The following is a 112513-nucleotide window of genomic DNA, read 5'->3' as shown; positions in this document are numbered from 1 at the left end:
GCGACCCCGTGCCCACGTTCCCGTTTCTGTGCCTCACCGTGAGCGGCGGGCACACGCAGCTGGTGGTGGTGCGCTCGGCGCCGGACATGGAAGTCATCGGCCAAACCATCGACGACGCGGCCGGGGAGGCCTTCGACAAAACCGCCAAGCTGCTCGGCCTGCCGTACCCCGGGGGCCCCCACCTCGACCGCCTGGCGCAGCAGGGCGACCCGCGCCGCTTCACCTTTCCGGTGGGCACCATGGCGGGCTACGACTTCAGCTTCAGCGGCTTGAAAACGGCGGTGCTGTACTTTCTGAAAAAGGAAACGGCCCGCAACCCCGACTTCGTGGCTGAAAACCTGGCCGACCTCTGCGCTGGCATCCAGCACACGGTGGTGGCCACGCTGCTGCGCCAGCTGCGCCGCGCCGCGGCCGACACCGGCCTCACGCAAGTGGCCCTGGCCGGCGGCGTGGCCGCCAACTCGGGCCTGCGCGCGGCCCTGCACGCCGAGGCGGCGGCGCAGGGCTGGCAGGTATTCATTCCGGCGCTGGCCTTTTGCACCGACAACGCCGCTATGGTGGCCCAGGCGGCGCACTTCCAGTTCCTGGCCGGCGATTTTGCCACCCAGCTCGCCAGCCCCGACCCGCGCCTGAAATTGCGCTAACCCGCCGCGGGCCGGGCCGTGGGGCCCCCGGCCGCGTATACTGGTCCCGACGAGCCGGGGCCCCCGGCTCCCTCTATTATGAAAGACAAAACTCCCGCCCCCGTCAACATCAAAAACCGCCGCGCCAGCCACGAATATTCCTTCCTGGCCAAGTACGACGCGGGCGTGATGCTGCAAGGCACCGAAATCAAGAGCATCCGCGACGGCAACGTGAACCTCCAGGACGGCTACTGCCTGTTCCACACCGATGGCAGCCTCTGGATTCACTCGCTGCGCATCGCGCCCTACGCCCTCGGCACCTACAACAACCACGAGCCCCTGCGCGAGCGCAAGCTGTTGCTCAACAAGCGCGAGCTGAAGCAGCTGGCCGGCAAAAGCCAGGACCAGGGCCTCACCATCATCCCCCTGCGCCTGTTCGTGACGGACCGCGGCTTCGCCAAAATCGAAATTGCCCTTGCCCAGGGCAAGAAGCTCTACGACAAGCGCAACGACCTAAAGGAGAAGGCCCAAAAGCGCGACATGGAGCGCCTGTAGAAATGTGCAAGAAGTGAGAATGTGTTGAATGTGGAAATGAATTAGTTGGTCGCAAGACACCGCTACCACCGTTTTCGACCTCTTCTCTCGTTGTTTTAAATTTGCCCATTCCTTTGCCGCTGCCCCGAACACATTTCCACATCTTCACATTTTACATTAAGTTTTGACCCCCGGCATTTGCGCGTTGAGCGCCGTTCCCGTCCGCGCCGAGCCCACCGACAAGGCCGAGCAAACCACCCAATTACTGTTCGGCGAGTGCTACACCGTGCGGCAAAGCCAGGGCAAGTGGCACCAGGTAGAAGTGGCCGCCGACGGCTACGTGGGCTGGATTGACCACCTCCAGCACACGCCCGTCACGCCCGCCTACTTCGCCGCCTGGCAGGCCCAGGACCACCCCCGGGTGCTCGACGTGGTGCAAACCGTGAGCGACGAGGCCACCCGCATCCCCGTGGTACTGGGCAGCCGCCTGCCGTTTTTCGACGGCATGACGTTGCAGCTGGGCGATAAGTCGCTGTTCTTCAACGGTGCCGCCACCAACCCCGGGGCCCCCGCCGATGCAGTGCGCCAGGTGCAGCTGCTGCGCAAAATCGGCCAGCTCTACCTCAAGGCGCCCTACCTGTGGGGCGGCAAAAGCGTGTTTGGCGTCGATTGCTCGGGGCTCATGCAGCAGCTCTACGGCCTGGTGGGCGTGCAGCTGCGGCGCGATGCCTGCCAGCAAATCGAGCACGGCCACACCGTCGATTTCGTGACCCAGGCCGAGCCCGGCGACCTCGCCTTTTTCGACAACGCCGAGGGCCGCATCGTGCACGTGGGCATGGTGCTCGACGAGGGCCTCATCCTGCACGCCTCGGGCGAGGTGCGCCTCGACCCGCTCGACCACAACGGCATCTACAGCCGCCGCCGGCAGGTGTACTCGCACAAGCTGCGCCTCATCAAGCGCCTGCTGGGCACGTAAAACGGGCCCCGGGGCCCCTGAACTTACCCGCTGGCCACCTTGTTTATCCGCGCAGAAACCCTTAGCTTTCGGCGGGTTATCGGAGCCCGCTAGCGTGTATGGACCAAAAAGTATTAGTGCTGAATGGCGACTATACCGCCATCACCCTGTGTAGCGTGCAGAAGGCTTTTGTGCTGCTCTTCCTCGACAAGGCCGAGATGATTGCCAAGTCCGACGGGACGCTGCGCACCATCTCCCAGGCCTACCCCAAGCCGAGCATCATCCGCCTGCAACGCTACGTGCGCGTGCCCTACAAAGGCATTGCCCTGAGCCGCCACAACCTCTTCAAGCGCGACCACTTTGAGTGCCAGTACTGCGGCTCGACCAAAACGCTGACGCTCGACCACGTCATCCCGCGCTCGCGCGGCGGCGATTCGAGCTGGACGAACCTGCTCACCGCCTGCGCCCGCTGCAACCACGCCAAGGGCCACCGCACGCCCGCCGAGGCCGGCCTCACCATCCGCCAGCAGCCCAAGAAGCCTACCCTCACGGGTTTCCTTAAGCTCTCAGCCGGCACCATCGACCAAACCTGGCACGCCTACCTGAACTGACGCCGGAACCCCCGGCTACGTTTTTTGGCAACCGAGAGGCTTTTTGGGTTAATAAAACCGTCATGCTGAGCCTGTCGAAGCATCTCTCCCGCTGATTAATCAACCACTGCTGCGGGAGAGATGCTTCGACTGCGCTCAGCATGACGGCCTAAAATGTTTTTGGGTTGATTCAAACAACCTAAAACCGACCGGCCGCCGGGCCCCGCCGCAGAGTGGGGGCCCGGCGGCCGTTTCTTTGGCCCCATGAAAAGATTCTGCCGGCTACTTCTGGTCCCCGCGGCGCTCGGTGCGCTGCTGACTGCCTGCCATTCCGACTCCAAACCAGCCGCCGTGGCCACCCCGCCGGCCGCCCCCGGGGCCCCGGCCGCCGCGCCGCTGGCCAGCGCCGGCGGCTCGCCCGGCGCAGCGTACCAAATCTACCGCGGCCGGCTGCCCGGGGCCCCCGACAGCCTCACGCTGCACCTGCTCACCACGGCCCGGCTAGTTAGTGCCGCCGCGCAAAGCGTTTTTGCCACCTACGCCGGCGCCGACGGCCACCCGTACCGGCTCGTCGGCCGCCGCACCGCCGACCCCGACAGCCTCGTGCTGGAAGACATCAGCCCCGAGAAGCAGGCCGCCGGCAGCAGCCAGGGCCCCCTGTGGCGCCTGCGCCGGCAAGGCGCCGCGCTGGTGGGCACCTACCGGGGCCAGCCGCTACGCCTGCGCGAAGCCCGCCCCGCCGGGGCCCTGGCCGTTCGTGCAAACCTTCGCCGACTCCATCGAGGCGTTTCCCGGCAAGAAAAAATCGCCCTGGGGCCAAATCGAGTTCCAGGCCGCGGTGCCCACCGATGGCCCGAAGGCGCTTACCGACAACGTATTGCGCCAGCTGAACGACGACAGTCTGCCCGGCCGCCCCGTGCGGCCGCTCGTCCAAATCTGGGCCCGCCAGCGCCAGCAGTTTGAGGCCAGCTACCGCCAGGCCGCCACCGACAGCCGCTCCGACGCGCCCGCCGACACGGCCGCGCCCTATGGCTATGGCCTGCGCTACCAGCAGCAAGCCGCCACCTACGTGCTCTGGTACCAGGCGCCGCTGCTCAGCCTGGGCTACTTCACCTACGATTTCAGCGGCGGGGCCCACGGCAACTACGGCACCCGCACCGTCAGCTACGACACGCGCACCGGCCAGCCGCTCACGTTCGCCGCCGTGTTCCGGCCCGACGCCCGGCCCCGCCTGGGGGCCCTGCTGGAGGCCGCCGCGCGCCACACGCTGCGCATCCCCGCCGGCCAGCCGCTCGAAGGGCCCCTGCTGGTCAAGAAGATCCCCGTCACCACCAATTTCTACCTTACCAGCGGCGGCGCCATGTTCACCTACGGGCCCTACGAAATTGCCTCTTACGCCCAGGGCGAAATCAGCTTATTCGTGCCGATGGCCGATTTGCAGCCCCTGCTGCTGCATCCCAACCTGGCCAGCTAGGGCCCCCGCGCCCCGCAAAAAAGAGGGCCCCGGCCGGAATATTTCCGGCCGGGGCCCTCTTTTATTTTAGCAACAGATCGGGCCTAACTCGCGGCGCCGACGAACTCCAGCAAGTCCGCGTTGAAGCGGTCCTTGGCCGTGACAATGAGGCCGTGGGGCTCGCCGTCGTAGGTGAGAAGCTTGGCCCCGGTCACCAGCTTCACGGCACGCTCGGCGCTATTTTCCAGCGGCACGGTTTTGTCCGCGTCGCCGTGGATGAATAGCGTGGGCACCTTTATGGTGGGCAAATCCTGACGGAAATCGGTGGCGCTAAAGGCTTTCACGCACTCGGTGGTGGCCCGGGGCGTGCCCTGCAGCGCAATGCTGGTGTTCCAGGCCAGGGTGGGCTGGCTCACGGGGTGGCTCAGGGTACTCACGCCGAAGAACGGCTTCACAAAGTCGGCCAGGAAACCCGGGCGGTCTTTACCAATGCCCTCAATCATGCCGTCAAACGTCGACTTATCCACGCCGTCGGGGTTGTCGTCGGTTTTCAACAGGTATGGCGTTACGGCGCTCACGAACACCACTTTGCTCACGCGGGCCCCGTTGTGGCGGCTCATGTAGCGGGCCACTTCGCCGCCGCCCATCGAGAAGCCCACCAGCGTCACGTTCTGCAGGTCGAGCTGGTCGAGCACAGCCTTCAGGTCGTCGGCCATCGTGTCGTAATTGTAGCCGTCCCACGGCTTGCTGCTTTTGCCGAAGCCGCGGCGGTCGTAGGCAACCACGCGCACGCCATGCAGGGGCAGCTCGGCCAACTGGTATTCCCACGACTGCAAGTCGAGGGGCCAGCCGTGAATCAGCACCACGGGGTTGCCCTGGCCGTAGTCCACGTAGTTAAGTTCAACTGGTTTGCCGGTAGCGTCGTTGCCTGCTTTGATAAATTCCATTATTAGAAGAGGGTTGAATGAGAATGAATGCCTTCTCTTACGGCAATTTGCGCTCCCCAGGTTGTCACGCCAGCGTTGAGATTGTGGCCGGGGCTACGGGCATGGGGCAGGTTGCCGCCAGGGGGCAACCCGCTGCAAATCGTGCGATTATATAGAATAGTTGCCAGCAAAATTCCATACCTTTGCGCCCCCGCCAGGGTGGCGGCCTTGTGTGCTGGCGGTAATCGCCACGGCAAGTGCATCAAACACAACGCGTAACGGCCCGGGCCCCGGCTGGTGCGTGTACCTAGGGGCCCACACCATTTAGTATGGCAGAAGTAATCGACGATTTCGATTGGGACAACGTTGGAGCCACGGGCTTCGGCGGCAACTACTCGGCCGACCAGCGCGCCGAGATGGAGAAAATGTACGGCGACACGCTGACGACCGTACAGGAAGAAGAAGTAGTGAAGGGCACCGTGGTGGGCATTACCGACCGCGACGTGATCCTGAACATCGGCTTTAAGTCGGACGGCCTCGTGTCGCTCACCGAATTTCGCGACCTGCCCGACCTGAAAATCGGCGACGAGGTAGAGGTCTTCATCGAAGACCAGGAAGACGTGAACGGCCAGCTCATCCTGAGCCGCAAAAAAGCCAAAATTAAGCAGGCCTGGAAGGCCATCTACAACGCCCTCGAGTTGGATACCATCCTCGAAGGTGTGGTGAAGCGCCGCACCAAAGGCGGCCTCATCATGGAGCTCGACGGCGTGGAAGCATTCCTGCCCGGCTCGCAAATCGACGTGAAGCCCATCCGCGACTTCGACATCTACGTCGGCCGCCGCATGGAAGTGAAGGTGGTGAAAATCAACTCCGCGTTCGACAACGTGGTTGTCTCGCACAAGGTGCTCATCGAGAAAGACCTCGAGAAGCAGCGCGAAGCCATCCTGAACAACCTGGAGAAAGGCCAGATCCTGGAAGGCAACATCAAGAACATGACCAACTTCGGCGTGTTCATCGACCTGGGCGGCGTCGACGGCCTGCTGCACATCACCGACATCTCGTGGGGCCGCATCGCGCACCCGAGCGAAGTGTTGCAGTTGGACCAGAAACTGAACATCGTGGTGTTGGACTTCGACGAAGCCAAGAAGCGCATTTCGCTGGGCTTGAAGCAGCTGACTCCTCACCCGTGGGATTCGCTGCCGGCCGACTTGCAGCCCGGCTCGAAAGTGAAGGGCCGCATCGTGAACGTGGCCGACTACGGCGCGTTCATGGAAGTGGTGCCCGGCGTGGAAGGCCTCATCCACGTGTCGGAAATGAGCTGGAGCCAGCACCTGCGCAACCCGCAGGACTTCATCAAGCAGGGCGACGTGGTGGAAGCGCAGATTCTGACGCTCGACCGCGAAGACCGCAAGATGAGCCTCGGCATCAAGCAACTGACCGAAGACCCGTGGAACCGCGGCGATTTCGGTGGCAAGTACGCCGTGGGTACCAAGCACAACGGCTTGGTGCGCAACCTCACCAACTTCGGCCTCTTCGTGGAGCTGGAGGAGGGCGTGGACGGCCTCGTGCACGTGTCGGACCTGTCGTGGACCAAGAAAATCAAGCACCCTTCGGAGTTCGTGAAGGTGGGCGACCGCCTCGACGTGGTGGTGCTGGAGCTGGACTTGGGCGCTCGTCGCCTGGCCCTGGGCCACAAGCAGCTGGAGGAAAACCCCTGGGATACGTTCCAGACGGTGTTCACCCCCAGCTCGGTGCACCGCGCCACCATCACCGAGAAATCGGAGCGTGGCGCTGTGCTGGAGCTGCCCTACGGCATCGAAGGCTTCGCTTACCCGAAAGGCTTGGTGAAGGAGGACGGTAGCAACGCCGAGAACGGCGAAGCCCTGGACTTCCGCGTGACCGAATTCTCCAAAGACGACCGCCGCATTGTCCTCTCGCACACCGCGGTGTACAACCAGGCCGTAGCCGCCGAGGACGACAGCCGCAACGCCAAGTTCAAGAAGAAGCCGGGTACCAACGCTAAAGGCGAAGCCCAAGGCGAAGGCAAAATGAGCGACCTGAAGAAGCCGGCCGACGAGAAATCGACCCTCGGCGACCTCGACGCCCTGAGCGCCCTGCGCGACCAGATGGCAGGTGCTGAACGCAAAGCCGGCGAGCAGAAGCTGGCCGCTGCCAACACCAAGCGCGCCACCGAGCCCGCCGTAGCTGACGAGACTTCGGTAGCAGCCGAGGAGGCCCTCGAAGTGCCTCAGGCCGGCCCCGACAACGCGCAGGCGTTGGAAGACTCGGCAGCTGCTGAGTAAAACGGTTTGCGCCTGATTCGTCAGGCGTGCGTTAGAGAAAAGCCCCGATACACTTTGTATCGGGGCTTTTTTTCGTGCCGGCCCTTGCCTAGCCCGATCAAGCTGCGTACCTTTGCGCTCCCGAAAGCCCTACTGGTGACGTGACCGAGCGGCTAGGTAGAGGTCTGCAAAACCTCCTACGGCGGTTCGAATCCGCCCGTCACCTCTTAATTTTTGCACAAAAAAGCCCCGCTTGCCATTTGGCCGGCGGGGCTTTTTTGTGCCCGCTGGGGCCCCGGACATGGTTCTGAACCAGGTTGTGCCTACATTTCGTGGCTGAGCTAAAATTGTGCAGCCCCGCGCCCCGCGCATGCCCCTACGTCGTTAACTCATCCCGTTGATATGAAGATTGTTGACCTGCGCACGATGCGTGGCCCGAGCTACTGGTCGGTGAAGCATTATAAGCTCATCGTGGCCAAAGTTGATTTGCAAGAGTTTGCCGGGCAATTGTCGAGCGCAGTAGCAGGCCTGTCCGAACGGTTGGTGGCCCTGCTGCCCAATATTGGGCAAGCCCAGCAGCCGGCGGGCCTAAGCGGTGCCAGCGGCCGCCACACCGCCAAGCACCCCCCCCTGACGCCGGAGCGCCTCACCGATGGCGAGCCCCTGGGCCACGTCATCCAGCACGTGGCGCTGGAGTTGCAGCGCCTGGCGGCCATGCCCGTGTTCTGGGGCAAGTCGTATCCGGCGCGCGAAGACGGCGTGGAGTACGTGGTGTTTGCCTACCAGGAAGAACGCGCTGGCCGCGCCGCCGCCGAAGCCGCGGTGGACGTGGTCGGGGCCCTGTGCCGGGGCCAGGAGGTAGACCTAAAGCCGATCATTGCCAATCTGCACGAAATCCGGGAGGAGGAATTCTTCGGGCCCAGCACCTACAGCATTGTGGCCGAAGCGGCTTCGCGCAACATTCCGTACATCCAGCTCAAGAACACGTCTATTATTCAGCTTGGCTACGGCGTGAACCAGCGCCGCATCTGGGCCACTACCACCAGCCTCACTTCGCACGCTGGGGTGGAGGTGGCGGGCAATAAGAACCGCACCAAGGCCATGCTCGAAGACTCGGGCGTGCCGGTGCCCCGCGGCACCACCGTGTATTCGGAAAACGGGCTGCGTGACGCCATCGAAGAGTTGGGCTTCCCCATCGTGACTAAGCCGCTCGACGGCAACCACGGCAAGGGCGCCACCATCCGCATTATGAACTGGGAGGACGCCGCCGCGGGCCTCAAGGCCGCGCAGGCCTACTCGCGGGCCGTCATTGTGGAGCAGTTCATCGAGGGCTTTGACTTCCGCCTGCTGGTGGTGAACGGCCGGCTCATTGCCGCCGCCAAGCGCACCCCGGCCGCCGTGAAGGGCGACGGTACCAGTACTATCCAGCAGCTGATTGACAAGGTGAACGCAGATCCGCGCCGCGGCGTGGGCCATGAAAAAACCCTCACCAGCATCAAGGCCGACGCCCACACGCTGGCCCTGCTGGCCAAGCAGGGGAGGGCCCTGGATACGGTGCTGCCCGCCGGCGAAGTGCAGTTCCTGAAAAGCACGGCCAACATCAGCACCGGCGGCACGGCCTCCGACGTGACTGACCAGATCCACCCCTACAACCTGCTGCTGGCCGAGCGCGTGGCCGGCATCGTCGGGCTCGACATCTGTGGCATCGATTTGATGGCCACCGACATCGCCGTGCCGCTTAACGAGAGCCGCGGGGCCGTGATTGAGGTGAACGCCGCCCCGGGCTTCCGCATGCACATCGACCCCACCGAGGGCCTGCCGCGCAACGTGGCGGCCCCCGTGGTGGACATGCTGTTTCCGCCCGGTAGCACCGCCCGCATTCCCATCATCGCCATTGCGGGCACCAACGGCAAGACTACGACCACGCGCCTCATCGCGCACTTGGTGGCCAGCATCGGCTACAAAGTGGGTTTCACCACCACCGATGGCATCTACATCCAGGGCGTGCAGCTGCAAAAGGGCGACTGCACCGGGGCCCAAAGTGCCGAGTTTGTCCTGCGTGACCCCACCGTGAACTACGCGGTGCTTGAAACTGCCCGCGGCGGCATGCTGCGCTCGGGCCTGGGCTTCCACACCTGCGACATTGCCGTGGTGACCAACGTGGCGGCCGACCACCTGGGCCTGCGCGACATCTACACCGTGGAGGAAATGGCGGCGGTGAAGGGCGTGGTGCCCCGCACGGTGCGCAAAAACGGCTGGGCCGTGCTCAACGCTGACGACGACCTGGTGTACGGCATGGCCCGCACCCTGGAGTGCCAGGTGGCCTTATTCAGTATGAACGAGCACAATCCGCGCATTCGGGAGCACGTGGAGGCCGGCGGCGTGGCGGCAGTGTACGAGGAAGGCTACGTCACGATTTACCGCAACAGCTACAAGCTGCGCATCGACCGGGCCGCCGAGTTTCCGGTGACGTTTGGGGGCCGGGCAGGCTTCAACATTGAGAACAGCCTGGCGGCGGCCCTGGCCGCTCACTTGGCCGGCTTCAGCCAGGATACCATCAAGACGGCGCTGCGCACCTTTGTGCCATCGGCCACCAAGACGCCGGGGCGCATGAACGTCTACAAATTCCCCAAGTTTGAGGCCATCGTCGACTATGCCCACAACACGGCCGGCATCACCAAATTTGCTGAATTCATGGACGCCACTACGGCCACCCGCAAAATCGGCGTGGTGAGCGGCCTCGGCGACCGCCGCGACGAGGACACGCTGGGCTTTGCGCGCATCGCGGGCCGCATTTTCGACGAGGTAATTTTGCGCCAGGACAGCGACCTGCGCGGCAAGTCGGCCGAGTTTCTGCGCGAAATCATGGCCCGCGGCTTGCGCCTCGATAAACCCGACTTGCCCATCACCTACATCGAGAACGAGCTAGATGCCATCGACTACGTGCTGGCTAATGCGCCGGAAGGGTCCGTGGTCACGCTGTTTACCGAGAACATCACGGCTACAATAGCCAAGCTGGATGCTTACGAGAAGAGTGTCTGAACCACGGATTATGCAGATTTAACCAATAAGAACGGAGTGTAATAGCCCGCGAATATCAAGTGAAGGGTAGGCTTGGGGCCCTATCCCAAAGCAGTTGCAATCGCAAGCCCTATAGAAAAGGCCACTCAGCGAGTGGCCTTTTCTGTAGCAGATAAGAAGCTGTTGGAATCCGTTCTTATCCGTTAAATCCACTTAATCTGCGGTCCTACTTCAAAGTGAAGGTGGTTTTGCCCATCAGGGCCCCGCCTTCGTACAGCTCCACGGTGTGCACGCCTTTTTTGTATTCGGCGCCTTTGGCGTAGGTGAATACCACGGGCTGGCGGGTGTTGTCGTACACCACGTCCTGCTTCTGGGTGTAGAACGACTCCTGGCCGTCCACGGTGAAGGTGCCGCCGCCGGTGCTCAGGTTGTAGAGGGCGGCGCCGTCGGGCTCCAGAATGCGCATATACACGGCCTTACTCTCCTTCGGCGATACGTCGTTGCGGCCCAGGTTGAAGGTCACTTTCACCTTCTCCACGCGCTTAGCTTTAAACTCCTCCTTGTCGTCCATCTTCTCCTTGTTCTTGCTCGTGATGATGGCCACCTTGATATTGTCGGCCTGCAAGCGTGAGGCCACCGTCACCTTGTCCGACAGGTCGCGGTTGGTTTTGGCGATGGTGCTGATGGTGTCCGTCAGCTTGTTCTGACGCTCCTTCAGGGTCGTGGTTTCGGTGTAAAGCGTTTCGTTGTCCTGCTTAAGCTGGGCAATTTCTTCGTCGCGCTTTTTCAACTGGCCTTCCAGGTTCACGGCGCGCTGCTTGTACTGCTTCTGCATGGCCAGCGTGAAGCTGCCGGCCTTGAAGGAGCGTAGCCGCAGCAAGTCGGCGTTTACACCGGCAATGCGCGATTGCAGCGAGTCATTGCTTTGGCCCAGTTTCTGCAGCTCCTGGCTCTGGCGCTCAAAATCGGCCTTAATCGTTTCGTATTCTTTGATCTGCTCCGCCAACTTGGTGTCCTTCGCCTGCACATCGGTCGTGAGCTGCTCGTTCTTGGTTTGCTCTTGGCTGCGCAGGTACAACAGCACGCCGTTGATGCCCAGCAGCACCAACACGAGGGCTACCCAGAGGTAAACGCGGCTGTTGTTTTTGCGAGGTTCGAGGTTGTCGTTCGGGTTCATACGGGTGGGGTTTAAGCGAAAAAAATGGTGAGCAAATGCGTGCCAACCTGAGGGGTGGCCGGCGTAAAAGTAGGGGCTGAAAGCTTTTAGAAGAACGGGGCCCCCAGGCTGTATACTTTTGTCGAGTGAAATCGGTTACTTCTCCCTTGGATGCGTCCTACTGGCAGCAGCGCTACGTTGACGGCCGCGACGGCTGGGACGCCGGGGCCCCCACGCCGCCGCTGCGTGCCTACTTCGACCATCTACGTCCCGCCGCGCAGCCCCGGATTCTCATCCCCGGGGCCGGGCGGGCCTACGAGGCCGAGTACCTGCACCGGGCGGGTTTCGAGCAGGTATTCGTGGCCGATTTTGCGGCCGAGGCCCTGGGGGCCCTGGCCGCGCGGGTGCCCGATTTCCCGGCCGGCCACCTGTTGCAAGCCGACTTTTTTGGCCTATCCAACGACCCGCCCTATGATTTAATTGTTGAGCAAACGTTTTTTTGCGCCCTGGCCCCCGCCCTGCGGCCGGCCTACGCCCAGCAGTGCGCCCGGCTGCTGCGCCCCGGCGGCACCTTGGTGGGCTTGCTCTTCGATGCCCCGTTTGCTAGGGCCACCGAGCCGCCTTTCGGCGGCACGCCCGCCGAGTACCGCGCGTACTTTGCGCCGTACTTCGTGTTTCGGCACTTCGCAACCGCCACCAACTCGCTCGGGCCCCGGCAGGGGCGCGAGTTATTCATCTGCCTCAAAAAGAAATAATTACCACCCATGCTCACCGCCCTCGCCAACACGCTTCCGCATTTCCGCCACACCCAGTCGGGCCAGTTTTTTTTAATGGCGGGGCCCTGCGTCATCGAAGGGGAGGACATGGCCCTGCGCATCGCCGAGCGCATCAAGCACCTCACCGACAAGCTCCAGATTCCGTACATTTTCAAGGGCTCGTACCGCAAGGCCAACCGTTCGCGGCTTGATTCCTTCACCGGCATCGGCGACGAGCAGGCGCTGCGCATCTTGCAAAAAGTGGGGCGCGAAATCGGCGTACCCACCGTCACCGACATCCACGAATCAGAGGAGGCAGCTATGGCGGCCGAGTACGTCGACGTGCTGCAAATTCCGGCGTTCCTGTGCCGGCAAACCGATTTGCTCATCGCCGCGGCCAAAACGGGCAAGGTGGTCAACATCAAAAAAGGCCAGTTCCTGAGCGGCGAGGCCATGAAATTTGCCGTTGACAAGGTGCAGGAATCGGGCAACCCGAACGTCATCCTAACCGAGCGCGGTAACTCGTTTGGCTACTCCGATTTGGTAGTCGATTACCGTAACCTGCCTGCCATGCAGCGCTTTGGCGTGCCCGTGGTGATGGACGTGACCCACGCCCTGCAAAAGCCCAACCAAAGCAGCGGCGTGACGGGCGGCCAGCCCGCATTGATTGAAATCATTGCTAAGGCGGCCATTGCGGTGGGCGCCGACGGCCTGTTCATCGAAACCCACCCCACGCCCGCCAAGGCCCTTTCAGACGGGGCCAACATGCTGCCCCTCGACCAGTTGGAGGGCCTACTCCAGCGCCTCACGCGGTTGCGCGACGCCGTGCGCCCAACGGGCGAGGTGAGCGCCCAAGGCCTGAATGCTTAGCCTGGGGGCCCCGGTGACGGGCGCATGTCGCCCGCAAGGGAGTCGGTGCTGCGGGGCTCCCGCCCACAACGAGCGCTAGCCGCCGCTGAAAATCAGGGCCGCAGCCAAAAATCCTGGCGGGGCTGCTTTTTGCGGAAGAATACCAGGCCGATGTGGAACAAGTCGACGGTGACCGTGACGGCCGGGTGGGCCCGGATGGCGTCCCAGGCCTGCTCCATTTCCTCCGACCAGTGGATGTCGTCGAACACGAATACGCTGTCTTCGTGGGCATTGGCCAGGCACTGCTCGAAGTAGCGCAGCGTGGGTTCGCGGCGGTGGTTGCCGTCGAAAAATACAAAATCCACTGGGGCCCCTAGGGCGGCCAGGGTGGGGCCCAGGGTAGCGTCGAGGTTGCCCTCCACGAGCTCAACGTTGGCCAGGTGCAGCGCGGCGAAGGTTTCGCGGGCCACGGTGGCCACGTGGGGGCAGCCCTCAAATGTGACGACGCGGTGGCGCGAGTCGGCCGCGGCCAGGTAGGCGGTGGTAAGGCCCAGCGAGGTGCCCAGCTCCAGCACGGTGGCGGGCCGGAAGTGGTTTACGAACCGGAACAGCAGCTGTGCCAGGTGCGGCGGCTTGGCGGCGGTGCGGGCAATGGCGGCCACCCGGCGCACCTGCCCGGCCCCGGTGTGCGAGCCGGCTCCCAAATCAGTGACAGTGAGGCTATCCGGGCTGCTCAGCAGCGTGCGCCGCCGTGCCTCGATGGGGGCGAAGGCGGCAAACGTACCGTCGTGGCAAATAACCGTGGTGTAGAGGCCGTACACGAACGGCGAGTGCAGCCCGTGGGCAGTGCCGGCGCGCAGCCGGTACTTCAGGTAAGCAAGGAGTTCGAACAAGTGGGGCCCCGGCGGCCACTGGCAATAATGCAGGCCAACCGGCGCCCGCAAAGCTAAAAGCCATTCGCCAACGGCCCCAGGCTTAGTTCAGGCGGAAGGGCACCATGAGGGTGAACTCGGGGATTTCGACGCTGAACTCCTGGCCGTTGGCCACGCGCTCCATCAGGTAAGTGCCGCGCATCTTGCCCACGCCCGATTTGAGGTTGCAACCGCTCATGTAGTGGTGCGACTGGCCGGGCTCTAGCACGGGCTGGCGGCCCACCACGCCTTCGCCCTCCACCTCGCGCACGGGGCTGTTGGCGTCGTGGATGTGCCAGTGGCGCCGCAACAGCTTCACGGTGAACTCGCTGTTGTTGCGAATTGTAATTTTATAGGCGAATACGAAGTGCTCCTGCGTAGGGCTGGAATAATCGGGCAGGTAATTCGTCGTAACCGAAACGGTCACACCCTGCGTAGTGGTGGTAGGCATAAAAGAATCGGTCAATAAAGCTGAGAATTTAACAGCGGCCCGCGCCGATTGGTTTACGCCGAAGATGCTTTCCAAGGTCGGAAACATTTCGCAATATCTTCCTTACCCATGGTAAAAATAGCCGCGAGCTGGCAGCCCGTGCTGGCCGATGAGTTTGCCAAGCCCTATTTCCAGCACCTCATCGCCTTCGTGAAGGGGGAGTATGCCACCGCCACCGTGTACCCGCCGGGGCCCCAAATTTTCCACGCCTTCGACGCCTGCCCGTTTGATCAGGTGAAGGTCGTGATCCTGGGCCAGGACCCGTACCACGGTCGGGGGCAGGCCCACGGCCTCTCGTTTTCGGTGGCCGACGGGCAGCGCACGCCGCCCTCGCTGCACAACATCTTCAAGGAGCTGCAAAGTGACCTGCCCGCCACGCCGCCGGCCCCCAACGGCAACCTCGACCGCTGGGCCCAGCAGGGCGTGCTGCTGCTCAACGCCACCCTCACGGTACGCGCCGCCGAGCCGGGCTCGCACCAGAAAAAAGGCTGGGAGGACTTCACCGACGCTGTTATCCGCAAAGTATCGGAGGGCCGCGAGCACGTAGTGTTCATCCTCTGGGGAGCCTACGCGGGCAAGAAGGCAGAGTTAATCGACGCAGGCAAACACTTGGTGTTGAAGTCGGTACATCCCTCGCCCTACGCCGCCGACAAAGGTTTTTTCGGCAGCAAGCCGTTCAGCAAAACCAACGCCTGGCTCGAAAACCAAGGCCTGGAGCCCATCAACTGGTAATTCAATTTAAGTCAAAGAAGAACGTCATGCTGAGCGCAGCCGAAGCATCTCTCCCGCCCACTAAATCAGTTGACTAGTAAGCGAGAGAGATGCTTCGGCTGCGCTCAGCATGACGTTCTTCTTTGCTATTAACCTTGCTTAGTTAATGGTGTGAAACAAACGGCTCCAGCGCACTTTGTGCAGGAAGTCGGCGTAGGGGTCCACGGAGAGCCAGATAAGTACGGCTTTGCCCACCACGTGGTCTTCGGGCACGAAGCCCCAGAAGCGCGAGTCGAGCGAATCGTGGCGGTTGTCGCCCATCATGAAGTAGTAGTTCTGCTTGAACGTGTAGGTTTTCAGCGGCTTGCCGTTCTGCAAAATCACGCCGCCCTGCATCGTAATGCCTGCGTTGTGCTCGTAGCGCAGGATGATTTTGTAGTAAAGCGGTACGTTGTCGGCCGTCAGCTCCACGGTTTCGCCTTTTTTGGGTAGCGCGATGGGGCCGTAGTTGTCCTTGTTCCAGTGGTGCAGGCCGGGGGCCCCGGGAAAGTTAAGGGTCGTCGGGTAGTCGGGGTTGTCGGGGAACACCGCTTGGTTGATTTCGGGCTGACCGGCCGGGATGGTTTCGGCGATGACTTCCTTCACGTAGGGCTGCTGCTTGAAGTACGCGGCCACCGCGGGCGTGCAGTCCACCTCGTAGCCCAGGCCGTAGCCGGGCACTTCGCTCAGCACCGGGTCGCCGTTAGGCTGCTGGTAGTCTACCACGCGCTGAGCACGGAAGGCGGCCACTACCTCGTCGTTGGCCTCGGGAATGCGGATGAAGTACTTGCTCTGCAAGCCGGCGGGGTTGGGAGCCGCCTGGCCGTTGATGTACAGCTGGTGGTCCTTGATTTCGAGCTTGTCGCCGGCGATGGCCACGCAGCGCTTGATGTAGTTGGTGCGCAGGTCGGCGGGGTACTCCAACTCAAACGGGACGTGGAACACCACCACGTCGTTGCGCTTAATTTCCGAGAAGCCCGGGAAGCGGAACGTGGGCAGCTGGATGAGGTCGGAGTAGCTTTTCAGGTGAAAAATCGGGTCCGTCTGGTGCGTGAGCGGAATTTGCAGCGGCGTCTGCGGCGTGATGGTGCCGTAGTGCAACTTGCTCACGAACAGGTAGTCACCCACCAGTAGCGTGTCCTCCATGCTGGGCGTGGGGATGGTGTAGGCCTCGAAGGTGGCCCAACGGATGAGGGTGGCCGCCACGATGGCAAACACCAGCGAATCGGTCCACTCGCGGGTTTTGCTCTTGGGTTTGGTGGGCGCCGCGTTGGCGCCATAGGGCTTGGTTTTGAAGAGGGCCATAGGGCAGGGGCGCGGGCCGCAGCCGGCGCTCGGGGGCAGAAGTAAATTAAAACAATCAGAAAGCAGCCGCAAGCTAACGACGCCCGCGCCAGCTTGCACACCCGGGGCCCTAGAGGCCCAGCAGCTCCTTCATACCGAATACGCCCGGGCGGCCCGGTAGCCACTCGGCTGCGAGCAGGGCCCCCTGGGCAAAACCGGCCCGCGAATGCGCCTCGTGCGAGAGCACCAGCGTGTCCACGTCGGAGGTGTAGGTCACCACGTGCGTGCCCACCACGTCGGCTGTGCGCTCGCTGATGACGGCCAGCTCGGCGGGGCCCTCGGCGGGGGCGTTGCGCCAGCTGGTTTTGGCCGGGAAGTGGGCCAGGATGCCCTCGGCGGCCGTGACGGCGGTGCCGCTGGGCGCGTCGAGCTTCTGGGTGTGGTGGATTTCGCGCACCGCCACGTCGTAGCCTCCAAACTGGTGCATTTTGGCGGCGATGTACTCGTTGAAGTGGAAGAACAGGTTCACGCCCACGCTGTAGTTGGAGGCGTAGAAGAGGCTGCCGCCCAACTCACTAGCTAGGGCCCCGGCCTCGTCCCAGCGGGCCAGCCAGCCCGTCGAGCCGCAGACTACAGGGATGCCCTGGCGCAGGCAGGCCGCCACGTTGGCAAAGGCCGCGTCGGGCCGGGTGAATTCGATGGCCACGTCGGCGGTGGCGGCCGTGAAGTCGGCGATGGCCGGGCCGTCGGGCTGGCCGGGGTCCACGATGCCCGCGATGCGGTGGCCGCGGCCGGTGGCCAGGGCTTCTAGCGTGCGGCCCATTTTGCCGTAGCCGATGAGGAGGATGTTCATGCGAAAAGTTACTTGAAATGCAGGGCCACGGCCACGCCCGGCACCACCGGGACGCCCGGGGCCCCGGGGGCCCACAGCATGGTGGGCTGCCAGTGCAGGGTAAGGTCGTCGCCCACGTCGAAGGTTTTCAGGTGCGCATCCACGATGGCGTCGAGCACCTGCAGGCCGTACACGATGCCGGTGTAGAAGATGAACCCGTCGCGGTAGTGGCGGTAAAACACGATGCCGTTCTGGATGGCATCGGCGCTGATTTCCTTGCCGGCCCGGGGCCCTAGGGCAGCGTTGGGAAACGGTTTGGCGCGAACCGCCGAATCGGTTTGCAGCAAATTGCTGGCGTTGCTGTACTCCGTCAAAGCCTGCTGCTCAAAAATCAGGATGCCGGCCACCGTGCCCAGGCCCGCGTACACCAGCGGCAGCTTCCACCAGCGGCGGTTATAAATCTGGCCCAGGCCGGGCACCAGCGCCAGGTAGCCGGCCTTGGCCGGTGGCGTCACGCGCATGCCGAATAAAGTTTCGGTGCGGCGCAGCGAGTCCTCGGCGTTTTTCTTGCGCTTGTCGGCCAGCGTGGGCTTGCGGATGCGGGCCGTGTCGGGGCGCACCACGGGCGGCGCGGCGGGGTTGACGACGTTGGGGTTGGTAGGGTCGAGTACCTGGGCCCGGGCGGCCCGGGGGCCCCACGCGGCGCCCAGCACTAGCAGCAGCAACGCCGCGAACCGCAGCAAAGACGTGTTCATAACCAACAGACTAGCAGTGAAAGGAAACCTCACTAAGCCGGGTGCAGAATGTGCAGAATGCGTTGCATGTCCTCTACCGAATCGAAGGCAATTTTAATTTCGCCGCTGCCCTTGGGGCCCGGGCGCACCTGTACCCGCGAGCCAAAGCGGTCGGTGAGGTGGCGCTCGGTGCGGCGCAGCTCGGCCACGGGCACCACCGGCTCGGCCGCCGGGCGGGTGGCGCCAGCGGGGCCCTCGGCCGGCGTGCGACCGAAGCCGTTGCGCACCAGCTCCTCCACGCGGCGCACCGACAGCTCCTCGGCCACGATGCGGCGGTACAGCGCCACTTGCTGCTTAGGGTCTTCGATGCTGACCAGGGCCCGGGCATGGCCCATGGTAATTTCAGCGTCGCGCAGGCCCACCTGCACGTCGGGCGGCAGCTTCAGCAGGCGCAGGTAGTTGGTTACGGTCGAGCGGTTTTTGCCCACCCGCTCGCCCAGCTCTTCCTGGCGCAGGGCGCACTCGCTCAGCAGGCGCTGGTAGCTGAGGGCGATTTCGATGGCGTTAAGGTTTTCGCGCTGGATGTTCTCAATCAGCGCCATTTCCAGCATCTGCTGGTCGTCGGCCTTGCGGATGTAGGCCGGAATGGCGTCGAGCCCCGCCAGCTTGGAGGCCTGCAAGCGCCGTTCGCCGCTGATGAGCTGGTAGGTGTTGGGCCCCAGCTGGCGCACCGTCACGGGCTGAATGATGCCCTGGATTTTGATGCTATCGGCGAGTTCGGCCAGGGCCTCCTGGTCGAAATGTGTGCGCGGCTGGTAGGGGTTGGCCTCGATTTGCTCCACCGGAATCAGGCCCACCGAGTTGGCCGGGTGGGGCACCACGATGCGCTCCCGGTCGCCTTTTTTCTCGTAGCTGCCCTCAATCAGGGCGTTGAGGCCCCGGCCCAGGCCACTCATCTTGCGCTTGGGCTGCGGCAACAGCGGGTTGATGGGAGCTTTATCGTCGTTCTTGTCTACGGTCATCGCGGCAGCTCCTGCGGAAAATGGCGGCAGCAGCAAGTTCAAAATTACGGATAGTAGGGCGAAGCGCAAGCCGGGGATTTTAGGCCCGGTGGTTGGCGGCATAGCGCAAGCAAGCCCGGACTTGTTCTTCCGTCAACTGTGGGAAATCCCTCAGCACTTCTTCTACACTCATACCATTACCCAACCAGCCCAACACATCCTCCACGCTGATCCGGGTTCCAACAATACACGCCCGCCCAAAACGGACTTCGGGGTCAATACTGATAAGCGGGTGAGCCGATGAAGAATACATGGCTTTCAGCACGGAGGGTTTATAATGTCTCGTCGAGGCCCATTGTGCGGCTGAGCTGCTGATAAAAAAGGAGGTTGCCAATTTTTACCACCACTATCTGCCGCATTTCGTCCCTAAATCCAGCTATTTCACCGCTAATTAAACTGCCGAGTGCCGGGTAATCTTCTGAAAATACCATGCCGCCTTCTGGTTTGCCAAACTCAGGCACTTCAATCAGCACGGGAAATCCTACGCCAGCGTCAAAAAAGACGCCGTAAGGCGCACGATAGTAGATTTTCCCAGTAAGAATGGTGCCAACGAGTAACTGCTGTTTTACAAGTTCCCAAGCATCTGCCCTGTGGCTCTGCAACGAGTCGACAAATGGTGGGTTTGGGACGATTTCGCTGTTCACAACTAAAAACCTGCTAGGGAAGCTTACGCGGCTTCGTCGGCGGCTTCGGCTTCAGGGCGGGCTTCTACGCTGTTCTTCTCCACGATTTCGCGGGCCAGGTTGAGGTAGCTGATGGCGCCTTTGCTCTCGGCATCGTGCATGATGGCGGGGATGCCGAAGCTGGGGGCCTCGCTCAGCTTCACGTTGCGCGGGATGATGGTGTCGAAGGCTAACTGCTGGAAGTGCATGCGCACTTCCTCCACCACTTGGTTGCTCAGGCGCAGGCGCACGTCGTACATCGTGAGCAGGATGCCCTCAATTTCCAGTTCCGTATTCAGGCGGCTCTGGATGATTTTGATGGTGTTCAGTAGTTTACCCAAGCCTTCCAGGGCGAAGTACTCGCACTGCACCGGGATGATGACCGAGTGGGCCGCCGTGAGGGCGTTCACGGTGATGAGGCCCAGCGAGGGCGAGCAGTCGATGATGATGAAGTCGTACTCCTCAGCCAGCGGGCGCAGGGCCTCTTTCATCTTGGCCTCGCGGTTGGGCAAGTTGATCATCTCCACCTCGGCGCCCACCAAATCGATGTGGGAGGGCATGAGGTCGAGCTGGGGCAGGATATTGGTGCTCAGGATGATGTCGCGGGCGTTGATGCCGTCGACCATGCACTCGTAAATGCTGTGCTGGATGTCCTTGGGGTCGTAGCCCACGCCCGAGGTGGCGTTGGCCTGCGGGTCGGCGTCCACGAGCAGGGTCCGGTAGTCGAGGGCGGCCAGCGAGGCCGCCAGGTTGATGGCCGAAGTGGTTTTGCCCACGCCGCCTTTCTGGTTAGCTACCGCGATAATTTTTCCCATGAGAAGTAACGGAATACGGGGGCGGCCGGGGCTGGAAAGATAGAAATAAGCCAACGAGGCTAGCAAAGCCGGCCCGGCCGGCCCGGCTTCCCCTTCCACAAAATAAGGCTAAAAAAAACGGATTCGCCAAGCCCGGGCGGGCCCGGCGAATCCGGCACGGGAATTTTTAGGGCCCCAGGGCCCCGGTGGCTACAGGGTTACCGTTTCGCCGATTTTTAGCAAGTGCAGCTCTTTGCCCGCAGCCTGGGCCTGGGCCACGGACGCGGCGTGGTCGATGACCAGCGGCGGGAACGTGTCGTAGTGCATGCCAACGATTTTTTGGGCCCCCACCCAGTCAGCCGCCACCAGCGCGTCGGTGAGGCCCATGGTGTAGTGGTCGCCGATGGGCAGCAAGGCGAAATCCAACTTATGCCGCTCGCCGATGAGTTTGAGGTCGTAGGTCAGGGCTGTATCGCCGGCGAAGTAGAACGTGGGGCCCTCGGTGGGCGTGATAACGAAGCCCATGGGCACGCCGCCGTAAGAGCCGTCGGGGAACGAGCTGGAGTGGGCCGCGGCCACGCAATGCACCGTGCCGAAGGGCAGCGCTACCTTGCCGCCAAGGTTGGTGCCGATGACCTCCAGGCCTTTGGCGCCAAAGTAGCCAGCCACTTCGGCAATGGCCAAAATAGGGGCCCCGGTGCGCTTGGCAATTTCCTCGGCGTCGGCAATGTGGTCGCCGTGGGCGTGCGAGAGCAGGATGTAGTCGGCCTCAATGGCGTCCACGTCAACGTCCTTAGCCAGCGGGTTGGGGCGGATGAAGGGGTCGAACAGGACGCGGGTGGTGCCGATGGTGGCCAGGAAGGCCGAGTGGCCCAGGTAGGTAAGCTGCATTGCTTTGGCGTGGGGAATGTGAGAACGTGAAAAAGGGGGGATGAGCGGGGTGGGAAGCCCGGCCGGGCTTCCGTTACCTTTGCCCGAACAAGCCTAGCTCATTTCTGTTCGTATGCGGCGTTTTTGGGGCCCCTGGGCCGTGTTTTTAGCCGGCGCCGAAGCCCTGGCGGGCTGCCAGGGCCCCGGCGCGTCGGCCCCTGACGAGCGCCGCGTGTTCCGTTACAACCAGCCCGAGGCCCTCACCTCGCTCGACCCCGCCTTTGCCCGCAACCAGGCCAACCGCTGGGCCGACGAGCAGCTGTATAACGGGCTGGTAGCCCTGGATTCGACGTTGCAGCTGGCCCCGGCGCTGGCCCGGCGCTACACCGTGTCGCCCGACGGGCGGCTCTACACGTTCGTGCTGCGGCCGGGCGTGCGCTTTCACGACAGCGAGGTTTTCCCCGGCGGTAAGGGCCGGGTCGTCACGGCCCACGACTTTGTGTACTCCTTTAAGCGCATCCTCGACCCCGCCACGGCCAGCACCGGCGGCTGGATTTTCCGGGGCAAGGTGCTGGAGAAGCCCGATGGGGCCCCCAGCGACACCTGCTTCGTGGCCGTGAACGACTCCACGCTGCGCGTCCACCTTAAAGCGCCGTTCATCCCGTTCCTGGGCATCCTCACCATGCACTACGCCTACGTGGTGCCCCACGAGGCCGTGGCCAAGTACGGCAAAGACTTCCGGGAGCACCCGGTGGGCACAGGGCCCTTCCAGTTCCGGCTCTGGGATGAGGGCAACGTGCTGCTGTACCAGAAGAATCCGCATTACTGGCGCCGCGACGCCCGGGGGCGCCAGCTGCCCTACCTCGACGCGGTGGCCATCAGCTTCATCGCCGACCGCAAGACGGAATTCCTCACCTTCATGCAGGGCAAGCTCGATTTCCTGTCGGGCATCCGCGAGGGCTCGCGCGATTTGGTGATGAACCGCGACGGCACCGTGCGGGCCGATTTTCGGGGCAAGTTCACAGTGCAAAAAGTGCCGTACCTGAACACCGAGTACCTCGGCATTCAGCTCGACAGCACCCACCTCACCGGCGAGCAGGCGGTGCAGGGCCGCGCCCTGCGCGACGTGCGCGTGCGCCAGGCCCTGTCCTGGGCCCTGAACAAGCCCGAAATGACGGCTTATATGCTGAACCACGTGGGCCAGCCCGGCACGTCGGGCTTCGTGCCGGCGGCGCTGCCTTCGTTTTCGCAAGCCCTGGTGCCGGGCTACGACTACCAGCCCGCCAAGGCGCGGGCCCTGCTGCGGGCCGCCGGCTGGGGCCCCCGGCGCCCGCTGCGCCTGCGCCTGAGCACGGTGGCCGAGCGCAAGGAAATCGGCGAGTACCTGCAGAAGCAGTGGGCCAACGTGGGCATCCAGGTGCAGGTCGACATCAACCAGTCGGCGGCCCAGCAGGAGTTGGTGGACAACGGCCGGGCCGCCTTCTTCGCTAAAAGCTGGCTCGGCGACTACCCCGACGCGGAAAACTACCTGGCCCTGTTCTACAGCCCCAACTTCAGCCCCGCGGGCCCCGACAAAACCCATTTTAAAAGCGCCGCCTACGACCGGCTCTACGACCAGGCCATCCGCACCCAGGACGCGGCCCAGCGCACGGCCCTCTACCAGCAAATGGACCGCCTCGTGGTGGCCGAAGCCCCCGTCATCAGCCTCTACTACGACGAGCTGATTCGCCTGAGCCAGAACAACGTGCGCGGCCTCAAAGCCAATCCCATGAACCAGCTGTTGCTGGAAAGCGTGTGGAAAAAGTAGTCTGAACCACGGATTTATCGGATTGGGCGGATTCATCGGATTTCGGGGACGATTGAGTGGGGCCCCGGGGCGAGTTGCTCCCCAAAGCCCAACAAAAAGGCCACTCGATGAGTGGCCTTTTTTGATGGACAAAACCAATAGGGAATCGTCCCCGAAATCCGACGAATCCGCCCAATCCGATAAATCCGTGGTTAAGATTTCTTCTTGCCTTGGGCTTCGCGCTCCTGCGAGGCCTTCATGGCTTCGGCGATGCGGGCCTGGAAGCCGGTGGGCTTCTTGTCCTTGTTCTTCACCTTGTTGGCTTCGAGCTGGGCGCGAATCTTGGTGTCGTCCACGAACGTTTTGGTGATGGCCTGCTGGGCGAAAGTGATGACGTTCGACACGAAGTAGTACCAGGTAAGGCCCGCGGCGAAGCTGTTCAGCACGAACAGGAAGATGATGGGCATCAAGTAGCTGTAGAACTTCATGGGGCCCTGCATGGCCGTGTTCACTTGGTTGCTCTGCCAGGTCATGAGCAGAGTAGAGGCCGTCATCATCAGCGTGAACATGGACACGTGGTCGCCGTACCACTTCACGAAGAAGGGCAGCTTGGCAAACACGTCGTAGCTGCTCAGGTCCTTGGCCCACAGGAAATGCTCTTGCCGCAGCTCGATGGCGTTGGGGAAGAACTGGAACATAGCGAACAGAATGGGCAGCGTGAGCAGCGTGGGCACGCAGCCGTTGAGCGGGCTCACCCCGAAGGTGGAGTAGAGCTTCATCGTCTCCTGCTGCACCTTGGTGGGGTCGTCGCCAATCTTCTCCTTGATGGCGTCAATCTCCGGCTTCAGCACCTTCATGCGGGCCTGGCTCTCGTAGGTTTTGTACGTCAGGGGCCAGGTAACCAGCTTGATGAGCAGCACCAGCAGCGCGATGATGATGCCGTAGTTGCTGATGTACTGGGCCAGGAAGTGGAACACCGGCAGGATGATGAACTGGTTCACCCACCGGAACAGGCCCCAGCCCAGGTACACGTTGCGGTCAAAGCCCGGGGCCACGCCTTGGAGCAAGTTGAACGAATTGGGCCCGAAGAAGTAGCGGAAATGGCCGCGGCCCTGCTCCACCTCGGCCACCGGCAGGGTGAGCGTGGTGCTCATGGTTTTGATGAACGTCGAGTCGTTGGCATCGGGCACGGCCGTGTTGAAGGCGCCGCTGCTGAACGGCTGGCCGTCGGCAATGAGGCCGGCCACAAAGAAGTCGTGCTTGTGGGCGGCCCACTTCACGGGGCCCTCGGCCTTGCTTTCCTCGGGCTTCTCGCTGGCTTCAGCTAGGGCCGTGTGGCTGCCGGCGGCCGAGTAGTGGTTGATGGTGGAGTGGTTGCGGTTCTGCTTCAGGTCCTGCTCGGTCTGGCGCACCCGGTCGAGGAACGTGAAGGTGAGCGGCTCCTGGGCCACGGTGCGCTCCAGGCCGTTGAAGCGCAGGTCGTAGGCCAGCTCGTAGCTGTCGGCGGGCAGGCTGTAGGTCTGCACAATGGTGCCGCCGGCCACCGCCGCTGTGAAGCTCACGCGCTGGGCCGGGCCCGCCGTGGTCACGGCCGAGGGCTGGAAGTTGAGGTCCGAGAAGCGAATCGTTTTGCCGTCCACGGTGCGGAAGCGCGTGTCGAGGCGGGCGCTTTGGGCATCAAGCAGGTTCAGCGGCTTGCCGAAGAAGGTCTTGTACTTGTTCAGGCGCACGGCCGTCACGCGGCCCCCGCGGGAGGAAAGCGTAATGGTGAGGTCGGCGTTTTGCAGCGTCACGGCCTGCACTGGGCCAGCAGCGGAGTCGAGCGGCGCGTCGGGGGCGAGGCCGGCGGGCACGGCGGCGGCGGCTGGGGCCCCCGCGGCGGGCTGGGTGGCAGTGCGGGCGGCGGCCGTGGCGGCTTCTTGCTTTTTGGCTTTTTCAACGTCGGCCTGTTTGGGGCTGAAGAAGAACAAGTATACCAGAATCAGGGCCGATATGAGAAATAGGCCGGTGGCGGAATTTTTATCCATTAACGTAACTGTGAAACGATGCGCAAAGGTACGGCGCCCCCCGCCGATGGCGCGGGGCAAAAAAGTAGCGTGGACTCTGCGAGTCCGCGCTACAACCTACCCCTTGCGGTACTGCATAGCGGCCCGCACGAAGCGCACGAACAGCGGGTGCGGGTTCTCGACGGTACTTTTCAACTCGGGGTGGAACTGGCCGGCCACGAACCAGGGGTGCACGGTTTGGGGCAGCTCGATGATTTCGACCAGCCCCGTTTCGGGGTTGGTGCCCGAGGCCTGCATGCCGGCGGCCTCGAACTGGGCCAGGTACTCGCCGTTGAACTCGAAGCGGTGGCGGTGGCGCTCGCTGATGTGGGTCTTGCCGTAGGCCTTGGCTGCCCGCGAGCCGCGCCGCAAATCGCAGGCGTAGGCCCCCAGGCGCATGGTGCCGCCCTTTTGGGTGATGTCCTTCTGCGACTCCATCATGGCGATGACGGGGTGGGGGGTGAGGGCGTCCATCTCGGTCGAGTTGGCGTCGGGCAGGCCCAGCACGTGGCGGGCGTACTCCACCACGGCCACCTGCATGCCCAGGCAGATGCCGAAGAACGGAATTCCGTTTTCCCGCACGTACTGCACGGCGGCAATTTTGCCTTCGAAGCCCCGCTCGCCGAAGCCCGGGGCCACCAGCACGGCGTCGACGCCGCGCAGGTTTTCGGCCACGTTTTCGGGCGTGAGGTGGTCGGACTGGATGCTGCGCACCTTCACCCGGCACTCGTTGAGGGCCCCGGCGTGCACAAACGACTCGTTGATGGACTTGTAGGCGTCGGGCAGCTCCACGTACTTGCCTACCAAGGCGATGGTTACTTCCTCGGTGGGGTTTTTGAGGCGGCCCAGGAAGTCTTTCCACACTTCCAGGTCGGGCTGTGGGGCCCCACCGGTCAGCTTCAGCCGCTTGATGACGCGCTCGTCGAGCTGCTCCTTCAGCATCATCAGCGGCACCGAGTAGATGGTGTCGGCGTCGAGCGACTCGATGACGGAGTTGATTTTGACGTTGCAGAAGAGCGCAATCTTGCGCCGCATTTCGGGCGGAATCGAGTGCTCGGTGCGGCACACCAGGATGTCGGGCTGCAGGCCGGCCTCGCGCAAGTCGCGCACCGAGTGCTGCGTGGGCTTGGTTTTGAGCTCGCCGGCGGCGGCCAAATACGGCAGCAGCGTGAGGTGAATGACCAGCGAATCGTTGGGCGGCAGCTCCCAGCGCAGCTGGCGCACGGCCTCCACAAAGGGCAGGCTCTCGATGTCGCCGATGCAGCCGCCAATTTCGGTAATCACCACGTCAAACTCGCCGCCCTGGCCCAGCAGCAGCATCCGCCGCTTGATCTCGTCGGTGATGTGGGGCACCACCTGCACGGTTTTGCCGAGGAAAGCGCCCTCGCGCTCGCGCCGGATCACGGTGTCGTAGATGCGGCCCGTGGTGACGTTGTTGGCCTGCGAGGTGGGGGTGTTGAGGAACCGCTCGTAGTGGCCGAGGTCGAGGTCGGTTTCGGCGCCGTCGTCGGTCACGTAGCACTCGCCGTGCTCGTAGGGGTTGAGCGTGCCCGGGTCGATGTTGATGTACGGATCGAACTTCTGGATGGTGACTCGGAACCCTCTGGCCTGCAAGAGCTTGGCCAGCGAGGCGGAAATGATTCCTTTGCCGAGTGAAGAAGTGACGCCGCCGGTGACGAAAATAAATTTCGCGGCCGACGCTGGGGTTGGGGGGTTGGAGCGTTCAGGCATGACGGGGGACAAAGTTACAGCGCCGCCAGCGGCTGGGGGCGGAAGAGGGCCGGCGGGACGGCCGGGGGTGCCGCGCCCGCGGCCCTTTTTTCGAGTTTTAAGGCTGCGAAGTCACCGTCCAGCCGCAGTTGCGCGGTAACTTTACCAAGTCGGCCAAGGCGCATCGAATCCCCAGCGGGTCCAGTTTCTCTCGCATCTTTTTGAGCATATCCTGCCGCTGGGTACGCCGGTTGTTTTCTTTTTGCCGCGTGTCGCGCTCTTGGGGCGACGGCTGTAGCGGGGCTTCCACCAAAAAGAAAATTAATTCGATGCGCTGAAACGGGCGCAACACCGCCGCCCGCAGGTCCGCCGCAAGCAAAGGGTCCTGGTGGCGGGCCCCCAGATACAGGCCGCTGCAAGTGTTCAAGGCTTTTTGTAAAATCTCCAGTGGGATTTCCCCTGTCCGCATTTTCTCTCGCAGTGCCTTGCCGTCTTCCCGAAAGTCCTTGATTTCTATCAGCGTTAAAACCGGAAAATTGGGGCCGATGCCAGCCACGATATTCACGCCTTTCATGCCATCTATTTTCTCAATTCTCTCCCGATAAAAGCCGAATTTGCCCTTGTCTTTCTCATCGTATTTGAAGGCGTACCAGGAATCAGCCTCTGGAAAATGGAATTCTAATTTATCCTCAGGAATCACCGGCATAATCCTGATCTAAGGCATCTTCAAAATCGAACGTTTGCGCTAATTCTGCATCCAGGGCCGCCACGTGTTGTAATTGCATAAAATTGTCGGTGGTTTCCACTTGCGTACCGCCATTTTCGCCAGTGTAAAGCCCAAAATACCGCACTGGCAGCGGCTGCTTCTGCGAAAGAATATGCAGTTCTTTCATCAAAAATAAGCTGTGCGTGGCTAATATAATTTGAAAGCCCGCCCGCGCCAATTCGGCCAACACCGCCGCCATTTCTTTCAACAAGGCCGGGTTTAAATTCGCTTCGGGCTCGTCCCAAAACAGGGTGGTTTCGGGTGTAAGAGTACCGTTAGCAAGTAGCTTGTAAAGGGTGGCAAATTTGCGCATTCCCTCGGCTACCATATTCATTTCCATTTTAGGCAATTCAGTTGTAAAAAGGTAGAAGCGTCCCCCCTCTTCATCCACTTTTCCGCCGATAAGCTTTTGCAACCGCTCTACAATGTGAACTGGCTCGGGGCGTCTCAGAGGTGGCCCCATTAATAGTTTCAATAGGTCTGGGTAAACTTCATCAATCGGTATTTCTCGACGGTCATATAAAGCTAGTAGCCACCCTAGCGTTAAAACTTCTTTGGCTGGAATTAAAATAGGGTATAAAAAATTAATATTTTCATATATTTTATCCAGTAAATTAATAATTGCAGTTGAACCATCAGACGTGAAACCCACAGAGGTAATGACTAACCCATGAGGATATTTTATTTCTATGCCTACACCTGTCATAATTTCGGACACATTGATACTGCGTCGAATTAATTCGCCTAGTTTAAAATCGACTGTTTGAAAAATCTTTTTGAATTTGTTTCCTGTATCGGGATGCGCTACAGTATTCGAGTCGCTTTGAGCTACCAGTTGTCCAGTTATTTTATCAATTTTATTTTCTCGAATCCAATCTAATGCGCCATATATCATAGCATACGCTGCCTTCAGCACGTGGCTTTTGCCCGTCCCATTTGCGCCCACTATCACATTCAGCCCCGGCCCAAACTCAAAATCGGCATCGGCGAAAACGGTAAAATTGCGAAGGTGAAGGCGTTTTAGCATGGGGCGAAGCTACAGGGTAGCAGGCTTAGTACGTCGGCTACGGCTTTTGGGCGTGGGCTGCGGCAGTAGCAGGGCCCCACAAGTTAGCTTTGCCTAACCGCCGTGGCTCCAAATGCTGCATAGGTTTCCGCTCGTGCTATTCCGCCCGCTCTATTTCCTGCTGCTGCTGGCGCTAGGCGCCACCCAGCTCACGGCCTGCGCCCAGGCCCCCGACAAAACGCCGGCCGCCGCTCCGCCGCCCGGCGCCGAAAAGCTGCCCTGGCTGCGCAATCTGCTCGATAGCTCGGCCGTGCTGCGGCCCCATATGGTGGGCCTGGTGCTAGCCGATGCCGATTCGGGCCAGGTGCTGTTTGCCCAAAACGAAACCAAGTACTTCGCGCCGGCCAGCAACATGAAGCTGTTCAGTCTTTATGCTGGCCTGAAGCTGCTGCCCGACTCGCTGCCCAGCCTGCGCTATTTCAGCCGCGGCGACACGCTGTTTTTCCAGGGCACCGGCGACCCGACTTTTCTGCACGGCGACGTGCCCAGCCGCCGCGCCTTCGCGTTTTTGCAGAAAGCGCCCGGCCTGCTCGCCAGCTGCGACATTGCCTGCTCCGCGCCCTACGGCCCCGGCTGGCCCTGGGACGATTTTGGCTACTACTTCCAGCCCGAGCGCGGGGCGTTCCCGATTTACGGGCACACCGTGCGCTTCTATGCCGTGCCGCCCGCGGGCCGGGTGCCCAGCCGGCTGCGCGTGCGGCCCCAGTATTTTGCGCCGCTCACGGGGCCCGTGCCGGCTGTGCTGCGCACGCCAAATATTGACGCCGATACCCACGTGATTCGGGCCCTGGACGAGAACCGCTTCTACGTGGTGGCGCCGTTCAATAAAAAGTGGATCGACGAAGTGCCATTTCGTACCAGCCGGGCCTTCACGCTGCGCCTGCTCGGCGACACGCTGCGGCGGCCGCTGGTGGGGGCCCCCTGGCGCCCGCGCCCCACCGACGTGGTGCGCACCCTGCGCGGCCTGCCCGTGGACAGCCTCTACCGCCGGATGCTGCGCGTGAGCGACAACTTCCTGGCTGAGCAGCTCTTGCTGATGGCCAGCACTGCCGTGGGGCCCCACGATTCGCTCAGCACCCAGCGCGTGATTCGGTACGTGCGCAAGCAATACCTGGGCGCCTTGCCCGACCCCGTGGCGTGGGCCGACGGCTCGGGCCTCTCGCGCCAAAACCTCGTCACACCCCGCACCCTGGAGGCGCTGCTCCTCCAGCTGCACAAGGAGGTGCCCGAGCCCCGCCTGCTGAGCCTGCTGGCCGCCGGCGGGCGCCAGGGCACGCTGCGCAAGCGCTACTACGACGCCGCGGGGCCCTGGGTGTGGGGCAAAACTGGCTCGCTGTCCAACAATACCAACCTCAGCGGCTACCTGCGCACCAAGAGCGGCCGCCTGCTGGCCTTCACCTTCTTGAACAACAACCACATCGCCGACAGCGGCGACATCCGCAACGAGATGGAGCGCGTGCTGCGCCAGGTGCGGGCGCGGCTGTGAGCGGGGTCAAAAATTGGCTGGCAACGGGCAACGAAGCGTATCTTCCGGCTGGAAACTACGCTGGCCCACTCCGATGCACCCCGTCTTCAAAACCCGCGACAAAGCCCTGCTCGACGACTTACAGCGCCGCTACTACTGGGGCCTGACGCCGTATGAGCGGCTGGCCCTGGCTGTGCGGCTCAACCGGCAGGCCCGCGCCATTTACGCGGCCAACCCGGCCAATCCGACCCGCGCCACCTCGCCCAATGGAAGAAGAGTACTTAAGTCTGCTGCGCCTATTTTACGAGGAAAACGTTGATTACGTGGTTGTGGGCGGCTACGCGGTGATTGCGCACGGCTTCCCTCGCACCACCGGCGTCCTCGATTTGCTGGTGCGCCCCACGGCCCCTAATGCCCGGCGCATCGTGCGGGCCCTGGAACGCTACGGTTACGAGCAGGGCGAATTTGAGGAACTGGACTTTACGACCGTGCCCAATTTCCTCTCCTTTGCCGCCGGCGGGGGCTGGGTAGACTTGATGACCCAGGTTTTGGGGGTAAGCTTCGACGATTGCCTGGCCGGTAGCCTGCAACTTCAATTTGCCGACGTGCCGGTGCGCTACATTGGTTTGGAAGCGTTGCGGGCCACCAAGCGGGCCACCGGCCGCCCCCAGGACCTGCGCGACCTGGACAACCTGCCGGCCTGAGGACGGGTCCGCATTGAAAGTGAGTTTTATGCTCTGATCATCATCGGCCCCGCCGCTACCCCGCCAGGGGGCCCCGCAGCTCGGGGGCCCGGCGCAGCTTGGTGGCTTGCTCGTAGGCGTAGCCCAGGCCCAGCAGGGGCCCCTCGGCCCAGGCAGGGCCCACCAGCGAGAGGCCCACCGGCAGGCCGTGCGCCTGGCCCATGGGCACGGTGAGGTGCGGGTAGCCGGCCATGGCCGCGGGCGACGAAAAATCGAGGCCCGAAGAGTAGTCGCCGTTCACCAAATCGATGCAGCCCGCCGGGCCAGTAGTAATGCCGATGATGGCGTCGAGCCGGTTGGTTTTCATAACGTTATCTAATATTTTGCGGGCGCCGCCCTGCGAGCGGACCAGGGCTGCGCGGTACTTGGCGCTGGCCAGGCCGTCGGTTTTTTGGGCCAGCTCCAGCGTTTCCTGCTGGAAGAAAGGCATGGCCTGCGCGGCGTGTTGGGTGTTGAAGGCGATGACGTCGGCCAACGTTTTTACTGGGGCCCCCGCCCCGGCCAGGTACTGGTTCAGCCCAGCCTTGAACTCGTAGAGCAGCACCTGAAATTCGGCCTCGCCGAGGGCCCCGATGGGCTTGGCCACTTCTACTTCCACCACCGTCGCGCCCTGCGCTTTCAGGGCCGCTACGGCTCGCTGCATGAGCGCAATGGCGGGCGAGGTGCCGGTAAGGTGCGACTTCTCCACGCCCAAGCGCTTGCCTTTTAACGCATTTACGTCCAGGTATTTGGTGTAGTCGGCCTGGGCGTGAGCGGCGCTGCCTTTGGTGGCGGCATCGGCGGCATCTTCGCCGGTGAGGGCGGCCAGCAGCAGGGCGGCGTCGCGCACGGTGCGGGCCATGGGGCCGGCCGTGTCCTGGGTGGCCGAGATGGGGATGATGCCCGTGCGGCTGAGTAGCCCCACGGTGGGCTTGAGGCCCACCAAGCCGTTCACCGAGCTGGGCGACACCACCGAGCCGTCGGTTTCGGTGCCGATGGCCACGGCGCACAGGTTGGCCGCCGCGGCTGCCCCCGAGCCCGCGCTGGAGCCGCTGGGCGTGCGGTCGAGCACGTAGGGGTTTTTGGTTTGGCCGCCGCGGCTGCTCCAGCCGCTGGTCGAGCGCGACGACCGGAAATTGGCCCACTCGCTGAGGTTGGTTTTGCCCAGCACCACGGCCCCGGCGGCGCGCAGCTGCTTGATGATGAAGGCATCCTGCGCGGCCCTGTGGCCGGCCAGGGCCAGCGAGCCGGCGGTGGTTTGCTGCTGGTCGCCGGTGTCAATGTTGTCTTTAATGAGCACCGGAATGCCGTGCAGGGGCCCCCGCACCTTGCCGGCCTTGCGCTCGGCGTCGAGTGTCTCAGCCAGTTTCAGGGCGTCGGGGTTGGTTTCGATGACGGCGCGCAGGTTGGGGCCCTTGGTGTTTACTTCTTCGATGCGCTTCAGGTACTGCTCGCACAGGGCCCGGGCGGTGTACTTGCCCGACTGCATGTGTTGCTGCAAGTCGGCCACGGTGGCCTCGTGCAGGGCGAAGGATCCGGGCACGCCGGCGGGGCCCGCAGCGGCCGGGTCGGTTTGCGCAGGGGTGGACGGGGCGGTGGAGCAGCCAGCTAGCGTGAGCGCGGAAACGGCAGCGCTGGCCAGCGCGCCGGTGCGAAGGAATAAACGACGATTCATAAGCGAGGAAATTTGAACGGCAAGGTAGAGCGGAAGTGGCCGTTGGCGCACGGCCGGGCCCCGCGGCGCCGGGTTCTGGGCGTTGGCCAATATTATTCGCCAATCCTCCCTCATTCTTATTCAACAGCCAAGTCCGTCGCTCGCCCTGAAACATTGGCCGGAAAAGCGCTTTCGTTGATGGTTTTGCGGCGCGCATTTGCCGAAAACCGGGCCCCTGGTGATTTTGCAGCACTCAAGCCAATCACGAAAATAGTTCGTCCGATCACTTGCTATATCCTGAATTTTAGATCGTTGAATTTTGCTGTTCTACTTTTTTCCCGTGTTGTTCTTGCCAGTTCCCACTTTTTCAACGGTCCTGCCCGGCGCCGTGGCGGCCACGGCGGCGGCGCTCACCACCGCTGGCAGCCCATCCACCGCTAGGCATCGCAGCTGAGCGGCACGCCCCAGGACCTGCCTGGGCTGCCCAACCTGCCCGCCGCGTCCTTGGCCTCCCCCTGGCGTGCGGGGGGGCACCGGGCCGTCTGCCAGGGCCAGCGGAAAGAAAGCAGCCCAATGAGGAAAACCGGATTAAACGCTGAGCGGCTCTGGGGCTCTTACCCGGCAAGGGCCCACCGGGCCAGGGGCGGGCCGCTGGCCTGCGCCGACGGCCGGGCCCCTCCACACTTTTCTAGCGCGCACGGTGGCGAACAGGTTGTTTTTGCTTGGCTTTTTGGCCTGCCTTGGCGTGGCTCCGCGCCGCACCCAGGCCCAGCCCATACTGCCGCCGACGGCGCGCGCCGACTCCCTGGCTGCCCGGCCGGCGGGGCTGCCCTCGCAAGTGGTGCTGCGGCTCGACTACGCCGCCCGGGCGCTGTTTGCCGGGCGCGACTACGGCGTCCGGCAGAGTGCAACCACACCGTCGCTACTCTACAACCACCGCAGCGGGGCCTACGCGGGCGTCTCGGGCGGCTTCTACAGCCAAGCGTCCCCCGGCTACGTGCTCACCGATTTCTCCCTGGGCTATGGCAACCTGCTGGGCAGCAAGCTGCTGTACAACGTTTCGTACGACCGGTATTTCTACAACGCCAGCGGCCCGGCCGTGCTGGCCAACACCGGCGGGCTGCTACTGAGCTACGACTTCGGGCCACTCAGCCTGGGCAGCAGCTACGCCTTTGTGTTCGGTGGGGGTGAAACCGGGCAACGCCTGGTACCCTCGCTTTCGGGCTACAAGGCCTGGAAACACCTGGGCTTCATCGATAAGCTGTTCGTGCTGCCCAGCTTGTCGGCCACCATCGGCACCGAAAACACGAGCTACCAAATATTTCCTCCCAAAGTAGTGCAGGCCGTCAAAGCCAAAAAAACCAAAAAAACCGCCGCGGCCCCCGTCACCGAGCAAGTCAACGACTTCGGCCTCATGGGCTGGAACCTGGCCCTGCCCGTGAAAGCCCGCATCGGGCATTTGACGCTCGGAGCCACTTACAACTATGCCCTCCCCATCAAGCTTCCACACGAGGACAACGAAGCCGGCTTCGGGGCCAAAAGCTTCGTCAGCTTCTCCCTCAGCTACAGCTGGAACACCAGTCGGCAAGGCAAGTGAACAATTGATTAACTGATGTTACGCAGTCGTTGGCTTAGGTTGTCCGTTTAATCGATTGATGATGAGTTGCACGCTGGACCTGTACACGGATTATTTGCTGAGCTCGACGGGTCCGACGACGGCCACGGGCTTGTCGCGGCTGCTGGACGGGGCGCTGAGCCACGACCACATCACGCGCTGGTTGAGCAGTACGCCGTGCGGGTCAGCGCAGGTTTGGCGGCAGGCCAAGCCGTTGATTCGCCAGGCCGAAGCCCAACGCGGGGCGGCGGACTTCGCCGTGCTCATCGTGGACGATTCGGTCCTGGAAAAGGCCCACACCGATGCCAATGAGTTGATTTGCACCCATTGGGACCACAGCCAGCAGCGCTACGTCAAGGGCCTGAACTTCGTGAGTCTGCTTTATCAGGCCGGCGACTTGGCCCTGCCCATCGCCGTCGAGCTGGTGCGCAAAACCGTGCCGGTCTACCACCCCAAGACCCAGCAGACCAGCTACCAAAGCCCGTTCACTAAAAACGAATACCTGCAACAGATGCTGCGCGTGGCCCAGCAGCAGGTGGCCTACCGCTACCTGCTGGCCGACAGCTGGTACGCCTCGGCCGAGAACATGGCCTTGGTGCGGGCCCTGGGCCATCACTTTGTATTTGCCCTCGAAAGCAGCCGCACCGTGGCCCTGAGCGCCGAGGCGCGGGCCGCCGGCCAGTTCCAGGCCGTGCAGGCGCTGGTGTTCCCCGATACGCAGCCCTTGCGCGTCTATTTGCGGGCCGTCCAGCAGGCGGTGCTCGTGACCAGACAAGTCTTCACAAACCGAGACGGTAGCCAAGGTATGCTGTATCTGGTCAGCAGCGACACCGACCTGGACCAGGCCCAACTGACCACGATTTACCAGAGACGGTGGAAAGTGGAAGAATACCATAAGTCGCTCAAACAGAATGCCTCCATGGGCAAATCGCCCACCAAAACCCTGGCCACGCAGGCCACCCATTTCTTTGCCGCCGTGTTGGCTTACACCAAGCTCGAAGTGCTCAAGCTCAAAGGCGGCATCGGCCATTTTCGCCTCAAAGCCCAACTCTATACCGTTGGCCTCAAAGCCATGTACCAGCAACTCGTACTGCTCCGTGCGTAACATCAGTGATTAATAGTTGATTAATAAAAAAATATTGTTTTTTAACGCGAGTTAAACCCTGAGCCTGCAGCGGGTTCCAACCACCGTACTTGCTCTCCTCAGCCCTTCGGCGGCGGAGCAGGGGCGCGGCGCGGGGGCCGGGCCGGCCGCGAAGGCCCCGCACCCCGTCCGCTGGCTGTCGCGGCCGGCCTTTGCATTATTTCTAGTTTTAATCAAATACTTCCGCTGCTGGCGGGCTGGCCCAGGCGTGCGCCAGCCCGGGGCCGGGCCGACGTTCACATTTTCCTTTTCATTCATCCCCGTTTTTTCCACCTCCATGAAGAAAATCATTTTGGCAGCCATTGTCTGCCTGGGCAGCTATGCCGGCCGCGCTCAAGGCCTCACGCAAGACGAGCAGAAGCTCCAGCAGGTGAAGGAGAAGATTGCGAAGCTGGAAACCGAGATTGCCAGCACCCGGACGGGTCTCACCAAGGACGCCGCCGACATTACCGCCGACAAGGCCACCGTCAAGGCCGAAGAAAAGCGCGTGGCTGCCCTTGAAAAAGCCCTGGCCGAACAGCGGGCCGACCTGCGCCACGGGCGCCACGACGTGGCCCTCGACCACGCCGACCTCAAGCTCGACCGCGCCGATAAAAGCACCGACAAAGCCTTGCTCAAAGGCGATAACCAAGCCCTGGCCACCGACCACTCGGCCCTAAAGGACGACCGCGGCACGGTGAAAACGGATGCCCAAAAGGTAATTGCCGACGTGAGCGGCGGGGCTGCGCCCGCCCAGACGGCCGCCGACGAGCAGGCGCTGGCCACGGCCAAAGCCGGCCTTGCCACGGCTAAGGAAAAGCTGACCCACGACCTGAGCACCCGTGAGCACGACCGCGGCCTGCTGGCCCGCGATGCCAAAGAGTTCAAGACCGATAAGGGCGAGCTGCGCAAAGACGAAATGGCCTACAAGCACCACGAGGCCATTCTGGCCAAGGACAAGGGCAAGCTGGACGCGACCAAGGACCATTTGGCCGCCAACAAGACCGACCTCAAGGCCGACCGCCAGGACGCCAAGACCGACCGCCGGGAGCAAGCCCAGGACAAGCGCGAGCTGGCCCGGGAGCGCCTGCAAAAGGTGCGTGACCAGCGCGAGATTCAGCGCGACAAAAACCAGTTGGCCCACCACTAGCCCTACTGGCCGCGGCGGCGCACGTAGCAAAGCGCCGGGCCCCAGGCCCGGCGCTTTTTATTTAGGGGCCTGGCTAGCCGCTTATGAGCTCTGTACCTATTAGGACAGGCGCCTAGTACAGCACCCGGAACTTGATGGTGTGCTCCACGGCGCGCAGGGCCTGAATCACGTCCTGGTCGTACTCGCGGTTGATGTCGGTGATGACGTAGCCGATGTGCTCGTTGGTTTTCAGGTACTGGCCCAGGATGTTGACGTGGTGCTGGGCCAGCACGTTGTTGATGTTGGCCAGCACGCCGGGCACGTTGGCGTGGATGTGGATGAGGCGGTGGGCCTGCTGCACCGGCAGCTGGATGTTGGGGAAGTTGACGCTCTGCTGGGTGTTGCCGGTGTTGATGTACTCCATGATGCGCTCGGGCACGAACTCGGCGATGTTGCGCTGGGCCTCGGCCGTGCTGCCGCCGATGTGGGGCGTGAGCAGCACGTTGGGCAGGCCGCGCAGCTCGCTCTCAAACGCCTCGGCGTTGGTTTTGGGCTCGTGCGGAAACACGTCCACGGCCGCGCCGCCGAGGTGGCCGCTGCGCAGGGCGGCGGCCAGGGCGGGCACTTCCACCACGTGGCCGCGGGCGTTGTTAAGGAACAGGGCCCCCGGCTTCATCAGGGCAAATTGCGGGGCCCCGAAAAAGTCCTGGTTCTCGGGGCGCCCGTCGATGTGCAGCGTCACCACGTCGGCCTGGGGCAGCAGCTCCTCCAGGGTTTTGCACTTCACGGCGTTGCCGAGCTGAAGCTTTTCGGCCACGTCGTAGTAGAGCACCTTCATGCCCACGGCCTCGGCCACCACCGAGAGCTGCGAGCCGATGTTGCCGTAGCCGATGATGCCCAGCGTTTTGCCCCGAATCTCGAACGAGCCACTGGCCGACTTGTCCCACTCGCCGGCGTGCATTTTGGGGTTTTTCACCGGGATGCGGCGGGCCAGCACGATGATTTCGCCCAGGGCCAGCTCCACCACCGAGCGGGTGTTGCTGAACGGCGCGTTGAACACGGCCACGCCCTTTTTCATGGCCCCGGCCAGGTCAATCTGGTTGGTGCCGATGCAGAAGGCCCCGATGCCGATGAGGCGGTTGGCGGCGTCGAGCACGCGCTGGGTCACCTGCGTTTTCGAGCGGATGCCCAGCAGGCTCACGCCCTCGATGCGGGCGATGAGCTCGGCCTCGTCCAGGGCCCCTTTCACTTCTTCTACCTGGTAGCCTTCGGCGCGGAAGAGCTCGGCGGCGCGGGCGTCGGGGTTCTCCAGCAGCAGCACCTTGATGCGGTTTTTGGGGTAGCTCAGCGTCATGGGTAGTTTCAGTTGGTATAAAAACTCGTCGAACGTGGGCAGCACCTCGTCGGCATGGGCCACCACGGTGGGGCGCGCCACGTTTTCGGTGTAGGCGTAGAAGCGGTGGGCCAGGCCGGCCTCGCGGACTTGGTAATCGGTGTAGCCGTCGCCCACCACGTACACGGGCCCGTCGAGCTGCAAGTCGCGCAGTTGCTGAATCTTGCCGCCGTCGCGGCTCAGCACGTTGGCCGCGTCGCAACCGGTAATGTTCCCGTCGGCGTCAAACGTGAACGTGTTGGCCAGCACGTGGCCGGCCGGAATGCCGAACTCGGCCACCACCGGCTCGATGAACTCGCGGAAGCCGCTGCTCACCACGTAGATGCGCTCGGCCTGCTGCCGGAAAAACTCGCCGTTGCGCCGGATGCTCTCGCTCACCTTGCCGTGCAGCCGCGCCACCAGGGGCCCCAGGTGCCGCCGGTGGGCCCCCAGCAGCGCCAGCCGCTGGCTCAAAGATTCCTGAAACCCGATTTCGCCCGCCATCCCGCGGTCCGTCAGGGCCCTGATCTGGGCCACGCGCTCGGCCTGGTCGGGCTGGCCTTGCAGGGCAATGTCGGCCAGCTCGTCGAGGCCTTCGACTTGCGTGAAGGTGCTGTCGAAATCAAAAACGAGGTAGGGCAGGGGGGCGGCGGTTGGAGTAGTCACAAGCTAGGGAGTTACATAGCCGTTACATAAGAAAACGGCCAATGCAGCGGATAATCGAAGGTTTTTGGGGTGCCAGTTACATAGCCGTTACATAAGAATCAGCCTAACACAGGTACGTAGCGAGCATTCTTTTTAGACTTGTTATCTGGGTCGTAGGGTTTAATTAGCCCTGCCTCCAGCGCATCGGATATGATGCGAGAAGCCATAGGGTAATTTTTCTCCGCGATACCCATGCGCTCCCGGAACGACTGATTTGACATTGCTTCCCCATTGGCAAATTTTAGGCAAGCATGTTGATAGCAAGCCCGCACCTTATCGCGGGAACTCATATCACGCAACGGCTTAGGCGCATACAAAATGGCTTGAGTCGAATTATCGCCCCGGATGAAGTCTGGAGCTGGTAGAAAGTGCTTTTCACACTCCTCTACAATGCGGTCAATGCCACTTCCGCGACTTTCACAAAAGTCCAGCGCCTTCATGATGTCTGCGATATCTTCATTCCGGCTAATGGGCGTGTGATTTAAGAATTGAAGCACATTTATTAGCGGTGCACCAGGATTGGTCACTTCAATGCGGTTATCAAAAACTTCCACCATTGGCGATGAGCCTGCAGTAGTAAAATCCTGATGTATTAAAGCATTGGCCACTAGCTCGCGAATAGCTTTTACTGGATAAGTAGGCACTTCTTCCCTGCGCGTTGCGGTAATCTCTTCCCGACTTGGCAAACGTTCGTTCAACCAGGTAAGCGCTTTAATGAAACCTACGGCGTAGCCCAAGCGCCCCGTTTGTTCGCGCCCGCCATTCGTTCGGCCCGAACCGTTGTAAATAATGATTCGCAGGCCCTTATGCTCCAGGCGAGCAAACTGCTTCAAGTCTCTGGCGAAAAGGACGGCCCCCATATTAGTAATATGGAACATACCTTGTTCGCGTGCTACTACTTTGCCTTGTAAAAAGCGGGCTATTATGGCTTGCGCGTCAACTGGAGTTGGGTAATCGAACAGCTTAAAATACTCTTGCCAGTCAAGTAGTTCTAATATATGTGAAGTACTGGCATTAGCAAAAGCAATTGCCCGTTCAAAATCGACAACGGGCTGACTTTGTCGTTCAATGCGGTGTCGCTCGTCGGTATTAAGGGGCCCAAGGCTTTCCCCATCGCGCCCATAATAGTGCCCTTTCCAAGAAGTGGGCTGCCCCAGTGTAGCCGGTGGAATCTCAAACAAAATCACACGCTTGCCTTCACAATTGACTTCGTGAATGCCCCGAAAAGTTAAACGATTAGAAGCTTGGTCGGCTATCTCCTTGGTCAAGCTTTGCAACTTTAAAGGGTCAGCGCGAAACGTAGTGCCAACCACTTGCTGCTTGTTGCTGATACCAAAGGCCAGCCAGGCTTGTTCCACATTCCTGAGATTGGCCTCGTTACTCAAGGCACTAAAATACTTGCCCAGCTTATCAAAATCGAAGCTCTCATTAGCCTCTTTAAACTCAACCAACTCTGACTCACCAGGTAGGGCCAATAGGTTGCGCAGTAATTCGGCCAGGTCGTAAGGAGTCATTAGTTGCGGAGGTGTAAACGGCAAAGGTATGGTAGGCGATTGCGGATGAAGCAAAGACGCGGGAGTCTCAACATGTTGGGTCTTTTGTTGTGTGCTGCTAATTAATTGCTTTGGCGCTACCCTATTTGTTCTAATCCCTTTACTGCCGACTTTGCGATTCGCAAATTCCTAAAACAATGTGGGTACATGAAATGTATGTACATTTGTCGCACGCCAGCCAGTAAAAGGCTGGGCGCCGCAAGCATTATCTACATTTCACCGGCCCCTGGGCCAAAATCCCTTTTTAAATGAACATCCTGCACATCATCTCCAGCCCGCGCAAGGGGGCTTCGGCCAGCATCCAGCTCGCCACCGGCATCATCGAAAAGCTGCAAGCCGCCAACCCAGGCAGCACCGTGGCGGTGCACGACCTGGCTACCCACCCCTTCCCGCACCTGGAGGAGGCCAAGCTGCAATCCTTCTTCACGCCGGCCGAAAGCCGCACGCCCGAGCAACAGGCTGCCGCCAAGCACTCCGACGATGCCATCCAGGAGATTAAGGACGCCGACGTTATCGTGATTGGGGCCCCGCTCTACAACTTCGGCATCCCCTCGACGCTGAAGGCGTGGGTGGACCACATTGCCCGCGCCGGCATCACATTCCGCTACACCGCCAACGGCCCCGAAGGCCTGATTACCGGCAAGAAAGTGTACGTAGCCATGTCGAGCGGCGGCGTGTACTCCGAAGGCCCGTCGGCCGCCTACGACTTCGTGGCGCCCTACCTCAAGGCCGTGCTCGGCTTCCTGGGCATGACGGACGTGACCGTGGTGCGGGCTGAAGGCCTCGCCGTGCCCGACCTACAAGCCACCGCCGTGCAGAAAGCGCTGGACAGCGTAACGGTGTAACTGCAAGCGGCGCGGTCGGAACTGCTCCGAGCAGCTGCCGAACCGACTTGCACAAAAAAAAGGGGCCCCGCACGGGGCCCCTTTTTTGTATGCTGCGCCGGGCCTGCACCGGCTGCTAAACCTGCGCCGGTCTTGGGCGGCTAGCGCGACTTCGCCTCGCGCCAGCTGAACTCGGGCTCGTAACCGAGCACGCGGCGGGCTTTTTCGATGGAGAGCAGCGTTTCATGCTCGCCCAGCTGCTTCTTCACCGGCACGTTGGGGAGGTAGTTTTTCATCAGCTCGGTGGATGATTTCGACATCACTGTGTCGGCGTTGGCGATGATGAAGGGGTGCATGCCGGTGGCCTCCCACTCGATGGCTTTGCGGACGGCCTGCGAGCCGTCGCGGGCGTCGATGTAGGCCCACATGTTCCACTTGCGCTCCTCGGGGTCGTCGTCGTAGGCCGGGAACTTGGCGTAGTCGGCGGGCTCCATCACGTTGCTGAAGCGCAGGCCGATGAGCTTCATGGCCGGCGTTTGGAGGCAGAACTGGCGGGCCATGTCCTCCATCAGCACCTTGGCCAGGGCGTAGGCACTTTTGGCGCGCAGTGGGTAGTCCTCGTCCACGGGCGCGTAGGGCTCGGCGCCGTCGAAGGGTTCGCCCAGGGTGGTTTCGCTGCTGGCCCAAATGACGTTGTGGATGCCCAGCCGCCGCGCCGCCTCGAACACGTTGTAGGTGCCCATCAGGTTGTTCTGGAACAGGTGCGCGTCGGGGTACTGGCGCGGGGTGGGGAAGGCCGCCAGGTGCACAATGGCGTCGAAGGCCGGGCCAGTGCCCACGCCGGCGTGGATTTCCATGCCCACCGACGACAGTGCGTCCAGGGTTTGGCCAAAATCGGAGAGGTCGGCGATGATGTGCGGGACGCCCTTGGCGGGGGCCACCGTGTCGACCACGAACACGTCGTAGCCGTGGGCTTGCAGATCGGCCACGCAGGCCTTGCCCAGCTTGCCGGTGCCGCCGGTCACGAGTACGCGCTTGGGAACGGATTTTTTGGGGGATTTCATAAAACGGGTTGCTTGGAATGGACGACGGGGCCCCAGGGGCGTCCGCCGGGGCTAGTACGGCCGCCGGGCCTGCCCCGCCGCATTCGCCCCGTAAATTCTCGGTTTGCCAAGCACCTGCCCTCACTTAGGCCACCCGTTGCGCGTCGCTCACGGGCATCCAGTGGTCGTTTTGGCAGGTGGGGCACAGCACTTGGTCGCCCTTGGCCAGGGCTTGCACGTGGCCGCAGCGGCAGCAGGCGTAGGGCCCCGGGGCCTCAATGCGGCGCTGGAGGTGCTGGAACAGCTCGGGCCAGACGGGCAGGCCGGGGCGCACGGGGTCGGTTTCGGGGTAGAAGTACACGCTCAGGTTGCCGGTGGCTTCCATGTAGGCGCGGCGCACTTGGCCCAGGTGCTCTACTTGGTGCTGGCGCAGCTCACCGAACAGCTCCTTCTGGGTGAGGCGCAGGTGGCGAAAGTTTTCCATGCACACCCGGCCGTCCTCCACCAGCAGCAGGGGGGCCCCTTCGAGCCAGTCGCTGAAGCGCGGCGACCATTCGGTGAGGCGGTTGAAAAGCCAATACAGGGCCGGCACCACCGCAAATACCACGGCCACGTGCAGCAGCGGCACGTCGCTGTAAAACATGGCGTCGCCGGCCGCCGAGCCCAGGGCCAGGATGATGCTCAATTCGAAGATGGACAGCTGCCGCACCCCGCGCCGCCCGGTCACGCGCAGGGCCCCCAGCGTGAACAGGTACGTGGCGACGCAGCGAAACGCCACTTCGCCCAAGTACGCCGGCGGAGCGTCGTCCGACCACATAATACGGTGCCAGTCAAAGGATTCGATGGGAGCAGCCAGCAGCATAAAAAGCGGCCGGGGAATAAAGTCCGGCGGCCCATCTACGGTTTTGTGGGCCGCACGGTGGCGTTTAGCCGAGCCAATGGCTCGTTTTATTCACGAAAAACTCATCTGACCCGCTGCTGCCAGCCGGGGCGGGCCAGCGCGTAATTTTGTGGCTCAATCAGTTGCCCCGTTCCATGAAGCCTTTTTTCCTCGCCGCCACCGCGTTGCTATGCGTCGCCGCCGCCCCTGCCCCTACTGCGCCCACGGCCGCGCTGCGAAGCCGCACTTTTTTGCTCACGTGCCGGGCCACGGTGCCCGTGCCCGCCGCCGGCACCAAGGCCCTGGAGGTGTGGATGCCCGTGCCCCACGCCGACAAAAGCCAGGACGTGGCCGACCTGAAAATTGAGTCCCCGGGGCCCTATACCGTCGAGAAAGATGCCTACGGCAACCAAATGCTGCACCTGCGGCCCGCCGCCGTGCCCACCGCGCCGCTGGTGGTCACGCTCACGGCCCGCATCACCCGGCGCGAGCACCTGAACCTGCGCGCCACCGACGACCACGCCCCCGCCGAAACCGAAGCCCGCGACCCCAACCTGGCCCGCTGGCTGGCCCCCGACCGCCTCGTGCCGCTCGACGCCAAAATAAAAGCCCAGGCCCAGGAGGTCGTCGATAAAGCCCACGCCACCACGCCCTTGGCCAAGGCCCGCGCCATCTACGAGCACGTGGTGAGCACCGTAACCTACGACAAAACCGGCCAGGGCTGGGGCCGCGGCGATATCTACTACGCCTGCGACGCGCGGCGCGGCAACTGCACCGATTTTCACGCCATCGTCATCGGCTACTGCCGGGCATTGAACATCCCGGCGCGCTTCAGCATTGGGCTGCCGCTGCCGGCCGGGCACGGCCAGGGCGAAATCAAGGGCTACCACTGCTGGGCCGAGTTCTTCACCAAGGAAACCGGCTGGGTGCCCGTCGATGCCTCCGAAGCCGCCAAAGACCCCAGCAAGCGCGCCTATTTCTTCGGGGCCCACGACGAAAACCGCGTCGAGTTCACCCGCGGCCGCGACCTGACGCTGGTGCCCAAGCAGGCCGGCCCGCCGCTCAACTACTTCGTGTACCCCTACGCCGAGGCCGACGGCCAGCCGCTCGAAGTGGCCCACACCTACACTTTCGAGGACGCGGCGGCCAGGTAAAGCCAACAATTATCGTTTAGGGCCCCGACCCGCGCACCCAGGTGCGCGGGCCGGGGCCCTTGCTTTTGCAGTTTAACGGTGCCGGACTGTACCGCCAAGCTGTGCTTGGCCTTGCCCTGGGGCCCCAAGGGTAATTGGATTCTTCCTAAAAAATCCAGCAGAAGGTATTGTTCAAAGCCCTGGAGCATGGCCAAGCACAGCTTGGCGGTACAGAAATATCTTGGCTTTGCCATGTTGCTGATGGGTTTATAAGTACCTTACCGCCAGTTGTTCCGCCTAAGCCCGGCCGCCATGTTCTTCCGCCTGTACCCGCCCGCCGCGGCCCTGCGGCCCTTCGTGCAGCACTACTTGGTGGCCCACGTGCGCAGCGCCAACGGCCAGCCCATTCCGGCGCCCAAGCCGCAGCCGCCCACGCCGCACCAAAGCTTGTATTTCTACCCGCGCGATGCGATGAGCACCTTTCACTACGGGCAGAACCGCGCAATTCAGTCGCCGCGCAGCATCCTGGTGGGGCCCCAGGTGTCGCGGGTCGATTTGAATTTTGCCGCCGACCACCTCGTGGTGTGCGTGGCCTGCAAGCCCGGCGGGCTGCACCGCCTGCTGGGCGTGCCGGTGAAGGAGTTGTTCGACTTTTCGGTGGACAGCCGCGCTGTGCTGGGCCCCGCCGTGGACGAGGTGGCCGACCGCCTGGCCGAAACCATCGACTACGACCAGATGGTGGCCGTGGTGGAGGCCTATTTGCTGCGCGCCGTCCGCCGCGTTGTGGGCGCCGGGCGGCCGCTCGATGCGCTGCTGCCCCAGCTGCTGAGCGGCTGGGTGGCGCGCCCCGTAGAGCGCCTGGCCCACGAAGTATGCCTGAGCCCGCGGCAGTTCGAGCGCAATTTCTTCGAGCGCGTGGGCATGGGCCCCAAGCTGTACGCCCGCATCGCGCGCTTCGACCAGGCCTTTCGGCTCAAGGAGCAGCAGCCGGCCCTCGACTGGCTGGCCGTGGCCGTGCAAACTGGTTACTACGACTACCGCCACCTGGTGCGCGACTTCAAGGACTTTGCCGGCGTGACGCCCCCGCAGCTGCTGGCCGCCGACGCCGCCCACACCCGGCTGGCCCTGGCCGGCGGCTGAGAATGTCGGTTTTTTACTACTAAGCGGGGCCCCCACGGCCGGAGATTTGTCAGCGAATCAACCGCTTAGCCCCATGAAAACCTTCCTACTAGGCTGCGCCCTCGCGCTGGCCGCCAGCCGCGCCTTCGCCCAACTGCCGGCCGCCGACGAAGCCGCCATCCGCCAAACCGTGGCCCGGATAACCCGGAACTACACCGACCACAAGTTCGCCGACATGGCCGCCTACACCACGCCCGACGTGAGCTGGGTGAACATCGTGGGCATGTGGTGGCGCGGCCGGCCCGCCGTGCAAGCCGCGCACCAGCAAATTTTTGACGCCATGTTCACGGGCGTGGCCTTTGCGCCGGGGCCCCTCACGGTGCGGGCCGTGGCGCCCGGCGTGGCCGTGGCCAATCTCTACTGCCACGTGGGCGCCTTCTACCCGCCCGACGGCGTGAACCACGGCCCGAACAAAGAAGGCGACGCCGACGACTTGCTCACGCTGGTGCTGGTGAAGCAGCAGGGCCGCTGGCTGCTCGCGGCGGGCCAAAACACGGTGGTGCGCGCCGCCGCCGCCGCCAACAACCCGGTGCCCACCGCCGGCCCGGTGCCCTTCGACCCCGCCAAGCTGCCCGATTTGCATTGAGGTTTCATTTGTCAAATAATTAAAAATCAGCAATATGAAATTTGCGCTGATGGTGTTAGCTGGGGCCGCGGCGGGGCTATTGGGCTGCCGCCTGGGGCCCCCGGCTTCCCTGGCCACCGGGGCAGCGCGCCCGGTGGGACCCCCAGCGGCGGTACCGCCGTGGCCCTGGCCCGATTCGCTGGATGCCGTGGTGGCCGCGCCGCAGTTCCATCGCATCCTTTTTGAAAACGACCGGGTGCGGGTGCTGGAAGTGACCGTGGGGCCCCACCAGCGCGAGCCGGTGCACACCCACCGCTGGCCGAGCGTGCTCTACAAAGAGCAAACCGGGAAGGGCCGCTACTATGACGCGGCCGGCCAGCTGCTGCACGAATCGACCACGCCCTACCGCAAGGGCCCCGACCTGGTGCGCGCCCGCTGGCAGGCCCCGAGGGCCCCCACGCCGTCGAAAATACCGACGAGGTAGCCGACCGCTTCATCCGCGTCGAGCTCAAACAGTGAGCGCCGGGGCCCTAAAAAGCGTCGCTCCAGCCAGTAGCTCGGACTACAAAGTCCAAGCTACACCCTGAACAGTCTCATTTAGCAACCACAAAAAGGACGTTCCCGTGCGGAAACGCCCTTTTTGTGGCGGCTCGGGGGACCTACGCGGCGGCCACCGTCGGCGCTTGCAGGGCGGCTACGTCGTCGGCGGTGAGCTGCAAATTCATGGCCTCGGCCAGCTCTGTTACCTGCCCGGGGCTGGTGCCGCTGGCGATGGGCGCCGTGATGCCGGGGGCCTGCATCAGCCAGGCCAGGGCCACCTGGGCCTGGGTGGCCGAGTGGCGGTCGGCTACGGCGTCAAGCGCATTCAGCAGGGCCAGGCCCTTGTCGTTCAGGTACTTCTTGCCGATGCTGGCGCCGCGCTGGCTCTTTTTTAGGTCGGCCTCAGCGCGGTACTTGCCGGTGAGGAAGCCCGAGGCCAGGCCGAAGTAGGGAATTACGCCGATGCCGCTGGCTTGCACGATGGACAGGTCGTCGTGCTCGAAGGTTTCGCGGTCGTAGAGGTTGTACTCGGGCTGGAGGCTCTCGTAGCGGGGCAGGCCATTTTTGGCCGCATCCAGGGCGGCTTGCAGGCGGGCGGGCTTAAAGTTGGAGGCCCCGATGGCGCGGATTTTTCCTTCCTTCAGCAGCTCGGCGTAAGCTTCGAGGGGCTCCGCCACGGGCAGGCTCTCGTCGTCCTTGTGGCTCTGGTAGAGGTCAATGTAGTCGGTTTGGAGGCGTTGGAGCGAGGCTTCCACGGCGCGCTTGATGTAGGCTTTCGACAGGCCTTTTTTGTCGGGGCCCAGCTCCATGCCCACTTTGGTAAAAATCAGCACGTCGTCGCGGCGGCCGCGCTGGGCCAGCCACTTGCCAATCACCGTTTCCGACTGCCCGCCGCCCGCGTGGCCGGGGGCCCAGGCCGAGTACACGTCGGCCGTGTCGATGGTGTTGCCGCCGCCCGCCACGAAGGCGTCGAGCACGGCGAAGGAGGTTTTTTCGTCGGCCGTCCAGCCGAATACGTTGCCGCCCAGCACGAGCGGGGCGATGTGCAGGCCGGAGTGGCCCAGTTCACGAGGGTTTGCCATTGGAGAATAAAATTGAGATAAAGAAGCAAAAGCTGCCAGTGCAGCCCCCGTATAAACTCCCAAAAACCGGTTTGGGTTGGCGGCCCGGCCCGGAGCCGGCCCGGCCGTGGGGGCGGGGCCCCGGGGCTGGGGGCATGAATTTTCCCCACCTTTGGGCCATGGAGTACGAGGCCCTGCGCGCGTTTCGCAGCCGCAATTTTCGCTTGTTTTTCGGCGGCCAGGCCCTGTCGTTGCTGGGCACCTGGATGCAGAAAACGGCGGTGAGCTGGGTGGTGTACGCCGAGACGCATTCCAAACTCATGCTGGGCGTGAGCGTGTTCGCCACGCTGTTCCCGTCGGCGCTGTTCTCGCTGCTGGGCGGCGTCGTGTCCGACCGCTACTCGCGCTACCGGGTGCTGCTGCTCACGCAGGTGCTGTCGATGGTGCAGGCCGGGCTGCTGGCGCTGGCCGTGTTTTGGCAGCACCACGCGGTGGCGGCCATCATTGGGCTGAGCGCCGCGCTGGGCATCATCAACGCCTTCGACGTGCCCGCCCGGCAGTCGCTGGTGTACGATTTGGTGGACGACAAGCAGGACGTGCCCAACGCGGTGGCCCTCAACTCCACCATGCTCAACCTCTCGAAGCTGCTGGGGCCGGCCGTGGCGGGCTTCGCCATCGAGCAGCTGGGGGCCGCCGCCTGCTTCGGCCTCAACGCGCTCAGCTTCGTGGCCGTCATCGGGTCGCTGCTGGCCCTGCGGCTGCCCGCCCACGTGGCCCGGCCGCACCCCCAGGCCCTGCTAAGCGAGCTGGCCGCGGGCTTCCGCTACGTGCGCGACACGCCCGGCATCCGGTTCATCATCGGGGCCCTGGGGCTGATGGCGTTGCTGGTGTTGCCCTTCACGGCCCTCGTGCCGGTCTACGCCAAGGACGTTTTCCGGGGCACGGCCACCACGTTTGGCCTGCTCGACGGGGCCATTGGGCTGGGCGGGTTTGGGGCGGCGCTGTACCTGACGTCGCTGGCCCCAACCACGGACTTGAGCCGGGTAATGACCGTCAACACCTTCGTGCTGGGCGTGGGCCTGCTGCTGTTTGCCTACACGCCGTGGTACTGGCCAGCGCTGGCCTTTCTGGCGGTGGGCGCGTTCGGCATGATGGCCCAGACCACCATCAACGTAACGCTGCTGCAAACCACCGTGTTGCCGGCCATGCGCGGGCGCGTCATCAGCCTCTACGTGCTCGTGTACACCACGGCGCTGCCGCTGGGCAGCCTGCTGGTGGGCGCGGCCTCGGAGCGCATCGGCGTGCGGGCCACCGTGCTGGCCGAGGGGGCCCTGGCGCTGCTCATTGGCCTGCTGTACCTGCGCAACTTGCGTCAAACCCAGGCCGCCGCCGTGCTGCTGGCCGCGGGTGGCTCCTGAGTTTTTAGTTGCTTGTTGTCAGTTGTTCGGCGGTACGCATGACGTTCTTATTGGTTGCATCAACTTTATAATCAGCGTTGTAGGCTGGCTAACAACTGATAACGAGCAACTGACAACTAAAAGATCAGCTACTGCGCCGGTTCGTTCAGCGCCTGCAGCAGCCCTTGCAGCTCCTGGTTGAGCAAGCGCACGGCCGCTTGCAACTCGTTGAGCATGTTGGCGCGCACGGTGAGCTGGTCGGCTGAGTACTGGCCGCCCGCGCCGAAGAGCAGCGCCACCAACTGCTTGCCTTTCGGCGAGTTGGGTTGGGCGAGCTGGCCGTAGCGTTCCCAGCGGCGGCGGGTGTTGTGGGCCAGGCTCGTCTGGCCGCCGTTGCTAAAAGCGGGCTCGGTGAGCAGGTACCACACGCTGGGCGGAAACACGTCGGACGCTGGTTTTTCGGCCCATACGTCGGCCAGCAGGTTGCGCGGGTGCGTGAACTCGGTCGCGTGGCCGCCGGTCAGCGTTAGTAGCCCCAGGCCCGCCGCCAGCAGGCCCCCGCCGATGCCAAAGGCGTACTGGGCCCCTTTGTTGTCGATAACAGTGGTGCCGATGCCGCTGGCCGCCCCGATGCTGATGGACAGCACGTTGAGGCGCTGGGTGCGGCGGTCGTCCTGGGCCTTGAGGTAGCCGGCCGCCTGGTCGGCACGCTCGCCTTCGCAGTCCAGCTCGGCAGCCACGCTCGCCACTGTGGTGCTCACCAGCGCCACTTGGTCCCCGATGAGCTGGCGCTGGCGCAGCACGGCCACCTCGGTGGCAAGCCCGGGCTGCTGGCGGGCGGTGGCCTCCAGGCTCAGCAAAGTGGTGAGGGCAGGCAATAGGCCGGCGGCGTTGGCCGTGAGTAAGTTGCGGCGCGGGTAACGGGCCAGCAGCGCCGGCGTGAGGGCCCCCGCCAGGTCGGCCCGCGGCGCAAACGCCGGGTCGTAGCGGTAGGGCAGAGGCGGGTCGCAGTAGCCAGCGGCCACGTTCAGGCGGCTGGGCGGGCGGGTGGTGCAGCCGGCCAGGGCCAACAGCAGGGCCAGGAAATAAAATTTGGGCATTGCGGGCAATTCAAACGCAGGATTTGCCCGCAAATAACGCCGCCGCGCTTATGCCTCGTATAGTTCCAACGGCAGCCCGTCGGGGTCGGCGAAGAAAGTGAAGCGGCGGTTCGTGAACTCGTCCACCCGGATGGGCTCGTAGGCCACGCCGTGGGCCGCGAGCCGTTGCGTGGCCTCGTTCAAGTCGGCTACGGCGAAAGCTAAGTGGCGCAGGCCCTGGGCCTCGGGCCGGCTGGGGCGCGGCGGCGGGCTCGGGAAAGAAAACAGCTCGATGACGTACTGGCCGTTCACCGCCAGGTCGAGCTTGTAGGATGCGCGTTCAATGCGGTGCACCTCGCGGATGATTTCGAGGCCCAGCACCTCGGTGTAGAACGCCTTCGACGCGGCGTAATCCGAGCAGATGATGGCGATGTGGTGGACGCCCGCCAGGGCCAGGGGTTGGGAAGTCGTCGTCATGGGCGCAAAGAAGGTACTTAGAAATTCGTCTCTAGTCCTGCTCATCTGGCGTCCGCGCAGCCGAAGCATCTCTGCTGTGGCAGTAATTATGGTTAGTCAGTGGTAGCGATGCTTCGACTGCGCGGACGCCAGATGAACAGGACGTTCTACGGGAATGTAAATAGTTGAGCAGGTTCAAAGAAAGGCGAAACAGGGGCCCCGGCCTCAGCCCGCTACCCAGCCGGTTTTTTCCTGCACGGGGCCGCGCTTGCCCCCCGAGCCCGGCGTGCGCACGTAGCCCAGGTTGAAAAGCCCCGCAGCTTATCGTCGGGGCCCAGACCGAAAAATGGCCTTGGCCGCCTCGGTGTACGCGACGCCGCCGCTGCTCCAAAAACTGCCGAGGCCGTAGGCGTGGGCCGAGAGCGCCAGGTTTTGCACGGCGCAGGCCAGGGCTTCCACTTCCGCAATCTCGGGCAGATTTTGGTCCATGCGCTTCATGCCGATGGCGATGACGTGCGAGCACTGCGCGGCATAGCCCGCGGCTTAGCGTACTTGTCCGCGTCGAACTTGGGCCCCGCAGTTTATGGGTGCACATTCGCTTGAAAATTAGCCAGGAGTTGCGGATCCGCGCCCGTGAACACGGGGGAGCGCCAGGGCGCGGTGCGCTTGTGGCTGGGGGCCCAGTTGGCGTTTTCAAGCAGCTGCCAGATGAGGTCGTCGGGGGTGGTTTTGCCGGACTCAAATTGCGGCACAAACGCGCTGCCCCGGGTGCGGATGAGGTGGTTGACCTGCTGAGGGTCGCGAAGTTAAGACCTGCAGGAGAGGGGAAAAGCCGGGTACGCCGCCACGGCGGCGTACGAACTGCGAAAGACTGTTTTGCTTGGCGCCGCGCTGCAACGGTGGCTGGGGCCCCCGGTTTTTCGGCGCGGCCGAAAATAGCGGCGGGCCGCACAACCATTTTTTGGCCCCGGCCGCTACTTTTGGCAGTGATGTTTTCGCTCTAGTTCTTTTTCATGAAAAAACTTTCCTTTACTAAGTTCCTGGCCGCGGCCCTGCTGCTCGGCATGGCTACGGCCCAGGCCCAGCCCACCCGGCCCACCCCCCCGCCGCCACCCCCAGCGCCCGCGCCAGTCAGCCGGATTCCGCTGCCGCAGCCCCCGGCCAACCTGCCGCCCTACAACGCGCGCGCGCTCTTCTCGCCCGACTACCTGAACCAGGTGGGGCCCGCCACGCGCACGGCCGGCGGCCAGCCCGCGGCCACCTACTGGCAAAACGCGGCCGACTACCAAATTGCCGCCTCGCTCGACGAGAAAGCGGCCCGCGTGAGCGCCACGGTCGCCATCACCTACACCAACAACAGCCCCGACGCGCTGCCCTTCGTGTGGCTGCAACTCGACCAAAACCTGTTTCGGGGCGACTCGCGCGGGTCGGCCGTGACGCCCGTGGCCGGCGGGCGCTTCGGCAACGGTGGCGCGCGCAACGGCAACTCGGCGCGCAACTTCCCGGGCGGCGACTCGCTGCAAACGGTCAGCATTGAGCTGCACGGCAAGAAGGTGAAGGCCAACTACCGCGTTAGCGACACGCGGATGCAGATTATTTTGCCCGAGGCCATGAAGCCGCACGGCGACAAGCTCAAAATCAACATCGCCTACGGCTTCAACATCCCCGAGTACGGGTCTGACCGCCTGGGTCGCCTCCCAACCAAGAACGGCGAGATTTTCGAGGTGGCGCAGTGGTACCCGCGCATGGCCGTGTACGACGACGTGGAGGGCTGGAACACGCTGCCCTACCTGACGGCCGAGTTTTACTTGGAGTACGGCAACTTCGACTACACCCTCAACGTGCCGGCCAACTTCCTGGTGGGCGGCTCGGGCGAGCTGGTGAACGGCGCCGAGGTGCTCACCAGCGCCCAGCAGCGCCGCCTGGCGCAGGCCGCCACTTCCGATAAAACCGTGATTGTGCGGGGCCCCGAAGAGGTGACGCAGACCGGCTCGCGCCCCGGCGGCAAAAACGGCCGCCTCACGTGGCATTTCAAGTGCCAGCGGGCGCGCGACGTGGCCTGGGCCGCGTCGGCCGCCTTCGCCTGGGACGCCGCCAAGATGAACCTGCCCAGCGGCCGTAAGTCGCTGGCCATGTCGCTGTACCCCGCCGAAGCCGCCGGTGACACGGCCTGGAGCCGCAGCACCGAGTACGTGAAAAAGAGCATCGAATTCAACTCCAAGCAGTGGTACGAGTACACCTACCCCGTGGCCACCAACGTGGCCGGCATCGTGGGCGGCATGGAGTACCCCGGCATCGTGTTCTGCGGCGCGAAAGCGAAGAAAGGTAGCCTGTGGGGCGTGACCGACCACGAGTTCGGCCACAACTGGTTCCCGATGATCGTGGGCTCGAACGAGCGCAAATACCCGTGGATGGACGAGGGGTTCAATACCTTTATCAACATCTTGTCCACCAAGGACTTCAACAGCGGCGAGTACAAGGCCCTGGCCGACCAGGAGGGCCGCGCTTCGCTGGGCATCCTCTACAGCCTGCTGGCCCCCGACGCCGACGTGCCCTACACCGTACCCGACGTGACGCAGGCCCGCAACCTGGGCTTTGCCGCCTACAGCAAAACCGGCTACGGCCTGTACTTGCTGCGCCAGGAAATTCTGGGCCCCGAGCGGTTCGACTACGCCTTCCGCACCTACATCCAGCGCTGGGCCTTTAAGCACCCCACGCCGCGCGACTTTTTCCGGACCATGAACAACGTGGCCGGCGAGGATTTGAACTGGTTTTACCACGAGTGGTTCTTCGAGAACTGGCTGCTCGACCAAGCCGTGACCACCGTAACCTACGTGAACCAGGACCCCGCCAAGGGGGCCCTCATCACGATTGAAAACAAGGGCCAGGCCGCCATGCCCGTCACGGCCGAGGTGAAGGAAACCAACGGCAAAACCACCACCGTACACCTGCCCGTCGAGATCTGGCAGCGCGGCGGCACCTGGACGTTCCGCTACAACTCCACCACGCCCCTCACGCAGGTGACGCTGAACTCCACCAACATTATGCCCGACGTGAACCGCGCCAACAACACCTGGCGCGCCCAAACGCTGACGGAATAAAGCGCTAAGCCGGGCCAGCCAATGCCGAATTGCTAGCTTAATTGGTTAAAAAAATCAAAAAGGCAAGTCAAACATCCTAGATGTCTGGCTTGCCTTTTTAAATTTTAGCTGATTATCAATTATATCATGTTTGAAAAATAAAATATTTAGTAATAATTACTCATAATATTAGTAATGATTGTAGTATTGGACCCAGAGAACAATTCTCTGCGGGCCAGCGGTGGTTGCTAGCAGCGAGCCAGTTGCTGGAAGCCAAGAGGACCCGAAGTTTTCACCCTTTTCTTCTTGTCAGTTACAGGCCAGCTACACACCTACCTCAATTTCGCGGGCAACTGCCGCGAGGCCATGACCTTTTACCAGCAGTGCCTGGGCGGTCAGCTCAACTTGATAACGCACGGGGATTCGCCCATGGCCGACCAACTGCCCGAGGCGGCCCGGAAATCCATTTTACACGCAAACCTGGTGAACGGTCCGCTGACGCTACTGGCCTCGGATGGGATGGGCGAAGTGACCAATGGCAACTCCGTAAACCTCTCGCTTGATTGCGTCAGCGAAGCGGAAATCGATGAGCTCTTCCCCAAATTAGCGGCGGATGGCCAGGTTACAATGCCGCTGGGCGACCAGTTCTGGGGCGTGAAGTTTGGAATGCTCACCGACAAGTTCGGCATCCACTGGCTGCTGAACTACGACCGGCCCAAGGCCTAGCGGGCCGAACCTCGGCCTTGCTCCAAAACACGGGTGCCCGGCACCCGCCCTGGGCGGCGGCAACCCGGTTGCCTGCTTTCCTTTTTAGCGTTGAGAAGTAGGGCAATAAGAATGGCCGCGCCCGGTTCCGCGCCCCGGACCAAGCGCCGGCCGTGCCGTCCGGCTCCCCAAAGGCATCGGTGGCTGCCAGGGGCCGGTAGCGGAGGCGAGTGGTTTCAAACGGCTTGGTAACGACGAAGAAACGGAGGCTGCTCAGTCAAAATCAGCTGTTGGTGCTGGCCGGCGATTTCGGCCGTGCACACACCCGGCGGCAGCGACTGGCCTTAGTCGCTGCGCCCATCGAAACGCAGCGCATAGGGCCCCAAGGCCCCCGGCAGCGCCAACCGCCGCACCACGGCTCCGCGCGTCAGCTACTGGTTGTTGAGATCTGGCAGCACGGCGGCCTTGGGCGTTCCGCCACAACTCCACCACACCCTCGCGCAAGTGACGCTGCCTACCAACATTCTGCCCGACGTGAACTGCGCTAATAACACCTGGCGGCCACAAAAACTGGCCGAGTAGGGCCCCGAAATTATAAAAAAGCCAGGCGGGCCACCCAAGGGAATCTCCCTGGGCGGCCCGCCTTTTTGGGGCCCCGGGCCCTAATGCGACACCGTTTTGGAAAAGAGCTGCATCACCAGCACGCCGGCCACGATGAGGCCAATGCCCGCCAGGGCTGGCCAGTCGAGCCGTTGCTTGAAGTAGAAAAAACCGATGAGCGTGACCAGCACAATGCCCACGCCGCCCCAAATGGCGTAGGCCACGCCCAACGGAATGGCCCGCAGCGAGAAGCTGAAAAAATAGAACGCCAGCCCGTAGCCCACCACCGTGATGACGCTGGGCCCCAGCTTGGTAAACTGGTTGGAAGCCGTGAGGGCCGTCGTGCCCATCACTTCGCTGATGATGGCCAAAAAGAGGAATAAGTAGGGCATAAAGTAGGGGAGAAGTAGCTTGGACTTTGTAGTCCGAGCGTGAGCGCAGCGAGCAGTGCGTTTGCGCAAGCAGTAGGTTCCTGGAAAGTGCGGGCCAAAAAAGCGCAACCCCGGATGCTCGCTGCGCTCGCGCTCGGACTACAAAGTCCAAGCTACTGCTGGCCTAGTCGCGGGTGCGCAGCACGCGCCAGCCGTGGGCCGGCACGGTGCGCGCCTTGGGCTGGGCCAGCGTCAGGGCTTCGCCGCTGAACACGTCGAACAGGCCTTTTTGGGGCGACACGGGCATCTTTTGGCCGGGCAGCACCAGCGGCTCGGCGGTGGCGTTGACGAGCACAATCACCGCCGCGCCCGCCTTTTCGCGGATGAAGCCGTAGAGGCCGTCCGGCCCGTTCAGGCGGTGGAAATGGCTATCCGGGTCGCCGTTGCGCAAGGCCGGGTGGCGCTTTTTGAGCTGAAAGAGCTTGGTGTAAAAGTCCTGGAGAGGGAAATCCTGCCAGTCAATCGGGTTGCGGTCGAAGAAGGCCAGCCGTTTATTCAGCCCGGCTTCCTGGCCCGAGTACAGCAGCGGCAGGCCCGGCAGCAGCGCCGCGAGCACGGCGAAGGGCTGCGCCAGGGGCCCCAGGCGCTCGTACTCGGTGCCGTCCCAGCTGTTCACGTCGTGGTTGCTGGTGAAGTGCATGAGGTACACCGTGGGCGGGTATTTTTCCCGCTCGGCGGCCAGGTAGGTGTCGATGTCAGCCAGCGCGGCCTGGCCCTCGGCAATGCGGTCGAGCAGGTAGTGCAGGCGCAGGCCGAAGCTGGCGTCGAAGGCCTTTTCGAGCAAGTGCGTATCGCCGTTGAACTCCTCCCAGCTGAGGCCCCCGGACGGGTACAGCTCGTCCCACTCGGCCAGCAGAAACACGGACTTGATGGCCTCCAGCGCCGGCCGCGCCGCGTCCCAGAAATTGGTGGGCACCAGGCCGGCCACGTCGCAGCGGTAGCCGTCGAGGCCGGCGTCGCGCACCCAATAGCACAGGGCCTCCACCATGTAGGCGCGCAGGTGCGGGTTGGCGTAGTCGAGGGCCACCACGTCGGTCCAGTCGGCCACGGGCGGTACCAGGGCCCCCTGGGCGTCGTGCTGGTACCAGTCGGGATGCGCCTCAATCAGTGGATTGTCGCGGCTGGTGTGGTTGGCTACCCAGTCTAGGAGCACCTTCATGCCCAAGGCGTGGGCTACTTCCACGAGGTGCTGCAAGTCCTCCAGGGCCCCAAATTCCGGGTTCACCCCGAAGTAGTCCTGCACCGCGTAGGGGGAGCCCAACGTGCCCTTGCGCCCCACCGCCCCAATGGGGTGAATCGGCATCAGCCACACGATGACGACGCCCATTTTCTGGAGCCGCGGCAAGTGCGCTTCGAAGGCCCGAAAAGTGCCTTCGGGCGTGTAGTTGCGCACATTTACTTCGTAAATGGTGGCGTTGGCGGCCCACTCGGGGTGGCGCACGGTGAACAGGGAAGCGTCGGGATGGTCGGGCATAATAAGGGAGCGTGAGCGGGGCAAGTTCGCACAGCGAAGACGTTCCGTCGTGCGGGCGCGCAGTGCCCAGGCTACGCCCCGGCAGCGGCCGTGGTTGCCCCGCGGGGCCCCGGCGCCGCTACGCCAGGGCCGGGTTGGGCGCCTCGTACCAGGCGCAAAGCGTGCCGTTTTCCACGAATGTGTTGCCGAACTGGAGTCCGATTTTCTCCAGAATGCGGCGCGAGCCCGCGTTGTCCACGTCGGCGTAGGCGCACACGCGGGGCAGGGCCAGGGCCCCAAACCCTTGGGCCAGCCAGGCGCGGGCCGCCTCGTAGCCGTAGCCCTGGCCCCAGTAGCGCGGGAGCAAGCGGTAGCCGATGTCGTAAAAGTCGTGCTGGCCGTTGACGGGCCCCGCCACCCGCTTCAGGCCGGCCCAGCCCATAAACTCGCCGGTGGCCGCCAGCTGCACCGCCCAGCGCCCCAGGCCGCTGGCCGCGTACTGGGCCTGAATGGCGCAAATGGCCGCCAGGCTATCGGCCACGCGGGCCGGGCGCGGGCCCCCAATGCCGCCCAGGTAGCGGTGCACAGCCGGGTCGGTGTCCAGCGCAAACAGGCCGGCCGCGTCTGGGGGCCCCAGGGGGCGGTAGCGCAGGCGCGCCGATTCGAAGGGTTCTAGCACGGGGCAAAGCAACGGGGCAGGTGGCGCAAAAGCAACCGCCGGCCCCGGCCGTTACCTTTGCGGCCATGGCGAACCGTGCTGCTCTTGAGAGGCCGTCCTACGCGGCGGTATTTGTTGATTTTGAGAACGTGTACTACTTTCTCAAAAACCACTTCCACGACCCCCCCGACCTCAACGACTACGTGCTGGCGCTGGTGCGCAAGCTGCGCGACGACCTAGCCGCCCGCGGCCTCGACTGCCTGGTGCTCAACGCCTACGCCGACTTCGAGCGCCTGGCCACCGCCCCCCAGGGCGGCCTGTACCTGATGGGCGTGAATACGCGCAACGTGCTGGGCACCCACCACAAAAACGCCGCCGACATGCAGCTCTGCATCGACGCCATGGAGGTGCTCTACACCCGGCCCGACATCGGCACGTTCGTGCTCGTGGCCGGCGACCGCGACTACATCCCGCTGCTGCAACACCTGCGGCGGCAGGCCCGGCAGGTGCTGGTGGCCGGCTTCCGCGAGGCCACCTCCGGCGACCTGATCCAGAACCTGGGGCCCCAGCACTTCCTCGACGCCCGCGAGCTGTTACCGCCCGCCACCCTGGCCCTGCTCGAAGCCCGCCGCAGTGGCCGGCCCGCGCCCAAAGCGGTGGCCCCCGCGCCCGCTGTCCCCGCCGCTGGTGCGCCCGCCGCGCCCGACGCCGAGGCCGCGCCGGCCTTCGACCCCGTGCGCTCCCTCACGGGCCCCGACGAGCTGGGCTGCCTGGCCTTCATGGTGGCCGAGCTGCAGCGCCTGAGCCAGCACCGCCCCGTGAATGAGCTGTGGCTCACGCCTTTCCTGCGCCGGCTGACGGACGAGTTTCCGGCTTTGCCCGAGTACGAGCGGCGCGACCTGCTCAACGCCCTGCGCACGGCCGGGGCCCTGCGCATCGAGAAGCGCGAGGGCGAGCAGCACCCGTTTTCGGTCATCGTGCTCAACCCCGAGCACCCCGACGTGCGGGCCCTGGCGGCCCCCGCCGCATAGCGGCGGGCCGGCCGGCGGTTGTATTTTTGCCCCGCACCCCTCTTTTAATTGTCAGTTATTCTTAGTTGTCCGTTATTCGTTGTCCGTTGTCAGCCGTTGGCTTTTTTTGAACAATCTGACAACAGACAACAGACAACGAATAACGGACAACGGACAACGAATAACCGACAACTAGCCACTAACAACGAACAACTAAAAACCAACAACTAAAAGATGAACCTCATTTCCGAAGCCGAAGCCGGCATCCGCTCCTTGTTCGACGCCACCCAGAAGGGTTTTGTAGGCGATGCCAGCGCTGGCCAGAACCAAATCAGCAACTGGCTGCAATACCTGCGCAGCGGCGACCAGAAGGTGCTGGGCCCCATCGTGCACGAGCTCGAAACCCTCAACACTCACATTGGCAATAACAACGCCGCTGGCATGGCCGCCGCCTTCCAGCGCATGGGCGAGCTGACGTCGCAGTCGGCCCTGGGCACCCACAACTTCCAGGGCAACGGCGACAAAATCCGCGAGCTGAGCCAGAAGCTCATCACCGCCGCCGGCAACCTGCGCCTGGTAGCCAAAACCCAGCCCGCCCAGCGCTAGTCGGCTCGGGTTACTTGTTACGGGGCCCCCGGGCCCGGCTGGCCCTAGGGCCGGCTGGGCCCGGGGGCTTTTTGCTAGCTGAACCCCCGGAAAGAAAATGGGCCGCCGCATAACCAGTTTTCTTCGGAAAGGTTTGTTATCAAATCATTTCTTTTGCAATGCCAAAATATTGTACGTGAAATAGTTAACAACTGGTGAAGCGCTGGGTTGGTACCGCACAATCTCATCCTTCACCCTTTCCCCAATTACCATGGATAATTCCCAATCGCAAAGCGGCACCGCCCAGCTCGATGCCACCCTCAACGCCCTGCAAGGCGGCCTTGCCAATGCTGCTGGTGCCGCCGGCCCCAACATCGCTGGCTGGATCAAAACCCTGCAAGGCAACACCCAGCTTTCGGGCATCAGCTCGGAGCTGCAGAAACTGCACGACGCCCTCAGCAGCGGCGCTTCCGACACCAGCGCTCTGTCCAGCAGCCTGAGCACCCTCGGCGAGCACACCAGCAAAGCCGCCGCTTCGGCTACGCCCGATGCCCAAGCCAAGCTCCAGCAGCTGGGCCAGGCCCTGAGCGCCGCCGGCTCGCAGCTGAAAGGCTAGTCTGCGTTACCGGTTAATGAAAAGGCTGCCGACCCCACGCGGGTCGGCAGCCTTTTTTTGTGGGCCCGCGGCCGGGCTGTAGCGCGGACTCGCAGCGTCAACGCTACTGTTAATAGCCCAGGGCTTTGTCGTCGCCGCGCGGGTCGGCGCCGCCGGAGAGCTGGCCGTTGGGCAGCACCTCGATGGCCTCGATGCGGCCCCAGGGGCCCCGGGGGTGCACCGTGTAGCCGCGGGCGCGGAGCGAATCCTGGGCGGCGGGGGTGAGGGCCCCGGCTTCGGCGTCGATGTAGTCGGGCAGCCATTGGTGGTGCAGGCGCGGGGCGGCCACGGCCTGCTGCGGGTCGAGGCCGTAGTCCACGATGCCGAGGATGGTGGTGAGCACGCCGGTGATGATGGTGCTGCCGCCGGGCGTGCCCACCACCAGGGCCAGCTTACCGCCGCGGGCCAGGATGGTGGGCGTCATGCTGCTGAGCATGCGCTTGCCGGGGGCCACGGCGTTGGCGGTGCCGCCCACCAGGCCGTACACGTTGGGCACGCCGGCCTTGGCCGAGAAGTCATCCATCTCGTTGTTCAGCAAAAAGCCCGCGCCCGGTACGACCACTTTGCTGCCGTAGGCCCCGTTGAGGGTGGTGGTGCAGCTCACGGCGTTGCCGGCCGCGTCCACAATGTTATAATGCGTGGTTTCGTTGCTTTCGTAGCCGGGCAGGCCGGAGCCGGCGGTTACCTCGGCGCTGGGCGTGGCCCGGCCGTCGGGGCGGATGGTGCTGGCCCGCTGCTTGTTATAATCCTTGGCCAATAGCTGCGCCACTGGCACGCGGCCAAAGTCGGGGTCGCCGAGGTAGGTGGCGCGGTCGGCGTACACCCGGCGCTCAACCTCCGTGAGCAGGTGCGTGGCGGCGGGCGTGTGGTAGCCCAGGGCCTTGAGGTTCACGGGTTCCAGCATCTGGAAGGCTTGCAGCAGGGCCACGCCGCCGCTGCTGGGCGGCGGCATCGTGATGACGTCGTAGCCGCGGTACTGGCCCAGCAGCGGCGCGCGCCACTTGGGCTGGTAGCCGTCGAGGTCTTTTTGGGTGATGAGGCCCCCGCGGCGGCGCATCTCTTCCAGTAAGTACCGCGCCGTTTCGCCCTGGTAAAAGCCGCCGCGCTGCTGGTCCTGGATGCGGATGAGCGTGGAGGCCAGCTCGGGCAAGCGCACGGTGTCGCCCGGGTGCCAGGTGCCGCCGGGGCGCACGTAGGCCGACGGGTTGCCGGGGTTGTACTTAATAAAATCGTCGTGGGCCCGGTTGAGGCCCCCGGCCTCGCGCTCGGTGAGGGCGTAACCGCGGGCCAGTCGGATGGCGGGGGCTACCAGGGCAGCCCAGGGCAATTTGCCCAGCTTGTCGTGCAGGGCCACCATGCCGGCCACGGTGCCGGGCGTGCCCACGGCCAGGGGCCCCGCGGTGCTCAGGTTGGGCACCACGTTGCCGGCCTTGTCGAGGTACATGTCGCGCGTGGCCCCGGCGGGCGCCGTTTCGCGGAAGTCAAGGGTGCCGGCCGTGCCGTCGGGGGCCCGGTACACCAGGAAGCCGCCGCCGCCGATGTTGCCCGCCACGGGCAGCACCACGGCCAGCGCAAACTGCACGGCCACGGCCGCGTCGTAGGCATTGCCCCCCTTTTGCAAAATAGCCAGCCCCACCTTCGAGGCTTCGGGGTGGGCCGAAATGACCATGGCGTGGGCCGCCAGCAGCGGCGCCCCCGCCCCGGTGGGCACCGTCGAGAGGCCCGAGCCTTCCAGCGCCGCCCCCGGGGCCCCGGCCTTGGGCGCGCGCGGCTGCCCGCTGGTGCAGGCCGCCAGCACGGCCAGGGGTAAAACGATTACACGAATTTTCATAACTGCGAAGTAACGTGGATTTGCGAGGAGGGACTAAAAAGAAAGAGGCTGTTCAAATAGGCCGTCATGCTGAGCGCAGCCGAAGCATCTCTCCCGCTGACTATTCAATAATTACTGCCGCAGTAGAGATGCTTCGGCTGCGCTCAGCATGACAGCCTAGCTCACCCCCATTTGTAATTTTTCGTTTTCACTTTCTCTGGCTCGGGGCCCCACCCGCGCATTCGCAGCCCCGCCGCTACCTTTCGCATAACAATTTACCAAACTCCGCCACTCCGCCCATGGAACCCACCGCCCCGCTCGCTGCTCCCATTCCCCAGCTGCCGCTCGTGCAGCAGGATTCCTGGCTCGCCCCCTTCGAGCCCGTGCTGCGCCAGCGCCAGGCCCGCTTGGCCGCCCGCCTGGCCGAAATTGAGCAGTACCACGGCTCGCTCGACGCCTACGCCACGGCCCACCAGCAGCTGGGCCTGCACTACGACGGCCGCCGCCGCGGCTTCCGCTACCGCGAGTGGGCCCCGGGGGCCGAGGCGCTGTACCTGGTGGGCGACTTCAACGGCTGGGACCGCCAGGCCAACCCGCTGCAACGGCTCGACTACGGGGTCTGGGAAATTTTCCTGCCCGACAAGGACTACAAGAACCGGCTGGTGCACAACAGCAAGTATAAAGTGCACGTCGTCAGCGCCAACGGGGCCCAGGACCGCCTGCCCGCCACCGCCCGCCGCGTGGTACAGGACGACTACACCAAGGACTACGCCGCCCAGGTGTGGCGCCCCGCCACGGCCTTCGCCTGGACGGACCAGAAGTTCCGGGTGGCGGGGGCCGTCAAGGAGCCGTTCATCTACGAGGCCCACGTGGGCATGGCCACCGAGGAGAGCCGCGTGGGCCTCTACCGCGAGTTTGCCGACAACATTTTGCCGCGCATCGAGGCCGATGGCTACAACTGCGTGCAGCTGATGGCCGTGATGGAGCACCCGTACTACGGCTCGTTCGGCTACCACGTGGCCAACTTTTTTGCGCCCAGCTCGCGCTTCGGCACGCCCGAGGAGCTGAAGTACTTGGTCAACGAAGCCCACCGCCGCGGCATCGCCGTGCTGCTCGACGTGGTGCACTCGCACGCCGTGAAAAACCAGGCCGAGGGCCTGGCCGACTTCGACGGCTCGGGCAACCTGTACTTCCACAAGGGCGAGCGGGGCAACCACCCGGGCTGGGATTCGAAGCTGTTCGACTACGGCCGGCCCGAGGTGCAGCAGTTCTTGCTCAGCAACTTGCGCTACTGGCTGGAGGAGTTTCACTTCGACGGCTTCCGGTTTGATGGCGTGACGAGCATGCTCTACCACCACCACGGCGAGGGCGTGGCCTTTGTGGGCTACGACCAATATTTTGGGCCCGGGGCCGACGAGGACGCCATCCTGTACCTGCAGCTGGCCACCACGCTGGTGCACGAGTTCAAGAAGGGGGCCCTGCTGGTGGCCGAGGACATGAGCGGCCTGCCCGGCCTGTGCCGCCCGATTGCGGAGGGCGGCATTGGCTTCGACTACCGCCTGGCCATGGGCATCCCCGATTTCTGGATCAAGCTGCTCAAGCACACCCCCGACGAGGGCTGGAACCTGGGCGACCTCTGGCACGTGCTCACCAACCGCCGCCAGGGCGAGAAAACGGTGGCCTACGCCGAAAGCCACGACCAGGCCCTGGTGGGCGACAAAACCCTGGCCCAGTGGCTGTTCGACGACGGTATTTATTACCACATGCAGGTGGCCGACCCCGACCCGAACGCGGCCCGGGCCCTGGCGCTGCACAAAATCATCCGCCTTGTAACGCTAACGGCCGGCGGCGAGGCCTACCTCGACTTCATCGGCAACGAGTTTGGGCACCCCGAATGGGTCGATTTCCCCCGCGAGGGCAACGGCTGGAGCTACCAGCACGCCCGCCGCCAGTGGAGCCTGGCCGACAACCCCGACCTGAAATTCCACTTCCTCGGCGCTTTCGACAAGGCCCTGATTCACCTGGCCAAGGCGCGGCACGTGCTGGCCGCCGGCCCCGCCCAGCTGCTGCACCACGACGAAGAAAACAAGGTGCTGGCCTTCGCCCGGGGCCCCCTGGTGGTCGTCGTCAACCTGCACGTCACCGAAAGCCAGCCCGACTACCGCTTCTGGGTGCCCAAGGAAGGCCGCTACCGCGTGGCGCTCTCCTCCGACAGCAGCCAGTTCGGCGGCTTCGACCGACCCGACGAGCACTACATCTACGAAACCTACGAGCAGCACCTGCGCCTGTACCTGCCCACCCGCGTGGCCCTGGTGCTGGCCCTGGCGTAGGGCTTAGAAACTTTATACGACGAATTTATTTATATCATCGTTTGATTGCTCACGAAAACGGACTTAGCGGCCAGCGATGCGGCCGGCCTAGAAAGTTTTCTGAGAAGGCTTTGTTAAGCGCCCAAGCCGCCAAAACGTTCTGTTTGCAACAGGCTATAAGGCAGTAGCTGGGTCCAATTACCGCTGCTTTGCTTATTCGGGGCAACACCAGCGGTAATGCGGGGCAACCCCCGCCGCTCGGTGCAGAACCAAACCGTTCACCGAAGATATGCCTTCGGTGCAGCGCGAGTTTCCAGGTGCAACTTAATTGCGTTACTAAAATTAATTAGGCCATTTTCCGTTTTACCTTTGCCTAACCGGTGCAACCCCCGGCCATTGCCCCGCGTTTATGGGGCCTTGCACCCCGCTACCGTGTTGCGACTAGCTTTCCGCCCTTACCTAGCCTTGTTCCTGCTGCTCTGCTTCGCGCGGGTGCTGCTGCCGGAGGCGTGGGTGTTGGCCCTGCACGCGCACCAGCACACCACCGACGAGCCGGCCCAGCGGGCCAGTTGTGGCGCGGCCAAGGGCAAGGCGCTGCTGAGCGGCCGGCACCAGCACTGCCACGAGGCGTCGCTCTACGACGCGGCGTTCCAGCCGGCCGCGCCGGTGGTGGTGCCGGTGCCGGCGCGCGCGGCCGTGGTGGGACGGCTCACGCCGTTTGCGGCGTCGGTGTGGGCCGAGGCCGTGGCGGCGCAGCGCTGTTTGCGGGGCCCCCCGGTGGGCTAAATCATCCGTCTGGTATGATTTAGGGCCGCTTTGGGGCCCGGTGCCGCCGTGCGCGGGCCGGGCGCGGCCGGGCCGGCTGCCCGTGGGCAGCGCAACCGTTTATTTTCTTGGTACTACTTCTCACCCGGGGCGGCCGCGCCGCCCTGCTGGGGCTCGCGGCCGCGGCCCTGCTGGGCGCGCCGCGCCGCGCCGGGGCCCAAAGCGCCCCGGCGGCCGGCCCCGGCTGCGCCCTGACGCTGGCCGGCCGCGTGGCCGACCAGCGCACCGGCGAGGCCCTGCCCGGGGCCGTGCTGCGCCTCGACGAAACCGGTGCCGCCGAAGCCGCCGACCCCGACGGTCACTACCACTTCCAGGGCCTGTGCGCGGGGGTGTACCACGTGCACGCTTCGTTCGTGGGCTACGCCGACGCGGCGTTTGCCGTGACACTGAACGGCTCGGTGACGAAAGATATCGGCCTGAAAACCGGGGCCCAGCAGCTCCGGGAAGTGCGCGTTATCGGCGAAAAAGAAACCCGGCCGCTCGTGAGCCAAAGCCAGGAAACGCTGAGCGGCAAGGCCCTGGCCGAAACCCGGGGCCTGAGCCTGGGCGAGTCGCTGAAGGGCATCACCGGGGTGTACAGCATCCAGACGGGCCCCACCATTTCCAAGCCGGTCATCCACGGCTTGTACGGCAATCGGGTGCTGATCCTCAACAACGGGGTGCGCCAGGAAGGGCAGCAGTGGGCCAGCGACCACGCCCCGGAAATCGACCCTTTTACCGCCACCCGGCTCAGCGTCGTCAAGGGCGCGGCCGGCATCCGCTACGGGGCCGACGCCATCGGCGGCGTGGTGCTGGTGGAGCCCGCCGCCCTGCCCGACACGGCCGGGGTGGGCGGCGAAGTGAACCTGGTGGGCATGAGCAACAGCCGCCTCGGCGCGGCCTCGGGCTTCGTGCAGGGGGCCGTGCCGGCCGATACCGCGGGCAGGGGGGGCAACCGGGGCCTGGGGCTGCTGCACGGCCTGAGCTACCGGGTGCAGGGCACGCTGCGGCGGGCCGGCAACGCCCGCACGGCCAATTACTACATCCAGAACACCGGCTTGCGGGAGCAGAACTACTCGCTGGCCCTGGCCTACCGCCGGGGGCCGGTGCACACGGAGCTGTTTTTCAGCCGCTTCGACACCAAGCTGGGGATTTTTACGGGTTCGGAGACGGGCTCCATCACCGACGTGCAGGCCGCCATTGCCCGCGACCGGCCCCTGACCGACGACCGGTTCACCTACGCCCTCGGCCGGCCCTACCAGGCCGTGGTGCACCAGCTGCTCAAGGCCAAGGCGACCGTGGACCTGGGCCCCGCCGGGCAGCGCGGCCGGGTGGAGGCCGTGTTTGCCCGCCAGACCGACGCCCGCTCGGAGTACGGCGACCAGCTGCCCTACAACCCCGCGCTGGGCGACGTGCCCGACCTGTTCCTGAGCCTGACCACCCACACCCTGGATTTGGCCTACGTCACGCCCACGAATCGGGGGCCGTGGTCGGCCACGGTGGGCGCGGCGGGCAGCACGCAGGCCAACGTGCGGCAGTACGAGTTCCTGATTCCCAACTTCCGCAACTACGGGGCCGGGGCGTACGCGCTGGGCCAGCACCGCGGCGAGCGGCTGACGCTGGAAGCCGGCCTGCGCTACGACTACCGCTGGCTGCGGGCGTTTTTTCTGAATAACAGCACGGTGACGGTGGAAACGCCGACGACCGTCTACCAGGCCGTGACCGGCACGGCGGGCGGCGTGCTGGACCTGGGCCACGGCCTGACGCTGAGCGCCAACCTGGGCACGGCCTGGCGCCCACCCACCGTGAACGAGCTGTACGCGGCCGGCGTGCACCAGAGCGCGGCCTCCTACGAGCAGGGCGACCCGGCCCTGACCCGCGAGCAGGCCTACAACGGGACGGCCAGCCTGCACTACGCCGGGGCGCGGGTCGAGGCGGAGGTGGGCGGCTACGTGAATTACATCCAAAACTACATCTACCTGCAACCGGCGCTGCGGTATATCCGCACCGTGCGGGGGGCCTACCCGGTGTTCAACTACGTGCAGGCGAACGTGATTTTCCGGGGCGTGGACGCGCACGTGACGTACCGGCCCGTGCCGGCCCTGACGGCCACGGCCGGGCTGTCGCTGCTGTGGGCCTACAACCGAACGGCCGGCGACTACCTCATCTACGCCCCGCCGCAGCGGCTGCAAACCAGCCTGCGCTACGCGCTGGGGGCCCCGGCGGCGGCCGATGGGCCCTACCTGGAAGTCAACAACCTGCTGGTGGCCCGCCAGACCCGCGCCCCGCTCGACGGCGACTACGCCCCGCCGCCCGCCGGCTACGCGCTGTGGGGCGCGGCGGCCGGCACCACCCTGCACCTGGGCCGCCAGCCCCTGGACGTGAGCGTGTCGGCCAGCAACCTCTTCAACGCCGAGTACCGCGACTACCTCAACCGCTTCCGCTACTACACCGCCGACCTGGGGCGCAACGTGCAGCTGCGCCTGCGCCTGCCCTTCGGCTTCCGGTAGCGGCGGGGTTTCGCTTGCAAGCAATTCATTTTTCACCCTTTTCCTCTTTTACCCGCTCCATGAAAAACCTGATGAATCCCCTGTTCAAGCCCGCCGCCCGCCTGCTGGGCACCGGCCTGCTGCTGGCCGCCCTGGCCGGGTGCAGCAAAAAAGAAGAAGTGGTGTCCCCGACCATCGCCAACGAGGCCCTCACCACCACCATCCTGACGCTGACCAACACGGCCAACCCCGCCGACGTGGTGACGGCCCAGTGGGAGCAGCTGCTCGACAACAAGGGCCAGCCGCTGCCCGTGGACGTGAGCAAGGCCAACCTGGCGCTGAAAGCCAACGCCACCTACACCGGCCAGCTCGGCGTGCTGGACAAGAGCCAGTCGCCCACCTTCGACGTGGGCAAGGAAATCGCGGAATCGCGCACCACGTACCACCACTTCTTCTACCAACCACTGCCCACGACGGGGGCCTACGTCATCCCGGCCCCGACCGGCGCGGATACTTACCCGGCCCCCATCCCGACGCCGCTGCCCGCTACCGCCCCGCTTAACCTGACGGTGACCACCACCGACGTGGACACCAACACCCCACCGTTGCCGCTGGGGCTGCAAACCAAGTTTGTGACCGGTGCGGCCGGCACCGGCTACCTGCGCGTGGTGCTGCGCCACCAGCCCAACACCAAGGACGGCACGTTCGCGCCCGGCTCGACCGACCTCGACGTGGGCTTTAACGTGAGCATTCAGTAGCCCCCGACTCTCACCTTTTTTCCGTTCACAACATGAAATTCTCCGCTTTTCTACTGGGCACCGCGCTGGCTTTGCCGCTGGCCGCCGCCCAAACCAGCCCCAACAAAAGCTACGTGGGCCTGAACGCCGGGGCCTCGTTCGCCCTCGGCGACTTTGGCAAGGCCGACTACTTCAACAACCAAGCGGGCTTCGCCAAAACGGGCCTGCACGTGGCCCTCGACGGGGCCCATTTCTTCGGCGGCGGCATCGTGGGCCTGGCGGGCCAGGTCGCCTTCACCGACAACGGCCGCCTGACGGCCAAGGACCTGACCGACCAGTTTGGGCCGGGCTTCACCGACGGCTTCGGGGTAGCGGAGAGCACCTTGCGCAGCGACAAGCGCTACCGCCGCCTGACGGCGATGGTTGGACCCACGTTCATGTTCGGCGGCGACAAGCTCAAGCTCGAAGTGCGGGGCCTGGTGGGCCTGGTGCACAGCCTGGGCACGCCGACCGTCACGGTGCAGCTCGAAGACAACGACCAGACCTTGCTCACGCAGTACAGCTCGACGAGCACCGTCTTCGGCTACCAGGCCGGCCTGGGCCTGCACTACGCGCTGACCCCGGCCTTAGGGGTCGTGCTGCGCGGCGACTACCTCGGGGCCAGCGACCTGAGCATCGACAACGCCAACCGCACCAACAACGCCGGCCGCCTGCAAACCAAGCAGCCCGTAACGGCCCTCAACACGTCGCTGGGGCTGACGTTCGCCTTCGGCAAGTAGCCATTCTTACCGGGGCCGGGCGGGGCCCCACAGCAGGGGCGGCCGTGCCGGGGCGGCCGCCGCCAAGCTTCTCCGTTTGGTTTTGGAGAAATCGCGGGAAGGCCCCGGCCGCTGGCCGGGGTTTTCTTGCCCGCCGGGCCCGGCCGCCGGTCGTGGCCCGGGGAGCTGTCTTTTTCGTCGCCCCCTTTTTTCACTTTTTATTCTTGCCCGTATGAAATCAGTGTTTCACCACCTCCCGGCCGCTGCGTTGGCCCTGGCCCTGGGCGCCGCCGTGCTCAGCGGCTGCTCCCCGGCCAACAAGCCCGCGGACCAATCCGCCGCCCCGGCGGCCACGATGGCCGGTACCCCCGGCATTACCCACGACCAGCTCGCGGCCGACCACAAGCAGATGGAAGCCGACCACCGCAGCATGGAAGCGGCCGACTCGGTGATGGAAGCCGACCACACCGCCGCCAAAGCCGCTGCCCGGGCCGCCGGCATCACGGCGCAGCCGGCCTACATGGCCCTCGAAAAGCGCCACGACGCGCTGCTGGCCCGCCACAAAGAAGTAGTAGCCAAGCACTCGGAAGTATTGAAGCGCCACGCCGAGTTGGAAAAAAGCCACGCCGCCGGCACCGTTTCCGACGCCCAGATGCAGGCCGACCATGCCGGCATGAAAACCGAAGACCAGCAGATGCAGCAAGAGCACCAGCAGCTGGTCGCCGACCACAAGAAAATCGAGGAAGAGCACGCCGCGCTGCTGAAAAAAGGGTAGGCTCCCCCCCGGCAGCCAACCGGCTGAAAGAGCGGCCTCCCGCAGGGGGCCGCCCTTTCCTTGCGCCGGGGCCCCGGACTGGCCGGCCCGGCGGCGCAAGGAAAGGGCAATGGGCCGGGCCAGCCAAACCAAGGGGGGTTGTATTCACCCACGGGCCAGTAAACTGCCCGAAGGACGAATTACGGAAATAATTATATTTGCAACAAAGTTGCTTTTATTAATTATAAAGTAGTGCTGTAGCCCTAGTGTTTCTACGTCTAAACGTTGCTTCGCCGCCGTTGCGGCCCGCTACTTCCCATGCCCACCGCCGCCCGCATCGACCAGCTGCTGACCCAACATGCGCTGCGCCCAACGCCCGTGCGCCGGGCCGTGCTCGGCGTGATGGCCGACACGCCGTTTGCCTTGTCGGTCGGCGAAATCGAGCGGCAGTTGGCCGCCGGCACCGACCGGGTGACGCTCTACCGCACCCTCAAATCGTTCGAGGAACAGGGCCTGCTGCACCGGGTGATGGACGGTACCGACACCATCCGCTACGCGGCCTGCTCGATTGAGTGCAGCGCCGGGGCCCACTTCGACAACCACGTGCACTTCCGGTGCACGGTGTGCCAGCGCATTTACTGCCTCTACCAGGTGGCGGTGCCGGCCGTGGTGCTGCCGAGGAGTTTTGAAGCCCACACCCGCGAGTACCTGCTGGGCGGCGTCTGCGGGACGTGCCAAAGCGGAGACTAAGAGGTGAAATTATCTATATGCAACATTATTGCATATAGATAATGAGTGGTTATATTTGCCTTCCACCCGAAGGGCGTACTCGCGCCCAGCTTTCGGAACCGACAAACGGGTAGCGGCCCGGGTAGCTGCCCGGATGGAAAGCGCCGAAACTGAGCCCAGACCCGATTGGACGGCAATGCCTTGCGGCAGCCCTTACCCGTGCGTGCATGAAACCTTTCCTACTCGTAACGCTGCTGCTGGGGCTGAGCGCCGGCCCGACGCGGGCCCAAGCCCCTGCCCCCCGCCTCAGCGGCCGGGTGCTCGAAGCCAGCGGCCAGCCGCTGCCGGGGGCCACGGTGCGCCTGCTGCACCTGCCCGACTCGGCGGTGGCGGCCGCCACCCAAACCGACCCGGCAGGGCGCTACGGCTTCGGGGAGGTGACCGCCGGGCGCTACCTGGTGCAGGCCACGGCCGTGGGCCAGGCGGGGGCCCGCTCGGCGGCCTTTGCCCTGCCCCCGGCTGGTAATCAGGCGCTGACCCTGCCCGACTTGCGCCTGCGCCCCGAAGCTGCCCGGCTCAAGGAAGTGACCGTGCTCGGCGAGCAGCGGGCCGTGGAAGCCACGGCGGGCAAGCTCGTCTACAACCTCGACCAGCGGGTGTCGGCGGCCGGCACCTCGGCCTACGAGGTGCTCCAGCGCACGCCCGGCGTGAGCATTACCCAGGACGACAACCTCGTGCTCAAGGGCAGCCCGAGCGTGAACGTGCTGGTTGACGGCAAGCTGACCTACCTCTCGGGGGCCCAGCTGGCGGCGCTGCTCAAGGGCATGCCGGCCGAGAACCTGGTGCGGGTGGAAGTGCTGACCGCGCCCGGCGCGCAGTACGACGCGGCCGGCAGCGCGGGGCTGCTCAACCTCGTCACCAAGAAGAGCAGCCGCCCGGGCTACGCCCTCAACCTGAGCGCCGGGGCCGGCACCGGCCGCTACCCGCAGACCACGGAAACCGCCGTGGGTAACGTTAAAACCAAGCGGCTCAACGTGTTTGGCAACTACGGCTACCACTATAAGAAGTCGTACCTGGACCGCACCAGCTACCGCGTACTGGGCGACGCTCCGAGCCGCACCACCTACGACCGGGCCTCGTTTGACCCGTCGGAGGACCGCGGGCACAGCTACCGCGCCGGGGTGGACCTCGCCCTGGGGCCCCGCCAAACCCAGACCCTGGGGGCCGTATACAGCGGCTACGCCAACGAGTGGACCCGCACCGGCAGCGGCCCCACCGTGGTGCGCGACGAAGGCACCGGCCGGGCCTACACCGTGCAAAACCAGAACCTCACCCGCGAGCCGGGCCGCAACAACGCCTTCAACCTCAACTACAAAGCTGCCCTCGACACGGCGGGCCGGGTGCTGACCGCCGACGCCGACTACGCGCACTACCGCTTCAACTCGCAGGGGTTTATTGGCAACCAGCGGCTGGCCGGGGGCGGGCTGCCCGAGGCCCCCTACCAAGAGCTGGCTTTTGGGCAGCCCAGCATCACCACCATCCGCTCGGCGAAGGCCGACGTGGGGTGGCCCGTGGCCGGCACCCGGCTCAGCGGCGGGGCCAAGTTCGCGGCGGTGCGGGCCGACAACGACTTCCGCTACGACTCGCTGGTGCGCGGCGGCTACGTGTACGCGCCGGCCCTGAGCAACCACTTCGTGTACGACGAACAGGTGTTCGCGGCCTACGCCACGGCCGGCCGCAAGCTGGGCCGCACGACCTTCGACGCCGGGCTGCGGCTTGAAAACACGCATTCGGAGGGCAACCTGCTGAACCGCGACCAAGTGAACCGCCGCGCCTATACCAACCTGTTTCCGACGCTTACGGCCAGCCGGGCCTTCGGCTTGCGCCACCAGGTGAGCTTGTCGCTGAGCCGGCGCATCAACCGCCCGCAGTACAACGACCTGAACCCGGCCCGCTACTTTTTCGACAAGTTTTCCTACGCCGAAGGCAACCCCTTTTTGCAGCCCGAAACGGCCTGGAAGGGCTCCGTGGCCTACACCTACCAAAACGACTACGTGCTGACGCTCAACGCGGGCCGCACCCGCAACCCCATTGCCGGGGCAGGGCGGCAGAACGCGCAAACCGGCGAGCTGGTGCTGACCATCGAGAACTTCGTCTACCGCGACGATTTCGACGCCCAGTTCGTGGTGCCCCTGAAGCTGGCCCCGTGGTGGACGGTGCAAAACGTGGTGGACGCGCAGTACGTGCGCCTCGACTACAGCCGGGGGGCCAGCGCGTTCACCCCGCACCGGGCCACGCTGGACGTGTCGTCGACCCACACGCTGAAGCTGCCGGGCGATGTGCGGCTGGAAGTAGCGGCCTACTACACCTCGCCCTCGCTGGCCGGCATCAACATTTTCCGCACCTACGGCACCGTGGACGCCGGCCTGAAGAAGACGTTCGCCCGCCAGCAGCTCGACGTGCGCCTGGCCGGCTCCGACCTCTTCCGCACCATCCATTACTGGGGCTACTCCCTCTACGAGGCCGTCAACACCAGCTACAACCACCGCGGCGACACCCGCCGCGTGAACCTGAACCTGACCTACCACCTGGGCGGCGAGCTGGCCGCCGGCCGCGAGCGCCGGGTGGAGGAGGCCGACCGCGTGAAATAAACCGCATGAAAACGCTCCTTCTGGCTTTGCTGCCGGGCCTGCTGCCCGGGCCCGCGCCCGCCGGGCCGCCGCAAGTTCTGCCGCCGCGCCTGGCCGGGCAGTGGCGGCAGCACGCGGTGGCGTTTATGGCCCGGCGCGTGCTCACGGCCGAGGAGCAAGAGCACCTCAACGACTCGGCGGTGGCCGTGCTCAACGCCCAGCTGCGGCAGGGGCGGGCGGCCATTGTCCTCACCCTGCGGCCGGGCGGCGGCTACCGCTACGCCCGCGCGGGGCCGGCCGGGGCCCTGGCCGAAGAGGCCGGCACCTGCCGCTTTAGCCGCGACACGCTTTACCTGCGCCCCGCCGCCGGCCCGCCGGCGCTGCTGCCCCCCGCCCTACGCGTGGTGCGCCGGGGCCGCCGCGTGCTGGTGCTGGAATTCCCCTTCGGCGACCCCGTCAATAAGATATCCGAGCAGCTGCTTTTTCGCCGTGAATGACCCGGTTGCCCGGCGTTTTCCATCCTTTTCTTCCTGCTATGCTCACCAACCTGCCTTCCCCGGCGGCCCCGCGCCGCCTGCCCGTCACGGTGCTCACCGGCTTCCCGGGCGCGGGCAAAACCACCCTGCTCCACCACTTGCTGCGGCACCGCGCCGGGCTGCGCGCCGCCGTCATCGGCGGCGACCCGCCGGGGGCCCCGGGCGCGGGCCGGGCGGTTTTTTCGCGCACCGAGGAAAAGGTCCTCCGGCTGGCCACCGCGGCGGGCAGCTACGAGCTGCGCGCCGACCTGCTGCGCGAAGCCGGCCGGCTGGCCCGCGAAAACTGCTACGACTACCTGCTGGTGGAAAACCCCGGCCTGGCCGCCGTGGGGCCCGTGGCCCGGACGTTTGCGCTGGGCCACGCCGCCTACGGCCTCGACCTGCCCCAGCGCACCCGCCTCGACACGCTGGTGACGGTGGTGGACGCGGGCCGCTTTGCCCACGACTTCGGGGCCCCCCTGGACCCGCCCGCCAACCCGGCCGACCCCGACGCCCGGCCCCCGGCCTACCGCGCCGACGTGCTGGCCGAGCAAATAGAAAACGCCAACGTGTTGGTGCTCAACAAAACCGACCGGGCCGGCGCTGACGAGCTGGCCCGGCTGCGGGCGCTGCTGCGCCACCTCAACCCCGGGGCCCGCGTGGTGGAGGCCGCCTTTGGGCGGGTGCGCCCCGCCGACCTGCTCGACACCGGCTTGTTTCGCGGCCCGGCCCCCGACCCCTACCCCGACCGCTGCGCCGCCGCGCCGCCGCCGGCCGCCGGCATCGGGGCCGTGCGCTTCCGCGACGAGCGGCCGTTCCACCCGGAGCGGCTCTGGGCGCTGGTGCGCCGGGGGTGGCCGGCCGCGGTGCTGCGCTCGCAGGGCCTGTTCTGGCTGGCCTCGCGCCCCGCCGATGCCCTGAGCTGGGGCCAGGCCGGCGGCTCGCTGCGCACCAAACGGGCCCCTCGCGCCGCACCAAAACCGTGGGCACTTGGTGGGCCGCCGTGCCCGACCGCCACCAGGACCCTGCCTACCAGCGCGACGCGGCCAACCTGCAGGCCCGCTGGCACCCGCAGTTCCAGGACCGGGTGAACACGCTGCACTTCATCGGCCAGGACCTGGACGCCGCCCGGTGGCTGGCCGACCTCGACAGCTGCCTGTGCACGCCCCTGGAAATCGGCCGCTGGCGGCGGGGCAGCACCTTCCCCGACCCGTGGCCGCGCGACGAAACCGCTTAAATTTTTCGACGGCCGGGCCCGCTGCTTCGCCGGCTTAACTTTTCCCATTCCTCCTTTTTATGACTCCCAATCCCAATTCCCGCGCCTTGCGCAAACTGCCCGTTACCGTGCTCAGCGGCTTCCTCGGGGCCGGCAAAACCGCCCTGCTCAACCACGTGCTCCACAACCGCGAGGGGCTGAAAGTGGCCGTCATCGTGAACGACATGAGCGAGGTGAACGTGGACGCCAACCTGGTGGCCCGCGAGGGCGGCCTCTCGCGCACCGAAGAGAAACTGGTGGAGATGAGCAACGGCTGCATCTGTTGCACCCTGCGCGAAGACCTGATGCTGGAGGTGGAAAAGCTGGCCCTCGAAAACCGCTTCGACTACCTGCTCATCGAGAGCACCGGCATCTCGGAGCCGCTGCCCGTGGCCCAAACCTTCTCCTTTGTGAGCGAAGACGGGGCCATCGACCTGAGCCGCTTCTCGCGGCTGGATACCATGGTGACGGTGGTGGACGCCTTCAACTTTGCCAAGGATTTCGGCTCGCTGGACCGCCTGCCCGACCGCCAGCTCAACGAGGCCGACCCGCAGGACCAGCGCACCATTGTGAACCTGCTCACCGAGCAAGTGGAGTTCGCCAACGTGCTTGTCCTCAATAAGACAGATTTGGTCGAGCCGCGCTTCGTGGGCGAGCTGAAGGCCATTCTCGGCCAGCTCAACCCGGGGGCCCGCATCGTTGAAGCCACCTTTGGCCGGGTCGGGCTGGAGCACGTGCTCAACACCGGGCTGTTCAATTTTGAAGAAGCCGAGCAGGGCCGGGGCTGGCAGGAGGAGCTGAAAAAAGCTTATCACACCCCCGAAACCGAGGAATACGGCATCGGCAGCTTCGTCTTCCGCGACCCCCGGCCCTTCCACCCCCGGCGGTTCTGGGACTACATTGCCGACGGCTGGCCGGGCGAAGTCATCCGTAGCAAGGGCCTGTTCTGGCTGGCCTCGCGCCCCGCCGATGCCCTGAACTGGGGCCAGGCCGGCGGCTCGCTGCGCACCGAAAGCGCCGGGTCGTGGTGGGCGGCCATCGAGCGGCCCGAGCGGCACCCGGCCTTTCTGGAAAACCGCGCCGCCATCCTGGCCCGCTGGGACGCCCGGTTTCAGGACCGCCAGAACGAGCTGGTGTTCATCGGCCAGGACGTGCCCGAAGCGCGGGTGCGCCAGGAGCTGGCCGCCTGCCTCTGCACCGAGGCCGAAATCGGCCACTGGCAGCGCGGCGGCGCGTTCGAAGACCCCTGGCCCCAGTTTTAATCCGATGAAAATGCCACGATTGCGAGCCGCCGCCGACTACGGCGGCGTGCTGAACGCCGGGCTCTGCGGGGTGCACTGTGCCGCCGGCCCGGCGCTGCTGGCCTGGTGGGGCACCCGCAACCCCGGGGCCGCGGCCGAGCGCTGGGAATGGGGCTTCCTGGGGCTGAGCGGGGCGCTGGTGGCGCTGGCCACCCGGCGGTACTCCTCAACCGGGCTGCGCGTGGCCTTGTGGGGGTTGTTCGCCGCGTTTGCGGCGGCGGCCCTGCTGGCCGAGCGGTGGCCCTGGCTGGCGTACGCGCAGTACGCGGCCTCGGCGGGCCTGGTGGGTGACCACCTGCTGAACCACCGCCACTGCCGCCGCTACGTGGTCGCCGTATCCCCGTTGCGAGTCGACGAAATTAAATGAAACCCTCGTGGCTGTTGCAGAACGCGGCTCACCCACCTGAAAAGCTGCCGAAGGGGGTGATAGACAGGGCTTACGCATCAAATCTCAGCAACAGCTACTCGGTTATTTTCGCGGGCACAGGCTAGGAGCTGGGCCAGATAAGTATCGTTCCAGCCCGCGTTCCGTCGCCGGGTCCGCAGACTGCCGGGCTGGTGCTTACCCTGTTTTAAGAGGTTGAATGCCAGCTTGCGCAGCACGGCAAAATTGCGGGTGGCGACCCGGTCGCGACTACGGGCCTCGTCCTCGCGGAAGACCACATCCAGCACCCAGTGCAGGCTGTTTTCAATCGCCCAATGGCGCCGGATAGCCTGGATGAGCACGGCGGGCGCATCCAGGCAACTGGTCAGGTAGTAGCGCCACTCGGCACGGGTGCCCGGCTGGTGCGGCACCGACCGGATGGTTTCGACCACAATAATCGCGCGCAGGCCCGGCCAGGCGCGCAACCCAGCTAGTTGCTCGCCCACTGGCAATACCCAGGCCCGGCGCCTTACCCAGCGGCCGTGGCGGCGGTCAAAGGCATCGAAGTCGGCGGGATAGTCCCGCCAGCGCTCGACACAGCAGGCGTGGCCGTAGGCCTTGACGGCGCGGTGGTAGCGGCCCTGGTTGCCTTTCAGGGCCAGGATGTAATCCGCCTGCTGGGCCAGCAGTTGCCGGGCGATGGCCTGCTGGCAGCCGAGCGCATCGAGCGTGACAATCGTGTTGGCCAGGTGCAGGCTACTGAGTAACACCGGGATAGCCGCCAGTTCCTGCCCCTTACCCGTCACGGCTACCTGCCCCAGGCTCAGGCCCTGCGCGGTGGCAAAGGCGCTGACGACGTGCACCGGGCCCTGGGCGCGCCCGCGGTCGAATGAGCGCCGGATGGTCTTGCCATCGACGGCGACGACCTCGCGCGGCAAGGGCGGGGCGACGGTAGCCATCCAGTGGCGAAAACACTGCTCCACCTGCTGCGGGTCGAGCAGCGAAAACACCCGCCGAAACGTATCGTGAGAGGGTATGCCGCCCGGCAAGTCGAGAAACGTCGCCAGCCACGCCTGCTTCAGCTGACCGTAATGCGCGATATCCACCCACGTTTCAGCCCCGGCCATCACCGCGCAGACGGCGATGACCAACAGGTCGAGCAAGCGATGACGGGTGCGACCGGGACAACGCGGGTCTGGAAGCGTGGCAAAAGAAGCCAGGAGTTGACTGAGCATGAGAATCTTAACAATGTCTAACGAGACAAAGGTCAGTCCTCACTACAGCGTCTTGTTTTTGATGCGTAAGCCCTGGGGTGATAGACGAACAAGAATGTCCGTAAAGCACGCTTTTCGGCCGGTTACGCGTTCGACGACCCAACGAACGGCGCTTGCCAAAGAGTTCTGCAACAGCCACCCTCGTTTTCCTGAACAAATGCTGATGATACTTATAGGCCTCACGAATGCGTTCTAATGTTCAGATAGAGTTCAATAAACTGGTTCACCTTTCAACGTTCACGAAACTCGCTTTGGAGATGAGTTTCGTGAACTCAATCAAGTTTGGTTTCGGCTACTAATTGGGCGAATCATTTTGCCCCAGATTAATTGGCGGTACGGAGGCTAAGTAGCTACTTCAGTAGCTCCAGTACCACGGCGGTTTTGGCCGGCAGCGCGAGGCTGGAGAGGCCTTGGATTGCCAGGTAGTTGAGCTGCTTTAATTTCGCTTAACCAGGTTGGGTTGAAAAACGGCCCCTACGCGCGCTTCTGGCCGTTGCGCAGGCGCTGGATGGTGGTGGCCAGGCGCTGGGTGCGGCCCTCGGTGGTTTTGGCGCCGTCGAGCCAGCGCACGTAGTCGCGCTGGTCGGGGCGGGGCAGGGTTTCGAAGAACGTGCGCGCGGCGGGCGCGGCGTCGAGGGCCCCGGCCAGGTCGGGCGGCAGGGTCACGACGTGCACTTCGGGGGCGTGGCGCAGGGCCACGCGCAGGGTGTCGCCCACGGTTTTGCCCAGGGCCCGGCGCACTTCGCGGGGCACCGGCAGGCCGTGGTGGCCGTCGCCGAGCGGGGCCAGGGTGGTGCGGTAGGGGAAGCCGTCGAGGGTGGTTTGCACGGGCAGCTTGCCCTTGGTGCCGTACATTTCCTGCACGGAAAACGGCACGGCCACAAAGAGGCCGCCGTCGGCGCTGTCGGCTTCGATTACGGCTTCAAATTTTTGTTCGGCCTGAAAGGATTCCATCAAAAGCAGGGGTAAAGGAGTAGAAATGGGGATAACGGGAAAACCTTGGGGATAACCGAACCGGGCGCCGATTGGTGGACGTGGGGCCCCGGCCGCGTGGCGAAGTACCGGTTTCCTCAGTGACGGCTCCCGTCAGGGCCGCGTGGCCCGGCCAATTTCGGCTAGCACGGCCCGTACGCCGTCGGCATCGTCGGCGGCTACGGTGCGCACCTGGCCGGGGGCCAGCAAGGGGTAGTGGTGGAGGGTGTGGGTCCGGAGCTCGTCGCTCGTCACCAGCACGGTGTGGGCGAAGCGGAGCGCCATGCGCTCCAGCTCCAGCAGCCAGCCGCGCTCGGCGGGCGCCGCCGATTCGGCCGCCAGCAGGCGCAGGTGCACCACCAAGGGCCGCCGGGTGCGGATGCGGATTTCCAGCGCCGCCAGCCAGGTGGGCCAGTCGGGCGCGTATATCACTCCGAAATCCTCGCCGCCGCCGTCAAGCACGTACGTGGCAAAGCGTGCGTACTGAATGACGCGGTAGTGCAGGCCGTCGGAGAGGTCGAAGGCGGATGGTACGGCTTGGGCCTCGGCCGCCGGGGCCCGGTGCAGCGCCGCCAGCCCTTGCGTGAGCGAGGCGCGGGCGGGGCCCGCCGGGGGCGCGGCCACGGGCGCCGTTTCCACGGCAAGGTCGTCATCGTCTTCGGCCAAGTCGGCCGCCTCGCCCGCGCTAATCTCCGATTCGGGCTGGTCAAATGGCGACGCCGGCGCCACGTCGGGCCCGGGCGTGGTGCCGGCCAGGGCGGGCAATTCCGGCGGGGCTGGGGCCCCCCCCGCGGGCACCGCCGGGGCCCCGGGTGCCAGTGTGCCCGCGGTAGCCGCAGCTGCTTCGGCCACCGCAGTGGCTGCTGCCGCCGAAATTTCTACAACCGGGGCTTCTGTCGTTTCGGCGCTGCCGAGGTAGGGGGCGGCGGGGGCCTGCCAATCGGCCGCAGCGCGCTGCGCCAGAGACTGGCGCAATTGCACGTTGGCAAGACCGACGGGGGCCCCAGCGGCGGGTGCGCTGGGCACGGGGTGGGCCGCCGCCGCTGCCCACCCCGTGCCCAATGTCTCGGGCGCAAGGTCACTCAGGCCCACCAAATGGGAGCCTGCGCCTAAGTCTATTACGGCGGGGCCGGCCTCGGCGGTGGCCTCGGTGGCCTCGGATTCGGGCAGCTGGGGCAGCACGGCCAGGGTGGGCTGCTCGGCGGCCAGGGCCCGCACGAGCGGCAGGGTGGGCAGGGCGGGCAGGGCCGCGGTGGCCGCCACGCGGTGAACGGCAGGGTCGGCGTCGTCCCAGGCCAGCACGAGCAAAACGGGGGGGGGAGGAGGCATGGCGGACGCGGGCGGGAAAGTGGGGCGGGTGGGCAAAGATGGGGCCCGACCGGGCCGCAGGCAAGCGCTGCGCGTTGGCCGAGCGAATTATCGGGTCCGCCGACTTTGGCGGGTTTTTTGCCGCCCGCGCCGGGGCCCCGCTTTATCTTGCAGTCATAAACGAGGTGCCGACCGACTTGGCCGGCATTTTTTTGAGCCCACGCGCCCTATCCGACCCCACTTTTATCCATTATGAACCCATCGATTCAGGAGAATAATTATATGGTTAACGACCTGGCGGCTACGGCCCACCAGGACCATACGGCCGGGCACGTGCGCCGCGCCGAGGAGCTGGCCCCCGGCTGCTACCTGTTCAGCTGCGACAACGGGGTGCGCCTGGCGCTGTCCGTCATCACCGACAAAATCCTGCGCTTTCGCTACCTCACCGACGGGCCCCTGCTGCCCGATTTTTCGTACGCCGTGCCGGCCGACGTGGTGCCGCCGGCGCCCGCGTTTTTGGAGTTTGTCGAGAAACCCGACCACTACCGCCTCACCACCGCCCGCCTCATTTGCACAGTGCAGAAGGAGGGCCTGCGCACCCGCGTGCTCGACCGCTCGGGCACGATTTTGAGCGACGACGAGCGCGGCTTCCATTGGCAGTACGACGACGAAACCGGCAACGACATTGTGAAGATGAGCAAGCAGGTGCCCCCCGGCGTGCACTACTACGGCCTCGGCGACAAGCCCGCCAACATGAACCTGCGCGGCCACCGCTTCACCAACTGGGGCTCCGACACCTACGGCTACACCAAGGGCTCCGACCCGCTCTACAAGAACATTCCCTTCTACCACGTGCTGCACCAGAAAATTGCCCACGGCATTTTCTTCGACAACACGTTCCGCAGCTACTTCGACTTTGCCGCCGAGCGCGCCGACGTCACCAGCTTCTGGGCCAACGGCGGCGAGCTGAACTACTACTTCATCTACGGGCCCACGCTGCTGGAGGTGGCCCAGGAATATACCCTGCTCACGGGCCCCGCCGAGCTGCCCCCGCTCTGGACGCTGGGCTACCACCAGTGCAAGTGGAGCTACTACCCGGAGGCCAACGTGCGGGAAATTGCCCATGGCCTGCGCGAGCGCAGCATTCCGTGCGATGCCCTGTACCTCGACATCGACTACATGGACGGCTACCGGTGCTTTACCTGGCACCCCACGCACTTCCCCGAGCCCAAGCGCCTGGTGCAGGAGCTGGCCACCGCCGGCTTCAAAACGGTGGTCATCATCGACCCCGGCATCAAGATTGACCCCGGCTACTCCGTTTATAACGAGGGCCGGGCCAACGACTATTTCTGCCGCCGCGCCGACGGGCCCCTGATGAAGGGCACGGTGTGGCCCGGCCTCTGCAACTTCCCCGACTACACCAAGCCGCAGGTGCGCGAGTGGTGGGCCGGCTTGTTTGAGGGCCTGATCAAGGATGTGGGCGTGGCCGGCGTGTGGAACGACATGAACGAGCCGGCGGTGTTCGAGAAGGGCACCTTCCCGCCCGACGTGCGCTTCGACTACGACGGCCAGTCGGCCTCGCACCTCAAGGCGCACAACGTGTACGGCATGCAGATGGCCCGCGCCACCAACGAGGGCGTGAAGCGCTTCGCCTACCCCAAGCGGCCCTTCACCATCACGCGCAGCACCTACGCCGGCGGCCAGCGCTACTCCTCGGGCTGGACCGGCGACAACATCGCCTCGTGGGAGCACCTGTGGCTGGCCAACATCCAGTGCCAGCGCCTGAGCATCAGCGGGTTCAGCTTTATCGGGAGCGACATCGGCGGGTTCATCGACACGCCCGACGGTGAGCTGTACGCCCGCTGGATTGCCCTGGGGGCCTTCCACCCGTTCTTCCGCACCCACAGCTCCGGCGACCACGGCGACCAGGAGCCTTGGAGCTTCGGCGAGCCCTACACCAGCCTGGCGCGCCATTTCATCGAGCTGCGCTACCGCCTGCTGCCCTATATGTACACCGCGTTCTGGCAGTACAGCACGCACGGCACGCCCATGCTGCGCCCGCTCACCTTCCTCGACCAGAACGACCCCGAAACCTACCTGCGGATGGCGGAATTCAGCCTTGGCGATAACTTGCTCGTCTGCCCCATCACGGCCCAGGGCGCCGACGGCCGCTGGATGTACCTGCCCCGCGGCGACTGGTACTACTACTGGACCGATGGCTTCCAGGCCGGCGGCACCGAGGTGTGGGCCAGCGCCGACCTCACCCGCATCCCACTGTTTGTCAAGGCCGGGGCCGTGCTGCCCATGCAGCCCGTGCTGCAATACGTGGGCGAAAAAGTGGTGGACGAGCTCACGCTGCACGTGTACTACAAAAACGGCACCGCCGAGAGCTGCCTCTACGACGACGGCGGCGAGGGCTACGCCTACCAGGAGCAGGGCCAGCAAACCGTGCGCCGCTTCACGGCCACCGGCACGGCCACCGAGCTGGTGCTCGCCCAGGCCATTGAGGGGCCCTACCAGCCCGCCTACGCCACCTACCGCGTGGTGCTGCACGGCTTGCCCGGGGCCCCGGCCCGCGCCACCGTCGACGGCCAGCCCGCCGCCCTGGCCACCGCCGAGCTGGAAACCGGCCTCGCGCTGCCCAGCTTCGTGGTCGGCACCGGCTTCGGCGAGGCGCGCGTGGCCCTGGCCGCCCCCGCCGGGGCCCCCGCGCCGCCGGCCGCGTAGCTGCCCTTGCGCCACCAAAAAGCCCCAACGGCGGCCGGTTCTCGCCGGCGTCGTTGGGGCTTTTTGGCGCAGTTCGGGGCCCTAGCGCAAATCTCTATTCGATGTACAGAATGATAAATTAAAAGGCGGTGGTCTAAAACGGGGCGGTCCGGCGACTTTTTCCGTCGTCGGGCCACGCTTGCTACAGCGCGGAGGTGCCGTTCAGTGATAAGAGTGGCCCGACGAAGCCCTTCGGGCTATTCGCCGGACCACCCCGTTTTAGACCATCGCCAATTAAAAATCTGACAGTCAAACTTTTAATTTCTAATTCCAGTCAAACGTGTACGTTGGTGCGGAATCTGCCCTAGCGCGTGCCTTTGATGAGTTGCCCGTCCGAAGTAGCCGCGAAGCCGGCGGCTGGCGTTGGGAAATCCAGGCTGTTGACGGTGGCCGGGTACTGCGAGTTGGGAACGGGGCGGTACTCCTGCTGCCACGTTTGGCCCCCGTCGGCGGTGTGAAAAATGCCCGTGCCATCGGTGAGGTAGCCCTCCCGCTCGCTGAAGAAATGCCCCTGGCCGGAAGCAGGCAACTGGCTGTTTATGAGCTGCCAGGTGGCGCCGCCGTCCTGCGTTTTGTACAGGTGCTGGTCGGGGAACGTAGCGGCGAAGCCCACCGCGGGGCCCACGAACGACAGCGAGTTGATGTACTGGTGGTCCCAAGGCAGCGTTTGCCAGGTAGCGCCCTGGTCGGTGGTCTTGGCCAGACTGCCGTTGCTGAACACCCCGCCCCCAAAGCCGTACGACAAGCCGCCCCCGGCCGCGAAGCCGGTGGCGGGCCCCGGAAACTGCACCCACCGCCAGTCGCCCGCCGCGGGGCTGAACACTGTGCGCCACGACGCGCCGCCGTCGGTGCTGCGCTGAATGGCGTTGTTCTTAAACGACAACCCCGTTTGCTCGTCGAAAAAGTGCAGGCGGAAGCTGCCCAGAAAACCACTGCCGGGTAGTAATTGCCACGTGGTGCCGCCGTCGGTGCTTTTGTACACGGCCTGGCCGCTGGCGGGCGTGCTGGGGGCCCCCACGGCCCCCGCCACGGGGTCGACGCCCACCGCGAACACCAGCTGCTCCGTCACCGGGGCCAGCGTGCGGAAGCCGTTCAGGGTGAGCGGGTACAGGTTTTGGCGCGTCCAGGTCGTGCCGCCGTCGCGGGTGGTCAGCAGCGGGCTGTAGTGGTACTGGTCGGCCACGTAGCCGCCAATCACCCAGCCCACTTGCGCCGAGGCAAAGTGCGTTTCGGAAAAGCCGGCCAGCGCCGGCGCGCCGTAGGGCAGGGGCCCCCAAACGGCGCCGCCGGGGCGCGGGTCGGTGCCGCGGCCGCAGGCGCTGGCCAAGCCCAGCAGAGCCGGCAGCAAAGCGTAGCGAAGGCGCATAGGAAGAATGATTTGGGCGGGAGAACACTGGGCAGAGCCTCACAACGGCAATTAGGTTGCATTCGGCCTGAAGGTGCCGCCGGCCTGCTTCCTCCGTACTTCCGAAGCAAAAACGACACCGTACAAGGTGCCGTTTCTGTGCCTTGCCTATAAAAAACCAACCTATTCCACCAGCAGCTTCTTCGTAATCAATCCCTTGTCGGTGAACAGCTGCAAGGTGTACACGCCCCCGGCCAGGCCGGCCAGGTCGAGGGTGCGGGTGGCGGTGCCCGCGGCGGGGGGCTCTTCGCGGCGCACGGTGCGGCCGGTGGCGTCCACCACGGCCAGGGGCGCGGCCAGCAGGGCGGCCGGCGCGCGCAGCACGTAGCGCCCGCCCGGGCTGGGGTTGGGGGCCACGGTGAGGGCGGCGGCCAGGGCCGCGTCGCGGGTGGCGGTGGCCGTGCCGGCGAAGGCCACGTCGTCGATTTGAAACACGGTGCCCGCCGTGCCGCCCGTGGGGGCCCCAGTCGAGACGTCAATCAAGCCCGAGCCGAAGCTGATATGCACCGAATCGGGCGTGGCCGACGAGGCGTAGACAAGTGGCACCTGGGCCAGCGTGTAGGCCGGCGTGACGGCGCTAAACGTCTGCGCACCAACGGCCACGACCACCGACTGGCCGTTGACGGTCCGCGTGAGCGATACTTCGGCAAACGCGCCGTTGGTGGCCACCGGGGGCTGGGCGCCCGTCAGCTTGTAATAAAATTGCAGCGCGGTGGGCCGGCCGGTGAAGGGCAGGCCGGCGGGCGCGGCGGCGGTGAGGGGCCCGAGCTTGGTGCCCAGCACCACGCCCCCGGGCACGACGCCGAATAGGGTCGCCTTGGTTTCAAGGCGCAGGGCGTAGGCGCCGCCGTGGACGTCGGTCGTTTTGGTGAAGGTGCCCGTGGCGAGCCGGACGGGCGACAGGGCCGCGATAACGTCGTCCACGGTCAGCCAGCCGGTGGGCGCGTCGGTGCCGCTGCGGGCGGCCCAGGTTTCAAAGCCGCCGTTGGCCACGGCCTGGGCGCGGGCCGGGGCCCCGGCGGCGAAGAGCAGGCCCACGGCCAGCCCGGTGCGGAGAAGTTTTTTCATAGCGCGTCAGCAAGAAAGGGGAGGGGTGGTAAAGCTACGCACGGCGGCGGCTCGGCTATATGCCGGCAATCGAATATTTGCCCGGCCGCCGCCACTTTAGGGCCCCCGGCGGCCCGTGCTTACCTTGGCTGCCATGAACTTGCGTTTAGTTAGGGCCCCCGGGGCCCGTGCGGTGGCCGTGCTGCTGGCGCTGCTGGCGGCGGCCTGCGCGCCCCGCGCCGCGGCGGCCCAGGGCCTGCGCTGGGGCAACCCGCTGCGCCAGCTGCTGCACCGCGACACCGCCGGGCTGGGCCGCGTGCTGGCCCACCCGGCCGCCTACCGCGTCCAGATTTTGTACACCCGCATCCGGCGCGACGCCCGGGGCCGGGCCCACTTCCGCCGCTACGGCTACCGGCTGCGGCCCCGCGAGTACTTCTACCCCGCCAGCACCGTGAAGCTGCCCACCGCCGCCCTGGCCCTGGCGTGGCTGCGCGCCCTGGGGCCCCAGGCGCCCGGCCTCACCGCCGATTCGCCCATGCTGACGGACTCGGCCTTTGCCGGCCAAACGCGGGTGCGGCGCGACACCAGCAGCGCCAGCGGCCGCCCCACTGTGGCCAACTACGTGCGCAAAGTGCTGCTCGTGAGCGATAACGATGCCTACAACCGCCTCTACGAGTTGGTGGGCCCCGGGGCCCTGCACGCCGGCCTGCGGCGCCTGGGCCTGCGCCGCACCCGCATTGCGGGCCGCCTGGCGGTGGGCGACGCGCCGCCCGGCTCGCTGCACACCAACCCGGTCAGCTTCTACGCCGACACGGCCGCCCGCCAACTGCTCTACCGCCAGCCCGCCGCCTACTGGCCGGGGCCCGTGCCGCACTGGCGCCTGCGCGGCACGGCCATCGGCCGGGCCCACGTGGTGGGCGAGGCGGTGGTGCCGGGGCCCCTGGACCTGAGCCAGAAAAACATCTTCCCGCTGCGCGACCAGCAGCGGGCCCTGCGCGCGGTGCTCTTCCCCGAAACGCTGCCCGCCCGCCGCCGCCCGGCCCTGGCCCCGGCCGACTACACCCTGCTGCGCACGGCGATGGGGGAGGCCCCCGCCGCCAGCCCGCACCCGCGCTACGACGCCGCCCACTACCCGGCCACCTACGCCAAGTTTTTGCTGGGCGGGGGCGGGCAGGCCGCGCTGCCGCCGGGCGTGCAGGTATTCAATAAAATCGGCCAGGCCTACGGCTTCCTCATCGACAACGCCTACGTGGCCGACTCGGCACGGGGCGTCGAGTTCCTGCTCAGCGCCGTGGTGTACGTGAACGCCGACGGCGTGCTCAACGACGACCAATACGAGTACGACACCATTGGCTTCCCGTTTCTGCGCGAGCTCGGGCGGCGCGTATACGAAGCCGAGTGCCGGCGGAAACGGCCGTAGCCGGCGGTTTGCCGTATAGCCCAACCGGTTCTTTTCCATTTCCTTGAAACCAACAACCATGAAAAAATCTGCATTCCTCGCCGCCCTGGGCTTGGGCACCGCGCTGCTGGGTGGCTGCGAAAACAAGAGCGGCGGCGACGGCGACTCCACCAGCCAGGGCTCGCCGGGCTCCGATACCACCAACCCCAGCTCGAAGGTGAGCGCCGACTCGGCCGCCGTGCCCCGCGCCGACAGCGCGGCTTCGGCTCCGCGCTAGTCCGCTGGGGCCCCAGTGGGCCAGCCCGGCAGTTGGGGGTAGTGCATCGGCAGCAAGCACTTGACGAACAAAAAATAAGTATTTCCTGGGCCATGCGCCGGCCGGAATTGCCCGTATAGCCCGGTACGTTTTTTCAAACAGCCCTTCTTTTTAGCCAACTTCTTATGAAATTCTCCCAAATTTCCCTGGCGGCTGTGCTGGGCAGCGCGCTGCTCAGCGGCTGCGGTAGCAAAGGCACGGGCGAAACCAGCGCTGCCACCGGCACCGGCGCGGCGGCATCGTCTACTACCACTTCCCCCGCCGACACGACGGTTACGGCGGAGGCCGCTGCCGCCGGCGAGCCCAGCAGCACGCTGCCCGCCGGCAGCACCACCAGCGGCAACACCAACTCCAAGGGCACGGGCCCCGGCACCGGCGCCGCGGCACCCGGCAGCTCGTCCAACAACTAGGGCCCCCGCGCACTTTCGATTAGCGAAGCGGGAAGGCGGCCACGAGTGGGCGCCTTCCCGCTTCGTGTTTTTTAGAGCCAGTGCTTGAGGTACTGGTACACTTCGGGGTGGGTGAGGAGGCCGCCGTGGTGCTGCTGCTGGAACTCGGCAGTGCGCACGCTGGTGCCGGGCGGCAAAGCGGCTTCGTTGCCAAAAATATCGGCCCCCTGGGCACTGCCGCGGCTCACCAGGCCATCGCCAAAGTATTGGCGCAGAGCAGCCGGCCGGTTGGTTTTCAGCCACGAACCCATGAGGAGGTGGTAGGCCACGCCGGGCAGCAGCGGCACCGCGGTGCGGGGCGGGGCCAGGTCGTCGGCGTGGGCGTCCTGCCAGTCCTCGTCCACCAAAATGGAGCGGCGCAGGTCCTTGATGCCGTTGCTGCGCTGGTTGAGGGCGTTGCTCAGGAACCGGGTCGGAAACAGGTCGATGCGCTTGAGCAAGTGGGCCGCAAAGTGGCTGTTCTGCTCCAGCCACGAGCCGTCGTTGGGCGTGCCCAGCAGAAACACGGCCCGCAAGTGGGCCAGCCAAGGGGCGCTTTCCGTTAAAAGTTGGGAGTTAAAAGTTAACGGCTGGCCCGGCGTTTCGGCGTTGGCTTTCGTTGTTTTTAATGGCTCACTTTTAACTTTTAACTGCTCATTGCTGCCGTAATACCCAGCCGAGCGGATGATGAGGCCGCCCATGCTGTGGCCCACCAGCACCAGCTCGCCGAGGGCGTCGGGGTAGGCAGTGGCCAGCTCGGTGAGCAGGCGGCTGAGCTCGCGCCCGTTTTCGGAGAGGTGCAGGCCGGAGTTGAAGCGCACGTAGAGGGTGTGCACACCGGCCTCCGCGGCCAAGCGGGGGCCGTAGCGGCGGTAGTCGGGCGCGTCGGCGAAGCCGGTTTGCCAAATCTGCTCGTCGCCCATCAGGCCGTGCAAAAACACCACCGTTTGCTGGCGGGGCCCCCGCAGGCCCAGGGCCGCCACCGACACGTCGTGGCCATCGTGGCGGAAGCTCATGCGCAGGGCGCGCGGGTCGTAGCGGGCGGCCAGCTGGTCGCCCAGGGCCCCGTTGAGCACGGGCAGGAAGAAATGCTGGTGGGCGCGCGCCGACCCCACCAGGTAGGCGGCGCCCCGCACCGGGGCGGTGGCCACGCGGCCCGCGGCCGCTAGGGCGCGGCGCAGGCGGGAAGGCTGGCCTTCAGGGGGAAGTTCGGGCATGGCAACGGGTGGGACGAGGGCGGGAAATTACATGCGAAACTGGCCGCGGCCGGCAGCCGTCCGGCCAAAATCTACGTACTTTGGGGTCAAATACTCTTTACCGTTCCGCTCATGAACCGCACCCTCCGCCTCGCCCTGGTTTTGCTGGGCACCGCCCCGGCCCTCACCGGCTGCGACTACGCCAAGTACAGCCCGGGCATCAACACGGCCGCCAAAGCCAACTTCAGCTGGACGCCCACCTGGCACACCTCCGACGTATCGCGCGACAGCATCAGCGACCGCCAGCGCGTGGAGCCGGCGGGTGGCGAAGGCTCGGCCGCGGCCATCAAAAAAGGCACCGTGCAGGACCAAATCAACTCGGCCCCGGCCGGCAGCAGCGCCGCCTCGCCCCAGTCGGCCAACGGCAAGCTGGCTCCCGCGGCCGACCAGTCGACCAGCAACAGCAAAACGCCGGTCGACAAAACCCAGGCCCCCAAGTAGAGGCTGGATTTTGGCTGTCAGCCAGCGTTGTTTGAAAACCAGAAGAGCCCGTGGCCCCCGGCCGTGGGCTTTTTTGCGTCCGGTTAAGTCGGGTCGTGGCTCGCCTCCACGCTGCCCGGGGCCCCGGGGCATGGCCGTTGCGGCGGCGCATTCGTAAGCAAAGCAAAGCCAACCGGCTGGTCCTACCATTTTTCCCCGTCCTATGCTTTCCAACCACGCTTCGCGGGCCAGCACGCCCGATTTTATGCCCGTGGTGCCCGGCTTGTGGGTGCTGCGCGACGTATTCGTGAACCTCTATTACGCGGCCGTAGCCCCCGCGCAGCCGCCGGGCCCCTGGGTGCTGATTGACGCCGGCCTGCCCGGCTCGGCCGGCAAAATTCAGGGCCACGCCAAAGAGGTGTTCGGGGCTACGCCGCCGGTGGCCATCTTGCTCACCCACGGCCACTTCGACCACGTGAGCGCCCTGCCCGGCCTGCTCGAAGCTTGGCCCGGTGTGCCCGTGTACGCCCATCCGCTGGAGCTGCCCTACCTCACCGGCCGCTCCAGCTACCCGCCGCCCGACCCCACGGTGGGCGGCGGGGCCATGGCGTACCTCTCGTTTCTGTACCCCAAAAAACCACTCGACCTGGGGCCCCGGGTGCACGCGCTGCCGGCCGATGGAAGCGTGCCCGGCCTGCCCGGCTGGCGCTGGCTGCACACACCGGGCCACACCTTCGGGCACGTGTCCTTCTTCCGGGAGGAAGACCGGGTGCTGGTGGCGGGCGATGCCTTCACGACCGTGGTGGGCGAGTCGGGCCTGGCCACCCTCACCCAAAAGCAACGGGTGCACGGCCCGCCGGCCTACTTCACGCCCGACTGGGACGCGGCCCGCGACTCAGTGGAGCGCCTGGCGGGCCTGGCGCCCGAGGTGGCCGCCACCGGCCACGGCATTGCCATGCACGGCCCCGCCCTGCGCGAGCAGCTGCTGCAACTGGCCCGAAAATTCGACGAGGTAGCCCGGCCGAAAGTGGGCCGCTACGCCCACACGCCCGCCACGGCCGATGCCAGCGGTGTGCGCTCGGTGCCGCCGCCGCTCGTCGGGCCGGTGGCGAAAGGCTTGCTCGTGGCCGCCGCAGTGGCGGGCGTGTTGGCCCTGGCCCTGGGCGGCTCGCGGAAAAAGCGCCGCCCCCACCGGCTCCAAAACCCCAACCGCTACGCCGACCGCGCCCGTCGTGCGCAATCCGCCGGTAAGTAACAACGCGGTTGGTTATTCAATTGGCAGCAAAAAGCCTTCCCTGGGGCCCCAGGGAAGGCTTTTTGCTGCGTGCAGGTGCGCTACTCGGCCACCGGCGGCTTGCCGGGCCGGGCGTAGCCAAAGCGCACGGGCGGTTCCACCACGTGGTAGCCGTCGAGGCCCGAAATGGCGGCCGTGCCCATGCTCACCAGGTCCAGGGTGCCGTTGTCGCGCAGGCCAGCGGCGGGCAAGTACACGTGTTCGACGGTGCCCACCACCAGCAACGTGCCGTTGCTAATGGCGTGCTCCTCCAAAAAGCGCAGGCCGATGCTGACGACACTTTCGGCCACGTAAGGGGCCGGAAAGCCGTCGCGGTACACGGGCGTAAAGCCGCAGGCCCCAAACTCCGAAATACCGGGCGGGAAATCAGCCGAGGTGTAGTGGGCCGCCGCCAGCTTGGTTGTGGGCACGTGGTTGAGGGTGTAGCAGCCGGAATCCTTGAGGTTGTGGTAGGTATGGCGCGGCACGGCGGTGGGGCGCGTCACCATGCCCAGCAGGGGCGGGTTGGAGCCGAGGTGAATGACGGAGCTGTAAATGGCCAGGTTGGGGAAGCCATCGGCTGCGGCCGTGCCCACCAGGTTGGCCGACTTAAAGCCCGGCAGGCCGTTGACGAAGTTGAGGCGGTAAATCTTCTCAAAGCCGTGGATGTCGGCGGCGGTAATGTGGTGCATAGAGTGGGTGGTTAGCAGGTTCAGTTAGCAGCTTTAGTACAAAAGAATGCTCAGCTATAATTGTTCACTGCTGAGTAGTGCGTCAAAAGCAAGCGAGTACCGAAAGGCAGTCAGTACGACCGCCTTTCGGTACTCGCTTGCTTACGTACGACCTCTTAACGGCGCATTGTTTTGGGGGGTGCTCAGCGCTGGCGGGCGGCCCAGGCGTTCATCTTCTTTTCGAGTACGGCCAGCGGCATCGAGCCCCCGGCCAGGATTTCGTCGTGGAAGGCGCGCAGGTCGAACTTGGCGCCCAGCTGCTTCTGGTAGCGGTCGCGCAGCTCTTTGAGCTTAAGCTGGCCGGTTTTGTAGCTCAGGGCCTGGCCCGGAATGGCCATGTAGCGCTCCACCTCGGCCGTGGCGCCCTGCTCACTGATGGCTTCGTTGGCCTGCATGTAGGCGATGGCCTGCTCGCGGGTGAGCTTGCCGGTGTGCAGGCCCACGTCGACTACCAGGCGCAAAGCCCGGTGAATTTCGGCCCCCAGGTGGCCCATGTGCTGGTAGGGGTCTTTGAAAAGGCCCAGCTCGGGCCCCAGGCTTTCGGTGTACAGGGCCCAGCCTTCGTTGAACGCGCTGTAGCCGCCGAAGCGGCGGAACTTGGGTAAAGCGGTGTTTTCCTGCTGCAACGACACCTGGTAGTGGTGGCCCGGAATGGCCTCGTGCAAAAACAGGGTTTCCATGGCCGGGTTGGCCGCGGTGTTGAACTTGGTGGGGTCGAGAATGGGCACGTAGAAAATGCCCGGCCGCGAGCCGTCGGGCGTGCCGCGGTTGTACTGCGCCGAGGCCGACGCCGCCCGAAACGCCTCGGTGGCCCGCACCTCAAACGCCGTTTTGGGCGCGTGGCTGAACAGCTTGGGCAAGCCCGGCTCGATGCGCGCCTGGATGGCACGGAAGGCGTCAAGCACTTCCTTCTCGGTTTTGAACGGCCGGAACTTGGGGTCGGTGTTGACGAACGCAAAGTAGGCGTTCAGGTCGCCTTTGAAGCCAGTTTGGGCCTTCACGCGCTCCATCTCGGCGCGGATGCGGGCCACTTCGGCCAGGCCGGTCTGGTAAATCTGGGCCGGGGTGCGGGTGGTGGTGGTGCCCACCTCGGCCGCGTAAGCGTAGCGGGCCGCGCCTTGCGGCAGGGCCCCGATGCCCGACGAAGCCCGGGCTTTGGGCAGGTATTCGGTGTTGAGGAAGTCGGCCAGCTTCTGGTACTGCGCCGCTACGTCGCGCCGGATGGCCTCCTCGTACAGCGGCGTCAGGCGCGCCCTGTCGGCGGCCGAGAAGCTGGCCGGGAAGGCCACTACCGGACCGTAGAACAAGCTTTTGGCGGGGTCGGCCACGGCCAGGGCGCGCAGCTGGTCCACCATTTTGGGCACCAATGCTTTGGGCAGCACCACGCCGGCCGCCAGGCCGCGCCGGAAGTTGGCGATGGCCGTGTCGGTCCACGCCGGGAAGCCGTGCAGGCGGCCCAGCCAGTGGTCGTAGTCCAGCACCGTTTTGAAGGGCTGGGCCCCCGTGCCGGCCCCCAGCTGGGCCAGGGTGCTGGGCAGGGCATAAAACTGGTTGAAGGGAATCATCCAGTTGTTGAACGCATAGCCCGCCAGCCGCTGCTCCAGCTCGTAGCGGAGGATGTCGTAGCTCACCTGGTCGGTGGCGTTGAGCTTAGCCGGGTCAAATTTCCGCAGCGCGCCCAGGTAGTGCGTGTAAAAGGCCCGCAGCGTGTCGCGCCGGGCCTGCGTCTGGTCGTTGGGTAGCTGGTCGTCGAAGCGGTGGTCGCCCTGGGCCGTGGCTTGCAGCGGAAACAGCTGGTTGCTGCGGTCGGAGTAGCTTTCAAACAAAGCGGCCAGCGGGGCCGAGCTGGCCGGGGCTCCCACGGCGGCCGGTTTGGCCGTCGGGGCGGACCGCTTGGCGGGCTGGGCCCCGGCCTGGCTGCCGGCCGCCAGCAAAATAGCAGCGAGAAGAAGTCTTTTCATGGTGGAGGCGGAAAAGTTATTTTGAGTAGGAATTCACAGCTATACACAGAAGTACACAAGGAGAAAAGGCCGTCATGCTGAACTTGTCGAAGCACCGCTCCCGCAGCAGTAAATTGCTTACGCGGGAGCGGTGCTTCGACAAGCTCAGCATGACAGCCTCTACTATTTTCTACTAGCCGAAATTACCGCTCCAGCTTGAAGCCGGGCTCGCGGGCGGGGGGCGCGGTGCGGTTGGCCACGGCCCAGCCGGTGAGGTACATCCACTGCGTCATTTTCGTCAGTTTGGCGTAGTCGATGCGGCTGGGCTCGTCGCGCGGGGTGTGGTAGTCGACGTGCAGCAGCGAGGTGTACATGATGGCCGGGATGCCCAGGCGGGCGTAGGGCAGGTGGTCGGAGCGGAAGTACCAGCCCTCGGGGTGGGTGGGCTTGTCCCACTCGGTGTCGAGCTTGAACTTGGGGCCCTGCTGGTTGGCGGCCAGGGCAGTTTTCACCAGGTCAGACGAATTCATATGGGGCGGCGTGCTGCCCAGCAGGGCGGCGCTGTCGGGGGCGTTGCGGCCCATCATTTCGGCGTTGAGCACGGCCATAATGCTGGATTGCGGCACGGTGGGGTGGGCCGAGAAGTACGTCGAGCCAATCAGCCCGCGCTCCTCCGAGCCCTGGTACACGAACAGCGCCGAGCGCCGGCCCGGCTGCTGCTTGAAGGCCCGCATGATGGCCAGCAGCGCCGCGCAGCCCGTGGCGTTGTCGTCGGCCCCGTTGTAGATGGAGTCGCCGGCGATGGGGGCCCGCACGCCGTCGTGGTCCTGGTGGGTGCTGAAGAGGACGTACTCTTTTTTCAGCTGGGCGTCGGTGCCGGGCATCTTGGCCACGAGGTTCACAGACGGGTACTGGAAGCTCTCCACCTTCAGCTCGGTGCTGAACTGCTGGCCGGCCTGCTGCACCCAGGCGGCGGCGCTGGCGGGCAGCCACACCACGGGCGGCGTGCTCACCACTTTGGTGCTGGCCGCGCCGGGCAGGCTGTAGCGGCCCCGTTCAAAGACGTGGCTCCAATGGTCGTAAACGGCCTGCGAGGCCGCGTCCGACACGAACACCACGGCCACCGCGCCGGCCTTCACCAGCTCGCCCGCCTGCCCGCCGAACTTGCCGAACACGTAGCGCCGGTAGCTGATGCCGTCGGTAGGGGCCCCGGCAATCTGCACCGCCACGGCCTTGCCCTTGATGTCGACCTTGGCTAGCTCAGCGGGCGAGCCAGTGCCTACGTACACCAGCGGGGCATTGATGCTGGCGTTGGTCGGGGCCACCACCGAGCCCTCTTTGTCTAGCTTAATCTCGTGGGTGCCAATGCGCAGCGTGCTGCTCTTGCTTAGGCGGGTGCGTTGCAGGTTGAACCACTGGAAGTAAGTGCCGTCGTCGCCGGCCGGCAGCATGCCGGTGGCCCGGATCTGGTCGACGAGCCACACGCTGGCCTTCAGCTCGTCCAGGGTGCCGCCCTCGCGGCCCCGGTAGTGGTCGCCGGCCAGGGCAAACAAGTCGCGCTTGATGTCGGCCTCGTGGATGGCGCTTTCGGCATTGGCCGCTTTGGCGGCCGCAGGTTTCTTCTGGGCGGTGGCGCCGAACGGGGCCCAGAGCGCCACGCCCGCCAGCACCACTGATGCAGTAGTACGGAATATTTTTTTCATGAAGGAGGAAAGATGAATTAGTATTTTGCAGGGTCAAGATAGGGCCCCCGTGGCCATTGCGCTACTATTGTCCTTGCTTTCATAGCGACGACCTCACCCGTTGGGGTGCCGAGCCTAGCGCCGCCTGGGCTGCCTTTGGGCAGTGCCAGCACCCACCTCGAGCGTCGTTGCTGTGCGCCTTTTTGGCCGCGTTGGCAGGCTCGCCGGCAGCCGTGTAGCGTGACACCGCCAGGGCCCCGGCGTATGTGCTGCACGCTAGTGGGCGCGGCGGTTACGGACGGGGCCCCCGAGGGCTGCGCAAGCAACTGCGTAAGTACAGTACTGCTACGGGCTAGAAAAGCCCCCGGCCGCCGGGTGCCCCAGCGCATGTAGCCGCGCAGCTAAAGGGTAGGAACCAATGGCTTCATGGAGGAAAATATAGGGTTTTCAGGTAGGCAGCGGTACCGCTGGTTCGGCGGCTACGTACACTTTTTCCTTCAGCCGCGAAGCTACTAGCGCAAACAGCGTCACGTTCACGGCCATCAGGCCCACGAAAAACCAGTAGAAGTTGGCCCCCTGCAAGCCCGCCAGCCAGCCGCCCCGCGCAATGCTGCCGTTGAGCAGGCTCAGCCCAAAGTTGGCGGCCGCGATGGTGAGCACCCACAGCGCCGTGGTGAGGCTTTTCATGGCCTTGGGCGCGTGGGTGTACGCGTATTCCAGCCCCGTGATGGCCACCATGATGACGCCCGTGGTGTTCACGCAGTACGCCAGCACCTGCCACCATGCCGAAGGATGCCCGCCCGCCGCCAGGCTGCGCTGCACCCCGCCAATAACCAGCTCCGCCAGCGTCGCAATCACCATGCCCGCGCCCATGCGCCGCAGCGGCGAGAGCCGCACCCCGCGCCGGCCCAGCGCGGGGTAGATGCCGTACGTCAGCAGCGGGTTCAGCAAAATACCGAACACGATGCCCACCACTTGCAGCTGCTCGGCCAGCGGCGCGAAGCCCGGCCACAGCTCGCGGTTGAGGTGCGTGGCCTGCAACACCCACTCCGAGGAGCTTTGCTCGTTCAGCATCCACAGCGCCGGCACAAAGGCAAACACAGTGAGGATGCGCCGCAGGGCCGCCCGGCCCTCCCCGGGCCCCAGGGTCTGGCGCAGCCCGGCCCGAAAGCCGATGGGCGGCACGCGCACGTAGCGCCGCCGGCCCAGCCAGAAGGTGAGGGCGGCCGTGGCCATCAGCAAGCCCGGCACGCCAAAGGCCACGGCGGGCCCGAAGTGCTTGTAGAGCAGCGGCGTAATCACGGTGGCCAGCGCCGCGCCCACGTCGATGCTCATCTGAAACCAGCCGTAGGCCTTGGGTAGGAGGGAGGCGTTGGCCTGGGTAAACTGGTCGCCCAGGTTGGCCGACACGCTCGACTTGATGCCGCCCATGCCCACGGCCACCACCAGCAGCCCCAGCCGGAAGCTGGCCAAATCGTCGCTGAATGCGGCCAGCAGCGCGTGCCCGCCGCAGTACAAAATCGACAAATACAGAATCACGCGGTACTTGCCCAGCACCCAGTCGGCCAGCAGGGCCCCCAGCACCGGCAGCGCGTAGCCCAGCGCCGCGAACGAATGCACCAGCTCGTTGGCCTGCGCCTCGGCCCCTGGCAGCAGGGCCGCGTTGTGCGTAGGGTTGAAGAACCCGGCCACCAGAAACGTGGGCAGGATGGTCAGCATCCCGTAGTAGCTGAAGCGCTCGGCCACCTCGCTGCCGATGATGAAGGGGACCGACTTGGGAAAAGCAGCGGGCGCGGCAGGCGCGGCGGGACGGAACATGCAGGGGTGGGCTAGCGGATGGAATCGTAGAGGCGGGCCATGGCTAGCAGGGGGTTGTGGCCCAGGTAGTCGCGGCAGGGGGCATTGTACTTGGTGTTGGGCTTGCGCTGCACGGTTTCGGGGTGCCCGCCCAGCGGGTGGTAAAACTCCCAAATGGTGCCCGTGCGGCGGAACTGCTTGGCCGAGTCGTCCAGCGCTTTTTCCAGAATTAGCCGGGCGGCATCTTTGCGGCCGTAGTTGAGGCAGGCGCGGGCGGCCCAGTAGGCCATGCTGTTCCAGGCCGGACCGCGCCACATGCGCAGCTCGAACTCGGGGTTGCGGCGGCCCACGGTGGCAATGGGGTGCTCGGTGAGAAATACCTGCGGGTTCAGCAAGTAGCGGTCAATGTAGCGGTTGGCCTGCTCGGGCGTGGCCGCGCCGGTTACCAGGGGCCACATGCTCTCGAAGGGCAGGTTGCGCAGGGTGGCGTCCTGCACGGCCCAGCTGTCGTAGAACATGCCCTCGGCCGGTACGTACAGCTTCGTCTGGATGAAGGCCCGCAGCTCGCCCGCGCGCCGCTCGTAGTACGTGGCGTCCAGCCCCAGCTGCTGGGCCCACTGCCCCGCAATGCGGTAAAGCTGGTACACGTGGCTGGTGGCGTCCACGCAAGCCAGGGCCCCCTTGGCCACGTCGTCGAACCGAATGCCTTCGTCGACGCCGCTTTCCCACTTCTTCAGCAAAATATCGTTGTAGAAAAAGCCGCCGTTCACCGCTTGGCGGTTGTTTTCAAACCAGGAAATCGGCCGCACCAGCGGGGTGTAGAAGCGGCCGACGATGGCACTATCGCCGGTCGTGCGCACGTAGTCCCGCACGGCCACGGGCCACAGCGGCGGGTGCCCCTGGGTGTTATGGTTCCAGTACACCGAGTCGTGCCGGGCCAGCCCGCCCGGCATGTAGATGGAGCCCGGCAGCAACCCCGTAGGCTCTTGGTTCTTAATATCGTTTAGCAGCTGGTGCAGCGTGTGCTCGGGGTAGGCGGGCAGCACGTCGATGGTTTCGTGCACCACGTCCCAGTGCCCGAAGGCGTTGCCGTACACGTAGCCGGGGCCCAAATCCTCCCACTCGTAGTCGAAAGGCGGGGCGGCCGGATGGGTAGCCCGCTGGTGCAGGGCCGCCACGTAGCTCAGCATGGGCCGCCACGCGGGCTTGCCCATGCGCCCGGCCTCGGCCGCCAGCGCGGCCCAGCTGCCTCCACCGGCTGGCTGGGCCGCCGGGGCCCCGGCGGCGGTCCGGCTCTGGGCCTGCCCCGCGGGCGCGGCCCCCAGGCTTAGCCCGCAAAAAGCCACGGCTACTTCAAAAATGCTGCGCATGTCGTGCCTGTAAAGTGGAGCGGAAGGTACACGCCGCGCCGCGCCAGCGCGAAGGTTCGGGCCGATAGGCTAGCTGCGGCGGGCCCGCTCGGCTGCCGGGGCCCCGGGGCGTTAGCCGCCTTTAATTGGTTTTGTTGGCGGCCGCGATTTGCAGCAGGCGCGTGCGAAAAAGCGCGGGCTCTTCCCAACTCGGTTGATGCCCACTGTGCTCAAACAGGAACATCTTTTTCTTCGGCGCCTTGATGGCAGTGAAATACTGCTGCGCCAGCTCTGCGGAAGTCGTGTAGTCATACTTACCCACGAGGAGGTACACGGGCAGCTGAAAGGTGTTCTGCTTCAGCAAATTCGTTTTTCCTCCATCCATGTAGCTACTCAGCAGCTTGTACGTCCGCAGTACCGGGGTCATCCAGTCCAGGGCCTTATAATCGGGGTACAGCGTCATTGGATTTGGCAGCTCGGCCACCTCGCTACTGGCGAGATACTTATCGGAAACCATCCGAAATTGCGACAGGCCAGCCAAGCCGTTTGGATAGCCTCCTGCCTCCGAAAATGGGATTTTGGCCAGCGCTGCCAGGGTTGCGGTGTCCTTCCGCAGCGTGGCCTGCTGCACCACGTGGTTTCTGGCCAGCATTTCCGACTTGCCCGGGTTCACCAGCTGCCCCATCCCGATGTAGGCCGCGTAGTCCTGCGGGTACTTCTGCACGAGGTTCACCCCGATAAGACTGCCCCAGCTGTGGCCAACGACGAATATTTTGTTCCGGTGGTACTGCTTCTTTAGGAACTGCGTCACCACATGGGCGTCTTCCACATACAGCCCCGGCGTTAGCACTACCGTCGTGTCGGTCTGCGACTTGCCGCAGTTGCGCTGGTCCCACGACACAAAAATGAAGTCGTTGGCGAGGTTCTGGTTGTACTTGCGGTTCATGGGCGTAGCCGGCCAGGAAGGGCCCCCGTGGATAAACAGCAAAACGGGCTTCGTTGCGGAGGCGCCCTTAATCTCCAGGTATTGCTTCACCCCGTTGACTGGCAGCAGGAAAGCCGTGTCTACGGCGGCTTTGCTAAGCGGACTTTTTGCCCCTTGTGCCTCTGAATAAAGACCAGGCAAAAGAGCCATGCAAAAAAGAAGAAGGGCTACGGCTTGTTTCATAAAAAAGAAAAGTTGGATTACGGTGGCGTCGTGAAAAGTGGCCCGCGTCGTGCGCTGCCCCAGCCAGGCGCGCCTTACTGCCCCGCGTCGCGTGGGTCAGTCATCGGCTTCATTTCATAGTCGGGCGGGGGTAGGGCCCCGGCCAGGTGCTGCACGAAGTAGTCCCAGCGGCGGCGCGTCATGTAGGGCGCATCGGGGCCGTAGGCGTGCGGCGCCTGCGGAAACACGACCAGGTCAAAGGTTTTATTCGCTTTGATTAAGGCGTCCACTACCAGCATCGTGTTGTAGGGCGGCACGTTATTGTCCAGCAGGCCATGGGCCAGCAGCAGCTTGCCCTTGAGGTTTTTAGCAAAAGGCGCGTTGGCCTGCGAGGTGTAGTTAGATGTGCCATCGGCCTGCGGTGCGAGCAAGCCGATGTAGAGCTCGCCCCAGCCACTTATGTAGCCGCGCGCGTCATGGTCACCCGATTCGGAGATGCCCACTTTGTAGAAATCGGGGTAGCGGAACATGGCCGCCGCGGCCGCGTACCCGCCGCCGGAATGGCCCCAAACGCCCACCCGATTCAGGTCGAGATAGGGGTAGCGCTGCGCCAGCTGCCGCAGGCCGGTCACTTGGTCAGACAGGGTATTTTCGGCGATATTGCCGTAGCAGGCGTCCTGAAAGCTTTTGGAGCGAAACGGGTTGCAGCTGCCTTCAATCACCACCACCACAAAGCCCAGTTCGGCCAGCGCCTGGTGGTCGAGCCGCGCCGCCGTAAACGACCAGCCGACTCCCGTGTTTGCCGATAGAGGGCCGGTCTGGGGCCCTGGGTAGATGTAGTTGATAACCGGGTACTTCTTGGTCGGGTCTAAGTTGGTGGGCGTGTACATCAGGCCATAAAGGTCGAATTGCTCGTCCTGCGCCTTGGTGATAATGGCCGTGGGCGGCTTCCAGCCGGTGGCGAGGAGCCGCGAGATGTCGGTTTTTTCCAGTGGCAGCACCACCTTGCCGGTGGCCGTGCGCAACTGGCTCACGGGCGGCTGGTAGTGCTGCGAATAGCTATCGATAAAATAACGGCCGGAGGGCGCGAATGTGACCAAATGGTGGCCGGCCTCCGGCGTGAGCAGGGTGAGGTGCTGACCGTCCATCCCAATGCGGTACAGGTAAGTGAAATAGGGATTGCCCGGCTCCCGGCCCCCCGCCAGAAAGTAGAGCTGGCGGGCTTTCTCGTCCACCCGCACCAGTTCCCTTACCGCCCAGCTCCCTTTGGTAATCTGGCGCTTGAGTTTGCCGGTGGTGGCATCGTAGAGGTAAAAGTGCCTCCAGTTGTCGCGGGGCGAGCACCAGATGACTTCGTTGGTCTTGGGCAGGTAGTGCCAGTTCATGGCTTCGCGGCCCGATTCAAAAAACGTCGCCACCGTTTCGGAAAAGACTTCCCGCACGCGGCCAGTAGCGGCGTCGGCCACGCGGAAGTTCACCTGTTTGCGGTCGCGCGAGCTCGATACAAAGGCTAGTTGAGTGGCATCTGGGCTCCAGTCTACATCGCCCATGCCCCTTCCTTCACAGGATAGGTTTAAGCAGCCCGAGCTGAGGCGGGGGTCGGGCGCCAGTTCCAGCTTGATTACTTTCGGCTGGTCCACCTCCAGGATGACCCGTTCGATGGCAATCACCTCCTTATCACCGGGTAGGGGATACTTCCAGGCTTTCAGCGTGGGATGGCCCACGTTGGTCGTCACCAGGTACATGTCGCTTACCTGGCGCTGGTCCTGCCGGAAGGTGGCGATTTTGCGCGAATCGGGCGACCACAGCAGCACCGGCTTGTCGGTGGTCGCGTAGCCGGAATTATCGGTAGCGTAGCCGTAGTCTTTAATGCCGTCCGTAGTCAGGGCAGTTTCGGCCTTGGTTTTGGTATCGCGCACCCACAAGTTGTAATCTCGCAAAAACGCCACCCGTCGGCCGTCGGGCGAGGCGACTTCGTTTTGGGCCCTGGCCGTGGCGCTGGCGCTGGGGGCCGGAATGGAGTCAGCCCTTACCAACCCGCTGGCCGTTTCGTAGCGCCAGCTCCTACCCCGGCCGCGAACAACACCTGCTTTTCACCGGCCGAAAACGTGAACGTGCGAAACGGCAGGCGGGCAGCCGCGTAGCTTTTGCCGCTGGCCGTGCCCAGCGCCGCCGCCAGTTTGGCCGGGTCGAAAACAGCGGTTTTGGTCTTCCGGGCCGGGTCTACCAGGATAAACTCGCTGCCCTGCGGCGTGAGCACCCGGTACCAGAACCGGTCGCCCGCCAGCCAGGTAGGCGCGCCCATACTGAGGTCGACCAGCGGCAGGGTGTTGTAGCCCACAAACCGCTCGGCGCGGGCATAGTCCTGCGCCGTGAGGCTAGGCTGCGGCTGGGCCACGGCCGCGGTGATACTAAAAAGCGTGGCGACGGCCACGAGGCGCGGTACGTATTGGGGCATAAACTGGGCGGAAAACAAACTAAAAGTTGGCCTTAATTGGAAGGCGAAAAGTTGCGCGGTTGGTCCGGGCGGCGGCTCCGGTATTGGTTGGCAAAAGGAAAGCCCCGAGGCCGGAGCTTTCCTGAAATTGACCGCCGTCTTGCCGCGGCTACGCTACCCGCTACTCTACGCGCTGCAAGTCCAGGTCCTGGAAGTCGTAGCTAAAGTCAAGAAGCTTCGAAATGGGCGTCAGTTTGAGGCTGGCGGCCTGGCCTTGCGCATCGAGCGTGAAAGCGGCGTACACGTCGGGATGGAGGGTAAAGGTGCGGTCACGCCAGCGCAACACGTAGGTATCGCCGCGGTAGGGTAGCAGCTGGCCCACCAAGCGGGGGGAGCGTTGAGATTTGAACCAGAGCTGGTTGTCTTGAGCGAAGACCCGCACGTCGCCGAGCCAGGCATCTTGGTAGCGGCCGACGTAAGCCGTGTAATCCGGCTTTTCGGGCGCGGCCTTTTGGGCGGCGGCCACCTGCTTGAAAGCAGCAACGGTGGCTTGGTCGGCACCGTTGGCCCAGGTTTTCATGTCGTCCACGGCTTCTTGCACGCGGTCGAGGCCGCTCACGCCCAGGTAATAGTCTTCGACAAAATTGGTAATGGCCGTGCAGCCAGCGCCGTTTTCTTGGTTGGCAAGCACGATGATACCCAGGTGCAGCTCCGGCAGCAGAGTGACTTTGGTCACCATGCCCGTGGTGGCGCCGGGGTGCGATACTTCCTGGTAGCCCCGTACATCGCGCAGACCTCAGCCCAGCCCATAGGCGGCGAAGTGCGTGTTGTAGGGCGAAGGGGCCGGGCTGACGGGCCGAATAGTCTGCGGTGTCCACAATTCGCGCAGCGTGGTAGGCTTCAGCAGCGGTGCCGGGGCACCGGGGCCCCCAAGCAGCATCAGCGCCCACTTGCTCAGGTCGGCTACACTGCTGTAGATGCCGCCGGCGCTGAACATGGCCGGTCGGCCGTCGAGCCCAGATATCGGCGTACCACCTGCACCCGGCCGTCCACTTGGGCATGCGCGTCCGCGACATTAGTCTGGTCCGACAGGCGGGAAAAGCTGGTGGCACTGCGCCGCATGCCCAAGGGCTGTAGCAAGCGGGTTTCCACAAATGTGGTCCAGGGCTGTTTCGCCACCCGCGCCACCACTTCGCCGGCCACCAGGTACAGGCTGTTGTCGTAGGCGTACTGGCTGCGAAACGACGTGACCGGCCGGAAGTAGCGCAGGTTGTGAATCAGGTCGTTGATGGTGAAATTGGTTGAATCCGGATACCGCATCAAATCACCGGCGCCCCGGCCCATTCCGCTGCGGTGGCACAATAGGTCGCGCACCGTGAACTCGGCCGTCACGTAGGGATCGTACATCTTGAACTCGGGAATGTAGTCCGTCACCTTGTCGTCCCAGCGCAGCTTGCCTTCGTCCACCAGCAAGCCCAGCGCGGCTGTGGTAAAGGCTTTGGTATTCGAGCCAATGCCGAACAGCGTATTAGCATTGACCGGCGCTTTGGTGGCCAGTGAGCGCACACCGTAGCCTTTGGCCATCACCACCTGCCCATCTTTCACTACGGCCACGGCGATGCCGGGCACGTCGAAGGCTTTGAGGGTGCGGGCCACTACGGCGTCCACAGCGGCCAAGTCGAGGGGCGCGGTGGGGATAGGGGCAGTTTGGGCCAGGGCCGGCCCGGCGGTCAGTAAGGCCAGGGCCCAAAGGAGTAAAGACAATCGGTGCATAAAGGGAGGAAAAAGTGGGGAAGTAATTTGGTTTCAGTACTTATCAACCAGACGAACGGGCCGGCCAACCGCGAGTCTTTAGCGCTGGCGGGCGGCCCAGGCGTCCATCTTTTTTTCCAGCACGGCCAGCGGCATGGCCCCGCCGGCCAGGATTTCGTCATGAAAAGCGCGCAGGTTGAATTTGGGCCCCAGCTGCTTTTCGTAGCGGGCGCGCAACTCCGTAATCTTCAGCTGCCCTATCTTGTAGCTAAGAGCTTGGCCGGGCCACGCCATGTAGCGCTCCACTTCGGCCGTGGCCCCCTGTTCGCTGATGAGCTCGTTGCCCATCAGGTACTGAATGGCCTGCTCGCGCGTCAGTCTGCCCGTGTGCAGGCCCACATCGACTACCAGCCGCAGGGCCCGGTGCAGTTCGCCGCCCAACGCGCCGGCGTACTGGTACGGGTCGGTGTAGAGCCCCAGTTCCTTGCCCAAGGTTTCGCAGTACAGCCCCCAGCCCTCGCCAAAGGCGCCGTACGACGGCGTGCGGCGGAACTGCGGTAAGGCGGTGTTTTCTAGTTGGAGCGAAAACTGGTAGTGATGCCCCGGGATGGCCTCGTGCAGAAACAGCGACTCCAGCGCCGGGGCGGCCACGGTGTTGTACTGCGTGGCGTCGAGAATGGGCACGTAGAAGATACCAGGGCGCGAGCCATCGGGCGCGCCGGGGAAATAATCGGCGCTGGCCGATGCAGCGCGGAAGGCCTCCACCGGGCGCACTTCAAACGGCGTTTTAGGCGTGCGGCCAAACAGCTTGCTTAGGCTAGGAGCCATGCGCTGGTGAACCGCTTCGTAGGCGGCCAGCACGTCCTGCTGCGTTTTGAAGGGCCGAAACTTCGGCTCGTTCTTCATGTAAGCGAAGAAGGCGGGCAGGTCGCCGGGAAAGCCCACTTGGATTTTGACGGCGCCTATCTCCGCCTGGATGCGCTGGACTTCGCGCAGGCCGGTCTGGTAGATTTCGTCCGGCGTTTTCTCGGTCGTGGTATGGGAGCGGACGAGGTAGCGGTACGCCTGCGCCCCGCTGGGCAGGGCATTCAGGCCGGCCGTGGCGCGGGCCTTCGGCAGGTACTCCGTTTTCAGAAACTGCGCCAGCTTCTGGTAAGTAGGCGTCAGTTCGGTGCGGATGGCCTGCTGGTAGGCGGTCGTCAGGCGGGCTTTATCGGCTTCCGAAAAGCTGGCGGGAAGCGTGGTGATGGGCCCGTAGAACAGGCTCTTGGTCGGGTCGGCTACGACCAAGGCTTCCAGTTGTGGAATGATTTTCTCGACCAACGCCTTGGGCAGCACTACGCCGGCCTTCACGCCCTGCCGAAAGTTGGCAATGGCCGAATCGGCCCAGCCCGGGAAGCCGTGCACCCGGCCCAGCCAGTGGTCGTAGTCCGGCACCGTTTTGAAGGGCTGCGCGCCCGTGCCCGCACCCAGCAGGGGCAGGGTTGTGGGCAGGCTGTAGTACTGAGCGAAGGGCATCAGCCACCGGTTCTGCTGCAGCGTCTCCAGCTGGTCCGTCAGCAAGTAGTCAAAGATGTCGTAGCTCACCCGGTCGTCGGCCGAAAGCCGGGTCCGGTCCATCCGGTGTAGTGCCGCCAGGTATTGGCCGTACGACTGCCTTTGCTGCTGGCGAAAGGCGCGGGTCCGGTCGTTGGGCAGTTGGTCGTTGTAGCGGTTGTCGCCCTGCGCCGTGGCCGCCAGCGGAAACAGCCGGGCCTGATCTTCCCAATACGCCTCAAACAGGGCCCCCAGCGGCGCCGACGCGGCGGGCGGCGCGGCAGTGGTGGGGGCCCTGTTTGAGGCCGGTTTGGCTTTTTGCGCCAGCGTGGGGGAGGGCGGACAAGCGGCCAATAGGGCCCCGGCTGCTAGCGTTTGCAGTAGCAGTTTTCTCATTGCAGGAAGGATAAATATTCAAGCGCACAAGAACGACTAAATATTGAATTATATAATTAGGACTTACGCAAAAGCCAGCGTTGGCTGCATTAATTCATGGCGCATATACGCATCCAAAAACCCTTGTTTAAGTTGATAAACGGTCTTTTGGGTCTGGTAGGCAGCTTGTTTGAGGCGGGTCCAGGCCCGCATAGCCAGGGCACTATGGTTGCGCTGGCTGCGGGCCAGCCGGCACTGGCAGGCTTGCACGCCGGTGAGTTGCTTGAGTTCGCGGTGAAACTGCTCAATCGTCCAGCGGACGCTGCTTTCGTGTTCGGCAGCGGCCGTGTTCAAGGGCTCGACCTCGTTGGGGAGGAGGTAGTCCGTCCGGTGGGGGGACACCAGTACGCGGAAAAGTTTCAGTTTGCAGTCCTTGGGCATGCCCTTCACTTTCAAGATTTTTCCGACTTCCACCTCTGCGGCCGACCAAGACAGGCAGCTCACGGGCTGATAGGGCTGCTGGCCGCCGGAATCGTCGACGAGGCGGTTGCTTTTCAGCGGGCAGTAAAACGTTTTGCCGGCGGCCAGCAGCCACTTGAACAAGGCCGTGGTCGCGTACCAGCTGTCCATGAGCACCGTGCGGTACGAAATGCCACGTGGCACCAGTTGCGTCAGCCTCTCGGCCACGTGGTCCAGCTTGGTCTTGCCCTCGGTGGCGGGGGCGAAGAGGCGATAGTCAATGAGCCAGAACTGGTCGGTTTCGGGGTTGACGTACACGCAGGTGACCAAGCCGATGCCGGCAATGATGCCGTGGGCATTGCCGCTGTACTGGCGGCGCACCAACTCGATGCGCCGACTATGGTGCTTGTCGAGTACCGTGTCGTCAAACAGGACGTAGCCCCGCGCGCTCAACACCACCTGCGGGCGCACCTGCTGCCAGAGCTGGCGCGGCGTGAAGTGACTGGTCTTGAGAAAGTAGCGCACGTTGTCGTGCGTCAGGCCCTCCAAGTGCTCGGCCAGGTACGTGCCGGTGTAATTCACTTGGCTGCTCACCAAAAACTGCCCGTAAAGTTGTGCCGTCACTTTCATGGGTTTTCTTTTCAAGTTACGCCTTTTGCGTAAGTCCTATTAATAAATGCTTAGTCATTTTGACGGCCCAATTGGGCAAAAAGAAAGCCCCGGCAACGGGGCTTTCTTTTATCAACCAAAGGCAGAGGGCAATTACTGCGCTTCCACCCAGCGGGTCATTTTCTGGTCGAGGATGTCGAGGGGCATCACGCCGTCCTTTAGCAGCTCGTCGTGGAAGGCGGCGATGCTGTACTTGTTCTGGTACTGGCCGGGGCGGTGCTCGCGCAGGTGCTCGCCGCCGCCCAGCTGCTGCTGGGCGCGGTTGCGCAGCTCCCGAATCTTCAGTTGGCCAATCTTGTAGCTCAGGGCCTGGCCGGGGATGGCCATGTAGCGCTCCACCTCGGCCGTGGCGGCTTCCTTGGTGGTGGCTTCGTTGTCGAGCGAGTACTGGATGGCCTGCTCGCGGGTCAGGTTCTGGCTGTGCATGCCCGTGTCAATCACTAGCCGGATGGCGCGGTGCATCTCCTGGCTCAGGGCCCCCAAGTACTCGTAGGGGTCTTTGTAGAGGCCCAGCTCGCGGCCCAGGCTCTCGCAGTACAGGGCCCAGCCCTCGCCCATGGCCCCGTACCAGGCAAAGCGCCGGAACTTGGGCAGGGCGATGTTTTCCTGCTGCAACGAAGTCTGGTAGTGGTGCCCGGGGATGGCCTCGTGCAGAAACAGCGACTCCATGCCCGGCGTGCGGTACTTGGTGGCGTCCAAAATGGGCACGTAGAAGATGCCCGGCCGCGAGCCGTCGGGCGTGCCGGCGTTGTACTCGGCCGAGGCCGAGGCGGCGCGGAAGGCCTCCGTCTGGCGCACCTCAAATGGCGTTTTGGGCGTGCGGCCAAACAGCTTCTTCAGGTTCGGCTGCATCCGGCCCTGGATGGCGCGGAAGCCGTTGAGCACGTCCTCGGGCGTTTTGTAGGGAAAAAAGCGCCGGTCCGTTTTCATGTAGGTCAGCAACCCCTTCAGGTCGCCGTGGAACACGAGCCGGGTGCGCACCTTGTTCATCTCGCTCTGGATGCGCGCCACCTCGCGCAGCCCAATGTCGTGGATTTCGGCCGGCGTGCGGTTGGTCGTGGTCCAGTTTTTCACCAGGAACTTGTACTGCGCCGGGCCGTTGGGCAGGGCCCCGTGGCCGGTGGTGGTGCGGGCCTTGGGCAGGTATTCCTTGGCCAGGAAGTCGCCCAGCTTTTTGTAGGTCGGCACCAGCTCGGTCAGGATGGCTTTCCGGTACGCGGCCGTGAGGCGGGTTTTGTCGGCGTCGGCAAACGCGCTGGGCAGCAGCGTGATGGGCCCGTAGAACAGGCTTTTGGTGGCGTCGGTGGTTTCCAGGCTCCGCATCTGCGGAATCATCTTCGCCACCAGCGTTTTGGGCAGCACCACGCCGGCCTTCATGCCCGCCCGGAAGTTGGCGATGGCCGAGTCGGCCCAGACCGGGAAGCCGTGCACGCGCCCCAGCCAGCGGTCGTAGTCGGCCACGGTTTTGAAGGGTTGGGCCCCCGTGCCGGCCCCGTACTGGCCCAGGGCCAGCGGCAGGCCCCCAAACTGGTTGAAGGGAATCATCCAGCTGTTCGGAAAATCAGCGCCCATGGCGAGGCCCAGCTTGAGGCCGTCGAGCCGGGTTTGCAGGTCGTACTGCAACATGTCGTAGCTCACCAGGTCGTTGCCGGCCAGCTGCTTGCGGTTGAACTTCCCCAGCCGCCCCAGGTAGCCCTGGTACAAGCCGGCCAGCGAGTCGCGGAAGGCGCGGGTCTGGTCGTTCACCAGGCGGTCGTTGTAGCGGTTGTCGCCCTGGCTGGTGGCAGCCAGCGGAAACAGCGGCGCCTGCCGCTCCCAGTAGCTGTCGAACAGGTTTTTAAGGTCGCCGGGGGGCGACGTGGCGTCGGTGGTTTTGGCCTTGTTGCAGGCCCCGGCGAGCAGCGCCAGGGCCCCCAGGCCGGTGAGAAGAAGTTTGCGCATGATAAAAAGCAGCCCTGAAATACAAAAAATGGTCCGGCCCCGGCCAATGACGGCCCGCGGGCGGCCTGCCCGCAAAGTAGGCAGGTTTTGCGTGCCCCTGCTGTTTGCCCTAGAGCCTGTTATGAACTTGCGGCGTGTCGGGCGAGCATGAGGCAGGCGAAGACGACGAAATGGAGTTGCTGCAAGCTGACGCTCAGCCGCTCGTAGTCGCGGCCCAGCCGCCGAAAGCGACTGAGCCAGGCGAAGCTGCGCTCAACGACCCAGCGCTTGGGTAAAAGCACAAAGCCGGTTTGGCCTTCGGGCTTCTTAACCACTTGCAGGTCAATATCGTGCACGGCTGCGGCATACTCAGCATCCTCGCCTGTGTAGCCTTGGTCGACAAAGCTTACGGTCACAGTCTGGCCCGTGATTTCCTGCACCTGGCGGCACAACTCGCCGACCTGCGCCCGCTCCTGCTCATTGGCCGGGGTGATGACCACACTCAGTAGCTGGCCCAGCGTATCGACGGCGATATGCGCCTTGCTGCCCTTGCGCCGCTTGGCCCCGTCCCAGCCCGCCCGGTGCCCGCTCTCAGGCGTGCTTTGCAACGTGCGCCCGTCAAGCACCACGACCGAGGGTGTGGCCGCCCGGCCGAGTAGCAGCCGCTGCAACTCGTTCAAATCATGCACGATAGACTCGAACACGCGGGCATCTCGCCAGCGCGTCCACTGCTGATACACCGTAGCCCAGGGCGGCAGGTCGCCGGGCAGGTAGCGCCACGGGCAGCCCGTGTGGGCCAGGTAGCGCAAGGCGTTGAATACGTCGCGCAAGGGGTAGTCGCGTTGCGGCGCGTCCTCGCTCATCAGGCACAGGTATGGGGCCACGAAGGTCCATTCGTCGTCTTTTACATCGCTGGGGTAAGCCATACCCCTAATTTCGTCATAAGTTCATAACAGGCTCTAGCGTCCGTCGAGGTGCTCGGCCTTCCAGCGCATGGCCGCCTGCACCCGCGTGCGCCCGCTGGGGTGGTCGAAGAAGATGATTTCCTCCAGCGGCGTGGGCTCGATTTTGCGGTACTCCGACAGCTTCATGGCAATGGCCGCGAAGCCATCGGGCTGGCGGGCGGCATTCAGGCCGAACAGGTCGGCCTCCTGCTCGTTGGTGCGCACGAGGGTGTTGGTAACGGGCGTGGCTAAAAACCCAGCCACCGCAAACAGCGCCGCCAGCAGCGGCAGGCCGCCCACGTCGGCCAGCCCCGCCACGCCCCACCGGGCCCCGTAGCGGCGCACCAGCCGGCCAAAGGCCCAGTCGACCCCCCAGAAGCTGACGCCGACGAGCAGCAGCAAAAACACCAGCATCTTGGGGATGTGGTTCAGCACGTAATGGCCCAGCTCGTGGCCCATCACGGCCTGCACCTCGGCGGGTGTGCAGCGGCGCAGCAGGTTGTCGTTCAGCGACACGCGGATGGTGCGGCCCAGCCCGCTCACGTTGGCGCTGATGCGCTTGCTCTGCTTCGAGGCGTCGAAGTAGTACACGTTGTCGGCGGGCACGCCGTTGGCACGGGCCATGCTCAGGATGCCCGCCCGCACCGGGCCCGCGGGCAGCGGCGTGTAGTGGTTGAAGAGCGGGCTGATGAACACCGGGCCCACGGCCACCGCCATCACCACGAAGGCCCCCACGATGGCCGTGCTCCACACCCACCACCGCGCGCCGGCGCGCCGGATGGCCCCGTACAGCGCCAGCACCAGCAAGCTGCCGAACCCGACCGATACGGCCAGGCCCTTCAAATCTTCGCCCAGCCAGGCCCCAAACGTCTGGTTTGAAAGCCCGTACTGGTGCTCGCGCACGAAGCCTTCGTACACGCTGAGCGGGAAGCTGAGCCCCGCCGCCAGCAGCAGGTACAGCGCCGCGTAGGCCCAGTTGCGCTGCCACCGGCGGGGCAGCCGCTCGGTGCGCGCCCGCAGCCACCGCGACAGCCCCAGCCCCAGAAACACGCCCGCCACGCCCAGCGCGTACACCAACCCCCAAAGCTGGAGCCAGTACCCGCCCTCAAAATAAGCGTCCGACTTGGCCTTCTGGGCCGGCGTAAGGGTGTCGGGGTAGTGCCGGGTAGCGGCCTCCACGTCGAAGGCCGGGCGGCGGATGATGGCCATATCGGCGGGGGTAGCTTGCGCCGCGGCGGGCCCGGTCGATACGGCCGCGCCCAAGGTCAACGCCAACAGCAAGAGTAGTTTGTATAGCATCCACTAAGTAGGGGATCAAGGTGGGCGCGGCCGGGGCCCCGGCCGGCCGCAAGCTACGGGGCGGCCCGGGCAAGGGGCCCAGTATGAAGACCGGCGCGGGGCTTGTCCTTACCCAACACTCAAGGCGCTTTGGTATAAACCAATTCCCGGACTTTTGCATCGGTGCCGTTCTGGTTTTCGTAATAGTCTTCGGCATAATGAGTGGCGTCGATGAAGCGCAGCACCCTTCGATTCTTTGTCTTCGCGCCGGGAATCAGCTCAGTTTCCGACTCGTAGGTGAAGGCTCGTTTGGCGGCATCGTAAGTCCCTGTTTGCACTTCCATATCACTGCCAATGTGGTTGTTGATGGAAGTGGTGACGAATTGTTTCCGCACGTTGTCGTAGCCTTCCAACTGTAGGCCCTGGTAGTTTGCCTCCTTCATTTTCCCGTCGGCCACGGGAATTGGCAGCTTACCGCCCGTTATTTCTACGTTGTAAAACCGTCCTTCGTACAGCGAAGTCCGGCGCAGCGTCCCCTTGACAAACGGCCGAGCGGCGTCCTGAAAGGTCCAGGTGCCGGCCAGGGTTCCTAATAGGGCATGGTTGCTACCGGGCCGTGAAAAATCCAGCAACTGCCGCATTTCCTCGTTTTTCGCAGGGGCCACCGCGGACTTTTTGTTCGCTGCCGGTTCCTGGGCCGCCGCCGTAGCCAGTGAAAGAAGTAGCAATAATGGAAGCAGCCAGCTGCGGTTGGGGCGTGGGGTTGTTGCTTTCATGATACTCATTAAGAATGATTTAGAATGGCCGATGCTACTCGCTAACCTCCGCCGAAAGTAAGGAATAAGAAATGCTTTCTGCCGGTCTTGCACGCCAAACGGCTTCGGTGCCCGCTAAGCCCCGCGCGCTGGGCTCTACTGGAGCACCAGCACGGCCACGGGCCGCTCGGCGGCTTCCAGCGCGAGGCCCGCGGCGGCCAGGGCCCGGGCCAGGTCGCCGGGCTTTTCGGGCTGGTACTCGAACCGGACGTTGTAGCGGGCGGCGCTGCCCGTAGCGTCCAGCACGGGCAGTTTCACTACCCCGAAGCCTTCCAGGTAATCGGCTACGGCGGCCAGGGGCGCGTTGGGTGCGTCGTAGTGGCCGCCCCCGGCCGTGCCGCCGCCGCCGGGGCCCCTGGCCGGCAGTAGCTTATGAGCATCCACGACTTTCAGCAGGTACACCGGTTTCGAGCGTGGCTCCAGGGTGGCGCGCAGGTCGAAGCGGGCGGCCAGCTCCCGCCGCAGGGTGGGCAGGAGGGTGGCTTCCTGGCCTCTGGCCACGATAATATCGAGGCAATACGTGGGCTCCGGGGCCCCAGCGGCGGCTTTGGGCCGTAGGTCGAGGGTGCGGTAATAAGACAGGTCGCCGTAGGCCATGCGATAGAGCATGGCGAGCGGCAGGTTAATGGCCGTTAAGCGGCGCTTGTGGAAGGCCGAGGAATCCTGCGGATAATTGCGGATGATGCCGCCCAGGCCCTGCATGGTCGGCTGGATAAGGAAGCGCGGCGGCGTGGCAGCGTTGGCGGGGAAGTAAGCGGCCATCGGGTCGGCCACTAAGTTGTCTTTTACCAGCGGCAAGCGCACGGGCAGGCCCCGCAGCACGCTGTCGATGACGCCGGCCGTGACGTAGCGCGGATCGGTGCTGGCCACCACCCGGCCCGCGGCGTCAATCAACACGGAGTGCGGCACGATGCGGTACGAAAACAGCCGCTGGAGCGAGTCGGCCGCCGCGCCGGCCACGGTGGCAAACCACAGGTTGGAGGGCCGCGCCGCCAGGTAGCGCGCCACTCGCGCCGGCGTTTCCTGGCTGATGGCCAGCACCTGGAGCCGCCCGGCAAACTGCTTTTGCAGCGACTGCAAGTGTGGCATGGCCGCCACGCACGGCCCGCAGTACGTGCCCCAAAACTCCAGCACCACCACGCGGCCCCGCAGCGTGGCCAGCGACGTGGTGGGCCGCGGCGCGTTTTGCACGGCAGCAAACCGCAGCGCGGGCGCCGGGGCCCCAACGATGGTTTCGGCGGCTATTTGGGCCCCGGCGGGGCGCGTGGCCAGCGCGAGGCCGAGTAGTAGGAACAGGAGCGTTTTCATGGGGCGAGGGTTTTTTTGACAAACCTCGCGGCGGGGGCGGGCCCCTTGCGTTAACGCCCGTTAAGCACTGTTAAGAAGTGTTAAAAATGAGCAACTTCGGGGGCGTACCGGCTACTTTCGGGCCCCATGACCCGGCAAATCAAACTTCTGGTGCTGCTGATGGCCGCGTGCACGCTGGCCCTGGCCGGCCTGCAAGCCTACTGGAACTACCAGGCCTACCGCACCGCCACCCGCACCTTCCGCCGCGACGCCAACGAAGCGCTGGCCGAAGCCGCCGGCCAGGAAATCCAGTTGCGCCAGGGGGGCCTGCTGCGGCGCTACCGAACTTGGCTGGCCGACACCAGCGCGATTATTCTGCGCGGCTACGTAGAGCCGGTGTACGGCAGCGCGCGCTTTTCCGTGGCCGACAAGCACCCGTTCCCGAAGGAAAAGCGGGCCCCGTACGAAATCGGGTTCACCGACTTTGCGGGCCGCCTGG

General features: G+C 64.6%; 103 protein-coding genes and 1 tRNA gene (2 of these 104 only partly in view). 50 read left to right on the top strand and 54 right to left on the bottom strand.

Features of this window, described 5'->3' with window-relative positions; all coding sequences use genetic code 11:
- From tsaD to AXW84_RS25095, 6 genes are all read left to right on the top strand, one after another.
- A protein-coding gene (tsaD, locus tag AXW84_RS15630) for a tRNA (adenosine(37)-N6)-threonylcarbamoyltransferase complex transferase subunit TsaD (protein ID WP_068235190.1) crosses the window boundary here: on the top strand, positions 1 to 644 show its 3' portion. The gene continues 370 nt to the left of window position 1, outside the view; only the last 644 of its 1014 coding nucleotides appear in the window; the start codon falls outside the window, past its left edge; its stop codon occupies positions 642 to 644.
- 78 nt (positions 645 to 722) lie between these two features.
- The gene (gene smpB / locus AXW84_RS15625) at positions 723 to 1178 is read left to right on the top strand and encodes an SsrA-binding protein SmpB (RefSeq protein ID WP_068235187.1); all 456 of its coding nucleotides are present in this window, start codon (positions 723 to 725) and stop codon (positions 1176 to 1178) included.
- A 184-nt stretch (positions 1179 to 1362) separates the two neighbouring features.
- Positions 1363 to 2133: a C40 family peptidase gene (locus AXW84_RS15620; protein WP_068239524.1), complete on the top strand. Its 771-nt coding sequence runs from the start codon at positions 1363 to 1365 to the stop codon at positions 2131 to 2133.
- 98 nt (positions 2134 to 2231) lie between these two features.
- Positions 2232 to 2723 (top strand): HNH endonuclease, encoded by a 492-nt coding sequence (locus tag AXW84_RS15615; RefSeq protein WP_068235184.1) that lies wholly within the window; start codon positions 2232 to 2234, stop codon positions 2721 to 2723.
- 243 nt (positions 2724 to 2966) lie between these two features.
- Complete coding sequence (locus AXW84_RS26430; protein WP_157887068.1) at positions 2967 to 3665, top strand: hypothetical protein; 699 nt, start codon at positions 2967 to 2969, stop codon at positions 3663 to 3665.
- Complete coding sequence (locus AXW84_RS25095) at positions 3619 to 4176, top strand: DUF3298 and DUF4163 domain-containing protein (protein ID WP_335339489.1); 558 nt, start codon at positions 3619 to 3621, stop codon at positions 4174 to 4176. Before AXW84_RS26430 ends, AXW84_RS25095 begins: the two co-directional genes overlap by 47 nt.
- 83 nt (positions 4177 to 4259) lie before the next feature.
- Here AXW84_RS25095 and AXW84_RS15605 read toward each other — a convergent pair whose 3' ends face one another.
- Complete coding sequence (locus AXW84_RS15605; protein WP_068235178.1) at positions 4260 to 5102, bottom strand: alpha/beta fold hydrolase; 843 nt, start codon at positions 5100 to 5102, stop codon at positions 4260 to 4262.
- A 308-nt stretch (positions 5103 to 5410) separates the two neighbouring features.
- Here AXW84_RS15605 and rpsA point away from each other — a divergent pair, with 308 nt between their 5' ends.
- From rpsA to cphA, 3 genes are all read left to right on the top strand, one after another.
- Positions 5411 to 7384 carry a 30S ribosomal protein S1 gene (gene rpsA, locus AXW84_RS15600; RefSeq protein ID WP_068235177.1) on the top strand — a complete coding sequence of 658 codons (1974 nt, stop codon included), beginning with the start codon at positions 5411 to 5413 and terminating at the stop codon, positions 7382 to 7384.
- 134 nt (positions 7385 to 7518) lie between these two features.
- A tRNA-Cys gene (locus tag AXW84_RS15595) sits at positions 7519 to 7589 on the top strand.
- Positions 7590 to 7765: 176 nt separating this feature from the next.
- On the top strand, positions 7766 to 10405 hold the full coding sequence (gene cphA / locus AXW84_RS15590; protein ID WP_068235175.1) for a cyanophycin synthetase: 2640 nt from the start codon (positions 7766 to 7768) through the stop codon (positions 10403 to 10405).
- Between the two features lie 205 nt (positions 10406 to 10610).
- Here cphA and AXW84_RS15585 read toward each other — a convergent pair whose 3' ends face one another.
- Entirely contained in the window at positions 10611 to 11561 is a 951-nt protein-coding gene (locus tag AXW84_RS15585) for a hypothetical protein (RefSeq protein ID WP_068235173.1), read from the bottom strand.
- Between the two features lie 146 nt (positions 11562 to 11707).
- On the opposite strand from AXW84_RS15585, the gene AXW84_RS15580 reads away from it, so the two are divergent.
- Entirely contained in the window at positions 11708 to 12295 is a 588-nt protein-coding gene (locus AXW84_RS15580; protein WP_236943143.1) for a methyltransferase domain-containing protein, read from the top strand.
- A 9-nt stretch (positions 12296 to 12304) separates the two neighbouring features.
- Positions 12305 to 13165 (top strand): 3-deoxy-8-phosphooctulonate synthase, encoded by an 861-nt coding sequence (gene kdsA / locus AXW84_RS15575; RefSeq protein ID WP_068235170.1) that lies wholly within the window; start codon positions 12305 to 12307, stop codon positions 13163 to 13165.
- A gap of 92 nt (positions 13166 to 13257) precedes the next feature.
- On the opposite strand, the gene AXW84_RS15570 is transcribed toward kdsA, so the two are convergent.
- Together AXW84_RS15570 and apaG are read right to left on the bottom strand one after the other, a co-directional pair.
- Positions 13258 to 14037 (bottom strand): O-methyltransferase, encoded by a 780-nt coding sequence (locus AXW84_RS15570; RefSeq protein ID WP_068235168.1) that lies wholly within the window; start codon positions 14035 to 14037, stop codon positions 13258 to 13260.
- 82 nt (positions 14038 to 14119) lie between these two features.
- A complete protein-coding gene (gene apaG, locus AXW84_RS15565; protein WP_068239520.1) occupies positions 14120 to 14506 on the bottom strand; it encodes a Co2+/Mg2+ efflux protein ApaG in 387 nt (128 codons plus the stop codon).
- A 108-nt stretch (positions 14507 to 14614) separates the two neighbouring features.
- Here apaG and AXW84_RS15560 point away from each other — a divergent pair, with 108 nt between their 5' ends.
- Positions 14615 to 15277, top strand: a complete 663-nt coding sequence (locus tag AXW84_RS15560; protein ID WP_068235162.1) for a uracil-DNA glycosylase — start codon at positions 14615 to 14617, stop codon at positions 15275 to 15277.
- 138 nt (positions 15278 to 15415) lie between these two features.
- Here AXW84_RS15560 and lepB read toward each other — a convergent pair whose 3' ends face one another.
- The 8 genes from lepB to AXW84_RS15525 all read right to left on the bottom strand — a co-directional run bounded on the left by lepB (position 15416) and on the right by AXW84_RS15525 (position 21553).
- Positions 15416 to 16600, bottom strand: coding sequence for a signal peptidase I (gene lepB / locus AXW84_RS15555; RefSeq protein WP_068235157.1), 1185 nt, complete (start codon positions 16598 to 16600; stop codon positions 15416 to 15418).
- 109 nt (positions 16601 to 16709) lie between these two features.
- On the bottom strand, positions 16710 to 17432 hold the full coding sequence (gene dapB, locus AXW84_RS15550) for a 4-hydroxy-tetrahydrodipicolinate reductase (RefSeq protein WP_068235155.1): 723 nt from the start codon (positions 17430 to 17432) through the stop codon (positions 16710 to 16712).
- 8 nt (positions 17433 to 17440) lie between these two features.
- Entirely contained in the window at positions 17441 to 18166 is a 726-nt protein-coding gene (locus tag AXW84_RS15545; RefSeq protein WP_068235151.1) for a DUF5683 domain-containing protein, read from the bottom strand.
- A gap of 32 nt (positions 18167 to 18198) precedes the next feature.
- The gene (locus AXW84_RS15540) at positions 18199 to 19167 is read right to left on the bottom strand and encodes a ParB/RepB/Spo0J family partition protein (RefSeq protein WP_068235147.1); all 969 of its coding nucleotides are present in this window, start codon (positions 19165 to 19167) and stop codon (positions 18199 to 18201) included.
- Positions 19168 to 19246: 79 nt separating this feature from the next.
- A complete protein-coding gene (locus AXW84_RS23445) occupies positions 19247 to 19471 on the bottom strand; it encodes a DUF433 domain-containing protein (RefSeq protein WP_335339471.1) in 225 nt (74 codons plus the stop codon).
- A 7-nt stretch (positions 19472 to 19478) separates the two neighbouring features.
- A complete protein-coding gene (locus AXW84_RS15535; protein WP_157887066.1) occupies positions 19479 to 19850 on the bottom strand; it encodes a hypothetical protein in 372 nt (123 codons plus the stop codon).
- Positions 19851 to 19873: 23 nt separating this feature from the next.
- On the bottom strand, positions 19874 to 20683 hold the full coding sequence (locus AXW84_RS15530; protein WP_068235141.1) for a ParA family protein: 810 nt from the start codon (positions 20681 to 20683) through the stop codon (positions 19874 to 19876).
- A 189-nt stretch (positions 20684 to 20872) separates the two neighbouring features.
- Positions 20873 to 21553 carry a metal-dependent hydrolase gene (locus AXW84_RS15525; protein ID WP_068235135.1) on the bottom strand — a complete coding sequence of 227 codons (681 nt, stop codon included), beginning with the start codon at positions 21551 to 21553 and terminating at the stop codon, positions 20873 to 20875.
- A 112-nt stretch (positions 21554 to 21665) separates the two neighbouring features.
- Between AXW84_RS15525 and AXW84_RS15520 the strand changes: the two genes are divergently transcribed.
- Complete coding sequence (locus AXW84_RS15520; protein ID WP_068235132.1) at positions 21666 to 23339, top strand: ABC transporter substrate-binding protein; 1674 nt, start codon at positions 21666 to 21668, stop codon at positions 23337 to 23339.
- Between the two features lie 191 nt (positions 23340 to 23530).
- On the opposite strand, the gene yidC is transcribed toward AXW84_RS15520, so the two are convergent.
- The 4 genes from yidC to AXW84_RS23440 form a co-directional block, all read right to left on the bottom strand.
- The gene (gene yidC, locus AXW84_RS15515; RefSeq protein ID WP_068235129.1) at positions 23531 to 25345 is read right to left on the bottom strand and encodes a membrane protein insertase YidC; all 1815 of its coding nucleotides are present in this window, start codon (positions 25343 to 25345) and stop codon (positions 23531 to 23533) included.
- A gap of 96 nt (positions 25346 to 25441) precedes the next feature.
- Complete coding sequence (locus tag AXW84_RS15510) at positions 25442 to 27094, bottom strand: CTP synthase (protein ID WP_068235126.1); 1653 nt, start codon at positions 27092 to 27094, stop codon at positions 25442 to 25444.
- A gap of 97 nt (positions 27095 to 27191) precedes the next feature.
- The gene (locus tag AXW84_RS15505) at positions 27192 to 27779 is read right to left on the bottom strand and encodes a hypothetical protein (RefSeq protein WP_068235124.1); all 588 of its coding nucleotides are present in this window, start codon (positions 27777 to 27779) and stop codon (positions 27192 to 27194) included.
- Positions 27763 to 28866, bottom strand: coding sequence for an AAA family ATPase (locus AXW84_RS23440; RefSeq protein WP_071891405.1), 1104 nt, complete (start codon positions 28864 to 28866; stop codon positions 27763 to 27765). The genes AXW84_RS15505 and AXW84_RS23440 overlap by 17 nt, the downstream gene beginning before the upstream one ends.
- Before the next feature lie 112 nt (positions 28867 to 28978).
- On the opposite strand from AXW84_RS23440, the gene AXW84_RS15495 reads away from it, so the two are divergent.
- The 3 genes from AXW84_RS15495 to AXW84_RS15490 all read left to right on the top strand — a co-directional run bounded on the left by AXW84_RS15495 (position 28979) and on the right by AXW84_RS15490 (position 31074).
- Positions 28979 to 30391 (top strand): D-alanyl-D-alanine carboxypeptidase/D-alanyl-D-alanine-endopeptidase, encoded by a 1413-nt coding sequence (locus AXW84_RS15495; RefSeq protein WP_068235116.1) that lies wholly within the window; start codon positions 28979 to 28981, stop codon positions 30389 to 30391.
- Positions 30392 to 30464: 73 nt separating this feature from the next.
- Positions 30465 to 30689, top strand: coding sequence for a hypothetical protein (locus AXW84_RS25090; RefSeq protein WP_071891402.1), 225 nt, complete (start codon positions 30465 to 30467; stop codon positions 30687 to 30689).
- Positions 30637 to 31074, top strand: coding sequence for a hypothetical protein (locus tag AXW84_RS15490; protein ID WP_068235114.1), 438 nt, complete (start codon positions 30637 to 30639; stop codon positions 31072 to 31074). Before AXW84_RS25090 ends, AXW84_RS15490 begins: the two co-directional genes overlap by 53 nt.
- 55 nt (positions 31075 to 31129) lie before the next feature.
- Here the strand turns inward: AXW84_RS15490 and AXW84_RS15485 are convergent, their stop codons facing one another.
- Complete coding sequence (locus tag AXW84_RS15485; RefSeq protein WP_068235110.1) at positions 31130 to 32767, bottom strand: amidase; 1638 nt, start codon at positions 32765 to 32767, stop codon at positions 31130 to 31132.
- Between the two features lie 709 nt (positions 32768 to 33476).
- On the opposite strand from AXW84_RS15485, the gene AXW84_RS15480 reads away from it, so the two are divergent.
- The 3 genes from AXW84_RS15480 to AXW84_RS15470 all read left to right on the top strand — a co-directional run bounded on the left by AXW84_RS15480 (position 33477) and on the right by AXW84_RS15470 (position 36634).
- On the top strand, positions 33477 to 34343 hold the full coding sequence (locus AXW84_RS15480; RefSeq protein WP_157887065.1) for a hypothetical protein: 867 nt from the start codon (positions 33477 to 33479) through the stop codon (positions 34341 to 34343).
- Positions 34344 to 34401: 58 nt separating this feature from the next.
- Positions 34402 to 35466 carry an IS701 family transposase gene (locus tag AXW84_RS15475; protein ID WP_068230147.1) on the top strand — a complete coding sequence of 355 codons (1065 nt, stop codon included), beginning with the start codon at positions 34402 to 34404 and terminating at the stop codon, positions 35464 to 35466.
- A gap of 316 nt (positions 35467 to 35782) precedes the next feature.
- Positions 35783 to 36634, top strand: a complete 852-nt coding sequence (locus AXW84_RS15470) for a hypothetical protein (protein ID WP_068235101.1) — start codon at positions 35783 to 35785, stop codon at positions 36632 to 36634.
- Positions 36635 to 36746: 112 nt separating this feature from the next.
- On the opposite strand, the gene serA is transcribed toward AXW84_RS15470, so the two are convergent.
- Together serA and AXW84_RS15460 are read right to left on the bottom strand one after the other, a co-directional pair.
- A complete protein-coding gene (serA, locus tag AXW84_RS15465) occupies positions 36747 to 38651 on the bottom strand; it encodes a phosphoglycerate dehydrogenase (RefSeq protein WP_204248384.1) in 1905 nt (634 codons plus the stop codon).
- A gap of 98 nt (positions 38652 to 38749) precedes the next feature.
- Positions 38750 to 40204, bottom strand: coding sequence for an ATP-binding protein (locus AXW84_RS15460; protein WP_068235098.1), 1455 nt, complete (start codon positions 40202 to 40204; stop codon positions 38750 to 38752).
- A 287-nt stretch (positions 40205 to 40491) separates the two neighbouring features.
- Here AXW84_RS15460 and AXW84_RS15455 point away from each other — a divergent pair, with 287 nt between their 5' ends.
- The gene (locus tag AXW84_RS15455) at positions 40492 to 41088 is read left to right on the top strand and encodes an FMN-dependent NADH-azoreductase (RefSeq protein WP_068235095.1); all 597 of its coding nucleotides are present in this window, start codon (positions 40492 to 40494) and stop codon (positions 41086 to 41088) included.
- 140 nt (positions 41089 to 41228) lie between these two features.
- Here the strand turns inward: AXW84_RS15455 and AXW84_RS15450 are convergent, their stop codons facing one another.
- On the bottom strand, positions 41229 to 42131 hold the full coding sequence (locus AXW84_RS15450; protein WP_068235092.1) for an NAD-dependent epimerase/dehydratase family protein: 903 nt from the start codon (positions 42129 to 42131) through the stop codon (positions 41229 to 41231).
- Positions 42132 to 42255: 124 nt separating this feature from the next.
- The gene (locus tag AXW84_RS15445) at positions 42256 to 42972 is read right to left on the bottom strand and encodes a DUF421 domain-containing protein (protein WP_068235086.1); all 717 of its coding nucleotides are present in this window, start codon (positions 42970 to 42972) and stop codon (positions 42256 to 42258) included.
- Positions 42973 to 43145: 173 nt separating this feature from the next.
- On the opposite strand from AXW84_RS15445, the gene AXW84_RS15440 reads away from it, so the two are divergent.
- The 4 genes from AXW84_RS15440 to AXW84_RS15420 all read left to right on the top strand — a co-directional run bounded on the left by AXW84_RS15440 (position 43146) and on the right by AXW84_RS15420 (position 46351).
- Positions 43146 to 44144, top strand: coding sequence for a transglutaminase-like domain-containing protein (locus AXW84_RS15440; protein WP_068235077.1), 999 nt, complete (start codon positions 43146 to 43148; stop codon positions 44142 to 44144).
- A 291-nt stretch (positions 44145 to 44435) separates the two neighbouring features.
- Complete coding sequence (locus AXW84_RS15430; protein WP_071892763.1) at positions 44436 to 45263, top strand: AraC family transcriptional regulator; 828 nt, start codon at positions 44436 to 44438, stop codon at positions 45261 to 45263.
- A 73-nt stretch (positions 45264 to 45336) separates the two neighbouring features.
- On the top strand, positions 45337 to 45888 hold the full coding sequence (locus AXW84_RS15425) for an SgcJ/EcaC family oxidoreductase (RefSeq protein WP_068235061.1): 552 nt from the start codon (positions 45337 to 45339) through the stop codon (positions 45886 to 45888).
- Positions 45889 to 45922: 34 nt separating this feature from the next.
- A complete protein-coding gene (locus tag AXW84_RS15420) occupies positions 45923 to 46351 on the top strand; it encodes a hypothetical protein (protein ID WP_068235057.1) in 429 nt (142 codons plus the stop codon).
- 175 nt (positions 46352 to 46526) lie between these two features.
- Here AXW84_RS15420 and AXW84_RS15415 read toward each other — a convergent pair whose 3' ends face one another.
- The gene (locus tag AXW84_RS15415) at positions 46527 to 47489 is read right to left on the bottom strand and encodes an aldo/keto reductase (RefSeq protein WP_068235054.1); all 963 of its coding nucleotides are present in this window, start codon (positions 47487 to 47489) and stop codon (positions 46527 to 46529) included.
- 134 nt (positions 47490 to 47623) lie between these two features.
- On the opposite strand from AXW84_RS15415, the gene AXW84_RS15410 reads away from it, so the two are divergent.
- The gene (locus AXW84_RS15410; protein WP_157887064.1) at positions 47624 to 48886 is read left to right on the top strand and encodes an MFS transporter; all 1263 of its coding nucleotides are present in this window, start codon (positions 47624 to 47626) and stop codon (positions 48884 to 48886) included.
- Between the two features lie 128 nt (positions 48887 to 49014).
- Here the strand turns inward: AXW84_RS15410 and AXW84_RS15405 are convergent, their stop codons facing one another.
- From AXW84_RS15405 to AXW84_RS25080, 4 genes are all read right to left on the bottom strand, one after another.
- Positions 49015 to 49965: a hypothetical protein gene (locus tag AXW84_RS15405; protein WP_068235048.1), complete on the bottom strand. Its 951-nt coding sequence runs from the start codon at positions 49963 to 49965 to the stop codon at positions 49015 to 49017.
- A 48-nt stretch (positions 49966 to 50013) separates the two neighbouring features.
- The gene (gloA2, locus tag AXW84_RS15400) at positions 50014 to 50421 is read right to left on the bottom strand and encodes an SMU1112c/YaeR family gloxylase I-like metalloprotein (RefSeq protein WP_068235045.1); all 408 of its coding nucleotides are present in this window, start codon (positions 50419 to 50421) and stop codon (positions 50014 to 50016) included.
- A 300-nt stretch (positions 50422 to 50721) separates the two neighbouring features.
- A complete protein-coding gene (locus AXW84_RS25085) occupies positions 50722 to 50898 on the bottom strand; it encodes a hypothetical protein (RefSeq protein ID WP_157887063.1) in 177 nt (58 codons plus the stop codon).
- An 83-nt stretch (positions 50899 to 50981) separates the two neighbouring features.
- Positions 50982 to 51152: a hypothetical protein gene (locus AXW84_RS25080; RefSeq protein ID WP_157887062.1), complete on the bottom strand. Its 171-nt coding sequence runs from the start codon at positions 51150 to 51152 to the stop codon at positions 50982 to 50984.
- 261 nt (positions 51153 to 51413) lie between these two features.
- Here AXW84_RS25080 and AXW84_RS15395 point away from each other — a divergent pair, with 261 nt between their 5' ends.
- Together AXW84_RS15395 and AXW84_RS15390 are read left to right on the top strand one after the other, a co-directional pair.
- Positions 51414 to 53501: a M1 family metallopeptidase gene (locus tag AXW84_RS15395; RefSeq protein ID WP_236943142.1), complete on the top strand. Its 2088-nt coding sequence runs from the start codon at positions 51414 to 51416 to the stop codon at positions 53499 to 53501.
- 285 nt (positions 53502 to 53786) lie between these two features.
- Entirely contained in the window at positions 53787 to 54206 is a 420-nt protein-coding gene (locus AXW84_RS15390; protein ID WP_071891396.1) for a VOC family protein, read from the top strand.
- A gap of 641 nt (positions 54207 to 54847) precedes the next feature.
- Here AXW84_RS15390 and AXW84_RS15385 read toward each other — a convergent pair.
- From AXW84_RS15385 to AXW84_RS15375, 3 genes are all read right to left on the bottom strand, one after another.
- Positions 54848 to 55177: a DMT family transporter gene (locus AXW84_RS15385; protein ID WP_068235040.1), complete on the bottom strand. Its 330-nt coding sequence runs from the start codon at positions 55175 to 55177 to the stop codon at positions 54848 to 54850.
- 163 nt (positions 55178 to 55340) lie between these two features.
- Complete coding sequence (locus AXW84_RS15380; protein ID WP_068235038.1) at positions 55341 to 56690, bottom strand: alpha-amylase family glycosyl hydrolase; 1350 nt, start codon at positions 56688 to 56690, stop codon at positions 55341 to 55343.
- 118 nt (positions 56691 to 56808) lie between these two features.
- Positions 56809 to 57348 carry a GNAT family N-acetyltransferase gene (locus AXW84_RS15375; RefSeq protein ID WP_068235035.1) on the bottom strand — a complete coding sequence of 180 codons (540 nt, stop codon included), beginning with the start codon at positions 57346 to 57348 and terminating at the stop codon, positions 56809 to 56811.
- Between the two features lie 65 nt (positions 57349 to 57413).
- On the opposite strand from AXW84_RS15375, the gene AXW84_RS15370 reads away from it, so the two are divergent.
- The 3 genes from AXW84_RS15370 to AXW84_RS15360 all read left to right on the top strand — a co-directional run bounded on the left by AXW84_RS15370 (position 57414) and on the right by AXW84_RS15360 (position 59538).
- Positions 57414 to 58358 carry an NYN domain-containing protein gene (locus AXW84_RS15370; RefSeq protein ID WP_082773926.1) on the top strand — a complete coding sequence of 315 codons (945 nt, stop codon included), beginning with the start codon at positions 57414 to 57416 and terminating at the stop codon, positions 58356 to 58358.
- A gap of 213 nt (positions 58359 to 58571) precedes the next feature.
- Positions 58572 to 58943 (top strand): hypothetical protein, encoded by a 372-nt coding sequence (locus tag AXW84_RS15365; RefSeq protein WP_068235032.1) that lies wholly within the window; start codon positions 58572 to 58574, stop codon positions 58941 to 58943.
- Between the two features lie 250 nt (positions 58944 to 59193).
- Positions 59194 to 59538, top strand: a complete 345-nt coding sequence (locus tag AXW84_RS15360) for a hypothetical protein (RefSeq protein ID WP_068235030.1) — start codon at positions 59194 to 59196, stop codon at positions 59536 to 59538.
- Positions 59539 to 59647: 109 nt separating this feature from the next.
- Here AXW84_RS15360 and ggt read toward each other — a convergent pair whose 3' ends face one another.
- Complete coding sequence (gene ggt, locus AXW84_RS15355; RefSeq protein WP_082773925.1) at positions 59648 to 61408, bottom strand: gamma-glutamyltransferase; 1761 nt, start codon at positions 61406 to 61408, stop codon at positions 59648 to 59650.
- Between the two features lie 278 nt (positions 61409 to 61686).
- Here ggt and AXW84_RS15350 point away from each other — a divergent pair, with 278 nt between their 5' ends.
- From AXW84_RS15350 to AXW84_RS15295, 13 genes are all read left to right on the top strand, one after another.
- Positions 61687 to 63717, top strand: coding sequence for an alpha amylase C-terminal domain-containing protein (locus AXW84_RS15350; RefSeq protein WP_068235028.1), 2031 nt, complete (start codon positions 61687 to 61689; stop codon positions 63715 to 63717).
- Positions 63718 to 64161: 444 nt separating this feature from the next.
- Positions 64162 to 64482 carry a hypothetical protein gene (locus AXW84_RS15345; RefSeq protein WP_068235025.1) on the top strand — a complete coding sequence of 107 codons (321 nt, stop codon included), beginning with the start codon at positions 64162 to 64164 and terminating at the stop codon, positions 64480 to 64482.
- 107 nt (positions 64483 to 64589) lie between these two features.
- Positions 64590 to 67010 carry a TonB-dependent receptor gene (locus AXW84_RS15340; RefSeq protein ID WP_068235023.1) on the top strand — a complete coding sequence of 807 codons (2421 nt, stop codon included), beginning with the start codon at positions 64590 to 64592 and terminating at the stop codon, positions 67008 to 67010.
- Between the two features lie 59 nt (positions 67011 to 67069).
- On the top strand, positions 67070 to 67747 hold the full coding sequence (locus tag AXW84_RS15335) for a hypothetical protein (RefSeq protein WP_068235021.1): 678 nt from the start codon (positions 67070 to 67072) through the stop codon (positions 67745 to 67747).
- Between the two features lie 32 nt (positions 67748 to 67779).
- On the top strand, positions 67780 to 68505 hold the full coding sequence (locus tag AXW84_RS15330) for an outer membrane beta-barrel protein (RefSeq protein WP_068235019.1): 726 nt from the start codon (positions 67780 to 67782) through the stop codon (positions 68503 to 68505).
- A gap of 211 nt (positions 68506 to 68716) precedes the next feature.
- Positions 68717 to 69259, top strand: coding sequence for a hypothetical protein (locus AXW84_RS15325; RefSeq protein WP_068235017.1), 543 nt, complete (start codon positions 68717 to 68719; stop codon positions 69257 to 69259).
- Positions 69260 to 69556: 297 nt separating this feature from the next.
- Positions 69557 to 69988 (top strand): Fur family transcriptional regulator, encoded by a 432-nt coding sequence (locus tag AXW84_RS15320; RefSeq protein WP_068235014.1) that lies wholly within the window; start codon positions 69557 to 69559, stop codon positions 69986 to 69988.
- A 206-nt stretch (positions 69989 to 70194) separates the two neighbouring features.
- On the top strand, positions 70195 to 72618 hold the full coding sequence (locus AXW84_RS15315) for an outer membrane beta-barrel protein (protein WP_068235012.1): 2424 nt from the start codon (positions 70195 to 70197) through the stop codon (positions 72616 to 72618).
- A 5-nt stretch (positions 72619 to 72623) separates the two neighbouring features.
- Positions 72624 to 73094 carry a hypothetical protein gene (locus AXW84_RS25075; protein ID WP_157887061.1) on the top strand — a complete coding sequence of 157 codons (471 nt, stop codon included), beginning with the start codon at positions 72624 to 72626 and terminating at the stop codon, positions 73092 to 73094.
- Between the two features lie 38 nt (positions 73095 to 73132).
- On the top strand, positions 73133 to 74203 hold the full coding sequence (locus AXW84_RS15305; protein WP_068235007.1) for a GTP-binding protein: 1071 nt from the start codon (positions 73133 to 73135) through the stop codon (positions 74201 to 74203).
- The gene (locus AXW84_RS25560) at positions 74116 to 74349 is read left to right on the top strand and encodes a GTP-binding protein (RefSeq protein ID WP_204248483.1); all 234 of its coding nucleotides are present in this window, start codon (positions 74116 to 74118) and stop codon (positions 74347 to 74349) included. Before AXW84_RS15305 ends, AXW84_RS25560 begins: the two co-directional genes overlap by 88 nt.
- 59 nt (positions 74350 to 74408) lie before the next feature.
- Positions 74409 to 75629 carry a GTP-binding protein gene (locus AXW84_RS15300; RefSeq protein ID WP_068235004.1) on the top strand — a complete coding sequence of 407 codons (1221 nt, stop codon included), beginning with the start codon at positions 74409 to 74411 and terminating at the stop codon, positions 75627 to 75629.
- A 10-nt stretch (positions 75630 to 75639) separates the two neighbouring features.
- Positions 75640 to 76035 (top strand): MerC family mercury resistance protein, encoded by a 396-nt coding sequence (locus tag AXW84_RS15295; RefSeq protein ID WP_157887058.1) that lies wholly within the window; start codon positions 75640 to 75642, stop codon positions 76033 to 76035.
- A 77-nt stretch (positions 76036 to 76112) separates the two neighbouring features.
- Here AXW84_RS15295 and AXW84_RS15290 read toward each other — a convergent pair whose 3' ends face one another.
- The 3 genes from AXW84_RS15290 to AXW84_RS15280 all read right to left on the bottom strand — a co-directional run bounded on the left by AXW84_RS15290 (position 76113) and on the right by AXW84_RS15280 (position 79607).
- Entirely contained in the window at positions 76113 to 77195 is a 1083-nt protein-coding gene (locus AXW84_RS15290) for an ISAs1 family transposase (RefSeq protein ID WP_236943140.1), read from the bottom strand.
- A 585-nt stretch (positions 77196 to 77780) separates the two neighbouring features.
- Positions 77781 to 78260, bottom strand: a complete 480-nt coding sequence (locus AXW84_RS15285; protein WP_068234985.1) for a YdeI/OmpD-associated family protein — start codon at positions 78258 to 78260, stop codon at positions 77781 to 77783.
- A 132-nt stretch (positions 78261 to 78392) separates the two neighbouring features.
- Positions 78393 to 79607: a glycosyltransferase gene (locus AXW84_RS15280; protein ID WP_157887057.1), complete on the bottom strand. Its 1215-nt coding sequence runs from the start codon at positions 79605 to 79607 to the stop codon at positions 78393 to 78395.
- A 231-nt stretch (positions 79608 to 79838) separates the two neighbouring features.
- On the opposite strand from AXW84_RS15280, the gene AXW84_RS15275 reads away from it, so the two are divergent.
- Positions 79839 to 82313, top strand: a complete 2475-nt coding sequence (locus tag AXW84_RS15275; protein ID WP_068234975.1) for a glycoside hydrolase family 31 protein — start codon at positions 79839 to 79841, stop codon at positions 82311 to 82313.
- Positions 82314 to 82656: 343 nt separating this feature from the next.
- Here the strand turns inward: AXW84_RS15275 and AXW84_RS15270 are convergent, their stop codons facing one another.
- Positions 82657 to 83718 carry a WD40/YVTN/BNR-like repeat-containing protein gene (locus AXW84_RS15270; protein WP_068234973.1) on the bottom strand — a complete coding sequence of 354 codons (1062 nt, stop codon included), beginning with the start codon at positions 83716 to 83718 and terminating at the stop codon, positions 82657 to 82659.
- Positions 83719 to 83880: 162 nt separating this feature from the next.
- A complete protein-coding gene (locus AXW84_RS15265) occupies positions 83881 to 84825 on the bottom strand; it encodes a T9SS type A sorting domain-containing protein (RefSeq protein WP_068234972.1) in 945 nt (314 codons plus the stop codon).
- Positions 84826 to 84958: 133 nt separating this feature from the next.
- Between AXW84_RS15265 and AXW84_RS15260 the strand changes: the two genes are divergently transcribed.
- The 3 genes from AXW84_RS15260 to AXW84_RS15250 all read left to right on the top strand — a co-directional run bounded on the left by AXW84_RS15260 (position 84959) and on the right by AXW84_RS15250 (position 86929).
- Complete coding sequence (locus AXW84_RS15260; RefSeq protein WP_071891390.1) at positions 84959 to 86224, top strand: serine hydrolase; 1266 nt, start codon at positions 84959 to 84961, stop codon at positions 86222 to 86224.
- Between the two features lie 58 nt (positions 86225 to 86282).
- The gene (locus AXW84_RS15255) at positions 86283 to 86480 is read left to right on the top strand and encodes a hypothetical protein (RefSeq protein WP_068234966.1); all 198 of its coding nucleotides are present in this window, start codon (positions 86283 to 86285) and stop codon (positions 86478 to 86480) included.
- Between the two features lie 164 nt (positions 86481 to 86644).
- Positions 86645 to 86929, top strand: a complete 285-nt coding sequence (locus AXW84_RS15250; protein ID WP_068234963.1) for a hypothetical protein — start codon at positions 86645 to 86647, stop codon at positions 86927 to 86929.
- Positions 86930 to 87000: 71 nt separating this feature from the next.
- Here the strand turns inward: AXW84_RS15250 and AXW84_RS15245 are convergent, their stop codons facing one another.
- Entirely contained in the window at positions 87001 to 88164 is a 1164-nt protein-coding gene (locus AXW84_RS15245; RefSeq protein WP_068234954.1) for an esterase/lipase family protein, read from the bottom strand.
- Positions 88165 to 88275: 111 nt separating this feature from the next.
- Here AXW84_RS15245 and AXW84_RS15240 point away from each other — a divergent pair, with 111 nt between their 5' ends.
- Positions 88276 to 88644 (top strand): hypothetical protein, encoded by a 369-nt coding sequence (locus AXW84_RS15240; protein WP_068234952.1) that lies wholly within the window; start codon positions 88276 to 88278, stop codon positions 88642 to 88644.
- Between the two features lie 202 nt (positions 88645 to 88846).
- Complete coding sequence (locus tag AXW84_RS15235; RefSeq protein WP_071891387.1) at positions 88847 to 89878, top strand: MBL fold metallo-hydrolase; 1032 nt, start codon at positions 88847 to 88849, stop codon at positions 89876 to 89878.
- An 80-nt stretch (positions 89879 to 89958) separates the two neighbouring features.
- On the opposite strand, the gene AXW84_RS15230 is transcribed toward AXW84_RS15235, so the two are convergent.
- The 18 genes from AXW84_RS15230 to AXW84_RS15160 all read right to left on the bottom strand — a co-directional run bounded on the left by AXW84_RS15230 (position 89959) and on the right by AXW84_RS15160 (position 112035).
- Positions 89959 to 90588 carry a flavin reductase family protein gene (locus tag AXW84_RS15230; protein WP_068234949.1) on the bottom strand — a complete coding sequence of 210 codons (630 nt, stop codon included), beginning with the start codon at positions 90586 to 90588 and terminating at the stop codon, positions 89959 to 89961.
- Positions 90589 to 90770: 182 nt separating this feature from the next.
- On the bottom strand, positions 90771 to 92588 hold the full coding sequence (locus tag AXW84_RS15225) for a DUF885 domain-containing protein (RefSeq protein ID WP_068234946.1): 1818 nt from the start codon (positions 92586 to 92588) through the stop codon (positions 90771 to 90773).
- A 182-nt stretch (positions 92589 to 92770) separates the two neighbouring features.
- The gene (locus tag AXW84_RS15220) at positions 92771 to 94270 is read right to left on the bottom strand and encodes a M28 family peptidase (RefSeq protein ID WP_068234943.1); all 1500 of its coding nucleotides are present in this window, start codon (positions 94268 to 94270) and stop codon (positions 92771 to 92773) included.
- A gap of 426 nt (positions 94271 to 94696) precedes the next feature.
- On the bottom strand, positions 94697 to 96067 hold the full coding sequence (locus tag AXW84_RS15215; RefSeq protein ID WP_068234940.1) for a POT-type proton-dependent oligopeptide transporter: 1371 nt from the start codon (positions 96065 to 96067) through the stop codon (positions 94697 to 94699).
- 11 nt (positions 96068 to 96078) lie between these two features.
- Positions 96079 to 97416, bottom strand: coding sequence for an MGH1-like glycoside hydrolase domain-containing protein (locus AXW84_RS15210; protein WP_068234937.1), 1338 nt, complete (start codon positions 97414 to 97416; stop codon positions 96079 to 96081).
- Positions 97417 to 97537: 121 nt separating this feature from the next.
- Positions 97538 to 98341 carry an alpha/beta fold hydrolase gene (locus AXW84_RS15205; protein ID WP_068234934.1) on the bottom strand — a complete coding sequence of 268 codons (804 nt, stop codon included), beginning with the start codon at positions 98339 to 98341 and terminating at the stop codon, positions 97538 to 97540.
- Between the two features lie 296 nt (positions 98342 to 98637).
- Positions 98638 to 100578, bottom strand: a complete 1941-nt coding sequence (locus AXW84_RS15200; RefSeq protein WP_082773922.1) for a S9 family peptidase — start codon at positions 100576 to 100578, stop codon at positions 98638 to 98640.
- On the bottom strand, positions 100572 to 101000 hold the full coding sequence (locus AXW84_RS25975) for a hypothetical protein (RefSeq protein WP_157887055.1): 429 nt from the start codon (positions 100998 to 101000) through the stop codon (positions 100572 to 100574). Before AXW84_RS25975 ends, AXW84_RS15200 begins: the two co-directional genes overlap by 7 nt.
- Before the next feature lie 160 nt (positions 101001 to 101160).
- A complete protein-coding gene (locus tag AXW84_RS25970) occupies positions 101161 to 101718 on the bottom strand; it encodes a DUF3471 domain-containing protein (RefSeq protein ID WP_236943139.1) in 558 nt (185 codons plus the stop codon).
- A 57-nt stretch (positions 101719 to 101775) separates the two neighbouring features.
- Positions 101776 to 101976, bottom strand: a complete 201-nt coding sequence (locus tag AXW84_RS25965) for a hypothetical protein (RefSeq protein WP_236943138.1) — start codon at positions 101974 to 101976, stop codon at positions 101776 to 101778.
- On the bottom strand, positions 101943 to 102743 hold the full coding sequence (locus AXW84_RS25960) for a serine hydrolase domain-containing protein (protein WP_236943137.1): 801 nt from the start codon (positions 102741 to 102743) through the stop codon (positions 101943 to 101945). Before AXW84_RS25960 ends, AXW84_RS25965 begins: the two co-directional genes overlap by 34 nt.
- 87 nt (positions 102744 to 102830) lie before the next feature.
- A complete protein-coding gene (locus AXW84_RS15190; RefSeq protein WP_204248383.1) occupies positions 102831 to 104663 on the bottom strand; it encodes a DUF885 domain-containing protein in 1833 nt (610 codons plus the stop codon).
- Between the two features lie 63 nt (positions 104664 to 104726).
- Positions 104727 to 105731: an IS701 family transposase gene (locus tag AXW84_RS15185; protein WP_068231096.1), complete on the bottom strand. Its 1005-nt coding sequence runs from the start codon at positions 105729 to 105731 to the stop codon at positions 104727 to 104729.
- 132 nt (positions 105732 to 105863) lie between these two features.
- The gene (locus AXW84_RS15180; protein WP_068234931.1) at positions 105864 to 107711 is read right to left on the bottom strand and encodes a DUF885 domain-containing protein; all 1848 of its coding nucleotides are present in this window, start codon (positions 107709 to 107711) and stop codon (positions 105864 to 105866) included.
- A gap of 119 nt (positions 107712 to 107830) precedes the next feature.
- Complete coding sequence (locus tag AXW84_RS15175) at positions 107831 to 108616, bottom strand: IS5 family transposase (protein ID WP_068234489.1); 786 nt, start codon at positions 108614 to 108616, stop codon at positions 107831 to 107833.
- A gap of 33 nt (positions 108617 to 108649) precedes the next feature.
- Positions 108650 to 109909 carry a M48 family metallopeptidase gene (locus AXW84_RS15170; RefSeq protein ID WP_204248382.1) on the bottom strand — a complete coding sequence of 420 codons (1260 nt, stop codon included), beginning with the start codon at positions 109907 to 109909 and terminating at the stop codon, positions 108650 to 108652.
- A 143-nt stretch (positions 109910 to 110052) separates the two neighbouring features.
- Complete coding sequence (locus AXW84_RS15165) at positions 110053 to 110688, bottom strand: DUF1579 family protein (protein WP_157887054.1); 636 nt, start codon at positions 110686 to 110688, stop codon at positions 110053 to 110055.
- Positions 110689 to 110823: 135 nt separating this feature from the next.
- Complete coding sequence (locus AXW84_RS15160) at positions 110824 to 112035, bottom strand: redoxin domain-containing protein (protein WP_068234927.1); 1212 nt, start codon at positions 112033 to 112035, stop codon at positions 110824 to 110826.
- 126 nt (positions 112036 to 112161) lie between these two features.
- On the opposite strand from AXW84_RS15160, the gene AXW84_RS15155 reads away from it, so the two are divergent.
- On the top strand, positions 112162 to 112513 hold the 5' portion of the coding sequence (locus tag AXW84_RS15155; RefSeq protein WP_068234924.1) for a sensor histidine kinase. It continues 1190 nt past the right edge of the window; only the first 352 of its 1542 coding nucleotides appear in the window; the start codon lies at positions 112162 to 112164; the stop codon falls past the right edge of the window.

It is taken from the genome of Hymenobacter sp. PAMC 26628 (assembly GCF_001562275.1).
Taxonomy (GTDB): domain Bacteria; phylum Bacteroidota; class Bacteroidia; order Cytophagales; family Hymenobacteraceae; genus Hymenobacter.
The sequence above is the reverse complement of the archived record's forward strand: the minus strand, read 5'-3'. Positions and strand labels throughout refer to the sequence as shown.

What these genes read in the sequence shown, in the direction of transcription:
- smpB (WP_068235187.1), top strand. Translation starts at nt 723, where the DNA reads ATGAAAGACAAAACTCCCGCCCCCGTCAACATCAAAAACCGCCGCGCC.
- AXW84_RS15615 (WP_068235184.1), top strand. Translation starts at nt 2,232, where the DNA reads ATGGACCAAAAAGTATTAGTGCTGAATGGCGACTATACCGCCATCACC.
- AXW84_RS26430 (WP_157887068.1), top strand. Translation starts at nt 2,967, where the DNA reads ATGAAAAGATTCTGCCGGCTACTTCTGGTCCCCGCGGCGCTCGGTGCG.
- AXW84_RS15605 (WP_068235178.1), bottom strand. Translation starts at nt 5,102, where the DNA reads ATGGAATTTATCAAAGCAGGCAACGACGCTACCGGCAAACCAGTTGAA.
- rpsA (WP_068235177.1), top strand. Translation starts at nt 5,411, where the DNA reads ATGGCAGAAGTAATCGACGATTTCGATTGGGACAACGTTGGAGCCACG.
- cphA (WP_068235175.1), top strand. Translation starts at nt 7,766, where the DNA reads ATGAAGATTGTTGACCTGCGCACGATGCGTGGCCCGAGCTACTGGTCG.
- AXW84_RS15585 (WP_068235173.1), bottom strand. Translation starts at nt 11,561, where the DNA reads ATGAACCCGAACGACAACCTCGAACCTCGCAAAAACAACAGCCGCGTT.
- kdsA (WP_068235170.1), top strand. Translation starts at nt 12,305, where the DNA reads ATGCTCACCGCCCTCGCCAACACGCTTCCGCATTTCCGCCACACCCAG.
- apaG (WP_068239520.1), bottom strand. Translation starts at nt 14,506, where the DNA reads ATGCCTACCACCACTACGCAGGGTGTGACCGTTTCGGTTACGACGAAT.
- AXW84_RS15560 (WP_068235162.1), top strand. Translation starts at nt 14,615, where the DNA reads ATGGTAAAAATAGCCGCGAGCTGGCAGCCCGTGCTGGCCGATGAGTTT.
- lepB (WP_068235157.1), bottom strand. Translation starts at nt 16,600, where the DNA reads ATGGCCCTCTTCAAAACCAAGCCCTATGGCGCCAACGCGGCGCCCACC.
- dapB (WP_068235155.1), bottom strand. Translation starts at nt 17,432, where the DNA reads ATGAACATCCTCCTCATCGGCTACGGCAAAATGGGCCGCACGCTAGAA.
- AXW84_RS15545 (WP_068235151.1), bottom strand. Translation starts at nt 18,166, where the DNA reads ATGAACACGTCTTTGCTGCGGTTCGCGGCGTTGCTGCTGCTAGTGCTG.
- AXW84_RS15540 (WP_068235147.1), bottom strand. Translation starts at nt 19,167, where the DNA reads ATGACCGTAGACAAGAACGACGATAAAGCTCCCATCAACCCGCTGTTG.
- AXW84_RS15530 (WP_068235141.1), bottom strand. Translation starts at nt 20,683, where the DNA reads ATGGGAAAAATTATCGCGGTAGCTAACCAGAAAGGCGGCGTGGGCAAA.
- AXW84_RS15525 (WP_068235135.1), bottom strand. Translation starts at nt 21,553, where the DNA reads ATGCAGCTTACCTACCTGGGCCACTCGGCCTTCCTGGCCACCATCGGC.
- AXW84_RS15520 (WP_068235132.1), top strand. Translation starts at nt 21,666, where the DNA reads ATGCGGCGTTTTTGGGGCCCCTGGGCCGTGTTTTTAGCCGGCGCCGAA.
- yidC (WP_068235129.1), bottom strand. Translation starts at nt 25,345, where the DNA reads ATGGATAAAAATTCCGCCACCGGCCTATTTCTCATATCGGCCCTGATT.
- AXW84_RS15510 (WP_068235126.1), bottom strand. Translation starts at nt 27,094, where the DNA reads ATGCCTGAACGCTCCAACCCCCCAACCCCAGCGTCGGCCGCGAAATTT.
- AXW84_RS15505 (WP_068235124.1), bottom strand. Translation starts at nt 27,779, where the DNA reads ATGCCGGTGATTCCTGAGGATAAATTAGAATTCCATTTTCCAGAGGCT.
- AXW84_RS23440 (WP_071891405.1), bottom strand. Translation starts at nt 28,866, where the DNA reads ATGCTAAAACGCCTTCACCTTCGCAATTTTACCGTTTTCGCCGATGCC.
- AXW84_RS15495 (WP_068235116.1), top strand. Translation starts at nt 28,979, where the DNA reads ATGCTGCATAGGTTTCCGCTCGTGCTATTCCGCCCGCTCTATTTCCTG.
- AXW84_RS25090 (WP_071891402.1), top strand. Translation starts at nt 30,465, where the DNA reads ATGCACCCCGTCTTCAAAACCCGCGACAAAGCCCTGCTCGACGACTTA.
- AXW84_RS15490 (WP_068235114.1), top strand. Translation starts at nt 30,637, where the DNA reads ATGGAAGAAGAGTACTTAAGTCTGCTGCGCCTATTTTACGAGGAAAAC.
- AXW84_RS15485 (WP_068235110.1), bottom strand. Translation starts at nt 32,767, where the DNA reads ATGAATCGTCGTTTATTCCTTCGCACCGGCGCGCTGGCCAGCGCTGCC.
- AXW84_RS15475 (WP_068230147.1), top strand. Translation starts at nt 34,402, where the DNA reads ATGATGAGTTGCACGCTGGACCTGTACACGGATTATTTGCTGAGCTCG.
- AXW84_RS15470 (WP_068235101.1), top strand. Translation starts at nt 35,783, where the DNA reads ATGAAGAAAATCATTTTGGCAGCCATTGTCTGCCTGGGCAGCTATGCC.
- AXW84_RS15460 (WP_068235098.1), bottom strand. Translation starts at nt 40,204, where the DNA reads ATGACTCCTTACGACCTGGCCGAATTACTGCGCAACCTATTGGCCCTA.
- AXW84_RS15455 (WP_068235095.1), top strand. Translation starts at nt 40,492, where the DNA reads ATGAACATCCTGCACATCATCTCCAGCCCGCGCAAGGGGGCTTCGGCC.
- AXW84_RS15450 (WP_068235092.1), bottom strand. Translation starts at nt 42,131, where the DNA reads ATGAAATCCCCCAAAAAATCCGTTCCCAAGCGCGTACTCGTGACCGGC.
- AXW84_RS15445 (WP_068235086.1), bottom strand. Translation starts at nt 42,972, where the DNA reads ATGCTGCTGGCTGCTCCCATCGAATCCTTTGACTGGCACCGTATTATG.
- AXW84_RS15440 (WP_068235077.1), top strand. Translation starts at nt 43,146, where the DNA reads ATGAAGCCTTTTTTCCTCGCCGCCACCGCGTTGCTATGCGTCGCCGCC.
- AXW84_RS15430 (WP_071892763.1), top strand. Translation starts at nt 44,436, where the DNA reads ATGTTCTTCCGCCTGTACCCGCCCGCCGCGGCCCTGCGGCCCTTCGTG.
- AXW84_RS15425 (WP_068235061.1), top strand. Translation starts at nt 45,337, where the DNA reads ATGAAAACCTTCCTACTAGGCTGCGCCCTCGCGCTGGCCGCCAGCCGC.
- AXW84_RS15420 (WP_068235057.1), top strand. Translation starts at nt 45,923, where the DNA reads ATGAAATTTGCGCTGATGGTGTTAGCTGGGGCCGCGGCGGGGCTATTG.
- AXW84_RS15415 (WP_068235054.1), bottom strand. Translation starts at nt 47,489, where the DNA reads ATGGCAAACCCTCGTGAACTGGGCCACTCCGGCCTGCACATCGCCCCG.
- AXW84_RS15410 (WP_157887064.1), top strand. Translation starts at nt 47,624, where the DNA reads ATGAATTTTCCCCACCTTTGGGCCATGGAGTACGAGGCCCTGCGCGCG.
- AXW84_RS15405 (WP_068235048.1), bottom strand. Translation starts at nt 49,965, where the DNA reads ATGCCCAAATTTTATTTCCTGGCCCTGCTGTTGGCCCTGGCCGGCTGC.
- gloA2 (WP_068235045.1), bottom strand. Translation starts at nt 50,421, where the DNA reads ATGACGACGACTTCCCAACCCCTGGCCCTGGCGGGCGTCCACCACATC.
- AXW84_RS25085 (WP_157887063.1), bottom strand. Translation starts at nt 50,898, where the DNA reads ATGAAGCGCATGGACCAAAATCTGCCCGAGATTGCGGAAGTGGAAGCC.
- AXW84_RS15395 (WP_236943142.1), top strand. Translation starts at nt 51,414, where the DNA reads ATGAAAAAACTTTCCTTTACTAAGTTCCTGGCCGCGGCCCTGCTGCTC.
- AXW84_RS15385 (WP_068235040.1), bottom strand. Translation starts at nt 55,177, where the DNA reads ATGCCCTACTTATTCCTCTTTTTGGCCATCATCAGCGAAGTGATGGGC.
- AXW84_RS15380 (WP_068235038.1), bottom strand. Translation starts at nt 56,690, where the DNA reads ATGCCCGACCATCCCGACGCTTCCCTGTTCACCGTGCGCCACCCCGAG.
- AXW84_RS15370 (WP_082773926.1), top strand. Translation starts at nt 57,414, where the DNA reads ATGGCGAACCGTGCTGCTCTTGAGAGGCCGTCCTACGCGGCGGTATTT.
- AXW84_RS15365 (WP_068235032.1), top strand. Translation starts at nt 58,572, where the DNA reads ATGAACCTCATTTCCGAAGCCGAAGCCGGCATCCGCTCCTTGTTCGAC.
- AXW84_RS15360 (WP_068235030.1), top strand. Translation starts at nt 59,194, where the DNA reads ATGGATAATTCCCAATCGCAAAGCGGCACCGCCCAGCTCGATGCCACC.
- ggt (WP_082773925.1), bottom strand. Translation starts at nt 61,408, where the DNA reads ATGAAAATTCGTGTAATCGTTTTACCCCTGGCCGTGCTGGCGGCCTGC.
- AXW84_RS15350 (WP_068235028.1), top strand. Translation starts at nt 61,687, where the DNA reads ATGGAACCCACCGCCCCGCTCGCTGCTCCCATTCCCCAGCTGCCGCTC.
- AXW84_RS15335 (WP_068235021.1), top strand. Translation starts at nt 67,070, where the DNA reads ATGAAAAACCTGATGAATCCCCTGTTCAAGCCCGCCGCCCGCCTGCTG.
- AXW84_RS15330 (WP_068235019.1), top strand. Translation starts at nt 67,780, where the DNA reads ATGAAATTCTCCGCTTTTCTACTGGGCACCGCGCTGGCTTTGCCGCTG.
- AXW84_RS15325 (WP_068235017.1), top strand. Translation starts at nt 68,717, where the DNA reads ATGAAATCAGTGTTTCACCACCTCCCGGCCGCTGCGTTGGCCCTGGCC.
- AXW84_RS15320 (WP_068235014.1), top strand. Translation starts at nt 69,557, where the DNA reads ATGCCCACCGCCGCCCGCATCGACCAGCTGCTGACCCAACATGCGCTG.
- AXW84_RS15315 (WP_068235012.1), top strand. Translation starts at nt 70,195, where the DNA reads ATGAAACCTTTCCTACTCGTAACGCTGCTGCTGGGGCTGAGCGCCGGC.
- AXW84_RS25075 (WP_157887061.1), top strand. Translation starts at nt 72,624, where the DNA reads ATGAAAACGCTCCTTCTGGCTTTGCTGCCGGGCCTGCTGCCCGGGCCC.
- AXW84_RS15305 (WP_068235007.1), top strand. Translation starts at nt 73,133, where the DNA reads ATGCTCACCAACCTGCCTTCCCCGGCGGCCCCGCGCCGCCTGCCCGTC.
- AXW84_RS15300 (WP_068235004.1), top strand. Translation starts at nt 74,409, where the DNA reads ATGACTCCCAATCCCAATTCCCGCGCCTTGCGCAAACTGCCCGTTACC.
- AXW84_RS15295 (WP_157887058.1), top strand. Translation starts at nt 75,640, where the DNA reads ATGCCACGATTGCGAGCCGCCGCCGACTACGGCGGCGTGCTGAACGCC.
- AXW84_RS15285 (WP_068234985.1), bottom strand. Translation starts at nt 78,260, where the DNA reads ATGGAATCCTTTCAGGCCGAACAAAAATTTGAAGCCGTAATCGAAGCC.
- AXW84_RS15280 (WP_157887057.1), bottom strand. Translation starts at nt 79,607, where the DNA reads ATGCCTCCTCCCCCCCCCGTTTTGCTCGTGCTGGCCTGGGACGACGCC.
- AXW84_RS15275 (WP_068234975.1), top strand. Translation starts at nt 79,839, where the DNA reads ATGAACCCATCGATTCAGGAGAATAATTATATGGTTAACGACCTGGCG.
- AXW84_RS15270 (WP_068234973.1), bottom strand. Translation starts at nt 83,718, where the DNA reads ATGCGCCTTCGCTACGCTTTGCTGCCGGCTCTGCTGGGCTTGGCCAGC.
- AXW84_RS15265 (WP_068234972.1), bottom strand. Translation starts at nt 84,825, where the DNA reads ATGAAAAAACTTCTCCGCACCGGGCTGGCCGTGGGCCTGCTCTTCGCC.
- AXW84_RS15260 (WP_071891390.1), top strand. Translation starts at nt 84,959, where the DNA reads ATGAACTTGCGTTTAGTTAGGGCCCCCGGGGCCCGTGCGGTGGCCGTG.
- AXW84_RS15255 (WP_068234966.1), top strand. Translation starts at nt 86,283, where the DNA reads ATGAAAAAATCTGCATTCCTCGCCGCCCTGGGCTTGGGCACCGCGCTG.
- AXW84_RS15250 (WP_068234963.1), top strand. Translation starts at nt 86,645, where the DNA reads ATGAAATTCTCCCAAATTTCCCTGGCGGCTGTGCTGGGCAGCGCGCTG.
- AXW84_RS15245 (WP_068234954.1), bottom strand. Translation starts at nt 88,164, where the DNA reads ATGCCCGAACTTCCCCCTGAAGGCCAGCCTTCCCGCCTGCGCCGCGCC.
- AXW84_RS15240 (WP_068234952.1), top strand. Translation starts at nt 88,276, where the DNA reads ATGAACCGCACCCTCCGCCTCGCCCTGGTTTTGCTGGGCACCGCCCCG.
- AXW84_RS15235 (WP_071891387.1), top strand. Translation starts at nt 88,847, where the DNA reads ATGCTTTCCAACCACGCTTCGCGGGCCAGCACGCCCGATTTTATGCCC.
- AXW84_RS15230 (WP_068234949.1), bottom strand. Translation starts at nt 90,588, where the DNA reads ATGCACCACATTACCGCCGCCGACATCCACGGCTTTGAGAAGATTTAC.
- AXW84_RS15225 (WP_068234946.1), bottom strand. Translation starts at nt 92,588, where the DNA reads ATGAAAAGACTTCTTCTCGCTGCTATTTTGCTGGCGGCCGGCAGCCAG.
- AXW84_RS15220 (WP_068234943.1), bottom strand. Translation starts at nt 94,270, where the DNA reads ATGAAAAAAATATTCCGTACTACTGCATCAGTGGTGCTGGCGGGCGTG.
- AXW84_RS15215 (WP_068234940.1), bottom strand. Translation starts at nt 96,067, where the DNA reads ATGTTCCGTCCCGCCGCGCCTGCCGCGCCCGCTGCTTTTCCCAAGTCG.
- AXW84_RS15210 (WP_068234937.1), bottom strand. Translation starts at nt 97,416, where the DNA reads ATGCGCAGCATTTTTGAAGTAGCCGTGGCTTTTTGCGGGCTAAGCCTG.
- AXW84_RS15205 (WP_068234934.1), bottom strand. Translation starts at nt 98,341, where the DNA reads ATGAACCGCAAGTACAACCAGAACCTCGCCAACGACTTCATTTTTGTG.
- AXW84_RS25975 (WP_157887055.1), bottom strand. Translation starts at nt 101,000, where the DNA reads ATGCCCCAATACGTACCGCGCCTCGTGGCCGTCGCCACGCTTTTTAGT.
- AXW84_RS25970 (WP_236943139.1), bottom strand. Translation starts at nt 101,718, where the DNA reads ATGGTGACCAAAGTCACTCTGCTGCCGGAGCTGCACCTGGGTATCATC.
- AXW84_RS25965 (WP_236943138.1), bottom strand. Translation starts at nt 101,976, where the DNA reads ATGTTCAGCGCCGGCGGCATCTACAGCAGTGTAGCCGACCTGAGCAAG.
- AXW84_RS15190 (WP_204248383.1), bottom strand. Translation starts at nt 104,663, where the DNA reads ATGAGAAAACTGCTACTGCAAACGCTAGCAGCCGGGGCCCTATTGGCC.
- AXW84_RS15185 (WP_068231096.1), bottom strand. Translation starts at nt 105,731, where the DNA reads ATGAAAGTGACGGCACAACTTTACGGGCAGTTTTTGGTGAGCAGCCAA.
- AXW84_RS15180 (WP_068234931.1), bottom strand. Translation starts at nt 107,711, where the DNA reads ATGCGCAAACTTCTTCTCACCGGCCTGGGGGCCCTGGCGCTGCTCGCC.
- AXW84_RS15175 (WP_068234489.1), bottom strand. Translation starts at nt 108,616, where the DNA reads ATGGCTTACCCCAGCGATGTAAAAGACGACGAATGGACCTTCGTGGCC.
- AXW84_RS15165 (WP_157887054.1), bottom strand. Translation starts at nt 110,688, where the DNA reads ATGAAAGCAACAACCCCACGCCCCAACCGCAGCTGGCTGCTTCCATTA.
- AXW84_RS15160 (WP_068234927.1), bottom strand. Translation starts at nt 112,035, where the DNA reads ATGAAAACGCTCCTGTTCCTACTACTCGGCCTCGCGCTGGCCACGCGC.